Below are 94,574 nucleotides of genomic sequence, written 5' to 3' on the forward strand. Positions count from 1 at the left end.
GTGCTCTTCCGATCTGCCACCGCCAGCAGGGCGTCGGCCAGGGCCTGGGTGAGGCGTGACCGGGTGATGGCCTCGGCGGCCTCGGCCCGCTGCACCTCCTCGCGCAGCGCTGCATGGCGCAGGGCGAGGCTCTCGACCTTGGCCGCGAGTTCGGGGCCGTCTTCCGTGGAAATGGCGGAGCCGGTCACGTCAGAGCGGAGGAATGACGGGCATCTTCAGGTTCGAGAACCCGTTGTCCAGATGCTCGATCTCCAGGAACCCGGCCGAGCGGCCGAAGGCCTTGTAGATCGAGAAGGTCTTGGCCATCCCCAGGGTCGCGGCGCTCTCCAGCGGCGAGACGAAGCTGACGTCGCGGTCCAGCCAGTGGGGCTGCCGCATCCAGTGGTCGAGCTGGTCCCGGGTCACCGCGAAGTAGCCGGCGTGCGGATTGCGCGCCCGGCGGAACACCGTCTGCCGGCCGAGCGGCGCGGCATAGAGCGTGTTCTCGTCCTGCACATAGGCGTTCATGCGGTCGGCCGCCTGAACGCTCAGGTCGCCGTCGATATAGGTCTTCAGGGTGGGCGCGTTACGGTTCCACTCGATGCGGTTGGGGAACAGCACCCGCTGCGGGCCATAGGTCTGGTTGAACCAGACGATCTTGGAGAAGAAGGTCGGATCGTTGATCCGCAGGTCGTCCTCGCTGAAGACGAACAAGTCGTACTTGCTGGCGTGCTGGCCCATGATCTGCTGGGCGCTGAACCCCAGCATCCGCGGGTTCTCCAGATCAAGCTTGGCCACCTTCACGCCGTAGCGGCGGCAGAAATCCGGCGTCAGCAGGTGCTTCTCGCCGGTGGTCACCGCGACAATGTCGATCTCGTCATCCGAGCCCACCCCGGGCTGAAAGCTCTTGGTCCCCACCTGCAAGGTGGCGGAGGTCCCGAACTGGCCACGATAAGCGCAGATCACCTCCTCGATGGCGCGCAGCCGGTCGTCCCGCTTCCGTTCGCTGGTGGAGCTGTGCTGGGAGTTGGCCTCGGCCGAAAAATAGTGGGCGATGGTGACGAGGATGCGCATCGGAAGGCCTGGCGGGAAGGGAGCGGCACGGTAGGCAAGCGGTGTGGACGGCGCAAGCTGGCGCCTTATCGGGCGAGGCCCTCATTGGCGAGCCAGGCTAGGTAGCCCGCAGCCTCGAAGGGGTTGGGGAAGGCCGTCTGCAGATCAGGTCGGGCCCTGTAGAGCACACGGTGAGGCTTGGCGATCGCGGTTCCATCGCTATAGGCCTCATAGGCCCAGTATCGGTCCGGGATGATGGGATCGGTCGTCTTGGCCACCTCCTCCTTGTACCAGCGCCAGATCTCGTAGACGGCGTGGTTTTCGCCCGCATAGCGTTTGGTCATGGCGTCGCCGGTGGGGCCCAGCTTGGTGAAGTGCCAGAAGCGCAAGGGGTGGCCGTTGACGGTGATCGCCCCGTCCGACCCCACCGCGACCTGGCGCTTGGAGAGGTTCCAGCTGGCCACGTTGTAGCCGGGATCGCGCACCACTTTGACCCTGTCGAACAGGGCCGGGACGTGGTCGCACCAGCGCTGGTCGACGAACAGGCCGTTGGGGATGTCGTCGTAGCAGAAGCTCAGCAGCCGGTCGTTCCACCACTGGCCGAACCTGGCCCCCTCCCCGCCAGCCTTCACCATCACGAATCCGAGGTTGAAGATGCCGGTCTTCGAGGCCGAGAGGTCGTTGTCGAGGATCGCTTCCAGCTCATCGTTGGCGTCGATCAGGTGGGGGGTCAGCAGGATGTCGTTGGTCCCCAGCATCTCTTCCAGCGGCGCCAGGCTGGTGAAGAGGGCCGTATCGGGATCGAGATAGACCACGGCATCCGCGCCGGCGGCGAGCGCCTGGTGCAGGAAGGGGCCTTTCACCGCTGTGCAGACCTCCACCACGTCGTGCTTGAAGAGCCAGGACTGGAAGTTCGGGATGCCGAGATCCTGCGCGTAGACCACCCGGTCGAAGGGCTCGGTGGCCAGGTCCAGCACGAACCCCGGCGGCGGTGCGTCGGTGATCAGCGCCACCCGCTCCCAGTCCGGCTGGTGAACCTTGAGCGTCTGGAACAGCACCCGGGCGCGGTTCAGGTAGGAGAAGGTGAAGCTGGAGAAGCAGACGACCTTCACGAGGCGGGCTCCAGGTCGGCGGTCAAGTTGCTGAACTCCATGTCATAGAGAGGCGGGCGGCGGCGCGCCCGCGCCAGGCTCAGGATCTCGCCGCTCTCGAACATCGCGGTGAGCGCCGCCTCGTTGTCCAGAACCAGGCCGTGGCCGCCCTCGCGGGTGAAGGCGGCGATGTTGCCCGAATCAGGTCCCGTGATGATGGCCGCGCCGGCGGCGGCGGCCTCATAGGCGGTGAGGGAGAAGGTCTCCAGGCAGAGTGACCAGATCATCGCCGCGTCCACCTCCAGGCGCGCCAGTGCGTCGCGCATGGCCATGGGCTCGGTCGCTGTGGCCGAGACCGGATGATGTTCCACGGGCAGGCCACCGACTTTCGACTTCCCCAGATGGAGGAAGACGTAGCGCGGGTCCTTCTCGAAGGCGATGGCCAGGTCGACGAAGAGCGGCCAACCCTTGTGCAGGGACGGCGTGCCCGGGAAGGCCAGCCGAAACGGACCGTCACGGGGCGGGGCGGTCTTGGCGCGCACGGGCGTCAGGCGGGCCAGCGGCGCGACCTGAGCACCCACCGGGTCCATCCAGTCGGCGCCACGCCAGGTGTCCATCACCACCTGGGAGGGAGAGACCACCGTCAGGTCCAGGTGGCGGAACAGCCGGGTGTGCTCGTCGATGTGGCGCTGCCGATAAGGGCCGTAGACGCAGATGCCGCAGGCGGCGCTGCCGGGCGGAGGCGCGCCGCAGTTGACGATATCGTTGCGAAGCAGGTGAACCCCCGCGCAGAGGCTGGTGAAGTCGTGGGTCCAATAGTGGCCGGCGTTGGCCCCGGCGATCCGCACCACGTCGATCACCTCGCGGCTGGAATGGCCCAGCATCGAGTGGATGGCGAAGCTGCGCGCGCCATCGCCCCACCCTGCCAGGGCGGTTCGCAGTCCTGCGATCAGCACCTCGGGACGGAAGGCGCCCACCTCCACCCCGTTCCAGAGGACTCCAAGGGGCGGCCCGTCGAGGCCGGTGGAGACGATGGGCCAGGGCGAGGCCGGATAGACGTGGAGATGGTCGCGACCCAGCTCGACAAATCGTGCGGCCTCGCGCTGCACGCTGGCCTGCACCCCGCCCACCACCGCGGCGTAGTTGTCATGGCTGAAGGTGATGTGCAGATCTCGGCGGCCCGACCGCGATGGCGCCAGGCCAGTGACCAGATCGGCGGCTTCGCTCAGGTCTACCGCGCGGGCCCAGACCTCGCAGTCGGCCAGGCGTTCCTGCAGCGGCCGCAAGCGCGCGACGGCGTCGTGGCGAAACCCCAGCCGGCGGCGCCCGATTCGGCCCTCGCTGCGGCCTTGCGCCAGATAGTGGACGAAGGGCTGCACGCCGGCGGCCGCGACATCGGGATTGAGCTCCAGATAGTCGGCCAGGTGAAAGTCACGCGAGGGATCTCGCCCCTCTTTCCACCCCCGCTGCAGGAAGTGGTCGAGGGGGTCCTGGCCCGAGGCGGCAACGTCGGGCTGATAGAACAGGTAGTAGGCTTCGTCGAACTCGGTGGCGGCCAAGGCCCGGTCGGCGGCGGTCACCGGAAGGTCGGCCTTGCCGTCACGGACCAGCTTGCGGGCCACGAGATAGTCCAGAGCGTGGGCCGAGGCGACCGGCTCGCGGCCCTCGCGGCGACCCGCCGTGAGGTAGTGATAGAACGGGTTGGCCCCGCCTTGGGCGACGTCAGGATAGCGTTCCAGATAGCCGGCGGTGGAAAACCAGGGCGCGGGGTCGCGGCCCTCGCGCCAGCCGGCGGCGGCGTAGTGGGCCACCAGATCGCGGCCCTCGTCGGCGATGTCGGGATAGATCGCGCGGTAGAAGTCGGTGTCCAGGGCCGGACCCAACACCAGCAGGCTACGATCGAGGCCGGCGGCCATGGGACGAAACTCTCCGCGAGGCTGGACCTGTGCCGCAGAACACCGCCTCGATCAACCGCGCCCTTGCCCGCGCGCTCTCGCGGTCATAGAGGCAAGGGTCACGCGCGCCCCCGAAGGCGCCAGATGGGGCCCAATGGCGAGAACGACAACCCGACCGGCCAAGTCCGCGGCCTACCTCGTGTTGGGCATGCACCGGTCCGGCACCTCGGCCGTGACTCAACTCCTGGCTCTGGCCGGAGCCGAGCTGCCGCAAAACGTCATGCCGGGCGACGAGCACAATGCGAAGGGCTACTTCGAGCCCTGGAAGATCGCCCTGTTCAACGACGCGCGCCTGCGCGCCGCTGGCAGCGCCTGGGACGATGTCTTCGCCCTGCCCTACGCGCCCCTGCCCGAGGCCGATGAAGCCGAGTGGACCGCCCGCGCCCTGGCTCTCTATCGCGACGAGTTCGGCGAGGCCCGGTTCCCGCTGCTGAAGGACCCCCGAGTCTCGGTGCTCGGGCCCATGTGGCGTCACGTCCTGGAGACTGTGGGCCTCTCGGCGCGCGTCGTGATTCCGGTCCGTTCGCCGCTGGCGGTGGCAGGGTCCCTGGCCCGGCGCGACGGTTTCCCAGTGGAGAAATCGGTCCTGCTCTGGTGCGTCTACATGCTCGCCGCCGAACTCTATTCCCGCGACCTGCCCCGCGCCTTTGTCTCCTATGACGGCCTGTTGGCCGACTGGCGCGGCGAGGTGGCCCGGATCGAAGCCGCCCATGGCGCGGCCCTGCCCCGGATGAGCCCGCACGCGCAGGCGCAGATCGACCAGTTCCTCACCGGCGACCTGCGCCATAACGCCGGCGGCGGGGACCTCTCGGCGGTGCCCATCGTCGGGCCCCTGGCCAAGACCGTGCATGACTGGTTCGAGGCCGCCTCCGTCGGACCGGCCCCGCCGCTGGCGCCGCTCGAGGCCGCCGCCGTCCAGATCGCGGAACTGAAGGCGCGGATGGGGGTGTTCGTCTCGCCGGTGACCTCGGCCCTGTCGGCCGCCAGCGCCGAGCTGGACGAGGAACGTCAGCAGCGCCAGCGCGAGCGCCTGCACACCCACCAGATCGAGACCGAACTGGCCCTGCTGCGCCGCGAGCGCGCCGCCATCGAGGCCCAGGTCGACGCCATGCTGGCCGCCCGCTGATCCCTTGACCAAGCGCCCCACCCTTAGGAAGCAGGCGGCCGCCGCCGACCTCGCCGCCGAACTTCTGGCGCGCCGCCGGCTGCTGCGCGCCGCCCATGTCGCCCTGGCCCAGGACCGCTGGACCCGCTTCCGGGCCGCCGCCGCCAAGCGCCATTGGGACCGCGAGCGCGGCCGCATGGAGCAGCGGTTCGACCTCACCCTGGCGCGGGGCAAGTGGCCGGGCCGCGTGGCCCTGGTGCTGCGCTCCGGACTCTGGACCTTCGGCCTCGACAAGGGGGTCGGGCGCGAGGGCGGGGAGACCTGTGGCCTGGTGTCCTATGTCCGCGCCGGGCCCGACTCCAACGCCCACCCCAAGGCCCTGTTCGACCAGACCTGGTACATAGAGAAGAACGCCGACCTGGTGGGCACCGCCTGGGCGCCCCTGGCCCACTACCTGGTGGCCGGCGACAAGGAGGGCCGCGATCCGCACCCGCTGTTTGACCTGGCCGACTATCGCTCACGCCACGCGGTCAAGGTCGCCGCCAGCGGCCTGACGGCGCTGCAGCACTTCGTCTTCACCGGCGCCCGCGAGGGCTTCGACCCACATCCGCTGTTTGATCTGCGCCACTATGTCGGCCAGTCCGAAGAGGTGGCGAAGTCCGGCGAGAACCCCTTGCTGCACTATTTGCGCGAGGGCTGGCGGCTGGGCTACGAGCCGCACCCCCTGTTTTCCGGCGCCTGGTATCTGCAACAGAACCCGGACGTCGCCGAGCGCGGCGTTCCGCCCCTGCTCCACTACGTCACCAGCGGCGCGGGCGAGGGTCGGCCACCACACCCGCTGTTCGACACCGGCTGGTACGCCCAGCGCTATCGCGACGCCACGGCGCTCGGCGCCAGCCCGCTGGCCGACTTCCTGGCCCATGGCCTCGAGGGCCGCCGGAACCCCAGCCTGCACTTCGACTCCGCCTTCTATCTGGAGCAGAATCCGCAGGCGCCCGAGAACATCCACGCCATCCTGCACTATCTGAGCGAGGGGGCCTTCGAGGGGGCGTCGCCGGCGCCAGACTTCGACGAACTCACCTATCTGACCGCCAACCCCCAGGCCGCCGACACGCCGATCTCGGCCCTGGAGCACTGGGCGCTCAGCCGTACGCCCAAGCCGGAGCCGGGCGCCGGCCAGATCCGCGCCGGCGGCTCCGACACCGGTCTCTTCGAACAGCTTCGCGCGGCGCGAACCAAGGACGCCAGCCTCTACGATGTCCAGGCCTATCGCGACCTGGCCGCCGAGCGCCGCCGCATGGACCAGGCCCGCAAGGCTGATGTGAAGGTCAAGCCGCTCAAGCTGATCAAGCTCGCCGAAAAGGATCTGGAGAAGGCCGCCGCCGCGCTGGCTTTCCCAGCCACCGCCACGCCGCGCGCCTCCATCGTGATCCCGGCCTACAACAATCTGAAGTTCACCCTGGAGTGCCTGGCCTCGCTGCAGGCCGCCGGGGGACTTGAGAGCGCTGAGATCATCGTCATCGACGACGCGTCGGTCGACGCGACCTCGGCCTTGCTGGCCACGGTCCCGGGCCTGAAGGTTCTGACCAATGCGGAAAACCTCGGCTTCATCCGCACCTGCAACCGGGCGGCCGAAGCCGCCACCGGCGAGTTCGTCATCTTCCTGAACAACGACGTCCAGGTCCGGCCCGGCTGGCTGGCGGCCCTGCTCTCACCCTTCGATGAGGAAACCGGTGTCGGGGCCACCGCCCCCAAGATGCTGTTCCCCGACGGCCGCCTGCAGGAGGCCGGCGCCCGCATCGGCGTCGACGGCGCTTCGGAGATGATCGGCCTGTTCGACGATCCGTCCCTGCCGCGCTGGAACGTGCGGCGCGAGGTGGACTACGCCTCGGGCGCCTGCCTGGCGGTGCGCCGCCAGGTGTTCGCCGACTTGGGCGGTTTCGACATCGCCTTCGCGCCCGCCTATTGCGAGGACGCCGACCTCTGCTTCCGCCTGCGCGAGCGCGGCCTGCGGATCATCTATGAGCCGACCTCGGAGATCGTCCACCACCTGTCGGTGACCGCCAACTCCATCGACGTCGGCTACAAGCACCGGCTGGCGACCCGGAACCAGCAGGCCTTCGTGCAGCGCTGGGGCGAGCGGCTGGAGGCGCTGAACACCGTGCGGACCATCGCCTTCCACCTGCCGCAGTTCCACGCCATCCCCGAGAACGACCGCTGGTGGGGCGCGGGGTTCACCGAGTGGACCAACGTCACCCGGGCCCTGCCCAACTACCGTGGCCACTACCAGCCGCACCTGCCCGCCGATCTGGGCTTCTACGACCTGTCCGACCCCCGCGCCCTGCAGCGCCAGGGAGAACTGGCCGCCCAGTACGGGATCGGCGGCTTCTGCCACTATTTCTACTGGTTCTCCGGCGGACGCCGGGTGCTGGAAAAGCCCCTGGAGTACCTGCTGACCGGGGCGGCCGGCGACTTCCCCTTCTGCCTGTGCTGGGCCAACGAGAACTGGACCCGCACCTGGGATGGCCAGTCCAACGACGTCCTGCTGGCCCAGACCTATGAGGAAGGCGACGCCGAGGCCCTGATCGCCGAGATGGGTCCCTATCTGAAGCGGCCCAACTACATCCGGGTGAACGGCAAGCCGCTGGTGCTGGTGTATCGTCCGGGCCTGCTTCCAGACGCCAAGCTGTGGGCCGCCCACTGGCGCGACTGGTGCGCGAAGAACGGAATCGGCGACATCTACCTGGCCTATGTCGAGAGCTTCGAGATGGCGGGCGGCGGTACCGACCCCACCAGCATCGGCTTCGACGCCAGCGTCGAGTTCCCGCCCGCCGGCTCCCAGGCCCTGATCCATCCTCCGGGCCCGCTCTACAACGCCCGCTTCGAGGGCCGGGTGAACGACTATCGCCAGATCGTGCGCCGCTACATGGCCGAGCCGACCCCGCCCCACACCCGCTTCCGCGGCGCGATTCCCGGCTGGGACAACACCGCGCGCCGCCAGGACAACAGCTGGTCGCACCACCACGCCACGCCCGGCGCCTTCCAGGCCTGGCTGGAGACGATGTTCGCCGAGACTCGGCGGCAGAACTTCGGCGACGAGCGCCTGGTGTTCATCAACGCCTGGAACGAGTGGGCCGAGGGCGCCCACCTGGAGCCCGACCAGCGCTTCGGCCACGGCTGGCTGGAGGCGGTGAAGAACGCGGCCGACGCCGACCTGCTGGACAAGTCATGAGCAGCGACCTGGTCCTGGTCGGCCACCCCTTCTCGGCCATCGGCATGGCCGAGCATGTCCGCTCGGCCTGGCGGGCCTTCAAGGCCGCGGGGGTGACCCCCGGCCTGATCGACATCTACGGCATGGACCGCAACAAGGACCCCGACTTCGAACGCGATTTCGCGCCTCACGTGGTTCCCACGCTCAGCCCCAAGACCAACCTATTCTGCATCAACGCCAACGAGGTGGAGCAGGCGATGGGGGTGCTGGAGGCGACCGGGTCCAAGGCCGCCTTCGAGAGCGCCTACAACATCATCTATCCGGCCTGGGAGCTGGCCAAGTACCCCGAGCCCTGGGCCCGCATCCTGGAGCGGTTCGACGAGATCTGGGCGCCGTCCGACTTCATCGCCCAGGCCATCGCGCCCGCGGTCAGCAAGCCGGTGATCCACATGCCCCTGGCCGTAGAGCTGACCCTGTCAAGCTTCCTGGGCCGCCGGGCCTTCGGCATTCCCGAGCACGCCTTTGTGGTGCTGTTTTCCTTCGACTTCTCGTCCTTCGCCGAGCGCAAGAACCCGCTGGCCATGCTGGAGGCCTTCGAGCGCCTCTGCGCCCTGCGGCCCGCCGCGCCCCTGCACGCCATCGTCAAGTACAAGGGCGGCGACGAGAAGAACCCGGCCCGCAAGGCCCTGGAGGCCCGCCTGGCCGCGCTCGGCGGCCGCGCCCAGGGGATCACCCGCGAGCTCAGCGACAACGAGAACAAGAACCTGATCCGCTGCGCCGACGCCTTCGTGTCTCTGCATCGCTCGGAGGGTTTCGGGCGCGGCCCGGCCGAGGCCATGACCCTGGGCCGCGTCGCCATCGCCACCAACTACTCCGGCAACCTGGACTTCATGACGCCTGAAACCAGCCTGCTGGTGGACTACGACCTGATCCCGGTTCCCGCCGACGCCTACCTGTTCCCCGAGGGTCAGGTCTGGGCCGACGCCCATGTCGACCACGCCGTGCAGCTGATGGCGCGCATGCTGGACGATCCGGCGGAAGCCCGCGCGCTCGGCCGCCGCGCCAGCCGCCACATCCGCACCCACTTCAGCGCCCGGGCCGTGGGCCTTCGCTACACAGCCCGGCTGGACGAGCTGGCTAAGGTGTAGCCGCGGTCTTCGCGGCGGGCTTGGGGTTCGCAGGCGTCAGACCCAGGGCCTCCCGCCCGGGATTTTCCGTCACCGCGATCTGCCGGATCACGAAGGCCCCGCCCGGCGAATCGTCGGTGTCGAGGCGGATCTGGCTGATCAGGGAGGTGGTCCAGTCGTCGCCGCCCCCGGTCGGATGGGCCATGTCAAAGGCCAGGATCAGGGTCTCGTTGACCGCCGGGCTCCCGCCGATCACCGGCCTGGCGAAGAAGGCTTGGCTCTCGGCGTGGTCGACGGTCGAATAGTAGAGCGTCCCGTCCCAGGCTGGGCTGGCCTGTTTGCGGGTCAGGCGCACCAGGACCAGGGATCCGCGCGCGCCGTTGATCTCCAGGCCGCTGGGGGATCGCAGGGCCGGGTCGGGCGCCTGGTTGGTGACCCGCAGGCCGGCGTTCTGCGCGAGGCCGGTGATGCCGCCTGTAAGGACAAAGCCGTCGCTGGCGCCCTCGAAGGTCCACATCCGCACCGACTTCAGGGGGGCGGTCCCCAGGCGGAAGGTCTGCTGGTCGGCGTCCCAGCTGATCGGCTGGACCCGCGTCGTCGGCGCGACCGGCTTTTCCACCGGCAGGCTGGGCCGCGGAACCGGTTCCAGCCGGAGGGTGCGCGGCGCGGGCTTGTCGCAGGCCGCCAGGGTCAGGACGAGGGCCAGGGAGAGAAGGCGTGGGAGGGTCATGTCAGCGCCTCAGCAGGCGGCGAACCTGGGCCACCGGCGGGTCGAGCGCCAGGTAGAGCAGGCCGGTCATGGCCGCCAGGTCGAGAAAGTAGAGGTAGCGGTAGTCACAGGCGATGGAGATCGCCAGGAAGCTCGCCGTGAAGGCCAGGGCCGCCGCCATCAGGGCGATGATCGCCGCGTCGGCGCGATCGCGCCGCAGCAGCAGGGCGCCGGCGGTCAGGACCGCGACCAAGGCGTAGCTCAGATGCGAGAACAGCGGCCCGTCGAGGAACCAGGTGCCGTAGTTGTAGAGGGCGCGGTCCGAGGCGTCCTTGCCCGACGGGATCTCCAGCATCTGCAGCGTGTCGGGCGGCCCTTCGACGCCGACGAACAGCGGCAGGCAGCTATCGATCTTCGGCGTCAGGAACACCCAGCGGAACACGTCGAACCGGTGGGCCAGATAGGCGCCGGGATGGCGCAGCACGATGTCCAGCCACTGGGCGCGAACCACCTTGTCGCTCTGCCGCCACAGCACGCCCCCGACCGCCGGGTCGAGGTCCAGATAGTCGATGCGGACCGGGGTGTAGATCGGCACGCCCCGGGTGCGGATCACCGTCTCGGCCTCCGGGTCGGACGCGTTGAAGACGGTCAGCTTCAGGTTCGGGTCGTGGGCGGCTGCGCCGATGATGTCGTAGTGCTGCAGGATGCGCACGCCGACGCCGCTGGCCTTGTCCGGCCCCGCCTTGGCCGGCTGGGAGGCCACGCCGATCAGGTGGGAGGCCACGATGACCGCCACGAGGGAGCCTAATCCCCAGATCAGGCTGCGCCGCCAGCCCTCGCCACGCACCGTCCAGGCCAGGGTCAGGGCCGCGAAGGGGACGACGATGATCCCGTTCTGGCGGACCTGGGCGGCGAGGGCCAGGGCCAGCAGGGCGCCGGCCAACACGATCCAGGGCGGTTGCCGCACGGGCCAGCTCACACTCGCTCGCGCCAGCAGGAAGAAGCCGGCGATGGCCAGGTTGGCGAACAGCACGTCCTTCCAGACAACACCCTGGAACACCAGGATGATCGGCGAGGCCAGGAACAGCAGGGCCACCGGGACCGCCGCCCAGGACGCCTTCGGACGCAGGCCGCGCAAACCCAGCAGGCTGGCGAACAGCACAAACCCGCTGCCCACCAGATAGAGCGCGGTTCCCGGGACGACGCGGTCGAAGGCGGCCAGCACCGCGGCGTAGGCGGCCGGTCCCCAGGTCTCCCGGGTTCCCATGCGGCCTTCATGGAGCTGGGAAATCGAATCGGGGGAGAGGTGCCCGGGCATGGCCCCGGCCAGCATCACCAGGAAGCCCGCGATCAGCAGGCCGCGCACCACGTCGTCGGCGGTTAGATCCAGACTCCGTCGCGCCATGCGCCCGCTCCCCATCCCCTGAGAGAGGTAGGGCCGGCCGGCCCGTCTGAGAAGGTGCAAAAACCGTGCGTTGCCGCGGCGCAGCGACGCTTCCATGATCAACCTACGATGACGACCGCGCCAAACCTCCAGATTCGGGCTTCCGGCGTCACCGCCGAGCAGCTCGACGCCTATTCGGCCCTGCTGGGAAAGGTGTTCGGCGACGCGCCCAAGTTCACACGCGAGGCCCTGGCCTGGCGCTACCGCGACAACCCCGACGGTCAGGTGGTGGGGTTCGACGCCTGGGACGGCGAGCGTCTTGTCGCCCACTATGTCACCTGCCCCACCACGGCGCGCATCGGCGGCGCCTCGGTCCGCGGGCTGCTGTCGCTGAACACCGCCACCGATCCCGACTATGCCGGCCAGGGCCTGTTCACACGCCTGGCCCAGGCGACCTACGCGGCGGGCGCGGACGCCGGACATGGCTTTGTCATGGGGGTGGCCAACGCCAACTCGACCCCGGGCTTCCTGAAGAAGCTGGACTTCCAGCTGGTCGCGCCCTTGGAGGCCGGGCTGCTCCTGCGCCGGCCGCAGCGATTCGAGGCCGCCGCCGCCGACTTCCGCATCGACTGGACGCCTCGCCGCCTGGCCTGGCGGCTGGCCAATCCCGCCAGCGCCTACGGGGTGCGCGACCGGGACGGCCTGACGGTGATCTCGGCGCCGACCCACCTGCCCCTGGTGACCTGCGTCGGCTTCGTCAGCGAGGGCCTGGTGGAGCCCGGCGGCGCGGCGGGCCTGGCCTCGCTGTTCATCGGGCTGGAGCCGCGGGTGAACCTCGCCGCCCTGGGCTTCCTGCGCCTGCCGCAGCGCCTGCGGCCCTCGCCCCTGAACCTGATCTACCGGCGGCTGGGCGACCCGGCGCTGGAGAGCCTGGATCCGACGGACACAGCCATCGGCTTCCTCGATTTCGACCCCTACTGACCATGGCCATCGTCCACATCCTGGCCCACTTCGACGACGAGTACTTCGCCACGCCGCTGATCCGGCGAGCCGGTGGGGACCAGTGGTTCCTCTATGTCGCCGACTACGCCAGCCCGACCCTCTCGGCGCGCAGGCTGGCCGAATCTCGGACCTATCTGGCGAGCCTGGGTGTTGCGCCTGAGCGGGTGATCCACATCGGTGCGGGTTCCGCCGCCCTCGACGGCCAGGTGCATCGTCACCTGCCGGAGCTGCTCGCGCGCTTGACCGCCCAACTGGAGCAAATCGGCCCCGTCGAGCGCTTTGTGGTCACCGCCTGGGAAGGCGGACACATGGACCACGACGCCTGCGCGGCGTTGGCCGTCTGGGTGGCGGGGAAAACGTCCGTCGACCAGATCACACTCTACAATGGCCCGGGCCTGCCCGGCCGCCTGTTCCGCGCAGGCCTTCCGTTGGCGGACAATGGCCCGATGGTCCGCACGCGGCTGTCGCTCGCCGAATGGATGGCCTTCGCCGCCGGGGTGCGAACCTTTCCTTCCCAGGCCAAGACCTGGCTGGGGCTGTGGCCGGTGATGTTCGCCAGCTATCAGCGCCGAGGCTTCGCCCACCAGCGCCTCGATCCCTCCCGCGTGAGCCAGCGCCCGCACGCGGGCCCCCTGCTCTACGAGCGCATGTACGGGGTGACCTACGCCGAGGTGGCCGCCGCGATCAGGACGGCTTGGCCTGCAGGATGACCAGGAAGCCCGCCAGCATCAGGCCGTAGCCAACGGCGAACTTCCAGCTGGCCGGCTCCTTGAAGATCACCCAGGCCATCAGCGGCACCAGGGCCGAGCCCAGGATCGAAAAAGCGTAGGCGGTCGAGAGCGGCGTGCGGGTCAGGATGTAGAACCAGACCAGCGCCGTCAGTCCGTACCAGCCGAAGGCGCCCATCAGCGGGAAGTTCTTCAGCAGCTTCCAGGGCATGGGCCCGGCGATCTGGGCCTGATAGAGGGCCGCCCACTTGAACAGCAGCTGGCCGATGGGCAGGGCCACGGCGAATCCCGCGCAGAGCAGGTAGTCCAGCGCCTTCACTTGATGTGCTCGCCGGCTTCCATCTGGCGGATGGTGCGCAGATAGGGGTGGATCGGCCGCGACGGAGTGTTGAGCACGTCGAAGTTCATGGCCTGCAGCAGCATCTGGGTGCCGACGATCACCGGCAGGGCGGCGGCCATCACCACGCCGGCCGAGGCCGTCTGGCTCGGGTCCCGCGTCGCCAGCCAATGGAGGCCGTAGGTCGCGCCGAAGATCAGGAATATGGCGCCGAAGATCAGCTCCAGCGTGGCGGCGTGGAAGTCGCGCACGAAGTACTGGCCCATCACCCGCTGGCAGAAGTTGGTGAGGTGCTTCAGCGCGAAGGGGCCCACGATGGCCCCGATCCGCAGGTTGCTGACCTCCTCGCCGTAGCGGGCCGGAATCGGCACGTCTCGCACCACCGCCCTCAGGGTGCCCAGGTGATAGAGCAGGTCGGTCTCGAAGAAGAAGCGCTGGGAGATGCGCTTCTCCATCACCCGGTCGGCGACGCAGCCCTCGATGGCGGTGAAGCCGTTGGTGGGGTCAAAGACGTTCCAGTAGCCGGTGGAGACCTTGGCCGCGAAGCTCAGCGCGGCGTTTCCAAAGACCCGCACGCCCGGCATCGACTTCAGGTGGCTGATGGAGGTGAAGCGGTTGCCCTTGGTGTAGTCGGCCTCGCCCAGCAGGATAGGCGCCACCAGGTGGGGGATGTAGCCCAGGTCCATCTGGTCATCGCCATCCACCTTGACCAGGACGCGGGCGCCGCGGCGGATGGCCTCGGCATAGCCCGCCAGCACCGCCCCGCCGACGCCGCGGTTCTTCGACAGCCGCACCACGACAACGCGGGGGTCGGCCTTGGCCGCCTCGATGAAGTCGCCGGACCTATCGGGACAGCCATCGTCGACGCAGACGATGCCCTCGGCCCACACCGGGACCTTGGCGATCACCTTCAGGATATGGTCGCGGACCCGGTAGCAGGGGATGACGATCCAGGTCCCGGAGTCTTCCAGGCTGGGCAGGCCCGACGCGGGCGCGAGGAAGGGCCGGGCCGAACGGGCCTGGACCATCACGGCGTCGGATTCGGTCGGCGGCATCGAGAGCTTCCTTCCCCGGTCGGATACACGGCTCCTGGCAGGTTGCAAAGCGCCCGGCCTGCGACTACCCCGAGGGGGCAACGTCCACCAACCGGCGAGACTCATGCCCCACGACCTGGTGCGCGCCCGCGCACCGCTCCGGCTCGGCTTTGGCGGTGGCAGCACCGACGTCTCCCCCTATTGCGACGAGCATGGCGGCGTGGTGCTGAACGCGGCCATCGACCTGTTCGCCCATGTCAGCCTGGAGCGCCGCACCGATGGCCAGGTCCGTCTGGTGGCCGCCGACCGCGAGCATTTCTGGAACGGAGCGGCGGAGAGCCCCCTGCCCACCGACGAGCCCCTGCGGCTGTTGAAGGGGGTCTATAACCGCTTCATGGCCGAACATGCCGGCGGCCAGGCCATCCCGATGACCCTGACCACCTATGCCGACTGCCCGCCGGGCTCGGGCCTGGGCAGTTCGTCGGCCCTGGTGGTGGCCATGGTGGAGGCCTTCCGGCGGTTCCTCGGGATCGAGATGACGCCGCACGCCGTGGCGGCCCTGGCCTATGACATCGAGCGCCGCGACCTCGGCCTGGCCGGCGGCCATCAGGACCAGTACGCCGCGGCCTTCGGTGGCCTGAACGTCATGCACTTCCATGCCGAAGACCGCGTGGACGTCGAGCCGGTGAGCGTCGATCCCACGGTGATGAAGGAGCTGGAGGCGTCCCTTGTCCTCTACTTCACCGGCGTGTCGCGGGAGTCGGCCTCGATCATCGAGGAGCAGACCGCCAACATGCGCGCCCAGGCTCCGGCCTCCCTGCAGGCGCTGCACGACATCAAGGCCAGCGCCTATGCGATGCGGCAGGCCCTGACGGCCGGCGACCTGCAGCGGTTCGGCCAGCTGCTGGATTCAGGCTGGGCGGCCAAGAAGCTGACAGCCACCAAGATGTCCTCGGCCCGGATCGACGAGGTCTATGCCGAGGCCAAGGCCTTCGGCGCCTTTGGCGGCAAGGTCTCCGGCGCCGGCGGCGGGGGCTTCATGATGTTCCTGATCGACCCCACCAAGCGCGATGGCTTGAAGCGCCTGCTCACCAACTTCGGCGGCGCGGCCCAGTCGGCGCGCTTCACCGGGACCGGCGTCGAATCCTGGGTGGTGCGGTGAGCCCGGAAAACCGACCAGCGCGAGACAGCCGGAAGTGGATGCCGGTTCCGGCGCCCGTCGCGCGCCAAAGCAAGAACCCAGAGCCTTTTGGAGAGGCTCGAATGTTTCCATTCGAGCCCAAAAGGCTCTAGAGCCGAGGCGTGAAAGAGCTTTCGAAATCCATCGTCCGGCGCATGGCCGACCCCAACTTCGCCCGACGCTGGTTCGTGGGCGAGGGCCTCGACATCGGCGGCAAGCCCGATCCCCTGTCTCTCTATGCGTCCTTCTTCCCCGCGCTCACCGGCGTGCGGATCTGGGACTGGGAGGACGGCGACGCCCAGCAGCTGGCCGGCCTGGCCCCCGAGAGCCTGGATTTCGTCCATTCCAGCCACTGCCTGGAGCATCTGGTGGACCCGCGCGAGGGTCTCGCCTCCTGGTTCCGGGTGCTCAAGCCCGGCGGCTTCCTGGTGGTGACCGTCCCCGACGAGGACCTCTATGAGCAGGGCGTCTTCCCCTCGACCCACAACCGCGACCACAAGTGGACCTTCACGGTGCTGAAGGCCCGCTCCTGGAGCGACAGGTCCATCAATCTGGTGGAGCTGCTGTCGGGCCTGGGCGAGGCCGCCGACATCGAGCGGCTGGTCCTGCTGAATTCCACCTTCCGCTATGACCTGCCGCGTTTCGACCAGACGCTCACCCCCATCGGCGAGTGCGGGATCGAGTTCGTGGTCCGCAAGCGCACCGCCCGCGAGCTGGCCTATGGCGGCCTGGTCCGCGACACTGTCCAGCCCTCGCCCGCCGAGCGCCGCCACTTCAACCAGTACCGCGCCGACCACGCGCACATGAAGACCAGCCCCCCGCCCTTCGAGGACGAGAGCGACCTCTAACCCATCGGGCGATTTCCATCCGATTTCGGCGGGAATCCCGGTCCCGCGCCACGCTTGCGCCGCAAAATGCGACCTGTTACCAGCGGCCTCGGTCGGGAGAGTTGATGCAAATCGCGGAACACATGCTGCGCACGGGTCGCCACGGGACCCTGCACGAGTTCGGCATGGCGTTCGCCGACCTCAAGGCGTCGACGAAGCGCATCGGCCTGGCCTGGTCCCTGGCCTGGCACGACATCGTCTCGCGCTACCGCGGCTCGATCCTCGGCCCCTTCTGGATCACCCTGTCCATGGGCCTGATGGTCCTGGGCATGGGCTTTCTCTACGCCGAGATCTTCAAGGTTCCGATCCAGCGGTACATGCCGTTCGTGGCGCTTGGCATCGTCTTCTGGGGCGTCATCGTCGGCGTCATCACCGAGGGCTGCGACACCTTCGTCCAGGCCTCCGGCATGCTCAGCCAGACCTCGCTGCCCATGTTCACCTTCGTCTGGCGCACGGTGCTGCGCAATCTGATCACCCTGGCCCACCACATGGTGATCGTGGTGGCGGTGCTGGTCTGGTTCGGCTTCTGGAAGGTGGCCAATGTGCCCATGGCGCTGCTGGGCCTGTTCCTGGTGCTGCTCAACGTCTCCTGGGCCAGCATGGCGGTGGGCATCGCCTCGGCTCGTTTCCGCGACGTGCCGCAGATTGTCGGTTCGATCATGCAGTTCGCCATGTTCATGACCCCGATCTTCTGGGAGCCGGGCCGCATGAGCGGCGGACGCGGCCACGCCCTGCTGGTGCTGAATCCCTTTTTCCACATGATCGACGGCATCCGCGCGCCCCTCATGGGCGGCGAGACCGGCTCGGGCACCTACCCGATCCTGGCCCTGCTGGCGGTGGTGGGATGGCTCGGCGTCTTCACCGTCTTTACCCTGACGCGGCGCCGGATCGTCCACTACCTATGAAGGGTCCGCAGGTCTCCATCACGGTCAGCGACCTGACCATGCGCTTCCCCGTCTACGGGGTGGACGCCAAGTCGCTGAAGAAGAGCCTGGCGACGGTCACCGTGGGCGGCCGGCTGGGCTCCTCGCTCACCGGCGCCACCGAGGTCACGGCGCTCTCCAAGGTCAATATCAAACTCAAGGCCGGCGACAGGCTGGGGCTGATCGGCCACAACGGCTCGGGCAAGACCACCCTGCTCCGGGCCCTGTCGGGCGCCTATGAGCCGGACGAGGGCCAGATCGAAATCCACGGCCAGATCGCCTCCCTGCTGGACCTCAACCTCGGCATCGATCCGTCGGCCACCGGCCTGGACAATATCCGCCTGCGGGGCCGCATCGCCGGCCTGAGCGCCCGCGAGATCGAGGACAAGCTGGAGGAGATCGGCGAGTTCACCGGTCTTGGCCCCTTCCTGGCTATGCCGCTGAAGACCTATTCCGCCGGCATGCAAGCCCGCCTGGCCTTCGCCGTGGCCACCGCCGTGGACGCCGACGTCCTGCTGATGGACGAATGGATCGCCGTCGGCGACGCGCAGTTCCAGAAGATCGCCCACAAGCGGCTGCTGTCGCTGATGGAGCGGGCCGGCATCCTGGTGCTGGCGTCGCACGACATCGACCTGATCCGCCTCTATTGCAACAAGGTCATGGTGATGAAGGGCGGCGTCGCCTCCCCCGTCACCCATGTGAAGAACCTGGACGACCTGCTCGCCGACGCCTGACGCGAGGGCGGGCGACTGCTAGACAAGCTCTCTCAAGGGCCGGGCGCTAAGTATCTTGGACGTCGTCTTCACCATCGTTTCGCGCAACTACGCGGCCCAGGCGGCCACGCTGATGGAAAGCCTCGCCGTGGCCGAACCGGGGGTCGGCCGGGTGGTCATCGCCACCGATGGCCCCATGGCCTTCGCCGATCCGGGCGTGCGGGTGATCGAGGCCGGCACCCTCGTCCCCAAGTTCGCGGCCATGTGCGCCTATTACGACGCCCTGGAGCTGAACACCGCGGTCAAGCCGCATGTCTTCCGCGCCCTGCTGGCGCAGGCCGGGGTGAGCTCGGTGGTCTATCTGGACCCCGACATCTACGTCTACCGGTCGCTCGCCGAGGTCCGCGAGGGCCTGGCCCGCGCGCCCCTGGTTCTCACCCCGCACATGACCCGCCCGCTGCGCGGGAACGCCAACCCCAATGACCTCGTCATCCTGACCTCGGGCGCCTACAACCTCGGCTTCATGGCGGTGCGCGACGAGCCGCAGATCGAGGCCCTGCTGGACTGGTGGGCGGAGAAGCTGGAGTTCGACTGCCGGGTCGATTTCGCGGCGGGGCTCTTCACCGACCAGAAGTGGATGGACCTGGCGCCCGGCCTGGTGAGTGACCTGGCCCTGCTTCGTACGCCCGCCCTCAACCTCGCCTATTGGAACCTCGAGGGCCGAGAGGTCTCCCGCGAAGCTGACGGCTGGCGGGTGGATGGCGAGAGCCTGGGATTCTTCCACTTCTCGGGCTTCGATCCGGCCCGGCCCGAACTGCTCTCCAAGCACCAGGACCGCATCAAGGTCGCGCCCGGTTCCGCCCTGGCCGACCTCCTGAAGGACTATGCGGGCGCCATGCTGCGCAACGGCCACGCAGCCGCCAAGACCACTCCTTACGGCCACCGCGCCTTCCCGTCCGGGCGGTTGGTGACGCCGCAGGAACGTCGCCGGATGCTGCAGGCCGCGCGGACCGGAGAGGCCTTCGGCGGCGGCCTGACCCCGGCGGCGCAAGCCTGGCTGGACGTCCCCGCCGACGGCGCGGCCCGCCTGCCGCTCACGCCGCCGGAAGGTCCCTGGCTGGGATCCTCCGCCGACCTCACCGCCTGGCTGAGGGCCCACCCCGCCGACGCCCTCGCCGCGATGCTGGCGGCCCGCAAGGACCTGCGCGACCGCTTCGCCTCAGACGACAAGGGCCTGCGCGCCTGGCTGCTGGGCCCCGAGGCCCTGGCCGGCCGCTTTGACGCGCGCCTGCTGCCCACCGACGTCCTGGACCCGGGGCTGGTGGCCCGCGCGGCCCGCTATGGCGTGGGCGAGGCGCCGGACGCCCGCCTGCAAGTGGCGGCCTATGGGCTGGCCGACCGCGCCGGTTGGCCGCACGGACTGACCGATCCCGGCCTCGAGGCGCCCGTGTCTCAGCTCGCCAGGGGCCTGCCCTTTCCCCGACTGTTCCTGGCCATCTGGGAGGACCGCGGCGACCTGCAGCGTCTGTTTCCCCTGGCCAGCTTCCGACAGCGCTTCGCCTTCCTGCGCTGGCTGATCGGCGGGGGCCTCGCCGAGGTGGGCATAGACCTCTCCGCCCTGCCCGCCGGCGTCCGCGGCCACCCCGTCTTCCAGCTCGCCCGCCTCACCGTGCGCCACCCGCCCACCGTTGCGCGCCGCATTGCCGCCACCGGCGCCTGCGAGACCCTGGTGGTGATGGAACGATGGACCGACACCGCGGCCGCGCCGGTCTTCGAGGCCGCCAACACCAGCTTCAAGACAGCCTCCGGCGAGCCTTCCCCGCCCCCCACTCAGGTCGGCCAGGTGGTGTTCCAGACCGCGCCTGGCCTCGTCCCCGCCGACGCCATCGCCCTGCTGGCCCATGGCGTCTCCTGGCGGTCGGCGCGCCGATGAGCCCCGTCGCCACCGCGCGCCGCGTCTGGCGCGGCCTGGTTCCGGAAGGCCTGCGCCGGACCGCCCAGCCCCTGTTGGCCAAGGCGCTCTCGGCCTATGTCCGATCCTCCGCCCGGGCTCCGCACGCCGCCGACACGGTTGGCGGACCGATCCGGGTGGTGGGCTTCCTCGAGGGGTCCCACGGCATCGCCGCCTCGGCCCGCCTCGCCGTCCGCGCCTTCGAGGCCCTGGGCGTGCCGGTGGAGACCATCGATGTCTCCGAGGCCCAGCTGGACTGGATCGGCAAGGCCGGCCCCGCCCCCGCGCCCGGTCCCTGGATCTTCCATCTCAACGCCCCCGAGTTGCTGGCGGCCCTGGCCTATCTCGGCCCCAAGCGCGTGCTGGGCCCGCGCTACGGCTACTGGGCCTGGGAGCTGCCCAGGGCGCCCGACGTCTGGCTCCGGGACGCAGGCCTGGTGGATGGCGTCTGGGCGCCCAGCAGCTACACGGCGCGCGCCCTCGAGGGCGCAGCCGCGCCGGTGAGGGTCGTGCCCCATCCTCTGTTCCTCGAAGACTACCGCGACATCGTCCCGGCCCCGCGCACGGCGGAATTCCTCGCCGTCAGCCTGTTTGACTTCAACTCCGCCGCCGCCCGGAAGAACCCTGACGGGGTCATCTCCGCCTTCGCCCAGGCCTTCGGCGAAGACCCCACCGTCCGCCTGCTGATGAAGACCCAGAACGGCCACCTCTTCCCCGACCACCTCGCGCGCCTGCGCCGCCTGGCCCCGCCCAATGTGACCATCGAGGACGCCGTCTGGCCCTACGCCCAGGTGAAGAGCCTGATCGCCGGCGCCGACGTGCTGATCTCTCTCCACCGCGCCGAGGGGTTCGGCCTGACCCCGGCCGAGGCCATGGCGATGGGGACGCCAGTCATCGCCACCGGATGGTCCGGCAATCTCGACTTCATGGACGCAAATAGCGCCATGCTGATCCCCTTCCACCAGATCCCGGTGCAGGACAGCCAGGGCATCTATGCCGGTCAGACCTGGGCCGACCCCGACACCGCCGCCGCCGCCGAGGCCCTGCAACGCCTGCGCACCACGCCCGAGCTGGGCCGCCGGCTGGCGGAGAACGGACGGCGCATGGTGGGGGAGCGGCTCTCGCCCCAGGCCTGGTTCACCACCCTGCCCGATCCGGTGAAGCGGGCCGCCATGGCGGCGATCCGGAGCTAGTCTTTCACCGGCTTGCCGACGCTCAACAGGGTCAGGACCGCCACCCCGCCCACCAGCACCACCGGGACCATGGACTGGAACACCTGGTCGGCGCTGTACCCCGCCCCGCGCAGTTCGCCGGCGATCAGGGGGCCGGCGATGGACCCCAGGCGCCCCACCGCGATGGCCGCCCCGGCGCCGGCGGCCCGGACATGGACGGGGTAGTAGATGGGCGCGAGCGCGTAGAGAACATAGAGTCCCCCCACCACCGTGAAGCCCGCCGCGGCGGCGAAGCCGAAGATCGCCGGCAGGGCCGTGGCCTGGGCCAGGCCGTACATGGCCCCGGCCAGCACCAGGAACACCGCCAGCAGCGGCCAGCGGAATCCGACCCGGTCCGCCAGCCAGCCCAGCAGCAGGGCGCCGATCACGCTGAAGGCGTTGAACCATAGGGACGCCGCGGCGCCATCGGCGGCGGTGAAGCCCTTGGCCACCACCAGGGTCGGCAGCCAGTTGAGCAGCAGGTAGGTGACCAGCAGGTTCAGGCCGAACACGATCCAGATCAGAAAGGTGGTGACCGCGCGGCGCTCAGAGAACAGTCCCCGGGCTAGGCCGCGGTCGGCGGCGGGATCATGCTCGGGCCGGGTCTCCGGCAGCAGCCGCAGGATGACCGGGACCAGCAGCAGCGGCAGGGCGCCGCCGATCAGGAAGATCATCCGCCAGTCGACGGCCTCGCCGCCGTGACTGGCCAGCAGGGAGACCAGGGCCCCGCCCGCCGGCAGGCCGCAGAACATGCTGGTGGTGGTGGCCGCCCGTTTCGAGGGCGTGCTGATCTCGGTGGCGATGGCGATCAGGTTGGGCAGGGCCCCGCCGAAGCCGATGCCGGTGAGCAGGCGGGCCACCGTCAGGGTCTCGAAGCTGTTGGCGAAGGCCGTCGCCACCGAGAACAATCCGAAAGCCGCCACCGAGACCGCCAGCACCGGCTTGCGTCCCACCCGGTCGGCGAACCAGCCGCCGGTGATGGCGCCCATGACCAGCCCGATCATCGCCGCGCTGCCGGCCCACCCCATCTGTCCGGGGTTGAGCCCCAGTTCGGGCGCCATGTGCGGCGCCGAGACCCCGAAGGCCTGGATGTCGTAGCCCTCCAGGGCCGCGATGCAGAAGCAGATGGCGACGATGAAGCCCGGGCTCAGACGCTTGCCGGCGGTCATGGCCGATTCCCCCGTATTGTTCACCAGTGGCAGAAAGCCCGAAGGCCGCGTCACGCGCCAGTGGAGAAGTTCGACCAGACGTCGCCAGCGCCGGGCAGCGAATTTCGGGCGCAAGACTGGAGGGGTGCTCGGCCTCGTCAAGGCTTGGTTTGACGAACGAGTGATCAGGTATCGCGGTCTAGGAACCTTGTGGCCGCGAGGCCGCGGAGGCGGCCGGAGCAGCGGGGGGGCCGCTCCGGCCTGAAGCGCGACGGGATGGTGGAGCCCACTGTCACGCTCCAACCCTCAGGGATTGGGACCTGGCCGCTATTGCGGCATCTCGTTGCCGACCTTGTCGAAGGTGCCACCGACCTTTTCCCCCAGCACGGACATGGAGGCGATAAGGACGACCGCGATCAGGGCTGCGATCAGGCCATACTCGATGGCCGTGGCGCCAGAGTCGTCGGCGATGAAGCGTTTCAGGAATTGGGTCATGCACACCTTCCCCTTCTGGGAGCGTCAGCGGACCCATGCCCGTGACACGATGGCGCAACTTGCCCGGACAAGTTGAAGCAACCCTTTCCAATCACCCTTAAGAGGCGAGTAAGGTTGTGCCTCGACCCCGGCTCTTAACGGGTTTGAAGGTCTGTTCGGCCTAGGAACAGGGCCGAACAAGGAGAGGGAGCCGACATGGCCACCCGCGCATCCAGCTTCCACCGGCACGCGACCGATCATTTCGAGCCGCAGGATACCGACGACGACCCCCATGCTCAGCGTCGCATGCGCGGCCAGCTTGAGCAGATCGACTATACGGCCTTCGCCTCCAACAAGGAGGTGATCGGCGCGGTGCTCGGACATGCCGACGCCCAGAAGTTCCAACGAATGGCGGTGGCCGCCGCCATGGCCCGCGCCCAGTGGGTCAAGGAGGCCCTGGCCTTGAGCGAGGCCATAAGCCCCAGCCACGAACAGATCTCGCGCCTGGGCCGTCTGCGCCAGGCCTATGAGGAGCTGGCGGAGGCGTATGAAGCCATGCGCCGTATGGTCGAGCGCGGCTATCTCCCCTATCAGGCCCCGGCCAAGCCCCCGGCCCGATGACCGACGGGCGGCGGGCCAGCCGCCCGGCCTGACCGGCGGCGCCGCGCGTCCGGCGGAGCGCCGCACAGACTGATTTCCTTAAGGCCCGCTTCACCCGGCGCCCGTAGAATCAGCAGGTGTCCAGTCAGGCCGCGCCATGAAGGTCGCACCCCTAGGAACGATCCCCACCGCCGCACAGGTGCCGGCGCTTACCCCCGTGCGCCCGGTCACCCGCGTTCAGGGCGGCCAGCTGCTGCGCGAGATGCAGCGCGCCGTGGAGGCCGACGCGGTCGATCCGGCCCAGCCGGTCGAGGGGCCGACGCGGGTCGGGGCGCCCAAGTCCTCCACCCAGCCAGGCCTCGCGCCGCTCCTGCCCCAGACCCCGGCCCAGGCCACGGCCCAGGCCCTTCGCACCGCCCTGACCCGTCAGAGCGGCTTGGCGCCCCTGATGGCCGATCTCAACCAGGCCCTGCGCGCCCAGGTCCTCTCCCCTCCGGCCCGGGCCGCCGCCATGCAGATGCTAACCCAGCTGGTCCCACTGGACCCCGAGGTGCGGGGCGCCGATATCAAGCGGGCGCTGAAGACATCGGGACTGTTCCTGGAAGCCAACCTCGCGTCCGATCCTGAGACCTCGCCGCTGGGCGGCGACCTCAAGGCCGCCCTGCTGGTCCTGCGCCAGGCGTTGGGCCCCGCCACTCGACGCCCGCCCGGCGCCACCCCTCGGCCGCCCTATGGGGGCGCGCCGACCTCCGCCCAGAAGGCGGCCATGCCCAGCCTGCCGCTGAACGCCAGCGCCGCCGCCATCGGCGAGGCCTTGGCCGCCGAGACGCAAGGCGCCCTGGCCCACCTGGATCTGCTGCAGCTGGCCTCCTTGCCCGAACCGGATAAGCCGGGCGAGCCCACCCGCTGGATGTTCGAGACGCCGCTGCAGACCCCCCAGGGACCTGGCGTGGCGCAGTTCGAGATCAGCCGCGACAGCCAGGGCCGCGCCCGCGACGAGGAGCGGGAGCCTCTGTGGCGGGCCCGATTCTCGGTCGACTTCGAGCCGGTGGGCCCTATCGACGCCCAGGTGGCCTTCGACGGCGACCTGGCCCGCGTCAGCCTCTGGGTCCTGCGCCCCGACGCGGCCGAGCGCCTGCGCGCCGCCCAGCCCGTGCTGGCCCAGGCCCTGGCGGCCGCCAATCTGCAGCTGGAGCTGGCCGTCCATTCGGGACCGCCGCCCGCGCCCACCACCAGCTCCGGGCGCCTGTTGGACCAGTCGGCATGAATAACGACCGCCGCCTCGCCGTCGCCCTGAAGTATGACGCCCCAGGCACGCCCCGGGTGGTGGCCGCTGGCCGCGGCCTGGTGGGAGAGCGGATCATCGCGGCCGCGGAGGCGCATGGCGTCCCCCTGGAGCACAACCCCCTGCTGGCCGAAGCCCTCTCCAAGGTCGAGGTCGACAGCGAAATCCCGGAGCGCCTGTTCGTGGCGGTGGCCGAGATCCTCGCCTTCCTGATGCGCGAGGGTCCCTCGCCAGAGGCCTGAGGGGCTTGCAGCCGACCGGCTCATTCCATCTAAGCCTGGGAGCTCCAGCAACATCGGCTGCTCCCACGCGTTGGGCGCGCGGAGGACCTCATGCGACTGTCGATCCAGGCCGACCTGACCTATAGCTTCGATCGGCCCTGCGAGGTTCTTTTGCTGCTGGAGGCCGCCCGGGCTCCGGACCAGGCGATCCATTCCGAGCGCCTCACCATAACACCCGCCACCGAGATCGCCCGTCTGGACGACTCGGTCACCGGTGAGCGCCGTGCGGTCTTCACCGCGCACGGGGAGGTGACCATCGCCTACACCGCCAATGTTGAGCTGCTGGCCCGCGCGTCGGACCTGAAGGGATGCGCCGCCACCGCCATCCGTGACCTGCCCGGCGAGGCCCTGCGCTACCTGCGCGCCAGCCGCTACTGTCCTTCCGACCGCTTCGAGGCCTTCGTCGCGGAGGAATTCGGCAAGCTCGATGGCGGCGACAAGGTCGCCGCCATCGTCGACTGGATCGGCGGACACCTCACCTATGAAGTCGGCGCCAGCGACGCCATGACCACCGCGATGGACACCTTCGTCGACCGCGCCGGTGTCTGCCGTGACTTCGCCCACCTGGCCATCAGCCTGTGCCGCGCCGCCGACATCCCGGCCCGCGCCGTCAGCGCCTATGCCTGGAAGCTGGAGCCGCCGGACCTGCACGCGGTGGCCGAGGTCTATCTGGGGGGCCGTTGGCGGCTCATCGACGCGACAGGCCTGGCGCCCATCGACGGCCTGGTGCGGGTCGCCACGGGCCTGGACGCCGCCGACATCGCCTTCATGACCATCTTCGGCAGGGCCAACCTGATCTCTCAGAGTTTCACCGTCGGGAAGATCTAGGAATGACCCTGGACGCCATCGTCATCGGCGCCGGACCGGCCGGACTGGCCGCCGCAATCTACCTGGCCCGGTTCCGCCGCCAGGTCCTGGTGCTGCACGACGGCGACAGCCGGGCCGCCTGGATCCCCCGCAGTCACAACCATCCGGGCTTTCCGGGCGGGATCGTCGGGGTGGACCTGCTCGACCGGACGCGCCGCCAGGCCGAGGCGTTCGGGGCGCGGATCGAGGAGGCCCAGGTCACCGGGCTCTGCGTGGACGGCGCCGGCTTCACCGTCAACACGGCCGACCGGTCCCTGTCGGCCAGGTCGGTCATCCTGGCCACCGGGGTCGTCGACCGCCTGCCGGAACTGCCCGGCGTGGAGGCGGCGGTGCGTCGATCCCTGGTCCGCATCTGCCCGATCTGCGACGGTTTCGAGGTGACTGGCCAGGCCGTGGCGGTGATCGGTGACGGCCCCCTGGGCGCGGGCGAAGCCCTCTTCCTGCAGACCTATTCCGACGACATCACCCTGATCCATACCGGCGCCGCCGGAGACCTGCCGGACGGCGAGCGCCAAGGTCTGGCCAAGGCGGGCGTCCGCCTGATCGAGGCGCCGATCCAGGAGGTCACCCTCGACCACGACCGGTTGAGCGCCCTGGCCTTCACCGAACAGGGCAAGCTGGAATTCGATGCGGTCTACACCGCGCTGGGGGTTGATCCGCGTACGGACCTCGCCATCCAGGCCGGCGCCCAACGTTGCGACGATGGACGCCTGATCGTCGACGACCACCAAGAGACCACTGTGCCCGGCCTCTATGCGGCCGGAGACCTGGTCCGCGGCCTCAACCAGATCAGCACCGCCCAGGGAGAGGCCGCGATCGCCGCCACCGCGCTGCACAATCGACTGCGGGAAATGTCGGCGAAATAGCCGCCAACTCACCGAACAAGACTCTTTGCTGCATTGCAGCAACGATCCATGCTGCGCCTGCGTTGGATTCCTGTCAGCCTCCTGTGGCTGGCCTGAAAGGTTCGACATGCGTCCTCTCTCCGACACCCTGATGCGGATGACCGCCTTCCGAGAAGCCGGGGCGGCCATCGGTTCTCGCGCCGGTTCCGACCGGCTGAGCGAGCTCACCGGTTTTGGCGGCAATCCGGGCGGCCTCCGCGCCCTGGCCTATGTCCCGCCCGGCCTGCCAAAGGGTGCGCCCCTGGTCGTGGTGCTGCATGGCTGCACCCAGAGCGCGGCTGAATACGACCTGGGCTCGGGTTGGTCGGCCATGGCCGACGCCGCGGGTTTCGCCGTCCTGTTCCCCGAGCAGGCGCGCGCCAACAATTTCAACCTCTGCTTCAACTGGTTCGAGCCCGGCGATGTCCGGCGCGGCAAGGGTGAGGCGGCGTCCATTCGCCAGATGATCGAGGCGATGATCGGCCAGCACGGCCTCGACCGCCGCCGGGTCTACATCACCGGCCTCTCGGCGGGCGGCGCCATGGCCAGCGTGATGCTGGCCACCTACCCGGAGGTGTTCGCCGGCGGCGCGGTGATCGCGGGCCTGCCCTACGGGGTCGCCGCCTCCGTGCCCGAGGCCTTCGACGCCATGCGGGGCCACGGCGGTCCCGGCGAGGCCGCCTTGCCGGCCAAGGTGCGCAAGGCCAGCCAGCACAAGGGCCCCTGGCCGAGCATCTCGATCTGGCATGGCTCCGCCGACCACACGGTCAGCCCGTCCAACGGGGAGGCGGTGCTCAGCCAATGGCGCGGCGTCCACGACCTGGATCCCGACCCCAGTCACACCGAAGTGGCGGCCGGACACACCCGCCGCGTCTGGCGGGACGCCAAGGGCCGCGCCCTGCTGGAGCACAACCTCGTGGCCGGCATGGGCCATGGCGTGCCGTTGAAGCCGGACGGGTCCGCCGGCGGCGGCGTGAGCGGCGCCTACATGCTGGACGTCGGCGTCGCCTCCACCCGCGACATCGCCGCTAGCTGGGGCTTGATCCATGAGGCGGAGGCCGCCGTCGCGCCGCGTCCGGTCGAGGCGCCGCGCGCCGTCCGCAAGCCGGCCCCGCGCAAGCCGGCCCAGGCCGCGCCCGTCCTCCCCAACGTGTCGGCCATCGGCAAGGTGATCGAGGACGCTCTGCGCACCGCAGGCCTGATGAAGTAGCCGCCCGCGCCGCCGCCACCGGGCATATAGTCCACAATATAGACCATTCGGACGCAGCGCCCCGCTCAGACTAGGCTTACCTCTTCATCCGGCGCCTGAACCTGAGTCGCCGACGGAGGGGCTGATGCTGATCCTGTTGGGGGTGGCGGTTGTGGTGGCGGGCTTCGCCGCCGGGTTCAATCCGCTGCTGGTGGTGATGGTCTCGGCCGTCCTCACCGGCATGGCCGCGGGGCTGTCGCCGCTCGAGGTCCTGGCCGCCTTCGGCAAGGCCTTCAACGAAAACCGCTATGTCAGCGCCGCCCTGCTGGTCCTCCCCGTCATCGGGGTGCTGGAGCGGGCGGGCCTGCAGGAGCGCGCGCGCGCCCTGATCGCCGGCTTCAGGAGCGTGACCCTTGGCCGCCTGCTGATCGGCTACCTGCTGTTTCGCCAGGTCACCTCGGCGCTCGGCCTGACCTCCATCGCCGGCCACGCCCAGACCATCCGGCCCATCGTCGCCCCCATGGCCGAGGCCGCCGCCGAGAGCGAGGCGGGCGAACTCCCGGACGAGGCCCGCCAGGAGGTGCGGGCCATGGCCGCGGCCACCGACAACATCGGCCTGTTCTTCGGCGAGGACATCTTCCTGGCCATCGGCTCCATCCTGCTGATGGTGGGCTTCCTGGCCCAGAGCGGCATCGTCGTCGAGCCCCTGCAGCTGTCGATCTGGGCCATCCCGACAGCCATCGTCGCCTTCGCCATCCACACGCTCCGGCTGGTGCTCTTCGAGCGCAGGCTGAAGGGGCGCGGAGCATGATCAAGCTCGGCTTCGTCTACCTCCTGGCGGGTCTGGTGTTCGCCGCCTTCGCGGTGCTCAGCGCGCGGGACGCCACCAATCCCAAGCGCTGGATGAACACCGGCTTCTGGGGTCTGTTCGCGGTCAGCTTCCTTGTGGGCGACTGGCTGGGAGACCTCGGCAACGGGGTGCTGGTGCTCTGCATGGCCCTGATCTCGGGCCTCGGCGGCCTGGGGCGCGGGGAGCCCGACGGCTCGCCCGAGGCCCGCAAGCTGTCGGCGGAGAGATGGGGGAACAGGCTCTTCATCCCCGCCCTGGTGATTCCCGCCACCGTCCTGATCGGAACCCTGGGTCTGCAGCACGTTTCCATCGGTGACCTGCCCCTGTTCCAGGCCAAGCAGGCGACCCTGATCTCCCTGGCGCTCGGAGCCGTGCTCGCGGTGATCACCGCGCTCATCCTGCTGCGCCAGCCGGTCATCAGCCCCCTCCAGGAAGGCCGCAGGCTGATGGACACCGTGGGCTGGGCCGCGCTCCTGCCGCAGATGCTGGCTGCGCTCGGCGCGGTCTTCGCCCTGGCCGGCGTCGGCAAGGTGGTGGGCGACCTGGTGACGGCCTGGATCCCCATGGACGGACACCTCGCGGCTGTGGCCGTCTACTGCCTGGGCATGGCCCTGTTCACGATCGTCATGGGCAACGCCTTCGCCGCCTTCCCGGTGATGACCGCGGGGGTCGGCCTGCCGTTCCTGATCGTCAAGTTCGGCGGCGACCCGGCCGTCGTCTGCGCCATCGGCATGCTGTCGGGGTTCTGTGGGACCCTGATGACGCCCCTGGCCGCCAACTTCAACATCGTGCCCGCCGCCCTGCTGGAACTGAAGGATCGCCACGCGGTGATCCGCGCCCAGATCCCCACGGCCGCCCCCCTGCTGCTCGCCAACATGGTGCTGATGTATGTCCTCGCCTTCCGCTGAGATGACCGCCGAGATCGCGTCGCGCTTCGCCCGCATCGCGCTGGGCCATGTCGCCCGCGAATATCCCAACAAGATGGACCACGTCCTCGATGGGCCCGGCGACGCCGTGGGACCCCGCGCCCTGCATCCCATATTTTTCGGCAGCTTCGACTGGCACTCCTGCGTGCACGGCTACTGGACGCTCGCCACCCTGCGCCGCCTGCACCCGGAAATCCCCGAGGCCGCCGCCATCGACGACCTGTTCGCCGGCGCCTTCACCCCCGACAAGGTCGAGGCCGAGCGGGCCTATCTGGACCGACCCTCCAGCCGCGGCTTCGAACGCCCCTATGGCTGGGCCTGGCTGCTGATGCTGCAGGCCGAGTTGATCCGCCACGACGATCAGGTCTGGGCCCGTCGCCTGGCCCCGCTGGCTGAAGCCTTCGCCGAACGGTTCCGCAGCTACCTGCCCAAGGCCACCTATCCGGTGCGAACTGGCGTCCACAATTCCACGGCCTTCGCCCTGGCGCTCGCGGCCGACTACGCCAGCGGCACGGAAGATGTGGCCCTCGAAGGTCTGCTACGGGACACGGCCAGGGGCTGGTACGGCGGCGATCGCAACGCCGCGGCCTGGGAACCCTCCGGCGACGACTTCCTGTCCCCGACCCTGATGGAGGCCGAGGCCATGCGGCGGCTGCTGCCTGTCGTGGAATTCCGCACCTGGTTCGCGGGCTTCCTGCCGGACGCCGCCAAGGGGCTGCCCGCCACCCTGTTCACCCCCGCCACGGTCAGCGACCGCAGCGATGGGAAGATCGCCCATCTGGATGGCCTGAACCTCAGCCGCGCCTGGTGCTGGCGAGCGATCTCGGAGAGCCTCGATCCGGACAATCACCTGCGCGCGGCGGCCCACGCGGCGGCCGACCGCCACTTGGCGGCCAGCCTGCCCCACGTGGCGGGCGACTATATGGGCGAGCACTGGCTGGCCAGCTTCGCCCTGCTGGCCCTGACCGCCTAGACCTGCCTGAGGATACGTCTGAGCGCCGCCACCATCTGGCGGCGGTGGACCGGGCGAACTCGGCCCCTAAGCACCACAGCCGACACACAAAACCAGATCACGACAGTGGCCCGAATTGGGCGTAAAGCTTGGCGGTTGGCCGCTTTCGCGGTCGAACGCAAAGAATCCTGGCGTCCGGGATCGGACCTGCTTTCGCTCATGCCGACCTCCCTGCAGGGAATCGAAGACGCGCAGACGCTCGCCCAGGCGATCGTGGACACGATTCACGAGCCGCTGCTGGTCTTGGACGCCGAGTTCCGGGTCCTGGCCGCCAGCCGGTCCTTCTACGCCATCTTCCAGGTCGATCCCGAGCACACCATAGGCCGGCCGCTCTACTGGCTCGGCGATGGGCAGTGGAACATCGCGGCCCTGCGGGTGCTGCTGGAGACCATCATTCCCGAGCGAGTGGCCATGGACGGGTTCGAGGTCGAGCATGACTTCCCAGGCCTGGGCGCGCGCACCATGCTGCTCAACGCTCGCAAGGTGATCTATGAGCGTAGCGCCAACACCACCATCCTGCTGGCCTTCACGGACATCACCGCGCGCCGCGCGATCGAGCGCGAGAAGGAGGAGCTTCTCGAGCGCACCGAGGACCTGCTGGCCCAGCAGCAGACCCTGTTGCAGGAGATGCAGCATCGGGTCGCCAACAGCCTACAGATCATCGCCAGCATCCTGATGATCAAAGCCCGCGCCGTGACGTCCGAAGAGACCCGCCAGCACCTGAGCGACGCCCACCAGAGGGTGATGTCGGTGGCCGAGGTTCAGGCTCATCTTCACGCCTCGGGCGGCGTCGAACGCATCGAGGTGGGGGGCTATCTCACCAAGCTGTGCGCCAGCCTGGCCAAGTCGATGATCGGCGAGGACCGGCCGATCATCCTGGAGGTTGTCGCCGACGAGGGTGAGATCGGCTCCGACAAGGCCGTCAGTATCGGCCTGATCGTCACCGAACTGCTGATCAATGCGGTGAAGTACGCCTTCCCGGCCGGCACGCCCGACGCCCAGGTGATGGTGACCTACACGAGCGCCGGCGACGGTTGGACCCTCACCGTGGCCGACAATGGCGTGGGCAAGACTCCGGACGCCGCGCCGGGCAAGCACGGCGGTCTCGGCACGGTGATCGTGGACGCCCTGGTCAAGCAGCTGGGCGCGACCATGAAGGTTCAGTCGGTTGGAGGGGTAAGCGTCTCCATCACCCACGCCGCCTCAGTCTTGCTCCCCCAGGCCGCCTGACGCCTACTTCTGGCGGGCGTCATAGGCCTCGAAGCCGCCGCCCTCGCGGGCCAGCTTCACCAGCAGGGCGGCCGGCTTGCGCTCAAGGCGGCCGCGCCGTCTAGCACGCAGCAAGACGCCGCCCGCATGACACGGGCGGCGCCGCATCCTTCTCAGGCCTACTTCTTCTTGGCGGCCTGGACCTCGATCTCCGACAGCATGCCCGGCGCTACGAGGGCCGCCACCTGCATGGTGACCCGGGCCGGCTTGTTGGGCTGCTCGGCGGTCCCGAAGAACTGCTTGTAGGCCTCCATCATGCCGGCGAAGTCCATGCCGCCGCCCTTGGCGGGATCACCGACCAGATAAACGCGCATCATCACCACGTCGCCCATGGTGTAGCCCTGACCCTTCAGGACATCCTCGATGCGCTTCAGGACGCCAATGGTCTGGGTCTTGGTGTCGCCGAACTGCACCGGGGTCCCGGCGGGCGCGCCGGGGTTCAGCGGCGGCGGAGTCATGCCGCTGACATAGATGGTGTCGTAGCCAGCGGGCACGACGGCGGCCTGCAGGATGGCGCTGGTGGGGGCGCCCACCCGCACGATGCCGTCAGCGGCGGCGGCGGGCGCGGCGGCGGCGGCCAGCACAGGCAGGAGGGCGGCCAGGATCAGTCTGCGCATTTGGAGGTCTTCCTTCATGTGGGCGCCGGCGGGCGGCGAGGCGTGGCCACCTTGGGTCAGGCGGGCGGTGATGTTCAAGCCATGCCCTTGGCCGGGCGGCGCGATCTGATCCTTTGGCAGGGCCCAAATCGCTCGGAAAATGTCCTGCCTGATTAAACCGCAAGCACGAACCGCTGAGTTACTTAGCAGTTATCGCGACCCACCTCACGGCCAGATTAGGTCTTCACCCAGTCTCTGACTGGCAATTTGGCGCTCGCCATCGATTCCGTGCCCGAATATCGCGCACCATATGCGCCGAACACCCAAAATATGACGACATGTAGACTCCTCGGCCTCGTCGCGTTGACAGCAAAAAGGATTCGTGTGGACCTCTTACTGTCAGATGAATTTCCCGGAAGACGTCGCTGGGACGAGTTTTTGACGTGATATAAAATAAGAACACGATGAGGAAACGTTTCACGCGGGCGATCTCAATTTACGCGTGATTTTATCGGCATGAGTGTCTTCTTTTTAGATTATGACTCTGATGCGGCCATCTAGTACGGGCGTCTCGCGGCCTTCTGCGCGGATATTGAGTAAAACACACCAACAATTCTGGGCGAATACCGGAGACCAAGGGCCACAGCCCATCTCCGGAGCGTCCGTCAACATCCCGGCGCCTGAGCACACAGGCGTGCGGGGAACCTTGCGGCCGACTTCAGCCGCAACTGAACGAGGGGGCCTACCAATATGAAATCCACAACCCGCAACGCATGGCTGGCGAGCGTCTCGCTGGCTTCCGTCCTGATCGCTGGGGCCGCGTCCGCCCAGACCCTGGCCGCCGGGGCGGCGGAGGTCGACGAGGTCATCGTCACCGGCACGCGCCAGACCGGCCTGAAGGTGGAAGACAGCGCCGCGCCGGTCCAGGTGGTCGACACCGCCGCCCTGACCCGGACCGGTCAGACCGACCTGCGCGTCGGCCTGGCCAACCTGGTGCCCTCCTTCAACGCCCAGGCCTTCGGCGGCGACACCGCCAACCTGACCCTGTCGGCGCGCCTGCGGGGGCTGTCGCCCAACCACGCCCTGGTGCTAATCAACGGCAAGCGCCGACACACCACCGCCAACTTCGCCGTGCTGTCGGGCGCCTATCAGGGCGCGGCGGCCACCGACCTCAGCTTCATCCCCATGGCCTCCATCGGCCGCATCGAAGTGCTGACCGACGGCGCCGCGGCCCAGTACGGCACCGACGCCATCGCCGGCGTCATCAACGTCATCCTCAAGAAGAACAACGAAGGCGGCTCCATCTCCGCCACCGGCGGCGAGTACATCGACGAGGGCGGCAAGACGGCCGCGATCTCGTTCAACATCGGGACCGCGCCCACCGAGAACAGCTGGCTGAACCTCACCGCCGAGACCAAGTACCACGGCTTCTCCAACCGCGGCCTGCCCGACCAGCGCGTTTTCAACCCGGCCAGCCCTAGCTACTCGGCGGCGCACTTCGCCGTCGAAAGCAAAATCCCCGGCTTCCCCAACCTCAATCTGATCTCGGGCGACGCCGAGTACCGGCTGAGCAACCTGGCCTACAACGCAGGCGTCGACATCACCGATGACCTGGAAGTCTATTCCTTCGCCTCCTACGGCCACAAGGACGCCTCGGCCTACGAGAACTATCGCCGCTACAACCGCGTCACCGGCCGGATGGGCGCCACTGACCGCCCCTATCCCCAGGGCTTCAGCCCGCGCGAACGCATCATCGAGGACGACTATGCCGGCACCATCGGCATCTCCGGCGTCGTCGGCGGCTGGAATTTTGATCTGAGCTCCACCTACGGGGTCGATGACATCGAGGTCCGCGTCGAGGACTCCATCAACGCCAGCCTCTATGTCGATACCTCCACCACCACGACCAAGGGCTCCTCCCCCACGTCGTTCCACGCCGGCTCCTGGACCACCACCCAGCTGACCAACAACCTGGACATCTCCAAGGAGTTCGATGTCGGAATGGCGGCTCCCCTCGCCGCGGCCTTCGGTTTCGAAAACCGCCGCGAGACCTACGAGATCGGGGCTGGCGACCTCGCGTCCCGCTACAAGGAAGGGTCGCAGTCCTATCCGGGCTTCGCCCTGACCGACGCCGGCAAGCATGACCGCGACAGCTGGGCAGTCTATGCCGACCTGGCCGGTTCGCCGGTCGAGGGCCTGCAGCTCGACGCCGCCCTGCGCTACGAGCACTTCAGCGACTTTGGCGAAACCACCGTCGCAAAGCTCACCGGCCGCTACGACTTCAACGACGCCATCGCGGTCCGCGGCACCGTCAGCACCGGTTTCCGCGCCCCGACCCTGGCGGAGTCCTTCTATTCGGCCACCAACGTCTCGCCGACCTCGGCCTTCGTGCAACTGGCGCCCAACTCGCCGGCGGCGCGTCTGCTGGGCATCGACGCCCTGAAGCCGGAAGAATCCACCAACTACAGCATCGGCATCGTGGCCCATCCGCTCCCGGCCATGACCCTGACCATCGACGCCTATCAGATCGAGCTGACCGACCGCATCTTCGGCTCCAGTTCGCTCTACGGCACGCGCGGCGGCGTGCTGGCCTCGCCGCAGGTGCTGGCCGCGATCCTCGCCAACGGCAATGTGCTCGACCCCACGGTCACCACCACGGGGATCAACATTTTCTCCAACGGCCTGGACACCCGTTCGCGCGGCGTCGACATGGTGATCTCCTATCCCACCGACCTCGGCGACTACGGCCGGATCGACTGGACCCTGAGCGGCAACTACAACACCACCAAGGTCACCAAGGTGAAGGCGCCGCCGGCGCCGCTCACCACCCCCAGCGTGCCCTATCCGGCCGGCCAGACCCTGTTCGCGGGGAACGCCAAGTCGCTGCTGGAGACCGCCTCACCCAAGTACAAGGTCGGCCTGAACGCGCTCTACACCTTCGGCGCCTTCACGGTGAACCTGACCGAGACCGTCTACGGCAAGTCCTCGGCCCTGTCGGATCCCGGCACCGGCCCCCTGCTGCAGACCTCCATCGGCACGACGGCGATCACCGACCTTGAGGTCTCCTACAAGTTCGCCGATGCGGTCACCGTCTCGATCGGCGCCAACAATCTGTTCAACAAGTACCCCGACGAGCTGTCGGCCCAGTACCAGGCCGCCTGCGTCGCCTCCGGCGGCGGGTGCGTGGCCCAGTACCCCACCTACTCGCCCTTCGGCATCAACGGCGGCTACTACTACGGCCGGGTGACCTACGCCTTCTGACCAAGGTTCTGGAGAGCGTGGAAGGGCGGCCCTCAGGGACCGCCCTTTTTCGTTGCGTCAGGCGCCCGCCAGCGCCTTGCCCATGCGGATCAGCGGCACCTTGAACCCTGTCGAGGTGTCGGCCTCGAAAGGCTCGATGGTCTTGTAGCCGGCGGCCCGGTAAAGCGGCTCGCCGGAGAGGGTGGCGGCCATCTCGCAGCGGCCGAAGCCCTCCGCGGCGGCGGCGGCCTCGCAGGTCTCCAGGATCAGCTTGCCCACCCCGCGGCGGGCGAAGTCGGGATGGGTGTACATGGCGCGGATGCGGGCCGGCTCGGTGGCTGGATCCACCAGGCCTGAGTCGCGCCCGGCGCTGTGATCTCCGCCGAACAGGGTGGCCCGTCGGCTCCAACCGCCGCAGCCGGCGATCTGGCCTTCGGCCTCCACGACGAAATAGGTCCCGTCCTCGATCAGCTGGGTGTCCAGCCCCATGATCTCGAACGACGCCGCCACCCCCTCCGGCGGCAGGTAGGCCGCCAGATGGATACCGATCGCCTGTTCCATCAGGGCGCGCAGGATCTCGATGTCCCCAGGGCCCGCCTTGCGAATGGCCAGGGCTCCCCGTGGCGCGGCCACCACCGCACGGGCCGCATCGCCCCGGTCGATGTCGCTCGTCGGCATACTCACCCCAACCTGTGTTCCAGGAGAATTCCTCGCCACACTGACGAGCAAGGCCAGACCCGTTGAATACCACGGGTAGCTGTCCTGGACTCCCCGGGACGACACCGCGGCCCTAAAGCTGCGGATGCCGTTCTAGCTCTTGATGAAGCCGGCGGCTTGGCGCCAGTCTCTCCCCATGAGCCTGCCGCCCCTGCCCACCCAGCCCGCCGGAACCCCGTGGCCGACGGAGGAGTGGCCGCTTGGCCTCTTCCCGCCCGGCTTCGACCGCCTGCGCCTCGATGACCTGATGGCCGAGCAGTTCGACCAGCTGGCCTTCGGCGAAGCCCACGCCGTGGTGATCATCCGGGAAGGCCGACTGATCTTCGAGCGCTATGGTCCCGACCACGGCCCCGACAAGACCTGCCTCTCCTGGTCCAAGGCCAAGGGCATCACCCACGCCCTCACCGGCCTGCTGGTGGGGGACGGCAAGCTGGACATCCACGCGCCCGCCGATGTGCCCGAGTGGCGCGACGCCGGCGACCCGCGCGGCGCCATCACCCTGGACCACCTGCTGCGCATGTCCTCCGGCCTCGAGTTCTCGGAGGTCTATGAGCCCGACAAGCCGTCGGACACCATCGCCATGCTGTGGGGCGTGGGGAAGGAAGACGTGGCCCACTACGCCGCCGACAAGCCCCTGCTCTACGCGCCCGACCGCCACTTCTCCTATTCCAGCGGCACGACCAACATCGTCGCCCGCGTGCTGGCCAGGACGCTGGACGCCTACGGCCCCGACTTCGAGGCCTTCATGCGCGCGCGGCTGTTTGCGCCGCTCGGCATGACCAGCCCGGTCCCCAAGTTCGATCCGGCCGGGACCTTCATCGGCTCGTCCTTCTGCTTCGCTACGGCCCAGGACTTCGCCCGCTTTGGCCTGCTCTACCTGCGCGGCGGGGTCTGGGAGAACCAGCGCCTGCTGCCCGAGGGCTGGGTCGACTATGCCCGCACGCTCACCTTCCAGCAGCAGGGCGTCACCGACGGCCCCTATGGCGCCCACTGGTGGTTGGGCCTGGGCGGCCCTGGCTCCTTCTCCGCCAACGGCCATGAGGGGCAGTTCACCGTGGTGGTCCCCGAGCTCGACCTGGTGGTGGTGCGCCACGGCAAGACGCCGACCGAGCGGAAGGACGACCTCAAGGCCTGGCTGGCCGAACTGGTGGACTGCTTCCGGCCGTGAGTTTCGCCGCCGTCCTGCTGGTCCTGCTGGGCGTCGCCTTCCTGCTGGTCCGCAATCGGTTGAACGATGGCGCGGTCCCCAGGGCGCACAGCCTGCTGGTCGCGGGCGCGCCCAGGACGGTCTTGGCCATCTGGGCCCACCCCGACGACGAGATCACCAGCGCCGGAACCCTTGCGGCGATGGCGCGCGACGGGGCTCAGGTGATCCTGATCTACCTCACCCGAGGCGAAGCCGCCCGAGACACTGGCTATGGCCGCGAGGACCTCGCGCGGATCCGCAGCCTTGAGGCCCAGGCCGCCGGGACGACGCTTAGCGCTCATGCGGTGGAGGTCTTCGAATGGCCCGACGGCGGCCTGTCCGCCACCGACGGCGAGGCGGTCAAGGACGTGCTCCGTAAACGGATTGCTCATTGGAAGCCGAGCGTGCTCATCAGCTTCGACGAGCGTATCGGCTATTACGGCCACCCCGATCACGTGGCCACCGGCCGCTGGGCGCGTGAACTCGCGCAGGAGGAAAACGCGATCCGCCGCCTCTACCAGGCGACCTTGCCCCGCGCGTTGATCAGGATCGCCCTCAAGCTGGTGGCCGCCTTCCGCGACAACTATCCCAGCGATCCGCAGGCCGGCCTCCCCGCCCCAACCGTGGCCATGCCCATCGCCCGCTTCGCCACCACCAAGCGCCGCCTGCTGGACGTCCACGCCAGCCAGGCCAAGGTCATCGCCGACGTCCAGCCCGGCTACGACAAGCTGCCCGCCTGGCTCTACTACCGCCTGTTCGACCGGGAGTATTTCGCATTGGCTGTGGATCGGTGAGCCACCTCCTCTGCCCTTTCAGGGGGACGGGAGGTGGTCAATCCGGATCGCCGTTGAGCACCATCTCGCGATGCGCCAGGGCCACCGCCGCCGGCAGGCTCGACCAGCCCTGCAGCAGAGACCCCCGCCCCCAGGGCGGCGAGAAGTATTCCACCGCGCCCATCCAACCCTGGCTCAGGCAGAACTCCCACCACCGCACCATGGGATAGCGCCAGCCGGGCAGGCCGCGCCGCAGCCGCTCTCCAGCATAGAGGCCGTCCAGCCACGGCCAGTCGGAGCCGTTGTGGTAGCGGAACGGGAACACCGTCTTCGACCTCAGGTCGCCGCGCCGGCTGAAGGGCGGATAGGCGCAGAGCATGCCCCAGTCGCCGAACCCCTGGCGGTCGTTGTGGCGGCTCTCCAGGCTCTGGCGCACGCGTTCCAGCACCTCCAGGGCGTCGGCCTCCGGCACGGCGTCGTGGCGCAGCAGGGTGAGGCTGTCGAGGGTCAGGTGGTCCTCGGCGACGCCAGCCGGGACGTCGAGATAGTCGGGATAGCCGCCGTGCGGCCGCTTCATCTGGGCCGCCACCGCAGCCCGGGTCTCCACCGCCGTCGCCTTGGCCTCCGCAGCCAGCTCCGGGTCCTGCGCCGCCCCAAGCTCGGCGATGGCGTCCAGGGCCCCGACCCACAGGCCGATGTCGTAGCTCACCAGGCCCGAGCGATAGACGTTGTCGGCCCAGTCGCGGTCGTGGCGCGGCTTCACCGGCAGGCCGTCCGGCGACAGGGCGACATAGCGCTCGTAGATCGCCCTCACGAAGGGCCAGTTGCGGTCCACCGGCTCGGTATCCCCGGTGGCGCGGACGTAGTCGCCCAGGGTCAGGATGAAGAACAGCGGGCTGTCGAAGTGATCGCTCCACCAGTCGGCCCGGCGCCTGTGGATCCAGTCGAAGCCCAACACCGTGCTGCGCAGCGCCTCCCAGGCGTGGGCCATCTCCGGGCCTGAGACGATGACGCCGCTCGGGGCCTCGCCGTCGGGCTGGACACCGGCCGCCAGCAGGTCGATCTGGGCATGGACCACGGCCGGCGCGGCCTTCAGCAGCAGTTGCAGGGTCCAGTAGCCGTCGCGGTAATAGGTCCGGGCTGGCGCGCTATAGGCCAGACCCGCCGCCAGGCCGTCGAACCGGCCGCGTTCGTCACGGCGCACCGACGACAGGGCCGCGTGGGTTCCCTGCATGACCATGGAGCGCAGCACGGGGTCAGCTTCGGGAAGTTGGTCGCAGTGGAGGGCGTAGTGCTCGGCCTCGGTGACAATGGTCTCCACCGACAGGCCCAGACCGCGCTCAGCCTCGTCCAGATCCGCGCCTGCCGAGACAATCAGGTCTGGTCCCCGCGACTCCAGCAGCACGACCGCCCAGGGTAGGTCGATCCGCCGCCGCGCGCCCTTGCGCGAAACCCTGGATTTGGGGTGCGCCGTGCGGTCCCAGGGCGCGCACTTCCGCGCTGGGGTGAAGCCGCGATAGGTCACGCCCCGCAGCAGCAGCACCGGGTCCGACTGCGCGGCATAGGCGCCGCCGCTCGGCGTCGTCACCAGGTTCGGCGCGTGGACGAAAGGCCCGGCGAGGGCTGAGAACCGCAGCCGCCCCAGATCGCCCGCCCCCCACAACGCCAGCTCCAGCCGTCCATCGGGATGCAGTTGGCCCTGCAGGCGCGGCCCCATGATCGGCAGCAGCACCGGGACCTGGCTCTCCACCCGCCCGTCGGGGCGCGGGGTCAGCATGGCGCGCCGTGGGTGGCGACAGCGATCGCCAGCTCGTCGCGCATCATCTGCTTCAGCCGCTCGGGCCCCAGGATCTCCACCTTGTCGCCCCAGGTGAACAGGTGCCAGGCCAGCTCCCGCATGCCGCCGGCGTGGAAGGTGGCCAGCACGCCGCCGTCCGGCAGGGGTTCCAGCCTCTGGGTCGGGTGGAAGCGCCAGCCCATGGCCTCGTCGGCGCCATGGGGCAGGATGCGCAGCCGCACCTCCTCCACCGCGTCCTGGTAGATGCCGAAGGAACGCTCCACGAAGGCCTGCAGGGTGAAGTCCTCGGGCTTGGCGCCGAAGGTCTCGGTGACCTCCAGGTCGGCCACCCGGTCCAGCCGCCAGGTGCGCGGCTCCTTCGAATCGCCCTCCGCCCCCACCAGATAGTTGGACCGCCCAAACAGCACCCCGAACGGCGTGATCTCCCGCACCCGCCCCGGCGTCGAGCCGCCCTGGTAGCGGAAGCGCAGGCGGCGCAGGGACTTGATGGCGTCGCGGATGGCGCCCAGCACGCTCTCGTCCTCGAAGGGCCGGGGGCCGGCGTGGATGGAGATGGCCTCGGCTTCCAACAGGGCCTCCAGGTCCGGGGCGAGCTTGCGGCGCACGCCCGCCCGCATGGCCGACAGCACCTTCTGTTCCAGGTTCAACAAGGCGGCCGCCCGCCCGGTTGCGCCCATGGCCCGGAACTGTTCGGCCGCCGCGTGCAGGGCGGCGAACTCATCGGCCGTCGGCGCCTGGAAGATGCCGTCCAATCCGGAGGGAATCTTGAACCGCTTGGTGGGGGGATCCTCGATCTCCTCCATCTGCGGGAAGGCGTCCCGCACGGCGTCGCGCATCCGCTCGGCGGTGCGCCGTCCCACCCCCATGGAACTTGCGATCTCATCAAGCGTCATTCCCTCGGCGGAAGACGCCAGGAGACGCGCCAGTTCGAGTAACCGAGTCGCCTTTTCGTGCCGCAAAGTCGGCCCCCAGATTTGTACGTCCGTTTCTGACGCACCGGCATCCTACCTTGATGATGCCGAAACGAAAGGAGCCACACATGCCCAACGTCGCTCAACTCCGCCGCCCCCGCGCTGTCCGCTCCGAACCGCTGTTCCTGTTCGACGTCCGCCGCCCGGTGGAGGCCGCCAACGCCGACATGATCGCCAAGGTCATCACCCACGCCGACATCGCCGTGCGCCAGGCCGGCGGCCGCATGAAGCTGCGGGTCTCCGAGGAGATGGTGGAACGCCTCCAGATCCAGGGCCGTCTGGCCTCAGGCGACCACCGTCTGGCCGACCTCACCGTGGTCTGGGACGAAGCCGAGGGCGAAGTGGTCAGCGTCCGCGACGACGCCCGCCTGCGCGACGCCCACGCCCGCTTCGCCGAATGGGACTCCCTCTGGGACGAAGCCAGCTACGAGTTTACAGATGAGCGCCAGTCGGTGGCGGCTTAGTGGACTGTCTTCAGTATAAATATCTCTCTTAGCAACCACAGAGGTCTTGCCCGTTCGGCCGCGACATCGGCGTCATGCAGGGCCCAAAGCCTGGGAGTCATTGGCAGACGCAGTAAATGGGATGCTCCAGAAGGAGTCGCGCCGTGCCCTGCGAAACCACCCACCTCCGCGATCTGAGCCAGGGCGAGCACATGCTGGTCTGGGGGTTCCGGGCCATAGCCTTCGGGGTCGGCGTCTGCCCCCTGGTGCGGCGGCAGTACGAGCAGGCCTGCGGGGTGACGGGGAGCGAGGCCCTGAACGCGCTTGAGGTCTTCATCCGAGAACTGGCCCGGCGAGGCCGGCGCAAGGTCACACTCTGCGTCCCCGGGTCCTGTCGGCTGAGCCACGACGAGCAGCTGATCGTGGCCATCTTCGCAGCGGCCCAGATCGAGGACTATCCGCGGCTGGAGGCCCACCTGGCCTGGCTGCTGGCCGACGCCTGCCAGCCGCCCTTCCCCGCAGCCGCCTGCCTGGTGGCCCAGGCCTTCAACCTGAACGGCCTGATCCTGCGCGTGCCTGACATGACCCCGCCGGCCGTGACGATGGAGGCCTATGAGGCGACCGACGTGGTGGTGCCGTTCCGCCGCGCGATCTAGGTCCCGGGCTGGATGTAGGGGACCTTGGCGAACAGGCGGCGTTCGGCGCCGCGCGGGTCGTCCACCAGTCGGGTCTCCGCATCGAACACCATGGTGGCGCGCCGGCTCAGGTCGTAGGGCGTCCAGGCCGGCAGGGCCTCGCAGTTGGGGTTCCCGGTTTTGGCCAGGGCGATGAAGGCCTCACTCATCGCGTCGGCCACCGATTGCGCGGCCGCCGACGGCGCGACGGGCGAGCCCCTGGCCGCCAGGTTGTCGAACACCAGGGGGATGTCGGCGGTGTGCATGGCCCGCAGGCGGCCGCCCTCGACGGTGCTTGGCAGATCCAGTTGGTAGACCCAGGCCGGCGCCCCGGCCTGCGCCCGTTCCTCCGCCTCGATCACCGCCCCCCGCCAGGAGCGGCCCGCCGTGATGGCGGCGAAGAACACCTCGCTGGGCGAATAGTCCGGGTACAGTTTCCGATACTCGGCGACCACGTGGTCAGGGTCGATATCCACCCGCATCTCCGGCGCGATCCGCCCGGCCACCTCGTCCCACCCCATGGCGAAGGGATCGGGCCTGGTCCTGGCCACGAATGCGCGGACCTCGTCACGGGTGTTGCCAATGATCATCGGGATCTTCAGCCCCTGCGGCGCGGCGTCCGGCCAGAAGGGGTGGCGGGTCAAAGACCGCTCGTCCAGCACCGGGCCGAAATAGAGCCCACCCGGCGTGAAGGGATCGCGGACGCTGAGGCCCTCCAGCAGCTTGCCCACCGGCAGGGTCGCGGCCTCCCCCGCCCGCTCCGGCGTCAGGCCCACGGCGGCCAGGAACAGGCCCATCCGCTCGGTTGCGTGCAGGGGGCCGGACGCCGTCACCTGCTGGCCGCTCATGGTGGCGGCGCTGTGGAAGAGGCCCGCGGCGGCCGGCATGGCCATCATGGTGGCGATCTTGGCCCCGCCGCCCGACTGGCCAAACACCATGACCCGGCCCGGATCGCCCCCGAATTCGGCGGCGTTGTCGCGAACCCAGGCCAGGGCCAACAGGATGTCCAGCATCCCGGCGTTGCCGCTGTCGGCGAAATCCGGCCCAGCCAGCTTCGCCAGGAAGCCGTAGCCCAGGACGTTCAGGCGGTGATTGATCGTCACCACCACCACCTCGCCCCGCCGGCAGAGCCGCACCCCGTCATAGAGCGGCGACGACCCCGAGCCGCTCGAATAGCCGCCCCCGTGCAGATAGACCATGACTGGCCGCCGTCGGCCGTCCCGCAGGCCAGGCGTCCAGACGTTCAGGAACAGGCAGTCCTCGCTCTGGCGCTCTTCGTCGCGGCCCCCCTGCGGCGCGCTTGGACCATAGGCCGTGGCGTCCAGCGTCTTCCTCCAGGGCGGCGGCGCCAACGGCGGACGGAACCGGCGCGGGCCGGTGTCTGCGCCATAGCGCACCCCCTTGAAGACCTTGATCCCCTGGTCGATGTGGCCGCGCACCGGGCCGTTGGTCGTCTCGGCGACAGGCGAGGCGCTGGCCGCATGGACGCCAGACGGCAGGACCAGGCCGCCCGCGATCAGCGCCCGTCGAGACAGGTCGTGCACGGTCATCCTCCCGGTTTGCCCGAGAAGATAGACTCGTCATGACACCGGTGTCACGCCTCAGAGACGGGCGGCATGCCAGGCCACATGGTCGGCGATGAAGCTGGCCATGAAGAAGTAGGAGTGATCGTAGCCCAGCTGCATCCGCAGGGTCAGCTTCTGGTCCGCCGCCTGGCAGGCCGCCGCCAGCAGCTCCGGCTTGAGCTGGTTCTCCAGGAAGTCGTCCCCGGTCCCCTGGTCCACCAGGATGTCGTCGAACCGCGCCGCGCCCGCCTCGATCAGCACGCAAGCGTCGTGGGGCGCCCAGGCCGCCTCGTGCTCCCCCAGATAGGCTGTGAAGGCCTTGCGTCCCCAGTCGCACCGGGTCGGCGAACAGATCGGCGCGAAGGCCGAGACCGACTTGAACAGGTTGGCGTGCCGCAGGGCCAGGGTCAGCGCCCCATGCCCGCCCATGGAGTGGCCGGAGATGCCGACGCGGGCGAGGTCCACCGGGAAGCTGTCCCCCAGCACCGCCAGCAGGTCGCCGGTGATGTAGCTCTCCATCTGGAAGTGCTTGGCCCAGGGCTCCTGGGTCGCGTCCAGATAGAACCCCGCCCCTTGGCCAAGGTCATAGGCCGGATCGTCTGCCACGCCTTCGCCGCGCGGGCTGGTGTCGGGCGCCACGATGGCTAGGCCGGCGGCGGCTGCCGCGCCATAGGCGCCGGCCTTGGTGGTGAAGTTGTCCTCGGTACAGGTCAGGCCCGACAGCCAGACCAGCAGGGGAAACGGCCCCTCCCCAGGCGGAATGAAGATCGAGAAGGTCATCGGCGTGCCGGTGGCCTCGCTGGCGTGCCGACAATAGCTCAGGGTCCCGCCGTGGACGCGATGCGACTTGAGGATCTCCACCCGCTAGACCCTTTCCGGTTCAGGTGGCTTCACCTGAACCGGATAAAATGGGTCTATCTTCTTAAAGTTAGAGCGTGACGAGCGCTTCAACCGGCGTCCACTTGAAGCTGTCACGCTCTAGAACACCACCACCGAACGGATGCTTTCGCCCGAATGCATCAGGTCGAAGGCCTTGTTGATGTCCTCCAGCGGCATGACGTGGGTGATCATCGGATCGATCTCGATCTTGCCGTCCATGTACCAGTCGACGATCTTCGGCACGTCGGTGCGGCCCCGCGCGCCGCCGAAGGCCGTGCCCTTCCAGACCCGCCCAGTGACCAGCTGGAACGGCCGGGTGGCGATCTCCTTGCCGGCCTCGGCCACCCCGATGATGATGCTCTCGCCCCAGCCGCGATGGCAGGCCTCCAGGGCCTGGCGCATCACAGTGGTGTTGCCGGTGCAGTCGAAGGTGTAGTCAGCCCCGCCGTCGGTCAGGGCCACCAGGTGGGCGACGATGTCACCGTCGATGGCCTTCGGATTGACGAAGTGGGTCATGCCGAACTTGCGGCCCCAGGCCTCCCGATCAGGATTTATGTCGACGCCGATGATCATGCCGGCCCCCACCATCCGCGCGCCCTGCAGGACGTTCAGGCCGATGCCCCCGAGGCCGAAGACGATGACATTAGCTCCGGGCTCTACGCCCGCCGTATTGACCACCGCGCCGACCCCGGTCGTCACGCCGCAACCGATGTAGCAGGCCTTGTCGAAGGGAGCGTCGTCGCGGATCTTGGCCACCGCGATCTCGGGCAGGACGATGTGGTTGGCGAAGGTCGAACAGCCCATGTAGTGGGCGATCGCCTGGCCCTTGTAGGAGAACCGGCTGGTGCCGTCCGGCATCAGGCCCTTGCCCTGGGTCCCGCGGATCGCGGTGCACAGGTTGGTCTTGCGCGACAGGCAGCTTTTGCACTGGCGGCATTCCGGCGTGTAGAGCGGGATCACGTGGTCGCCGGGCTTCACGCTGGTGACGCCGGGGCCCACCTCCAGCACCACGCCCGCCCCCTCATGGCCCAGGATCGAGGGGAAGATGCCCTCCGAATCCAGCCCGTCCAGGGTGTAGGCGTCGGTGTGGCAGATCCCCGTCGCCTTGATCTCCACCAGCACCTCGAAGGCCTTTGGCCCCTCCAGGTCCACCTCGACGATCTCCAGGGGCTGCTTGGCTTGGAAGGCGACAGCGGCGCGGGTCTTCATGGGGGATTCCTCCAGAACTTCGGGGGACCATGTCGGCCCGTCGCCGGAGAGGCAAGACGCCTGGGCGGTCAAAATTTCCCAACCGCCGCGACGCCTTGGGGGAACCTTTCCTCCCCGCTGCGAGAGGGAGAAGGGGCTACCCCGCCGACAGCGGCAACCGCACCCGCGCCACCAGCCCCGCCGCCGAAGACACCAGCACCACGTCGCCGCCGTGCGCGCGCGCGATCGAGCGCGCCACGGCCAGGCCCAGCCCCACCCCGCCGCCATCGAGGGTCCGGGCGGCCTCGGCCCGGTAGAAGGGCTGGAAGACCCGCTCCAGCTCGCCGGCTTCCAGGCCGGGCCCGTCGTCGGCGATCTCCACCAGCGCGTGGCCGTCCTCTTGGAAGACGCGGACCCGGCCCCGCACGCCGTGCTTCACCGCATTGTCCAGCAGGTTGCCGAACAGCCGCTGCAGGCCGAGCGCGTCGGCGTCGACCGTCATCGGCCTGCTGTCCTCCAGAACCGTCAGGTCCTGGTCGCCGGCGTCGTCCACCAGGCATTCCAGCAGCGACAGCAGGTCGAGCCGCTCGCGCGGCCGGGCGGCGCTGGCGTCGCGGATGAAGGCCAGGACCGAGGTGATCATGGCCTCCATCTGGGTGATGTCGGCCAGGACCGCTTCCTTCACCGGCCCCGGCGCGCCTTCCAGCTTGAAGCGCATGCGGGCCAGCGGCGTGCGCAGGTCGTGGGAGATGGCGCCGACCATGGCGGTGCGGTCGTCGATGAACCGCTTCAGCCGCACCTGCATGTCGTTGAAAGCCCGCGCCGCCGCGCCGATCTCGGCTGGCCCCGACAGCGCCATCAGCGGTCCGCTGGGATCACGCCCCAGGGTCTCGGCGGCCTGGGCGAACTGGCCCAGAGGCGCGGTGATGCGGCGGGCGAACAGATAGCCGAGCGGCGCGACCACCATCAGGCACCCGGCCAGCCAAGACAGCACCCGCCTCTGCCAGTCATTGGGGAAGGGCTCGGGCTGGGGCTGCACCACCACCCACTGGCCGTCGCTGTGGCGCACCGCGGCGCTGAACTCGCCGAACATCGGCGGGCCTATCTCCCGGAAGGCCATCATCGGGCGCCTGCCGGCTCCGAACTCATCGGCCATGATCCGCTCGTGGCGCACCTCCATGGCCGCGCCGCCGATGCCCAGGGTGCGGTGCAGCCGGCCGGGGAAGGTCATGTGCTGGGTCAGGCGGACGTCAGCTTCCCGAACCCCCAGCAGGGCCGCCAACTGGCGGCGGGCGTGCTCGCCGGGGAAAGGCGGATTGGCGGACTCGGGGGGCGGCGCGGCCTGCACCTCCCGCAGCAGGGGCCGGCCGAAGCGCGGCGTCAGCGAGCCGCCCTTCAGCGCCTGGGCCACCTCCTCCAGCCGGTAGACGGCCCGCGGGGGCGGCGGCATCAGCACCACCACGGCGAAGGTGACCACCTGGGCGGCGATCAGGCTCACCACCAGCAGAGCCACCAGTTGCAGGGCGATGGGTGCGCGATTGCGCCCCCAAGGCCTCACGGGCGGGTCACCTTGGCGTCGAACAGGTAGCCGGCGCCGCGATAGGTCTTGATGATCTCGCCGCTGGAGCAGTCATGCAGCTTGCGCCGCAGGCGGCTGATCTGCACGTCGATGGCCCTGTCGAAGACATCGGCCTCGTTCCCCCGCGCCCTCTCGATCAGCTCGTCCCGCGACAGGATCCGCTGCGGGTGGTCGAGGAAGACGCTGAGCAGGGAGAATTCGCCGGCGGTCAGCAGGATGCTCACCCCGTTGGGCGCCCGCAGCTGGCGGCGCACCCCGTCCAGGGTGAAGCCCAGGAAGTAGTAGGCCTTGCCCCGCAGCGGCCCCGGACCGCGGGCGTCCTCCCCGCGGCGCAGCACGGCGCGCACCCGGGCCAGCAGCTCGCGCGGGCTGCAAGGCTTGGCCAGATAGTCGTCGGCGCCCAGCTCCAGGCCCAGGATGCGGTCGATCTCCTCGCCCATGGCCGACAGCATGATGATGGCCGGCCCGCCCGCCTCCGAGATGCGGCGACAGATGGAGAGGCCGTCCTCCCCCGGCAGCATCAGGTCGAGGACGATCAGGTCGATGGGCGCCCCGGCCAGCACCTGCTCCATGGTCAGGGCGTCGCCGGCCTGGAGGACCCCATAGCCATGCTGGGAGAGATAGTCGGCGATCCCGCCCCGCAGCTCCGCATCGTCATCGACGACGAGGATCTGCGGGGCGGGGAAGGCGTTGGCGGCGGGGGTCATGCAAGCTTCAGTGCTGGCCAATAGTGGCGTCACTATCGCACCCCCGCCACAATTCGTCGCTGTGACCGGCCGGAGCCTCAGTCGTGGGACGGACCGCCCGAGCCTCCGTGCATCATCATCATCTTGCGTCCCATCATCGGTCCGGCCCCGTGCATCATGGCGCCGGCGCCGTGCATCCGGTGCAGGGCGTCGAACACGGCCTGCTGATCGGGAGCCAGGGCGGCGTAGAAGGCCCGCGTCGCGGCCTCCATCTTGGCATGGAGCGCCTGGCGCTCGGCGGCCTTCTTGTCCATCTCGTCCAGCCGCTGCGGCGTGGTCATGGCGGGCTTGGGCGCGGCCATCGCCATGGGCGGCATGGCATGGTGATGCATGGCGTCCCGGAAGGCGCGCCAGGCGGTTTCCTGGTCAGGACGCAGGCGCAGGATAGTGTGCATGTCCTTGTCCATCTGGGCCATGTGCTCGGCCATCTTCGCCTTCATGGCGGCGGGGGCGCCGGCGCCGTGCATGGCGTGCATGTCGCCCATGCCAGGCGGCGGGCCGGGGGGCTGGGCGGCTGCGGGGCCGGCGAGCAGGCTGATGGCCGCGAGGGCTGCGAATCTGATCATGGAATTCCTCCTGAGACTTCCACCCAAACTCGCATGGACAGACCCCGCCTTGATTTCAGTCACAGGCTCCAAATTGAAACAGGGCTGAAACGGAGGGCGGAAGCTCCCAGGCCTAGGACGGTGTCTTGTAGATGGGCGGCGGACCGTCGAGGTCGATATGCTCCATGGGAGCGCCGGTTTTCAGGTACAGATCCAACTCACGGACCCGCGTCAGCGCGATGTCGATCTCGGCCTGAAGATTGCCCCCGGACGTGAACCAGTCGGGCTCGCCTTGCCAGAAGCGCCAACGCGGGGGTTTGCTCCGATAGATGCGCCCCGGAGATGAATGGGCCCAGTCATAGCCTGGACCCATGCGTTCGGTCTGGCTCGTCCGAAACTCGATGACATAAAATGGCCGGTCGTATTTTCGCCAGTGGACGGCGATCTTGTCGAGGTGGCCCTCCCGGACCCGGCCATAGCCCAGGCCGAAGGTGTCGGGCTCCACCCCCGGCGGCGGTTTTCGCCCCCGCCGAAAGCCAAGCTCCTTGAACAGTGGGTAGACCTGCTCCCGCACCGCTGAGACCAGAGGTTTACGCGAGCCAATGTTCTCCTTCACCCAAGTTTCATAGGGCGTCATCGGCGGTCCATTTGGGAGACATTCGAGCCCGACACGGCTCCGCCAAAGAGCTTCCCTGCATCCCGAGGCAGCCAATGCTCGACAACATAGTTCGGCAATTCGTCAACCGCCCGCAATTGCGCCGAACTCAAGGTCGGCTCAAATCCGAATTTGGCTTCAATCTTCTTGCCCTTCGCGGTGACAAGATCGACCCGGGTCTTATGTTTGCGGGGATAAAAAGGGCGTTCCGGCAGCTCGAAATACCTCTGCTCAACGACTATGTCGTCCCCCTCGATCTTGCTTCTCCGCCGAGAGAGAAACTCTCCGAAGTGCCCCTTCGCCACCGACGGCAGTCTGTGAGAGAGAAGGGTTCCTACGGCTCCCGCGCCTCTCCCGAGCAGGTTGCCCTGAAGAGCACTTAAGGCGACGTCCCGTACAGACACGTCGCGGTCGTTGAGTGATGCATTCGTTGCGGCATAAACTCCGCCGCCAATTGCCCCGCCAGCGCCTGGCCCCAGCCGCATGGTGGCCACTCCATCGGCCGCGCCTGCTAAAGCTGCGGAGGCGTACGATCCCGGCAAACTGGCTTTCCGCTCCGCAAAATCTAACGCCGCTCGACCACTGACACCCAATGCTGCGCCACCCGCGCCCGCAACGCCCGACCAATAGAGGCTATTCTTCAGCCCCCGGCCCAAAGGTGCGAGGCGCTGGGTCGTCTTGGCCTGCCGAACGAAGGCTGCGCTTGGAGCCAGGTAACGCGCCGCGACGCCTTCAACAATCGGACCACCTGCCGCCATGCCCAACAGCCCGCCGCCGATATAGCCAATGGTCTGCGCCCTTGGTCGATACTTTGCGTCGTCGGCATTCCGCGCCGACTGCGCCTCGAAAGCTCGTTTATACCGGTCGCCCCAATCGCCCGCCTCTCCCACGCTCAATGAGGCTTCCAATGCGGCCTCCCCCTTGTCGGCCAAGCCGAGAGTGAGAAGGTTCGCCGCGCTGCGCACGGCTGTGTCAGCTTGGAGCGCAGCATTGCGCCAGGGCTGATGCTGTGACGACGAGGTGGGGGTTCGTGCCGCGCGGAATGTGGAGCCCTCGACTCTCGACACATCACTCCGGGCGTGGGTGGAATTTGGACTCGTCCGATACGCAGTGGGCCCTCGCGGGACTGGACGACCAATGTACGCCCGTCCAAGGGCTTCCAACTGCGACCCGGTAGCCGCCACAAGTGATTGGCCGACTTTGGTTCCTATATGCCAAGCATCTAGCCCCGCTCGCCGATAGGCTTCCTTAGCCTCTTCGATGTCTTCGGTTTTTCGCCGATACCAGTGGTCAAGGTTCTCGTTGGCGGCGCGCAACCGCGCCTCCAGGCTTTGCGCCATATCTCTATTCTCCTGATGGGACGCGCCGAACTGGGAGCCGAACTCAGGAGGTCAACAAGCCTCACTATCGTCGGGCAAAACTAGCGGCGCTCGATTGCGCCAACGTTCCGACATCATCCCATACTCTCGCTCAAGTGACAAGAACAAAACACGAACACATGAGGTCCGCGCATTCGACGTCTCGCTCCGATGCTCCTGGGCGCATGGGGCTTTGACCCCAAGCGAGCGCCCTGCTTGATTGCTGACGCAAGTTCCAGGAGACCCAGATGGCGGCGGACGACGACCTGACCGTGACCATGAACACCGACACGTCTCGCTTCGAGGTCCAGCTCGGCGGGGAGACCGCCTTCGCCGAGTACCGGCTGAAGGGCGACACCATCACCTTCCCGCACACGGTCGTTCCCGACGCCTTCGCCGGCAAGGGCGTGGGGGCCAGGCTGGTCCAGGCGGGCCTGGCCTATGCGAAGGAGAACAAGCTTTGGGTGAAGCCCACCTGCAGCTTCTTCCACGCCTGCATCGCCAAGCGGCCGGAACTGCATGAACTCGTCCCCCCCGACATGCGGGAAGGACTGGCCACCCCCTAGGCCGTCAGCCCCTGCATCTGCGCCGCCAGGGCCCGGACCCGTTCCGGACCGCCCAGCAGCTGGCGGTTCAGGCCCACCCGCTTGAACCAGAAATGCAGGCCCAGCAGGTCGGTGATGCCCATGCCGCCATGCACCTCGGTGGAGGTGCGTGCGATGAAGCGCGACACCTCCGACAGGTGCGCCTTGGCGTGGGCGGCCACCAGCGAGCTCTCCTGCGGCGCGGCGTCAAAGGCGTAGCCGGCGTACCAGACGAGGGATCGGCAGGGCTCCAGCTCGGCCGCCATCTCGGCGCAGAGGTGCTTGACCGCCTGGAAGGAGCCGATGACCCGGCCAAACTGCCGGCGTTCCTTTGCGTAGGCCACCGCCTTCTCGATCATCACGTCGCAGGCGCCCAGGGTGTCGGCGGCCAGGAGAATCCAGCCGGCGTCCCGCAGGCGGGCCAGCACGCCCTGGCCGCCGGTCAGGGGTTCGGCGGCCACCTGGTCGAAGGTCAACTCGGCCATGCGGCGCGTCTGGTCGATGCCGGTCATGATCTCCCGCCCGAGCCCACTCGCCGTCCCCTCGACAAGATGCAGGCCGCCACCGGTGTCAGCGACGATCAGCAGGTCGGCGGTCAGGCCGTCGGGCGCGAACAAAGCCTTGCCGGTGAGCTTGCCGCCCGCCGTCGCGACCCCCGCGCCATCCCGCGCGCCGGCCACCGCCTCGGAGATGGCGACCGCCGCCGTCACCTCGCCCGACGCCAGCCTCGGCAGCCACCTGTCCTGCTGCTCAGCAGACCCCGCCAGCCGAAGGGCCAGGGGGGCGAGCACCGCGCCCAGGAAGGAAACCGGTGTCACGGCCCGCCCCAGGGCCTCTGACATCAGGGCCGCGTCCAGCAGGGTGAGGTTCAGTCCCCCATAGGCCTCGGGGATCACGAGGCCCGGCAGGCCGAAATCGGTGAGCGCCGCCCAGACATCGGCGGCCTGGTCGGCGGGATCGCCGGCGAATTTCCGAACCCGCTCCAGCGGGGCCGCCTCGGCCAGGGTGCGGCTGAGGCTCTCCTGCATCATCCTCTGGTCGTCGGTGAGGGAGAAATCCATCAGACCGCCGCCAGCTTGGGTTCGCGCGGCAGGCCCAGGCCCCGCTCGGAGATGATGTTCTTCTGGATCTGGGCGGTGCCGCCGCCGATGATCAGCCCCAGGTCGAACATGTAGTTGCGCTGCCAGCTCCCCTTGGCCCGCAGGTGCGGCCCGTCCTCGTAGAGCACCCCCAGCTCCCCCAGGGCGTCGATGGCCAGGGCGGCGATCTGGTGGTTCAGCTCGCACCCCTGCAGCTTGACCACCATCGCCGCCATGCCCGCGTTCTCCCCGGTCATGGAGGCGGTCAGGGTCCGCAAGCCATTGAACTTCATGGTCATCACCCGCGCCTGAAGCGCCATCAGCCGGTCGGCCATCACCGGATTGTCGATCAGCCTCTGGCCGTCCACCGTCTCGGTCTTCATCAGGTCGATGAGGGCCGCGAACCTCGCCTCCGTCGCATTGGGGTCCCCGAGCATGCCGCGCTCATGCTTGAGCGTCGCATTGGCCACGAACCAACCCCGCCCCCGCCCGCCCACCACGGCGCTCTGCGGGACCCGAACGTCGGTGAAGAACACCTCGTTGAACTCCGCCGACCCGGTCATGGTCTTCAGGGGCCTGACCTCGATGCCGGGCGTGGTCATGGGAAACAGGATGTAGGAAATCCCGTCATGCTTGGGCGCCTGCGGCTCGGTCCGCACCAGGCAGAAGATCATGTCGGCCTGGGCCGCCGTGCTCGTCCAAATTTTTTGGCCCGAGATCAGGAAGTCCTCGCCGTCCTCAACCGCCTTGGTCTGGAGGTTGGCAAGGTCCGAACCTGCGCCCGGTTCGGAATAGCCTTGGCACCAGACGATCTCGCCGCGCAGGGTGGGCGCGATCCAGCGGGTCTTCTGTTCCTCCGACCCCACCTCCAGCAGGGTGGGAACCAGCATGGAGATGCCCTGGTTGGCGAAACCCCGCGGCGCGCCGGCGGCGGTGAACGCCTCGGCGATGATCCGGGACTTCAGGATGTCGGGTTCCGCGCCATAGCCGCCATAGGCCTTGGGGATGGTCCGAGCCGCATAGCCATTGTCGATCAAAAGGGCCTGCCATTCCATGGCCGCCTCGCGGGGACGATCCGCCCCGGCCCCCGGCGCATACCGGTCCTTGTGGGCCGTCAGGAAGGCGCGCACCTCGTCACGGAACGCCTCCATATCGGGCGTCAGCCTCAGGTCCATGGCGTTTTCCTCCAGCGGCGTCATGTTGGCGGACAGGCCAGCACCGTCCGGCCCTGTCCGCAAGTCTGACCTCGCGGAACCCGCCTTCACCCAAGTCTTGAACTCGGATGCGCGTGCCAGATTGTCGCGGCGCATACCAAGTCGCCGCTTTTATTGGGGAACCACACCAGCGGCCAGGGCGGGCCAAGATTCCGGTAACCATTTCTTCAAGCCAAACACCGTACCCAATTGAGACGTCCGATCGACTTGGCCTTGGCACGCCTTGCGCTTCCGAAGCATTCGATCCGGGTAAACAGATCAGCAGGGGGCTCATCGATGATCGTTCATAGTATGTCGAAGTATTCCCCGCCCTGCATGAGCATCACCACGACACCCCTGAGTCTCGTCAAGCTCGAAGAGTCGCGTTCTCCGACTCACCGACTCAAATCCGACCTCAGCCCGGCCGCGGCTGCTCAGAACGCCCGGCCTCCGCATGGCTGACAACAAGACCATCGCCCTCGACCGCCGCCTCGACTTCATCGGCCTGGACGCCAAGGCCCGCGCGGCCCTGGTGGACGCGCGGCCCGTGGTGGAGCGCGCGCTGCCGGTGGCGATCGCCGCCTTCTACGAACAGCTTGGCCGTCACGACCAGACCCGCAGCGTGTTCGGCGGCCCGGACCACATGGCGAAGGCCCAGCAGCGCCAGATCGGCCGCTGGGGCGGCGTGCTCAGCGCGCACTACGATGAGGCCTATCTGAAGGACGTCCGTGCCATCGCCGAGGCCCACGTCAATATCGGCTTCAAGTCCGAGTGGGCCATCGGCGGTTATGCCCGCATCCTCGACGAGATGGGGCGCTCCATCCTGGCGACCCATTGGCCGAAGGGGTTCGGCGGCAAGACCGCCCAGCGCGACAAGGCCTGCGACGCCATCGGCGCGGTGATCAAGGCCGCCCTGCTGGACATGGACCTGTTGTTGTCCTTCCAGAACGAGATCGTTGAACACCAGCACGTCGAGGCCGCCAGCCTGCGCAGCGAACTCGACCTGGAGCAGAAGAAGGCCGTCCACGGCCTGGCCGGCGCCCTGCAGGCCCTGAGCGAAGGCGACCTGCGCCACCGCATGGGTCAGAACTTCTCCGGCGAGTACGCCAAGCTCGGCGCCGACTTCAACAAGGCCATCAGCCACCTGGAAGAGGTGATGGGGGCCATCGCCGGCAATGTCTCGGGCATCCACGCCGGAGCCGGAGAGATCAGCACCGCCGCCGACGACCTCTCGCGCCGCACCGAACAGCAGGCCGCGACCCTGGAAGAGACCGCTGCGGCGCTCGACCAGATCACCGTCACCGTCCGCAAGACCGCCACCGGCGCAAAGGCCTGCGCCGAGGTGGTGCTGGCCGCCCGCGGCGACGCCCAGACCAGCGGCGATGTGGTGCAGCAGGCCGTGTCGGCGATGAGCCAGATCGAGAACTCGGCCCAGCAGATCAGCCAGATCATCGGGGTGATCGACGAGATCGCCTTCCAGACCAACCTGCTGGCCCTCAACGCCGGCGTGGAAGCCGCCCGGGCCGGAGACGCCGGCAAGGGCTTCGCGGTCGTGGCCTCAGAAGTGCGCGCCCTGGCGCAGCGCTCCGCCGAAGCCGCCAAGGAGATCAAGGCGCTGATCAGCGCGTCCACCGCCCAGGTCAGCTCCGGCGTGCAGTTGGTCGGCCAGACCGGCGAGGCCTTGCAGCGCATCGTCAGCCGTGTCGCCGAAATCGATGGCCTGGTGAGTGAGATCGCCGCCAGCGCCCAGGAGCAGGCCGTCGGCCTCGCCCAGGTCAATACCGCCGTCAATCAGATGGACCAGGTGACCCAGCAGAACGCGGCCATGGTGGAGCAATCCACCGCCGCCAGCCACAACCTGGCCCAGGAAGCCCAGGGGCTCGCGGGATCGGTGGCCATGTTCCAGGTCGGCGCCCAGCATGCGCCGCCGCCCGCCCTCCCGCGCAACGTCACCACGGCGACTTCCGCCCGCCGCCCCCCGGTCGCGGCCTTCGCCGCCCGCCACGGCGCGCCCCAGGTCCGCACCTCGGCCCGTGACGGCGCCGCGCTCCGCAAACCCGCGCCGCAATCGGGCGCCGATGAATGGGAAGAATTCTGATGTCCACCGAAGCCGCAACCCTCGCGGAACGGGCGACCGTCAGCCTGGCCCCGGTCCTGGACCTGCAAGCGGCCGAGCCGCTGCGGGCCGAGCTGATGGCCCTGCGCGGGCGTCCGCTGGACCTCGATGCGTCTCAAGTCACCCGCATGGGTGGTCTCTGCCTGCAGGTTTTGATGTCTGCGCGCAAAATCTGGTCCGAGGACGGCGTCTGCTTAACGGTGGATCAACCGTCTTTGGCGTTTTCAGAGCAATTGGCTGCGTTCGGTGAACCCGAGCTTCAATTCGAGCCGGAAGGGGAACTTTCGTGAGCAAGACCGTACTGACCATCGACGATAGCCGCACCATGCGGGAGATGCTGAACCATGCACTGGTTGAGGCGGGCTACCGCGTCATCCAGGCCGTGGATGGCGTCGACGGCCTGGAAGTCCTCCAAGCCAACGCCGGCACGGTGGACGTGGTGATCACCGACATCAACATGCCTCGCCTCGACGGCTTTGGCGTGATCGAGGGCGTCCGCGCCAATCCCGATCACCGCGCCACGCCGATCCTGGTCCTGACCACGGAAAGCGATGCGGCCAAGAAGGAACGGGCCCGTTCGGCCGGCGCCACCGGCTGGATCGTCAAGCCGTTCAACCCGGTGAAGCTGGTCGACGCCGTTCGCCGCGTCGCCGCCTGACCCTCTAGAAGCCGTTTCGGAGCGTTCCGTTGGATCCGTTCGAGAGCATCAAACAGACGTTCTTCCAGGAGTGCGATGAACTCCTGACCGACGCCGAGCAGGGCCTGTTGGCCATGGAGTCGGGCGAGGCTGACGACGAGACGATCAATGCCGTCTTCCGCGCCGTCCACTCGGTGAAGGGCGGCGCCGGGGCCTTCGGGCTGGAAGACCTGATCCGGTTCGCCCACGTCTTCGAAACGGTGATGGACGAGATCCGCTCCGGCAAGATGGAGCTGACCGACGACGTCGCCAAGACCCTGCTGCGGGCCTTCGACGTCCTGGCCGACCATGTGGCCGCCGCCCGCGACGGCGGCAAGGTGGAAGAAGGCCGCTCTCAAGGCGCCTACAGCGAACTGCGCGGCCTGATCGGCGGCGAAGAGGAAGATGACGACCTGGGCGGCGGCGGCGACGAGGACTTCGGCTTCGTACCCCTCACCCTCAGCATCGAGGGCGACGAGGCCCCTGGCGGCTTCATCGACCTGGACGCCCAGAACGCCGAGGCGCAGGCCGAGCTTCCGGTCGGCGAGGCGGCGCAAGGCGATAGCCTGTCGTGCTGGATGATCGAATTCTCTCCGAAGTCGGAGATGTACGCCAAGGCCAACGAAGCTGGCCTGGTGCTGCGCGAACTGGCCCGCCTGGGCGAGACCCGCGTCACCCTGATCGACGAGGCCCTGCCACCCCTGGACCAGCTCGCCGCCGAGCAGGCCTATGTGAGCTGGCGCATTCAGCTGTTCACGGACTCTGACGAAGCCTCGATCCGCGAGGTCTTCGAATTCGTCGAGGACGACTGCAACCTGATCATCACCCGCGACGGCGCTGATCCCGCAGCCGCCGAGCCGCAAGCCGCCGACGACGGCCTGAGCGACGACGATCGCGCCGCCGCCGCCTCGGCCACAGCCGATCTGGATATCGCCGCCCTGCTGGCCCGCGTAGGCGGCGGCGAAGCCCCCGCCGAACCGGAAGCCGCCCCCGAAATCGTCGCCGAGGCGCCCGCCGAGGCGCCGGCCGAAGATGTCGCCGCCCTGATCGCCCGCGCCCAGAGCGTCGCGCCGGCCCCGGCTCCCAAGCCCGCGGCCCCGGCGCCTGTCGCGGCCCCGCCGGCCGCTGCGGCCAACGCCGCGCCCACGGCCGCGGCGAGCGTCACCATCCGCGTCGACCTGGACCGGGTCGACCGCCTCATCAACGCCGTCGGCGAGCTGGTCATCCAGCAGGCCATGCTGTCGCAGAGAGTCCTGGAGAGCGGACTGGCGCGGTCCTCCAACGTCGCCCTGGGTCTTGAGGACCTGGAACTGCTGACCCGGGAAATCCAGGACAGCGTCATGGCGATCCGCGCCCAACCCGTGAAGTCGGTGTTCCAACGGATGCCGCGACTGGCCCGCGAAGTGGCCGACATGACCGGCAAGCGCGTCAAGCTGGTGATGGAGGGCGAAGGCACCGAGGTCGACAAGACCGTGATCGAGCGCCTGGCCGACCCGATCACCCACATGCTGCGCAACGCCATCGACCACGGCCTGGAAGATCCCGAGGGCCGCGCCGCCGCCGGCAAGCCCGCTGAAGGTCTGGTGCGCCTGCGCGCCCTCCACCGCGGCGGCCGCATCGTCATCGAGCTGCAGGACGACGGCCGCGGCATCAACCGCCCCCGCGTCCGCGGCATCGCCGTCGACCGTGGGCTGATCACCGAGGACCAGGTGCTGTCGGACGAGGAGATCGACAACCTGATCTTCCTGCCCGGCTTCTCCACCGCCGAGGTGATTTCCGACATCTCCGGCCGCGGCGTAGGCATGGACGTGGTCCGCCGCTCCATCCAGGGCCTGGGCGGACGCATCTCCATTTCCTCTGAGCCCGGCAAGGGTTCGAAGTTCACCATGTCCCTGCCGCTCACCCTGGCCGTCCTGGACGGCATGGTGGTGACCGCGGCGGAACAGACCCTGGTGGCCCCGCTCTCGGCCATCGTCGAAAGCCTGACCCCGCGCACCGAGGACGTGCACTACATCGGCGGCAAGGACGCGGTGATCCGCATCCGCGACATCTTCGTGCCCCTGATCGACGTCGGCGTGGCCCTCGGCTTCCGCGAGACCGCCATCGACCCCGCCTCCGGCGTCGCGGTCCTGGTGGAGAGCGAAGGCGGCGGCAAGGCCGCCCTGTTGGTGGAAGCCATCCAGGGTCAGCGCCAGGTCGTCATCAAGAGCCTGGAAGCCAACTACCAGCAGATCGACGGCGTGGCCGCCGCGACCATCCTGGGTGACGGCCGCGTCGCCCTCATCCTCGACGTCGACGCCCTTGTGACCACGCAGCGCCGCAAGCCGGCGGCGCGTCCCAGTGAAAAGCGAATGGCCAGCTAAGTATGACCGCGCCCCTCACCACCTCCACGAGCCCCTCCCGGGAGCTCATCGCCTTCCGGATCGGCGACCAGGAATTCTGCGTCGATATCATGCAGGTGCGGGAAATCCGCGGCTGGACGACCGCCACGCCCCTGCCCCGCACCCCGGCCTACATGAAGGGCGTGATAAACCTGCGCGGCGCCGTCTTGCCGATCGTCGACCTGGGCGCTCGCCTGGGCCTGACCACGGCTGAGCCCAGCGCCCGCCACGTGATCATGGTGGTCAACCAGGGCCACCGGACCTTGGGTCTGCTGGTGGAAGCCGTCAGCGACATCATCAACGTCACCGAGGACATGGTGCAGCCGACCCCTGACGTCGCCTGCGACCAGGTGAAGACCTTCGTGAAGGGCCTGTTCGCCATCGAGGGCCGCATGGTCAGCCTGATCTCGCTGGACCGCGTCCTGCCGGAAATCGAAGCGGAGGCCGCATGAGCAGCTTCCCCAGCAAGACTGGCAACCTCGTCGAGGGTGAGTTCCTCTTCACCAACGAGGACTTCCAGCAGATCGCCCAGATCCTGCACTCCCACGCCGGCATCGCCCTGGCCGAAGGCAAGGCGGCGCTCGTCTATTCGCGCCTGGCCAAGCGCCTGCGGTCCCTCGGCCTGCGCTCATTCCGCGAGTACTGCGCCCTGGTGGAAGACGTCCGCGAGGTGGACGAACGCCAGGCCATGATGGCGGCGCTCACCACCAACGTGACCCGCTATTTCCGCGAGCCGCACCATTTCGACCACCTGCGCGACGTGGTCCTGCCGCCCCTGGTGGACCGCGCCCGCAAGGGCGGCAAGATCCGCCTCTGGTCGGCCGCCTGCTCCAATGGCCAGGAGCCCTATTCCATGGCCATCACGGTGCTCTCGGCCCTGCCGGAAGCCGCCAACCTGGACGTCAAGATCCTGGCCACCGACATCGACCCCAACATGGTCGCCGAGGGCAAGGCCGGCATCTATCGCGAGGACGCCGTCGCCCCGGTTCCGGTCGAACTGCGTCGCCGCTGGTTCAAGAAGCCCACCTCGGGCGGACAGGACAGCCGCTGGGAAGTGGCCGACGAACTGCGCGCCCTGGTGGCCTTCCGCGAGCTCAACCTGATCGGCGACTGGCCGATGAAGGGGAAGTTCGACGCCATCTTCTGCCGCAACGTCGTGATCTATTTCGACGAACCGACCCAGGAACGCATCTGGAGCCGCTTCGCCCCCATGCTGAACCCGGGTGGCACCCTCTATATCGGCCACTCCGAGCGGGTGACCGGCGCCGCCACCAACATCTTCGAGACCACCGGTCTCACCACCTATTCCCTGAGGAGCGGCCGATGAGCGTTGGTGTTCTCGTCGTCGACGACTCGGCGACCATGCGCGGCCTCATCGCCGCGGCCCTGAAGCGTGACCCGGACATCGAGGTCCTGGGCTTCGCCAACGATCCGCTGGAAGCCCGCGAGCAGATCAAGAAGCTCAATCCCGACGTGGTCACCCTGGACGTCGAGATGCCGCACATGAACGGCATCGAGTTCCTGGAAAAGATCATGCGCCTGCGCCCGACGCCGGTGGTCATGGTCTCGACCCTGACCCAGAAGGGCGCTGAGATCACCATCGAGGCCCTGGAGCTCGGCGCGGTCGACTGCGTCGGCAAGCCCGTACCCGGTGACGGCGTGTCCCCGCATGAGGCCTTCGCCGATCTTCCGGAAAAGGTGAAGGCCGCCGCCCGCGCCCGGGTTCGGCCCTATTCCGGTCCCGTCGCCCCGGTGGAGCGCGAGAAGAACTACGCCGCGGCGGGCGAGCTGATCCTGGCGATCGGCTCCTCGACCGGTGGGGTCGAGGCCCTGATGACCATCCTGGCGAACTTCCCTGACACTTGCCCGCCGACGGTGATAACCCAGCACATGCCGGCGACCTTCACCAAGAGCTTCGCCGAGCGCCTGAACCGCATCTCCGGCGCCACCGTGGCCGAGGCTCATGACGGGGCGCGGCTGATGCCAGGCCACGTCTATGTCGCCCCCGGCGGCGTGGCTCACCTGGAGGTGGTCTCCTCAGCCCACCCGGTCTGCCGTCTGCGGGAGTCCGACCCCGTCAACGGTCACCGGCCATCGGTGGATGTTCTGTTTGAGTCGGTCGCCAAGCTGAACCGTCCCTCCGTCGGTGTGATCCTGACCGGCATGGGGCGGGATGGCGCCGCGGGCCTGGCGGCCATGCGCAAGGCCGGCGCCCGGACCCTCGGTCAGGACGAGTCCAGCTGCGTGGTCTACGGCATGCCCAAGGCGGCCTTCGAGATCGGCGCGGTGGAAAAGCAGGTCGGCCTGTCGCGCATGGGCCCGGCCATTCTCAATGTCTGCTCGGCCGCGGCCGAGTCTCAAAGGAGCGTGTGATGCCTGCCGCGTCCGCCCTGAAAACCCTCATCGTCGACGACCAGCAGACCATGCGGTCGCTGATCCGCACCAGCCTGCACGCGCTTGGGATCACCCAGACGCGGGAAGCGCCCGACGGCGAGGAGGCCCTGCGCGCCATGCTGAGCCTGCCGGTGAACCTGGTGATCACCGACTTCAACATGCCCAAGCTGGATGGTCTGGGACTGCTGCGCGCCATCCGCGCCCATGGCCCCACCTCGAAAGTGGCCGTGATCATGCTGACCGGCCGGGCCGATCGCGAGCTGGTTCAGCGCGCGGTTCAATTCGGCGTCAATAATTATCTGGTCAAACCATTCACGACGCAGACCCTAAAAGAAAAAATCGAAGCGGTGTTTGGGCCCCTTTCATGATCGTTGAGAACGTCTCGAATCGTCCCGGCAAGCGGGTCCATGTCGTCCAGGGGGAGCATCACGTCTCCTCCGACCCGGACGTCATGCTGACGACGATTCTCGGGTCGTGCGTGGCCGTCTGCCTGCGCGACACCGAGGTCGGTTTCGGCGGCATGAACCATTTCCTGCTGCCCGAAGGTAAGGCCGAGGGCCTGGACGAAGGCCGACGCTACGGCGCCTTCGCCATGGAACTGCTGATCAACGAACTTCTGCGCAACGGCGGCCGCCGTGAACGCATGGAGGCCAAGCTGTTTGGCGGGGCCCGGATGTTCGGCGGCCTGTCAGACGTGGGCGCCTCCAACGCCGCCTTCGCCGAGAAATTCCTGCGCGACGAAGGCATTCCGGTGGTGGGCGGCAGCCTCGGGGGCTTCGGCGCCCGGCGGGTCCAGTACTGGCCGACCACCGGCCGCGCGCAACAACGCACCGTCACCGACACCAACGAGGTAGCGCGCCTGAAGACGCCGCCGAAACCCGTTCCGGTGGTCGAGGACGATGGGGATCTGGAGCTGTTCTGATGAGCCATTCCGCCGCCCAGACCCCGCGGGTCCTCGCCTCCCTGGCCGACGAGCTGGAACACGCCGGTGCGCTTTGCGACCGGCTGGAGATGCTGGTCACCCAGCTTGTCCGCGCCAGCCGCGGCGAGACCCTGGAGATCGCCCTGCACGAGGCCCAGACCGTTGATGTGCTGACCCAGCACCTGGCGGCGCTCGCCACCTTCACGCGGCGGCTGTCGACCCAGGCCCAGAGCGGCGGCGCCTACGACCTTTCCGACGCCATCGCCGGGGTGACCCTCGGCGACCTCGCCCTGCGCCTGGCCCAGGTGACGCGTGAGGCCGAGGGCCTCACCGCCGCCGAGTCCGGCGACCTCGACCTGTTCTAAGACCCCAACGCGAAACCCCCGATCGCCATGGCCCTAGACCCCAACATCCGGATCAACCTCGATCGCTCGGTCGTGCTGCTGGTGGATGACAATCCGCAAGCGCTCGAGGCCCTGAGCGCGATGGTCCGGGGGTTCGGGGTTCGCAAGCAGTTCAAGTGCGGCTCGGGCGCCGAGGCCATGCACTATGTGAAGAATCAGGAACTCGACCTGATCATCACCGACGCTCAGATGCCCGACATGGACGGCTACGACTTCGTCCGCTGGCTGCGCCGCGACGCGCCGCCGGAGCTGATCTTCACGCCGGCCATCATGCTCACCGGCCACGCCCCGCGCAGCATGGTGGAGAAGAGCCGCGATTCCGGAGCCAACTTCATCCTGACCCGCCCGTTCACGCCTGAGATCCTGCTGCAGCGGATTTTCTGGGTCGCCCGGGACGAACGCCAGATGGTCAAGGCCGAGAACTATGTCGGCCCCGACCGCCGCTTCAAGAATCTCGGCCCGCCCCTCGGGGTTAAGGGCCGCCGCAAGGACGATCTGTCCACCCACGTCGGCGCCGCCACCGATCCCAACATGGATCAGAACGAGGTCGACATGCTTATGAAGCCTGCACGGGTGCAAATTTGAGCAAGACCGAGTTCATCAAGGTCCAGAACCGCCTGTCGCAGCAGCTGGCCAAGCCCGGCGGCATGACCGCCGACATCGCCACCCAGCGCGCGCGCCGCGAACTGGCTGCCCAGGCCGGCGACGCCAAGAAGTCGCTGGGGGTCACTATCGGCCGCATGGAGGCCATGGTCGCCGAGAAGACCGCCTCGGCCGACGACATCTATGTCGAGAGCGCCATCGTCCTCGACATCGCCGGCATGTTCGACATGCGCACCCTGTGCGACGCCTCCTACAGCCTGTGCGAACTGACCGACCGCCTGCGGACCAAGGACCGCCAGGACTGGAGCTCGATCGGCGTCCACGTCAACGCCCTGCGCCTGATCTGGAGCAAGGACGACAAGGACGCCGCCCAGCTCAAATCCGTGGTCGACGGGCTTTGGGCCATCACCGACCGCCTCGACGCCAACTAGGCGGCGCAACGCAGACGCGACCGCCTAGGCTTCGGTCCGGCGGCCTGGCAGGATGGCGCGCATCGGTTCCAGGCCCTCCCCGTAGCGCCGCCAGCGGCCGACGGACGAGGCGTGGAGCGGTTGGCGCACCTGGACCGAACCGGCGGTCGCCACGGGGGCGGCGTTCTCGTGGAAGGACAGGCAGCGCGGGTTCAAGGTCAGTCCGCAGAACGCCAGCAGCCGCCGGGTCTGCGCCGCCGGGTCGGTGACGTCCTCGTAGGCGATCTCGGTGAAGCGGTCGGCGGGCAACACCCGCCTCAGCTCGGTGAAGCGGTCGGCGGGCAACGCCCGCCTCAGGGCGTCTATCGTCGCGGCGATCGCTTCAGGGTGTCTCCAGGCTTTCGATATAGGCCGCGATGTCATCGGCCTCGTTGGCGGTGAGTCCGATCCTGGGCATGTCGTAGTGACGCCCCTCGGCGATGTCCTCCATCCGGCGCCTGAAGCTGAGGGCCGTCATCCCGCGCCGCATGTCGCGAAACGCGGTCGATGGGGACCGGGGGCTTTCGCCGTAGAGGCCCAGCCCATGACAGCCGCCACAGCGGAGCTCAGCCAGGTCCCGCCCCCGCTCGGCCGCCACATCCGCAGCCGATGTAAGCGGGACATTGGCGCCGCCGCAGGCTGTGAGCAGCAGGAGGGGAATGCAAAGTGACCAGGCCTTACGCAACCCAAGCTTCGCCATCGAAGGTCCTCCATGGGCGCCGGGAGACAGAGCGCTCCGAAACCAAGGCTCCAGAGCGCTCCTCCAGACCACGGGCTCGGGGGGGAGCGTCCAGTAGACTGGATGTCCAGACCAATCAGTTCCCTGGACCTCTCGACCTCTATCGCCAGTCCGCCGCGACGCCTTGACCCAGATCAAAGGCCGCGGCGGACCATCACGCTGGACAGGCCCGAAATGTAATGGCACTATTAATGCCAATATATAAGGCGGAGGGACCGCCAAGGGGGCGAAGATCATGAAGAAGCGGATCTGGCTGGGCGCCACCGCCCTCGTGATCGCCGCAGGCGTCGGCGTCGCGGCGATGAACAGGCCCGCGATCCTGAGCATGGTCGCCCGAGCCCGCATGCCTCAGGTGGAGCCGAACCGTCCGGTGACCTGGGCGCAGGGTCCCATCGCGCCCGCCCCCGGCGAGCGGCCGCCGAACGTGGTCTTCATCCTGGCCGACGATCTGGGGTTCAACGACATCACCCTGAACGGCGGCGGCGTGGCCGGCGGGGTGGTCCCGACGCCGAACATCGATTCCATCGCCCGGGACGGCGTCGACTTCGTGAACGGCTATGCCGGCAACGCCACCTGCGCCCCGTCACGGGCGGCGCTCATGACAGGCCGCTACCCCACCCGCTTCGGCTTTGAGTTCACCCCCGCGCCCGTGGCCTTCGCCAAGCTGGTGGGCACCGAGGCCGAACCCGACTCCATCGTCGAACCGAAGTTCTTCGGCGACCGCGTCAAGGACATGCCCCCCGGCAGCACCGCGCGGTCCCCCACCGCCGTGAACACCCTGAGCGTTCCCACCAGCGAACTCACCATCGCCGAAGTGCTCAAGACCCGTGGCTACCACACCATCCACCTCGGCAAGTGGCACCTGGGCGGGGCGGAAGGCTCACGGCCGGAGGCCCAGGGTTTCGACGAGAGTCTGGGCTTCATCGCCGGCGGCTCGATGTTCCTGCCGGAGAAGGCGCCCGACGTCGTCAACGCCAAGCAGCCCTGGGATCCCATCGACCGCTTCCTATGGCCGAACCTTCCCTATCAGGTGCAGTACAACAACTCGGCGATGTTCGCGCCGAAGGGCTACATGACCGACTACCTCACCGATGAGGCGGTCAGCGCCATCAAGGCCAACAGGAACCGGCCGTTCTTCCTCTACTACGCCCCCAACGCCATCCACACGCCGCTGCAGGCCACCAAGGCCGACTACGACGCCTTGCCTCAGATTGCGGACCACCGCCTGCGGGTCTATGGCGCCATGGTGCGCAACCTGGACCGCAATGTCGGCCGCGTGCTCCAGGCCCTGAAGGACGAGGGCCTGGACGAGAACACCCTGGTGATCTTCACCAGCGACAACGGCGGCGCGGGCTATGTCGGCTTGGCCGACGTCAACCGGCCCTATCGCGGCTTCAAGTCGACCTTCTTCGAAGGCGGGATCCATGCGCCTTTCTTCATGCGCTGGCCGGGCGCGATCCAGCCGGGGTCGCGTTACGCCAACCCCGTCAGCCACATTGATATCTTCGCCACCGCCGCCGGCGCGGCCGGGGCGGCGCTTCCCAAGGACCGGGTGATCGACGGGGTGGACCTCGTCCCCTACCTGCAGGGCAAGGCCTCGGGCCGCCCGCACCAGACCCTTTTCTGGAGATCAGGCCAATATCGCGCCGTTCGGGACGGCGACTGGAAACTGCAGAGCAACGGGGCCCGCGGAAAGGTGTGGCTCCATGACCTCGCCGCCGACCCGACCGAGCAGCGCGACCTGTCCAAGGCGAGACCGGACAAGGTCGCCGCCCTGCAGGCCCTGCTCCGCGAGCAGGACGCCCAGGCCGCCAAGCCGATCTGGCCCTCCCTGCTGCAGGGTCCGGTCTTCATCGACCACCCCAGCGGCCAGCCCCAGAAGGCCGGCGAGGAATACATTCTCTGGGATAACTGAGGCCCATGACCCAGTTCCTCACCACAGACTCGGGGGTTCCCTTCCTGCGGTCGCCGGAAGCCGACTTCGAGGGTCTGGCCGACTACCCCTTCGCGCCCCGCCACATTGAATTTGAGGGCTTGCGTCTGGCCTATGTGGACGAGGGGCCCAGCGACGGGCCGGTCGCCCTGCTGATGCACGGCATGCCGACTTGGAGCTACTTGAACCGGAAGATCATCCGTCGACTGGTGGCCGCTGGATGGCGCTGCATAGCGGCCGATCACATCGGCTTTGGCCGCTCTGACAAGGTGACCGATGATGGCTGGTACTCCATCGCCCGGCACGTGGCCGCCCACCGGTTGCTGATCGAGACCCTGGACCTGAGGGCAGTCACCCTGTTCTGCCAGGACTGGGGCGGCCCCATCGGCCTGGCTCAAGCCGCTGAGCAACCGGAACGGTTCTCGCGCCTGGTGGTGATGAACACCTGGCTGCACCACGCCGCCTACGCCTACACCGACGCCTTGAAGCAGTGGAACGCCCAGTGGCAGCCCGACGGACTGTTCGGCATGAACATCCCGGAGAAGCTCTCGCTGGGCTGGTTCATGATGCTCCCGCTGGGCCACATGAAGCCGGCTGACCTGTTCGGCGTCATCAGCACGGGAACCTACCCCGTCCTGACACCGGAGCAGGACGCCGTGCGCCGCGGCTACGACGCCCCCTTCGAGGGCCTGGGCCGGGCGGGTCACGCCGGGCCTCGCCGCTTCCCCCTGAGCCTGCCCTTCGACAATCCGCAGGGCGGCGCCGCCGAGGCCCAGGCGCGTTGGTTCGAGGCTCTGCTCAGCTGGAAGAAGCCGGTCCACTTCGTCTGGGGCGGCGCCGACGCGGTCTTCACAGAAGCCTGGGGCCGGGCCTGGGCGGCCCACTATCCACAGGCCAGCTTCGACCTGCTGCCCGAGGCCGGCCATTTTCTCCAGGAGACCCACGGCGAGCAGATCGCCGAGATCGTCCTGGAGCGGATGAAGGCCAAGCCATGAGCTTGTTTCCGCCCTCGACCAATGCTCAGTACCTCGGGGCTCGGAGTTCGGTCTGGTTCCTGGGACTGTCAGCGGTCCTGACCCTGGTCCCCGGCCTGATCCACAGCTTTCTGCCCGACGGCGGAGCCGGTGTGATCGGGGGCCTGGATATGGGTGACAGGCGCGACATGGTGATCAGTCTGTTCCGATGGGAGGGCGCGACCCAGCTGGCGCTGGGAATGGGACTGCTGATGGTGGCCTTGCGCTATCAGACCCTCACGGCGCTGTTCCTGGCCCTGGTGATCGTTGAGCGCGGCCTGATGAGCCTGCACGGCTGGGTGCTGTCGCCACCGGTCAGCGGCCACCACCCTCCGGCCCACTATGGCAGCCCGGCGTTTGCGGCCCTTGCCCTGGTGTTCCTGATTCTGGCCCTGCGTCCGCGTCGAGGCTGAGGAGCGCCAATCACTCCCCTATCCCAGCGGCTTGGTCTTGATGTTGAGCTGACCGGCCAAACCCGCCTTGCGGTGGTGCTCGATGGCCGCCATCTCCGGCGACATCGCCATCTCGCGGAAGGCCGCCAGGGACGGATATTCGGCGAGCGCCACCATGTCCCACAACGCCTCCACCTCGCCGATCATCAGGCCGGTGACCTCGCCGCTGTAGTGGATGCGCCCTCCCAGGGCCTCCACCAGCTTGGCGACCTCAGCCCCGTATCGCGCATAGGCCTCGCGGCCGCTGAGGTGGGCGTCGCTGCCATCGGCGTACTCGGCCTTCGGCTTGAACTTCAACAGGTTGACCATGACGAAGGGGCCCTCCTCGGGCGCCCCGAAGAATTCCATGGCCTGCTGCATCGGGGGCAGGACGGCGTTTTCAACCTTCATGGTTCAGCTCCGGGCCTTGATCATTGTGTCGAGGATGGCGGTGATGTCGTCTGGGCAGTCTTCCTGCAGGAAGTGGCCGCCCTTCGTGGTGACGTGGGGCTGGCCCTTGGCGCCGGGGATGCGGGTCTGGAAGACGGCGTCGCCACCCCGGCTGACGGCGTCGCCGTCGCTGAAGGCGGTGACCACGGGCCTGTCGAACCGCTCCAGCACCTCCCAGGCGGCCTTGTTCTCCGCCACCTGGCCGTGCTCGGGCGTCACCGGCACCAGGGTCGGGAACTGCCGGGCGCCTTCCTTGTAGGTCTCGTCCGGGAAGGGGGCGTCATAGGCGGCGATCTCGGCCGGGGTCAGGTCGCGGCCAGTTCCCATGTTGACGATCATGCCGATGGGCATTTCCGGGACGGTCTGGCTGAACTCAAGCCAGGCCTTGAAGCCCTCGGTCATGCCCGATCCCGTCGGCAGGCCGGTATTGGCGATGACCAGGCCTGCGAAACGGTCGGGGAAGGCGGCCACCAGCCGCAGGCCGATCAGCCCGCCCCAGTCCTGGCAGAACAGCGTGACGTCCGTCAGGTCCATCGCCTCGAACCACTGGCTCATCCAGTCCACGTGGCCGGCATAGGTGTAGTCGGTGCGCAGGGTCGGCTTGTCCGATCGCCCGAAGCCGATCAGGTCGGGCGCGATCACCCGATGGCCCTTGGCTGCCAGGGCGGCGATGATCTTGCGATACAGATAGGCCCAGGACGGCTCGCCGTGCATCAGCAGCACGACCGCCCCGTCACGCGGTCCTTCGTCCACATAGGCCAGGCGCAGGGCGGTCCCGTCGCCATCCATCACCTGCGCGTAGTGGGGCGCGTAGGGCCAGTCGGCCAGGCCGGCGAAGCGGTCGTCCGGAGTCCTCAGAACCTGCATGCAATCCCTCTCGCCACTTCTCTCTGGCTCTTGACCAAAACTAGTGACAATATGAGTGCCAATACATTCCCGGGTCAAGCCGGGCGGGAGGGACGAAGATGTCGAAGCGTCGGATAGCAGCCCTGGTTCTGATCGGGCTGGTCGCGGTGGGCCTGGCCGGCGCCTGGCTGATGCGGGGCAGGATCGCCACGGCGACCATGGAGAGAATCTACCTGGAGGTCATGGCCCGCGACCCCTACGCCGATCTGCCGGACGGCCTGCATGTGGGTCTCTGCGGCTCGGGTTCGCCCATGCCCGACCCCACCCGCGCCGGGCCCTGCACCGTGGTGCTGGCGGGCCAGAAACTGTTCGTGGTCGACGCCGGCGCCGGAAGCACCAAGAACCTCTCCCTGATGAACCTGCCCCCGGCCCGCGTGAACGCGGTCTTCCTGACCCACTTCCACTCCGACCACATCGACGGCCTGGGCGAGCTGATGCTGCAGCGCTGGGCCAGCGGGCCCAACACCAGCCCGCTGCCGGTCTACGGCCCCACCGGGGTCGATCAGGTGGTGGCGGGGTTCCAGTCGGCCTACGTGCTCGACCGCGGCTACCGGGTCGCGCACCACGGCCCCGCCGTGACGCCCCCCAGCGGCTTTGGCGGCGCGGCGCGGTCCTTCGAGGCGCAACCCAACCTGCCGGACGTCACCGTGATCGACGAGCCGGACCTGAAGGTCATCGCCTTCCCCGTACACCACAATCCGGTGGAGCCGGCGGTTGGCTACCTCTTTATCTACAAGGGCCGGCGCGTGGTGATCAGCGGCGACACCGCAGCCTCGCCGCGCCTGGAGGCCGCCGCCAAGGGCGCCGACCTGCTGGTGCACGAAGGACTGTCGCCGGAGCTGGTGGGCCTGCAGCGCAAGGCGGCCCTGACCGACGGGCGCGCCAACCTGGCAGCGATCTTCCACGACATCCTCAGCTACCACACCACCCCCGAGCAGGCCGCCGGCATCGCTCAGCGGGCGGGCGTGAAGTCCCTGCTCTTCACCCACGTCATCCCGCCCCTGCCGAGCCGAGCCCTGGAAGGCCCGTTCCTGGGCAAGTCGCGGGAAATCTTCAAAGGCCCCATCCGGGTCGGCCATGACGGCGACCTGATGAGCTTGCCGGCGGGCTCCACCGAGATAACCTATTCCAAACGGCTCCAGACCTTCCGCTGAGGAGATCGGCATGTCCGACCCCATCGCCCTCTCCGGCGCCCCCGGCTCGCCCTACACCCGCAAGATGCTGGCGGTCCTGCGCTACCGGCGCATCGCCTATCGCTTCCTGCCCCCCAGTGGTCAGGCCCTGGCGGGCCTACCCCAGCCGAAGGTCGCCCTGCTGCCCACCTTCTACCTCCCCGACGAGGCCGGAGAGTTGCAGGCGGTGACCGACTCCACCCCGATCATCCGGCGGTTGGAGCGTGAGCACGAGGGCCGCAGCCTGATCCCGGCCGACCCGGCCCTGGCCTTCCTGAACGAGCTGATCGAGGACTATGCCGACGAGTGGCTGACCAAGGCCATGTTCCACTACCGCTGGGCCTACGAGGCTGACATCGCCAAGGCCGCCGCCATCCTGCCCTGCTGGCGGGGGTTCTGCGTGCCGGACCAGGAGTTGGCGGCCCGCGGGGCGATGTTCGCCGAACGTCAGATCGGCCGCCTGCGCTACGTCGGCTCCAACGCCGTAACCGGCCCCGTGATCGAGGCGGCCTATGTCCGCTTCCTGAAGGCCTTCGACGCGCACCTGACCCGGCAGCCCTATCTCCTGGGTCATCGGCCTGCCGCCTGCGACTTCGCGGTGTTCGGCCAGCTGACCCAGCTCGCCGAGTTCGACCCGACGCCGATGGCCCTGACCCTGAAGACCGCGCCGCGCGTCACCGCCTGGGTCGGGATGATGGAGGACCAGTCCGGGGTCGAGCCCGCGCAGGACGGCTGGAACGACATCAACGCCCTGCCGGAAACCCTGATCGCTCTGCTGACCGAGATCGGCAGGGTCTATCCACCGGTCATGCTGGCCAATGCGCGGGCGGTGATGACGGGCGCTTCGGAGGTCGAGGCGGTGGTGGACGGCCAGGCCTGGAGCCAGCAGCCGTTCCCCTACCAGGCCAAGTGCCTGCAGTGGCTGCGTGCGTCGCGGGCGGATCTGGAGAGCGGCGCGCGGGCGAAGGTGGATTCCATCCTCGCCCCCACCGGATGCATGGCCCTGTTCGCCTGAAGACTGGCGCCAGACTGCGAGCGGGCCTAATCACCGGTTGTGGACTGGGTGAGTAGATCGCGTGACGGAACGGGCTGAGGTGAATGTGGCGGAGCCGACAGGCTCTTCCGACGGCCGGCGGCGGCGAGGCGAGGACAATCGCGCCCGCATCGTGGCCGCGATGCTCGAGATCGTGCAGTCCGGGGAAGTCGCCCCCAGCGCCGAGCAGGTGGCGATCCGGGCCGACGTCGGCCTGCGCACCGTCTTCCGGCACTTCAGCGACATGGACAGCCTCTACAGCGAGATGTCCGAGGCCATCGAGGCCGAAGTCCAGGCCGTCGCCGACCAGCCCTTCCAGGCCACCGACTGGCCGGGCCGGGTTGTAGAGCTGGTGGGTCGGCGCGGCGTGGCGTTCGAGAAGATCGGTCCGTTCCGCAAGGCGTCCGACGCCTTCCGCCACCGGTCGCGATTCCTCGGAGATGACGCAAACCGGCTCTCCCGGCGGCTGCGGGAAATCCTGGAACGGGTCGTGGGCGACGCGGTCGACACCCAGACCCTCGAGGCCCTCGACCTGCTGCTGAGCTTCGAGGCCTGGTCGCGGCTGCGCGAGGAGCAGGGCCTCTCGGTGGCGCAGACCCGGGCGGTGCTGGAATCCGCCGCCCGGCGCCTGATCGCCTAGCGCTTGACGGAGTGACACCGGTTTCCGGCGACCCCGGCGTTGCCGTGGCCTTGGCCAGACCCTAGCGTCGCGGCATGCACATGCTCTCGCGCGTCCTCGCCTTCGTCGTCCTGATCGCCCTCGCCACGCCGGCTGCGGCCGATGACCGAGCGCGATGGGAGCAGCAGGCCGCCGCCGTCAGCATCGTCCGCGACGACTGGGGCATCGCCCATGTCCACGGCAAGACCGACGCCGACGCGGTGTTCGGCATGGTCTACGCCCAGGCCGAGGACGACTTCAACCGGGTGGAGACCAACTACATCAACGCCATGGGCCGCCTGGCCGAGGCCGAGGGCGAGAAGGCCATCTGGCAGGACCTGCGGATGAAGCTGTTCATCGATCCCACCGAGCTCAAGGCCCAGTACGCCCAAAGCCCGGCCTGGCTGCGGACCCTGATGACCGCCTGGGCCGACGGCCTGAACTACTACCTGGCCACCCACCCAGAAGTAATACCCAGGGTTATCAAGCACTTCGAACCCTGGATGGCGCTCTCCTTCACCGAGGGCAGCATCGGCGGCGATATCGAGAGCGTCTCGCTCTCCCAGCTCGAAGCCTTCTACGGCGGCCGCCAGACCTCGATGGCCCAGGAGCAGGTCGCCCTGGCCCAGTTCAGGGAGCCCTCGGGCTCCAACGGCTTCGCCATCGCGCCGGCCAACACCACGGCGGGTCACGCCCTCTTGTTGATCAACCCACACACCAGCTTCTTCTTCCGCTCCGAGCAGCAGGTGAGCAGCGACGAAGGGCTGAACGTCTATGGCGCGGCGACCTGGGGGCAGTTCTTCATCTACCAGGGCTTCAACGCCAAGGCCGGCTGGATGCACACCTCCAGCGGCGTCGACGTGATCGACGAATTCGCCGAGACCCTCAGCGCCGACAAGCTGACCTATCGGTACGGCGCCGAGAACCGACCGGTCACCACCAAGCTCATCACCGTGCCCTACCGCGCCGCCGACGGGTCGATGAAGGCCAGGACCTTCACGGTCTACCGCACCCACCACGGCCCTATCGTCCGCGAGGCCGACGGCAAGTGGATCAGCGTGGCCCTGATGCACCGGCCCATCGCCGCGCTGAGCCAGTCGTTCCTGCGGACCAAGGCCACCGACTACGCCAGCTACATGAAGGTCATGGCGCTGCAGGCCAACTCCTCCAACAACACCCTGTTCGCCGACGCCAAGGGCGCGGTGGCCTACCTGCATCCGCAATTCATTCCCCGGCGCGACGACCGCTTTGACTACACCCGGCCCGTGGACGGCGCGGACCCAGCCACTGACTGGAAGGGACTGCACGCGCTCACCGAAGCGCCGCGCGTCCTGAGCCCGCCCAACGGCTGGATCACCAACACCAACAACTGGCCCTATTCAGCGGCCGGTCCCTACAGCCCCAAGCAGGCCGACTTCCCGCGCTACATGGACTCAGCCGGGGAGAACCCGCGCGGGATCCACGCCATCGCGGTGCTGAAGGACCGCAAGGACTTCACCCTGCAGGCCCTCCTCGCGGCGGCCTACGACCCGCACCTGACCGCCTTCGACCAACTGATCCCGCCGCTGCTGGCCGCCTATGACACGGCCCCGGCCACCAGCCCGCTGAAGGCCAAGCTCGCCGACCAGATCGCCCTGCTGCGGAGCTGGGACCGCCGGTCGTCAGCCAAGTCGGAGGCCACCTCCCTGGCGGTGTTCTGGGCCGAGCAGCTGTGGGGCGAGGTGGCGGTGGCCGCCCGGGCCGCGCGCCGACCGGTCTATGACGACATGGTCAGCCAGACCACGTCGGAGCAGAAGCTGACGGCCCTGGCGACCGCTTCGGACCGGCTGGCCGCCGACTTCGGCAGCTGGAACACGCCCTGGGGCGAGATCAACCGGTTCCAGCGGCTGACCGGCGACCTGGTCCAGCCCTTCAGCGACGCGGCGCCCAGCCTCCCCGTGCCCTTCGCCTCGGCCCAGTGGGGGTCGCTGGCCTCCTTCGGGGCAGGCCGCAAGCCGGGGACCAAGCGGTACTACGGGACCAGCGGCAACAGCTTCGTCGCCGTCGTCGAGTTCGGTGACAGGGTGCGCGCCCGGGCGATTTCGGCCGGGGGGGAGAGCGGCGATCCGGCCTCCAAGCACTTCAACGACCAGGCGGCCCGCTACGCCGCGGGCGACCTGCGGGAAGTCTACTTCTACCCCGAGCAACTGAGCGGCCACACGGAGCGGACCTATCGGCCGGGGCGTTGAGGTTTGGGCGCCGCATGAAGTGGTACTGCGGGTTGCAGGATTATTGACACCGGTGTCATAAGCGTTTGTCGAGAGGTCGTCATGCCCCATTCCCTGCCTGTCCAGCTCCGCGCCACGGTGCGTTTCCTGGGGCGCATCCTGGGGGACGTCATCCGCTCGGAGGATGGGCAGGCGGTCTATGACGAGATCGAGCAGATCCGCCAGGCCTCCGTGGCCTTGCACCGGAATGGCCCGGGCGTGGGCGACAAGGCCGTTGAAAGCCGGCTGAGCGCCCTGTCGCTGCCCGATGCGGTGCGTTTCGCCCACTCTTTCGCCTGCTTCCTGCAGATCACCAACATCGCCGAGGATCAGATCCAGCGCCGCCGCGGCCGCGAGGCCGAGGGCCGCGCCGACACCCTGGCCGGGGCGATGCGCAGCCTGGCGGAGGCCGGGGTGGACGCCGATCAGGTGGCCGCGCTGCTGGCCGACGCCGTGATCGCCCCGGTGATCACCGCCCACCCCAGCGAGGTGCGCCGCAAGAGCCTGCTGGACCGCGCCGGCGCCATCATGCAGGCGCTGGAGGCCCACGACACGCCAGACCTGCCTGCCCGCGCGGCCCATGAGCGCGAGCTGGTGCGGCAGATCGCCATCATCTGGCGCACCCGGCTGTTGCGCGGCGTGAAGCTGGGGGTCACCGACGAGATCGAGAACGCGGTCTCCTATTTCGAGCGCAGCTTCCTGACCGAACTGCCCAAGCTCTACGCCCACTGGCGGGAGCTGACCCCTGGCGTTGATCTGCCCAGCTTCCTGCGGGTGGGGTCCTGGGTCGGCGGCGACCGCGACGGCAATCCCTTCGTCACCGCCGAGATCATGCGGCACGCCTTCGCGCGTCAGGCCCGCGCGGCCCTGGACAGCCACCTGGCGCGGATCAACGCCCTTGGCGCAGAGCTCTCCATCTCCGCGACCCTGGCCCGGATCACGCCGGAACTTCAGGCCCTGGCCGACCGCTCGCCCGACACCTCCCTGAGCCGGGCGCAGGAGCCGTATCGCCGGGCGCTCACCGGCATCTATGCCCGGCTGGCGGCGGCCTATCCCGCCCTGACCGGCGGCACGCCCCGCCCGACCCCCTTCCGCACCCCGCCCTACACGAGCCCCGAAGACTTGAAGGCCGATCTACAGGTGCTGCAGGACTGCCTGATCGCCCAGCATGGCGAGGTGTTCGCCGAGGGCGCCCTCCCCGACCTGATCCGCGCCGTCGATTGTTTCGGTTTCCACCTGTCGACCCTGGACATGCGCCAGAACTCCGCCGTCCACGCCCGGGTGACCGCTGAACTGCTGAAGGTGGCCGGGGTCTGCCCCGACTATGAGGCGCTCTGCGAGGACGAGCGCTGCGACCTGCTGGTCAAGGAGCTTTCCCACGGGCGGCTGCTGCACTCGCCCTACGCCACCTACAGCGAGGAGACGGCCAAGGAGCACGCGGTCCTGCGGGCCGCCGCCGAGGCCGTGCGGCTGTACGGCCCCGAGGCCATCAAGGCCTATATCGTCTCCAACACCACCTCGGTCTCCGACCTGCTGGAGGTCTACCTGCTGCTCAAGGAGGTGGGGCTCTTCAAGCCTGACGATCCGAGCAGCACGCGGATCTTCGCCGAACCGCTGTTCGAGACCATCGCCGACCTGCGCGACGCGCCTGAGACCATGACCCGCTATCTCGCCCTGCCCCTGGTCCGGCGGCTGCTGGCCGCCACCGGCCGGCAGGAGGTGATGATCGGCTATTCCGACAGCAACAAGGACGGCAGCTACCTCACCTCCACCTGGACCCTGCACCAGACCTCGACCGCCCTGGTGGAGGCGACGAAGGCCGCGGGCCTGTCCCTGCAGCTGTTCCACGGGCGGGGCGGCACGGTGGGCCGGGGCGGCGGCTCGAGCTTCGACGCCCTGCTGGCCCAGCCCGCCGGCACCGTGAACGGCCATATCCGCATCACCGAGCAGGGGGAGGTGGTGGCTAACAAGTACGCCGATCCGCAGCTGGCCCGGCAAAGCCTGGAGACCCTGACCGCCGGGGTGGTGCTGGCCTCCCTGCGCAAGCGCGACGTGAGCGCGCGCGCGGCCCACGCCCAGATCATGGACCGGCTCTCCGACGCCAGCTTCCGCGCCTATCGGGCCCTGGTCTACGAGACCAGGGGGTTCGCGGACTATTTCTTCGCGGCCACCCCGATCGCGGAGATCGCCGACCTGAACATCGGCAGCCGGCCGACCTCGCGCCAGGCCACCCGGACCGTCGAGGGCCTGCGCGCCATTCCCTGGGTGTTCTCCTGGTCGCAGGCGCGCGTCATGCTGCCCGGCTGGTACGGCTTCGGCTCGGCGGTGGAGGCCGCGGGCCTGGCGCCTGGGCAGCTACAGGATCTGCACCAGACCTGGCCGTTCTTCTCCACGACCCTGGCCAATATGGAGATGGTGCTGGCCAAGGCCGACATCGCCATCGCTAAGCGCTATGCCGGACTGGTGGAAGACCGCGCCCTGGCCGACGCCATCTTCGGCCAGATCCGGGCGGAGATGGAGCGCACCACCGCGGCCCTGTTGACCATCACCGGCCAGTCATCCTTGCTCGAGAAGAACCCGGACCTGGCGGCGATCATCCGTTCACGCCTGCCCTATATCGATCCGCTCAATCACCTGCAGATCGAACTGATCCGCCGGCGGCGCTCAGGCGACGACACACCAGAGGTGCGGGAGGGCATCCACCTGGCGATCAATGGGGTAGCGGCGGGCTTGCGGAACTCGGGATAGACCGGGTCAGAGACAGACGGCGTCGATCTCGTCGGATCGTCCGAGGACGCGGCGCAGGCCCTCGATCTGCCGGGGGTTGGCCGACCAGGCGAGGTCGCCGGATGTCCGGTCCCGCTCCGACACGGCGTCGTCCAGGATCCAGGATCGAATGCCCCAGTCACGCTCCAGCGCCTGGGCGAGCTCGACCGCGCCGCGCCGGCCCGTGGGCGGATTGGCGATGACCGCCAGGGTGGGCTGGGCATTGGTGGCGACAGCAATGGCCATTCGAGCACTGTCGACCGGGCCGACAGCATTCACGCCATTTTGAAACAGGCTATCGAGAAGATGATCCGCGAGCTTTGCGTCACTGCAAACAACAAGAACGGTTTCCGAGGTCATGTCATGCATCATTGTCCCAACTATCTCTCCCGACTGTCCTGAGGATATAGCCTCTGGCAGGGAAATTTGGCGCCCTCTACAGCTTGACAATCACGTGATGCTCGCGAAGTCCGGCGCTCCCGGCGGTTAGAACGGGAAGAACACCGGGATGGCCGCGGCCCCGACCGCCCAGGTCAGGAGGTTGAGCGGCACGCCGATCTTCACGAAGTCCATGTAGGAATAGCGGCCCAGTTGATAGACCAGGACATTGGTCTGGTAGCCGAAGGGCGTGGCGAAGGCCGCGCTGGCCGCCATCATGATGCCGATCAGGAAGGGCCTGGGGCTGACGCCGAGGCTTTCAGCCAGGGCCACGGCCACCGGGGTCAACAGCACGGCGACGGCGGCGTTGGAGAGAATCTCGGTGAGCAACAGGGTCGCACCGTAGAGAAGGACCAGCGCCAGGCCCGGACCCAGGACCTCGACCCATCCGACCAGGGCGTCGGTGGCCAGGGAGGCGAGGCCTGTCACCTCCAGGGACAGACCCACCACCACCATGCCGGCGATGAGCAACAGGATTTCCGGCCGGAGCCCCTTGTAGGCGTCGTCGATGCTGATCACCCGCATGAGGACGAGGAGCACGGCGCCGGAGAAGGCCGATGCCGCGATGGGCGCGATCCCGAAGGCCGCCACCACCACCACGGCCACGAAGACGACGAGGGAGGCGATGGCCTCGAAGGGCCGGAAGACCGGTGAGGCGGGCGGCAGGTCCGGGTCGTCCCCCGTGGCCTGCGCCGCCTTGGCGGGAAGCGCCTCGGCCGGCTCGGGACTGCTGGCGCCGCTGAGCAGGCGGCCGCCGAACAGGAACAGGTAGACACCGCCCACCAGGGCCACGATCAGGGCGACAGGGGTCACCTCGAACATGCCGAATCCCGGCTGGCCGGCGTTGCGGGCCATGTCGTTGACCAACAGGTTGGTCGAGGTGCCGATCAGGGTGCAGGCCCCGCCGAGGATGGTGACGTAGGACAACGGAATGAGGAATCGCTTGGGCGACAGGTCGAGCGATTGCGCCACATCGCGCACCACCGGCGCCGACAGCACGACGATGGGGGTGTTGTTCAGGAAGGCCGACGCCGCGCCGCAGGCGGCGATGACCAACCAGATTCCCAAGGCGCCGAGCCGGGCGCAGAGGCGGGTCGCATAGCGGATGACCAGGCCGAGCAGACCTGACAGCTCCATGGCGTAGGCGATGACGAAGAGGCTGGCCAAGGCGATGATCGCCGGGCTGGCGAAGGCGCCCTGCACCTCGACCGGACGGATCGTCCGTGTGCCCAGCAGCACGGCGGCGCCGGCCAGGGCCACCACGTCAGAGCGGAGCTTCCCCCAGATCAGGGCCGCAACCACCGAGATCAGGACCGCAAGCGCGATCAGTTGGTGGGCGGTCATCGCGGCGCAGACGCAGGCTGTAACAGTGAAGCTTGCTCCTCGTTCCTGAGCCCCGCGCCCAGAAATCTCTGAGGAACTGTCAAAATGCCGCCGCCATCTGCTAAGGTTCGTCGATGTCTGATGATAGACCGGCGACGCCTCGTCGCAAACTCTCGCTGATCGCGCCGCTCAGCATCGCCGCCGTCGGCGGCGCGGTTGTTCTGTTCGCGGTCTTGAGCCGGCCAGACGCCCCCGAGCCCGCCGCGCCCGCGCCGGCGCCGCCACCGCCGGCGGCCCCCATCGCCGCCGCGCCGCCGCCCGCCCTGACCCGGGCCGACCTGGTGGACGCCGCCGACCTCGCCACGACCGCCTTCGCCACGGGCGCCGAACCCGCCGCCAACCGCTCGCCGCTGATCGGACGGACCTTCCGCCTGGACATCGCCTTCGGCTGTGACGGCCCCAGGACCGGCGCGGACGGCAGCCAGGCTTTCGCCGAATACGACATCGACAAGGGCGTGCTGCGCCTGGTGGCGCGGCCCGTGAACCTGACGCCCCTGCCGCTGGTGAAGGACCTGGACGAGACGGCCGACATCGAGGCCGTCGAGGGATTCTGGATCCCGCGTCCGTGGGCCGCGACCGAGACCTGCCCGCCGAAACGGACCTTCGAGGTTCAGGCCACGCCAACGCCACCGGCCGCCCAGACCCTGGCCCTGGCCCAGGTGTTCGAGACGTCGGGATCGCGGGTCTCGCGGCGGGGCGACCGACCCTACGAGTTCGTCCGCAAGGTGGACAAGGCCGACACCTCGGTGCTCTCCCACACCTATCGCCTCCGCCTCGAAGGCCGGCTGGTGGGCTTCAAGGACGGCCAGGCCCACCATTGCTGGAGCGAGTCGCCCAACCATCGGCCCATCTGCCTCTACGCCGTGGCCTATGACCGGGTCGCCTTCCTCGACGGCGACACCGGCGAGACCCTGAGCGAGTGGCGCGACTAGAGCATGATCGCTTGAGACGGAACCGCGCAGCGGTCCCGGCTGAGGCGTGAATCATGCTCTCGCTTACATCTGGAGCCTGATCCACCGCATCGGCGGAATCGCGAAGCGATTCCACCTCAACGGATCAGGCTCTAGGGGCTCTCTCCCGGGACCGGCTCGAAGTCTATGGCTCCAGGGTGAGAACCATCTCGTAGAGGCGCGGGCGACGAAGCCAGCACCTCCTCTCCCGCCTGCGGGAGAGGGTAGGGTGAGGGCTCTTTCTGACGTTCCGTTGTTGCTCCGAGGCCGAGACGCGCAGCCCTGCTGCGCGCCCCCTCACCCTACCCTCTCCCCCTGAACGGGGAGAGGAGTCCTCACTTGTAGACGAAGGCCTTGTCGTCGAGGTCGATGGCCGGGAACTGGTCCTTCTCGGTGAGGTAGTCCTGGCTGTGGCGCCATTCGGGCTTGTCGCCGCTCTTGGGCAACAGGTGCATGCCCCGCATCAGGTAGCCGGGATTGAAGTTCTCCGGGTCGATCCAGGGCAGCAGCGGCATGTCCTTGTCTTCCGGGCGCAGGGCGACCTCGACCTTCTTGGCGCCCTTCTTGTCCATGTGATTCAGCAGGCGCAGGACGAACTCGGCCACCATGTCGGCCCGCAGGGTCCAGGAGGCGCGGAAGTAGCCGAACACCCAGACCATGTTGGGCACGCCGGTGAACATCATGCCGCGATAGGTGACGGTGTCGCCAAAGTTCAGCTTCTTACCGTCGATGGTGAAGTCGATGTCGCCCAGCACGCAGAGCTCGAAGCCGGTGGCGGTGACGATGATGTCGGCCTCCAGCTCCTGTCCCGACTTCAGCAGGATGCCCTTCTCGGTGAAGCGGTCGATCTCGTCGGTGACGATGGAGGCCTTGCCCGAGGCGATGCCGCGGAACAGGTCGCCGTCCGGGATGAAGGCGATGCGCTGACGCCAGGGGCGGTAGCGGGGGGTGAAGTGCTTGGCCACGTCGAAGTCCTCGCCCAGGAAGGCGCGCACGCCCCCCAGCAGCTCGGCGGTGACCGCCTCGGTGTCCTCCACCGCCCGGCGGGCGAAGGCGTCGCCGTCATGGACGATCTTGCGACGGACGATCTCGTGGATCCATTTCTCGTCGATCTTCAGCTCGCGCAGGGTGTCGGCCAGCTCGTTGGCGTTGCGGCCCGGAATGAAATAGGTGGGCGAGCGCTGCAGCAGGGTGACGTGCTCGCAATCCCCGGCGATGGCCGGGACGAGGGTCGCGGCCGTGGCGCCCGAGCCGATCACCAGGACCTTCTTGCCCTTGTAGTCGAGGTCGGCCGGCCAGGTCTGGGGATGGACGATCTTGCCCTTGTAGTCGGTCATCCCCTCCCACTCGGGCGTATAGCCCTTGGCGTGGCGGAAATAGCCCTGGCACATCCACAGGAAGTTGGTGGTGAAGCGCAGGCGCTCGCCGGTGTCGGTGCGCTCGGCCTCCAGGGTCCAGAGGTTGTCCTGGCTGGACCAGACGGCGCTGAGGATGCGGTGCTTGTAGCGGATGTGGCGGTCCAGATCGTTCTCTTCGATCACCTCGCCCATGTAGCGCAGGATCTCGTCGGCCGTGGCGATGGGGGCGCCGACCCAGGGCTTGAAGTGATAGCCGAAGGTGTAGAGATCGCTGTCGGAGCGGATGCCGGGATAGGTGTGGGTGGTCCAGGTGCCGCCGAACTTGTCCTGGTTGTCCAGCACCACGAAGCTGGTCCCTGGTCGCTCCTTGGCCAGGTGATAGGCGCCGCCGACCCCGGAGATGCCGGCGCCGACGATCAGGACGTCGAAATGCTCGGTCTTCTGGGCGGGGCGCGACAGGGTGGCGGCTTCGGACATGTCTCTGATCCCATGGCGCCGGAGCGCGGTTTCCTCTTCGCCAAGGTTCAGGCCCCCGAAGGGACCGGCCTTGATCAAGATCAAGATAACTTATCAACGATCACAAATGAAAGCCCGATCGGGAGGGCGGGCCATCGAGCAGGTCTATGCTGTGGATAGATTAATTCGATTAGGTCTATGTCGGAAAGTGCTCATAGTGGCGATTGAGTAAGGCTGGGCCTCGACGCCCGGACACCCTTCGACTCATAGGGAGATGACCAGATGACGCTTGCCACCAGCAAGACCCTGCAGAACCTGAAGGACGCCTTCGCCGGCGAAAGCCAGGCCAACCGCCGCTACCTCTACTTCGCCCAGAAGGCCGACATCGAAGGCTATAACGACGTGGCCGCGGTGTTCCGCTCCACCGCCGAGGGGGAGACCGGCCACGCCCACGGCCACCTTGAATTCATGGAAGGCGTGGGCGACCCCGCCACCGGCCTGCCGATCGGCGGCACCGAGCTGAACCTCAAGGCCTCCATCGCCGGCGAGACCCACGAATACACCGACATGTATCCGGGCATGGCGCGGACCGCCCGCGACGAAGGCTTCGACGAGATCGCCGACTGGTTCGAGACCCTGGCCAAGGCCGAGAAGTCCCACGCCGGCCGTTTCCAGCGGGCGCTCGAGACCCTGGGTTAGAGACGTCGGGACTGGGTCGCGGTTTCGCCCATCTTTCCGTCATCCCGGACGGCCGATAGGCCGATCCGGGACCCAGGGGCCCAGCCCGCCGCCCCTGGGTCCCGGCTCTCCGCTACGCTGCGGCCGGGATGACGTGAACGGTTGAGAACGGAGCGTGACCCCCAAGGGGAGAATGACTCCCAAGTCTGGAGGTCCCAGGTGGACGAGAGCCCGAAAACCACCGCGCGGGAGGGGAGCCTCGATGCGCCGTTCCGCCATCCCATCGCCTGGCGCGACGAGGCCTATTACGACCTGGCCGCCGTCGAGGCGGAGATGGAGCGGCAGTTCGACGTCTGTCACACCTGCCGACGCTGCTTCAATCTGTGCGACAGCTTCCCACGCCTGTTCGACATGATCGACGAGGCGCCCACCGGCGAACTCGATAGCGTGGCCAAGGCCGACTACGCCAAGGTCGATGAGGCCTGCACGCTTTGCGACATGTGCTTCCTGACCAAGTGCCCCTATGTGCCGCCGCACGAATTCGACATCGATATCCCGCACCTGATCCTGCGCTACCGGGCGGCCAAACGCCGCGCGGGGCAGAAGGACTTCGTCCGCGACCAGCTGGGCAAGACCGACCGCAACGGCAGGCTCGCCAAGCCCCTGGCGGGGCTCGCCAACTGGGCGACGGCGCGAAAGAACACGCCGCTGCGCGGGCTGCTGGACGCCATCGCGCAGATCGACGCCGAGGCCGAGCTGCCCAAGTATCACGCCAAGACGGCCACCGACCGGCTGAAGGCGCCCGTGCCGGCCAACCCCCAGGGCCCGGCCTTTGGCCTGCGCAAGGCGGTGATCTACGCCACCTGTTTCGTGGACTACAACCAGCCGGATACGGCGGTGGCCGCGGCCCGCGTGCTGGCGCTGCAGGGGGTGGAAACGAGGCTGATCTATCCCGAATGCTGCGGCATGCCGCAGCTGGAGGCCGGCGACCTGACCGACGTGGCCGGGCGCGCCCAGCGGATCGCCCAGGCCTTCGCCCCCTGGATCGCCGACGGCTACGACGTGGTGGCCCTGACCGCCTCCTGCGGCCTGATGATGAAGTTCGAATGGCCGCTGATGCATCCCGGCGGCCACGCGGTGGGGCGGCTGGCGGCGGCCACGCGGGACATCAGCGAATACCTCCTCGACATCGCCCGCATCGAGGGGCTCGCGCCGGGGCTCTCGACCGTCGAGGGCGGGATCACCGTGCACCACGCCTGCCACGCGCGGGCGCAGAACATGGGCCAGAAGTCGGCCGACCTGCTGCGCCTGATCCCGGGCGCCAAGGTCGACGTGGTGGAGCGCTGCTCGGGCCACGGCGGCACCTTCGGGATCATGAAAGAGACCCGGCCCCTGGCGCTCAAGGTGGGCAAGCCCACCACCAAGCAGGTGGCGCAGAAGGCCAATGCCGAGCTCTGTTCCGACTGCCCGCTGGCCTGCAAGCACATCGGCCAGATGCTGATCGCCGAGACCGGCGACGCCGCCCAGCCGCGACAGTCGCACCCCATCGAAATCTTCGCCCGCGCCTACGGACTATAGGACAGCCCCATGCCCCTCAGCGAGCGCCGGATCATCAAGGCCGACCTGCTTCCCGACGCCGAGTTCGCCAAGGTGCGGGGGGAGCGCCGCAAGGCCCTGCTGCCCACCAAGCGCCTGCGCCGCATCGACCTGGGGCCGATCTGCTCGTTCTATTTCGAGAGCTTCGAGACCATGCTGTTCCAGGTCCAGGAGATGCTGCTGATCGAGAAGGGCGGCGACGCCCAGCTGGCCGACGAGCTGGCGGCCTATAACCCGCTGATCCCGCAGGGCTCGGAACTGGTGGCCACGGTGATGTTCGAGATCGAGGACGAGGTCCGCCGCGCCGCGACCTTGGCGAGGCTGGGCGGGGTGGAGGACCACTTCTTTGTCCAGGTCGGCGAGGACCGGATGGCCGGCGTTCCCGAGGGCGATATCGAGCGGACCCGGGAGGACGGCAAGACCTCGTCGGTCCACTTCCTGCGGTTCGCCTTGAAGCCGGAACACCTGGCCCAGTTCCGCGATCCGGCGGTGAGCGTGGCCATCGGCTGCGCCCACGAGAGCTACGGACACCTGGCCCTGCTGAGCCCCGCGACGCGCGCGGAGCTGGCCCGGGACTTTGCTAGCTAGAGTCTTTGCTTGTCGCGTGACGGGCGCCCAAACCGGCGTCCACTTTCGGCTGTCACGCTCCGAGCAGCAGCATCGCCAGGACCCAGCCCAGCACCACGGCGGTCTCGGCGACGATCAGCAGGACCGGCTTCCAGCCGACATAGGCCAGCTCCTTGAGGGAGGTCTTGGCGCCCAGGGCGGCGATGGCGGTGACCAGGCACCAGCGTGACGCCTCGCCGGCCTGGTCCATGAGGCTGGCGGGCGCGACGCCCGAGGAATTGACCGCCACCAGGGCCACGAAGCCCAGCAGGAACATCGGGACCAGCGGCGGGCGCTTGCCCGAGGGGCCGGCGGCCATCTTGGACCGGAACACCAGGGCCACCACCACGATGACCGGCAGCAACAGGGCGACGCGGAACAGCTTGACGATGGTGGCGGTGTCGCCAGTCTCCTTGGAGACGCCGTAGCCGGCCCCCACCACCTGGGCCACGTCGTGGATGGTGGCCCCCAGGAAGACTCCGGCCTGCGTGTGGGTCAGGCCCACGGCCGCGGCGATCAGCGGATAGAGCACCATGGCCACGGTGGAGAGCGTCGTGACCCCCACCACGGTGAGGGTGGTGTCTCGCTCCCGGGTCGGCGAGGGCGGCAGGACCGAGGAGAGGGCGAGCGCCGCCGAGGCGCCGCAGATGGCGACGGCGCCGCCGGTGAGGATACCGAAGTCGGGCTTGAGTTTGAAGGCGCGCGAGAGGCCCCAGCCGGCCAGGATGGTGAGGACCACGCCGCCCGTGGCGATCACCAGCACCTCGCCGCCCAGGGAGTTGATCTGGTCGATGGTGATCCGCGCGCCCAGCAGGGCGACGCCGAGGCGCAGGACCGTGCGGCCCATGAAGTCGATGCCCGGACGGCACCGCGGGTCCTGGCCGACGAAGTTCACCGCCATGCCCAGCAGCAGCGCAAACAGCATGACCGGCGCGCCGTAGTGGTCGGAGAGCCACGAGGCGGCGAGCGCCACCAAGACGGCGATCAGCCCGCCGGGCAGGATCCGCTGGCCCGCGTGGTAGAGCCGCAGATAGGCCGGCGTGCCGGCCGGGGCCGGCGCCAGAACCGGGACCCCCTCGAGGGAATCGAAGGAGGCGAAGGCGAACTCGTGTTGCTCGGGCTCCCCCACCCGTGGGTCGCCCGGCCGTTGGCTCACGACAGCAGGGGCCCGTGGTTCAGCCGTGGCAGGACGTGGCGGGCGAAGAGGTCCGCCTCGGCGGCGTGCGGATAGCCCGACAGGATGAAGGCGTCGATGCCCATGGCCTGGTAGGCCTGCAGCTTGGCCAGCACCTGGTCGGGATCGCCGACGATGGCCGCGCCGCAGCCCGAGCGGGCCCGGCCGATGCCGGTCCACAGGTTGGCCTCGGCGTAGCCGTCGTCCGAGGCGTTCTCGCGCAGCTCGGCCTGGCGGCGCACGCCCACCGACTGGCTGTCCAGGGACTTGGCGCGGATGGCGTCGCCGACCGGCGCGTCCAGGTGCGACAGCAGGCGGTCGGCGGCGGCGCGGGCCTCGGCTTCGGTCTCGCGGACCACCACGTGGACGCGGTAGCCGAACTTCAGCTTACGGCCGTGTTTGGTGGCGCGCGCGGTCATGTCGGCGAGGATCTCCTTCACCGCCTCCTGCTTGTCGGGCCACATCAGATAGACGTCGCAGCCCTTGGCGGCCGCCTCCCGAGCGTCCTCCGACAGGCCGCCGAAATAGAACTGCGGCGACTTGCCCGAGACCGTGCGGATGCGCGGCGGCTCCACCTTCAGCTTGTAGAACTCGCCGTCGAAGTCGAGCTCCTCGCCGTTCAGCAGGGTGCGCAGGATGTGCATGGTCTCGACGGTGCGCTGGTAGCGCGGGGCGCTCGGCAAGGTCTCGCCGGGCATGTCGCTGGAGATGATGTTGACCGTCAGGCGGCCGTTCAGCATCTGGTCGATGGTGGCCAGCTGCCGGGCCAGCTGCGGCGGCCACATCTCACCGCAGCGGATGGCGGCCAGCAGGCGCATGCGCTGCAGCAAGGGCGCGATCCCGGCCGCGAAGGCCAGGGTGTCGATCCCCAGGCCGTAGCCGGAGGGCAGCAGGATGTTGTCGAAGCCGCCCTTCTCCGCCGTCAGGACGATGTTGCGGCAATGCTCCCAGCTGGACGCCAGGGCCGGGTCCTGCACGCCCAGGAATTCGTAGTCGTCGTCACACAGCGCCGAGAACCAGGAGACTTCGCAAGGGGCCTGGGTCACGGCAGGGGAACTCCTCTGGCGGCGGTGAGAACAGCATACCATTCGGGACGGGTCAGCTGGACCGCGAGGGCCTGGGCAGCCTCGGCGATCCGCTCGGGCTGTTGCGAACCGATGATGGGGATGGGCCCCGCGGGGTGAGCCAGCAGCCAGGCATAGGCCGCGACCGTGCGCGAGACGCCGTGGGCCGCCGCCAGCTTGTCCAGCTCGGCGCGGACCGCCAGGACGCGCTCGTCCGTCGACGGACCATCCGCCAGGCGGCCCTGGGCCAGGGGCGACCAGGCCATGACGCCCATGCCGGTTTCCAGCGCCTGATCCAGGGTCCCGTCATAGAGCGGGCCCACCACCAGGGGAGAGAACTCGATCTGCACGCAGGCGATGGGGAAGGCCAGGTGCGCCTGCAGGGCGGAAACCTGCGCGGCGGTGTGGTTGGAGAGGCCGACCTCGCCGATCTTGCCGGCGCTGCGCAGGCGGGTCAGCACCTGGGCGACCTGCGCCGGGTGGGCCAGGTGGTCGGGGCGGTGGATCTGATAGAGGTCGATCTTGTCGATCCCCATCCGCGAGAGCGAGGCCTCGACCGCGCTCTCCAGGTAGGCGGCGCTGGAGTCGTAGGGCGTGCCCATGACGATGCCGCCCTTGCTGGCCAGCACGACCTGGTCGCGGATCTGCGGCGCGTCCTTCAGCACCTGTCCGAACAGGGCCTCGGCGGCGCCGAAGGGCTCGTCATTGTCCGGGCCGTAGATGTCGGCGGTGTCGAGAAAGGTGAGCCCCGCGGCGAGTGCGGCCTCGACCCGGGCGCGGGCGGCCTTCACGTCGGAGCCCTTGAAGCGCCACATCCCCCAGGCCATGGGCGACACCGCGAGCGAGCTCTTGCCGAGGGACAATTTGGTCATCGATCTGGACGCCGCCTGCGGATAAAAGAATATGCTCAATAGCTGCGAAGTTCAGCAGTGATCGGCGACGGGCGGAACTGCAAGTTCTCCCGCGCCGAAAATCAAACAGCTCGACGCCGCCAGGCCTTCTCCACCAAGATCTTCGCGACCGTCGCGGCCGCCTGTCACCTTAACCGATCAGGCTCTAGGCGCTGAGCTTGAACACCGTCGTCGATTTCCAGGTCACGCCCGGACGCAGCAGGGTCGGGACGAAGTTCGGGTGGTTCGGGGCGTCCGGGAAACGCTGGGTCTCGAGCGCGACACCGCCAAAGCCGGTGAAGACCTGCAGGCCAGGTTCGGTCGTGTCGATCTGCAAGGTGCGCCCCACGCCTGGGTGATGCAGTCTCGCGGCCGGCGCCAGGGCTCCGCGCCCCTTCGGACGCAGGACGAAGTTGTGGTCCAGGTCCACGGTCAGCAGCCGCGGCTCGCGGAAGTCGAACTCCGTGCCGGCCACCGGCGCGATTTCCCCGGTGGGGAGCAGGGCCTCGTCGACCGGCGTGTAGGCCTCGGCGAAGACCTGGAATTCGTGGTCCCGCGTATGACGCCCGTCGAGGCCGCTCAGGTTCCAGTAGCTGTGGTTGGTGAGGTTGATCACCGTCGGGGCGGTGGTGGTGGCCTGGAAGTCCAGGCGCAGCTCATTGCCGCGGGTCAGTTCGTAGGCGACCTGCACCGCCAGCTCGCCGGGGAAGCCCTGGTCGCCATCGGGGCTGACCAGGTTGAGGGTCAGCCGCGCGCCGACCCGGGTCTCCTGGGCCTTGGCGGTCCACAGCCGCTTGTCGAAGCCTTCGACACCCCCATGCAGGCTGTTCTCCCCCTCGTTGCGGGTGACCTGGTAGTCGCGCCCGTCGATGGAGAACCAGCCCTTGGCGATGCGATTGGCGTAGCGGCCGATCAGGGCGCCGAAGTAGCGGGGGCTGTCGAAGTAGCGCTCCAGCTCGTCATAGCCGAGCACGACGTCGTCCAGCTCTCCGTCGCGGTCCAGGGCGCGAAGCGACTGAACCGTGCCGCCATAGGTCAGGATGCACACCGACATGCCATGCACATTGGTGAGGGTGTAGGCCTCCACCGGCCGTCCGTCCGGCGCCCGCCCGAAGGGCCTCATGGTGATGGGGGCGTTCATGTCAGGTCCCGCAGACGCGCCGCGGCCTCCTCGGGCGTCAGGTCGCGTTGGGGCATGGCCAGCATCTCGTAGCCCACCATGAACTTGCGCACCGAGGCCGACCGTAGCAGCGGCGGATAGAAGTGGGCGTGCAGGGTGACGTGTGGGTGCGCGCCGCCGTCCGTGGGCCGCTGGTGGAACCCCATAGTGTAGGGGAAGGAGACCTCGAACAGCCGGTCATAGGCCCGGGTCAAGCGCGAGAGAATGTCGGCAAGACCGGCGCGCTCAGTGGACGTCAGTTCATCCAGGCCGGTGACCGACCGGCGCGGCAGCACCAGGGCCTCGAAGGGCCAGGCCGCCCAGAAAGGGACCAGGGCGACAAAGGTCTCGTTGGCGCAGATGATCCGCTCGGCGGCCGCCAGCTCGCGCCTAAGATAGGACGCCAGCAGAGTTTCACCGTGGGCCGCGAACCACTCTCGTTGGCGGTCGCCCTCGCGGACCTGTTCATTGGGGACGTGCTGCTGGGCCCAGATCTGGCCATGGGGGTGCGGGTTGCTGGCCCCCATCATCTCGCCCCGGTTCTCGAAAATGGTCACCGCCCCGATGTCGGCCCGCGCGGCCAGTTCGGTGAACTGGGCGGTCCAGGTCTCGACCACGGGTTCGATCTCACCCGGGCTCATGCCGGCCATGGTGAGGCTGTGGTCAGGGGTGTAGCAGATGACCCGGCAGAGGCCGGCCTCCGGCTCGCGCACCAGGAGGGGGTCGTCGGACCCGCCTTCCACCTGACCCGGCAGCAGGGCCGGATAGTCGTTGTCGAAGACGTAGACCCCCTCGTAGTCCGGATTGCGAACGCCGCCGGCCCGCATAACCCCGGCGCAGAGGTAACAGGCCGGGTCGTGGACCACGCGCTCGGGGACTGCGGCCTCGCTGGCCGCGCCTTGCCAGGGCCGGCTGACCCGCTGGGGCGAGACCAGGACCCAGTCGCCGGTCAGCAGGTTGAGGCGGCGTTCGGGACGGCTCATGCGAAGACCTCCGACGCACCAGCGACCGCGCGGCAGGCGAAGGCGTCCGGCGTCGCGCTGATCAACGCGCCATAGGCCGCGACGATGCTGGCCTGAACGGCCTCGGCCGCGGCGCTGTCCACCAGGGCGATGACGCAGCCGCCGAAACCGCCACCCATCAGCCGCGCGCCATGCACGCCGGGGGTGGCCTGGGCGATGGCGGCCAGCTGGTCGACCACAGGCAGGCTGACCTCCATGTCGTCGCGCAATGACGCGTGGGACTGGTTCATCAGCGCGCCCAGGGCGGCCAGGTCGCCGGCGGTCATGGCGCTCACCGCCCGACCGACGCGGGCGTTTTCGGTCACCACGTGGCGGCAGCGCTTGGCGGCGGCGCCGCTGAGCCTCTGCAGGGCGGCGGGCAGGTCGGTCTCGGCCACATCCCGCAGGGTCGGAACGCCCAGGGTGCGGGCGCCCGCCTCGCAATCCTCGCGTCGCTGCTTGTACTCGCCGGCCACCAGCTGGTGATCGACCATGGAGTTCACCAGCAGGAAGCTCGCCCCGTCCGGCAGGGGAACGGGGGTGGCCTGCAGGGAGCGGCAGTCCAACATCAGGGCCCCACCCTCGACGCCGTTGGCGCTGGCGAAGCTGTCCATGATCCCGCAAGGCATGCCCACGAACCGGTTCTCCGAGGCCCGGGCCCAAGAGGCCACCTGGGCGCCGTCGGCCTGGATTGCGGAGAGCGCCAACAGGGCGCGGGTGACCGCCACCTGCAGGGCCGCCGACGAACTGACACCGGCGCCGACCGGGACGTCCGAGGCGATCATCAGGTCCGCGCCCGCGATCGGCAGGCCCGCCTCCAGAAGAATCTTGGCGGGGCCGGCCACATAGTCGGTCCAGTCGCCGCGTGGGGCCAGACAGTCGAGCCTGGCCTCCATCTCCCGACCCAGGGTCTGGGAGACCACGCGCAACCGCCCAAGATCGTTGGGTGCGGCCGCCACCACGCACCAGCGGTCGATGGCGGCGGGCAGGACGAAGCCTTCGGAATAGTCGGTGTGCTCGCCGATGATGTTGATACGGCCGGGCGCGCGAAACAGGCGCGGCTCGGACCCGAAGCGGACCCGGAAATCGGCGGCGAGGGCGGCGAGGGTCACGGCGCGATCCGCGTCAGGCGGAAGACCGCGATCTCTCCAGCGCGCAGCACTGGCAGGGGTATGCCCGTCCGCGCCAGCATGTCGCCGCTGGCGACGAGGGTGTCACCCTTCACGAGAGGAATGCGCCGCTTCATCACGGCGAAGGGCCGCTCGGGCGGGTTGATCATGACGATCTCGAATTCCGCCTGGGGCTCCAGGCCGATCACGCGGAGGGGCGCCAGAGCCGCGGCCCTGGAGGTCTCCACCTGGGCGGCGGAGACCAGGACACTCCCCGCTCCCAGATTGGCGAAAGCAAGGCAGTCGGGATGCTCCAGGCGCAGGGTGCGCCCGGCGTGCAGGTCGTCGCGCAGGGTCTTGTGCAGGGCGATGGCCGCAGCCAGCTGGTCGCGCTCAACCTGGCTGAAGGCCCGCAGGTCGGCTTCGATCCCCATGTGGCCGCCCAGGGCGGTCATGGCGCGAAGGTCCAGGCTGGCGGTGCGCGCGGTGGTGTGGCTGGCGGCGGCGCCCACGTGAGATCCCATGACCTCGGGCGGGAAGAAGATCGAGAAGCCGCGCTGGATGGCCTGGCGCTCGATCGGGTCGTTGCAGTCCGAGGTCCAGATGCGGTCGGTGCGCCGCAGGATCTCATAGTCGGCCCGGCCGCCGCCCGATGAGCAGCTCTCGATCTCGACGGCCGGGTGGGCCGCGCGCAGACGGTCCATCAGGGCGTAGACCGCCAGGGTCTGGTTGTGGACCGCCGCCCGCCCGCCGCTGAGCGCGTGGGTCAGGTCGCGGTTCATGTCCCACTTCAGATAACCGATGGCGTTGCGGCTCAGCAGGGCGTCGAGCTGTCGGTAGATGTTGTCGGCCACCTCGGGCCGGGTGAGGTCCAGTACGTACTGCCCCCGCCCCAGGGGCTGGTCGCGGCCGGGGTCGCCGAGGATCCAGTCGGGATGGGCGCGCAGCAGGTCGGAGTCGGCGTTGGCCATTTCCGGCTCGACCCACAGACCAAACTCCATCCCCAGGCCGCGCACGTGGTCGATGAGCGGCGTCAGGCCGTCGGGATACTTGGCGGGATCGACGGTCCAGTCGCCCAGGCCCGAGCGGTCGTCGGGGCGGCCCTTGAACCAGCCGTCGTCCAGGACATAGCGTTCGGCCCCGGCCTCCGCGGCCAGGTCGGCCAGGCCCTTCAGGGTGGTCAGGTCGTGGTCGAAATAGATCGCCTCCCAGCCATTGTAGTGCACCGGTCTTGTCTTGCCCCTCAGGCGGCCGGCGAGGATCACGGCGCGGACGAAGGGATGCAGCCGGTCGGAGATTCCGTTCAGCCCGCTCTGCGAGCGCGCCATGTAGAGGGCCGGGCTCTGGTAGCTCTCGCCCCGCCCCAGGATCACCTCGCCGGGGTGCAGCAGTTCGCCGGCCTGGACCTGGATACGGCCGTCCCGCAGGCGCTCGGCGAAGATGCGGTGGTCACCGCTCCAGGCCAGGTGCAGGGCGAAGGCCTCGCCGCGGGTCTCGCTGAAATGGGTCTCGCCCACCACCGCGAAGGGCGGGGCGTAGTGGGAGGTGCGGCCCGTGCGGTTCTCCTTGGCGATCAGGCCGGTGGAGAGGATCTGGCGAACCGGCGCGAACTCGCGGGTCCAGCGGCCGTCGAACAGCAGCAGGTCGTTGTGGGGACTGTCGAAGGCGCCCGCCGCCAGCCAGTCGAGGGTCAGGGGCTCGGGGCCGGTGTTGCGCAGGGTGGTCCGGCTGGTGAGCACGCCGGTGGCGGCCTCCAGGCTGAGGCTCAGGGTCAGCTCGATCCCGGCGGCCATGTCCTCCAGGACCAGGGTCGCGGCGCCGGAGGTGAGATCGGCGTCGCGCAGGGTCATCTGGCTGACCACCTGCGCGCCATTGCGGTGCGCCAGCAGGCCGGGGTGACCGGTGAACCCCTGCCCCGCCTCCGGCAGCCAGCTCAGCCGCTCGCCCCCGTCCAGCATGCCGTGCGGAATGGCGCGGATGGCGAGCCGGGCCAGCGCCGGGATGGGATCGGCCGGGCCCAGGTCAGGGCCCCAATAGACCAGGCGCGGCGCCCCGGCCTCGGTGGTGAGGAAGACCAGGCTCTCAGCCCCGCCGTCCAGCCGGAACCCCTGGGCCATCACGCGGCCGCCTTGGGGGTCATGACCAGCCAGGGGGTCGGGCGGATGCGCCACTCCCACACCGCGATCAGGTGGTCGAGGTGCCCCTGGGCGGCCAGCCAGGCCGGCAGGGGCACGCTCTTGCCCTGCTGGTCCAGGCGCTGGATGTCGTGGGTGGCGGAAAAGCGCGCCTGGAGCCGCTGCAGGACGCCCTGCCTGTAGACGTCATGGGTCTCCACGATGAGGCTCATCCTCGCCAGGGCAGGCGACAGGTCGGGGCGCAGCAGGTCGTCCTCGGCGCCTTCCACGTCCATCATCACCAGGGTTCTGCGGTCGGCGAACTCCTCGAAGCCCTCCGGGGTGAAGGTCTCGCGGACCACCACCCGCTCGGCGACGCCGTTCTTGGCCGCCAGGTCGGCGCAGGCGCGCCGGGCCTTCTCCACGATGTCATAGGCGTAGACGGTCACCCCGGGCATCAGGCGGGCCAGGCCCACGGCGTAGTAGCCCTCCGCGCAGCCCACATCGACGATGCAGTCGAACCCCTCGCCGGCGAACCGGGCGATGGCCGGGTGCAGTTCCGACTCGTAGGAGCCCAGCAGGCGTGGGGCGAGCGCGCCTTCGGTTGCTTCGCCCACATAGTCCATGCCGGCGAAGGGGCCGCTGAGGATCTTGGCCCCTTCCCGCCGAAGCAGGGCGTCGGCGATCAGCCGCGAGCGCCAGATCGCCAGGACCCGCAGGACCGTGCCGAGTTCGGGCTCGGTCGCCAGGGGCGGATCGCGCGTCACCCGCGCCTTGATCCAGGCGGCCACGGTTTCGAGGTTGTTCATCGGCCGACCATAGCCGCCCGCCCTGGGGACAGGCCAGACGCTCAATTCATGCTGAGGGGCGAAGGCCCGCGATGGCGGCCAGGGCCTCGATGTCGAAGGCCTGCTCCAGGGCCTGGGCCAGCTCGTCCAAGGCCGAGTCGACCGCCGCGCCGTGGTCGCCGCCCTGGGACGCCGCGCCCAGTTGCGCCAGCAGGGCGGCGCGCGCCTCGCCCGTATTGAACAGGCCGTGGACATAGGCGCCGGCGATGGCCCCGTCCGCGGAGACCGCCCCACCGGGCGCGCCGTCATCCCCCACCAGGAACGGCCGGGCGAGGCCGGGGCCGGAGGTGCGGCCCAGGTGGATCTCGTAGCCCTAGATCGGAA

90 protein-coding genes and 2 pseudogenes are annotated in these 94,574 nt (G+C 68.7%); 51 read left to right on the forward strand and 41 right to left on the reverse strand.

The window, feature by feature from the left end; translation table 11 throughout:
* From OCL97_RS08880 to OCL97_RS08895, 4 genes are all read right to left on the reverse strand, one after another.
* Positions 1-188 (reverse strand): hypothetical protein (locus tag OCL97_RS08880; protein ID WP_377369459.1); only part of this gene is annotated, 188 nt, incomplete at its 3' end.
* 1 nt (position 189) lies between these two features.
* Positions 190-1,053, reverse strand: coding sequence for a hypothetical protein (locus tag OCL97_RS08885; RefSeq protein WP_377369461.1), 864 nt, complete (start codon positions 1,051-1,053; stop codon positions 190-192).
* Positions 1,054-1,118: 65 nt separating this feature from the next.
* A complete protein-coding gene (locus OCL97_RS08890; RefSeq protein ID WP_377369463.1) occupies positions 1,119-2,144 on the reverse strand; it encodes a hypothetical protein in 1,026 nt (341 codons plus the stop codon).
* Complete coding sequence (locus OCL97_RS08895) at positions 2,141-4,039, reverse strand: glycosyltransferase family protein (RefSeq protein ID WP_377369465.1); 1,899 nt, start codon at positions 4,037-4,039, stop codon at positions 2,141-2,143. The genes OCL97_RS08890 and OCL97_RS08895 overlap by 4 nt, the downstream gene beginning before the upstream one ends.
* Positions 4,040-4,172: 133 nt before the next feature.
* Here OCL97_RS08895 and OCL97_RS08900 point away from each other — a divergent pair, with 133 nt between their 5' ends.
* Genes OCL97_RS08900 through OCL97_RS08910 form a run of 3 tightly spaced genes read left to right on the forward strand, consistent with a single transcriptional unit; the run spans position 4,173 to position 9,542 of the window.
* The gene (locus OCL97_RS08900; protein WP_377369467.1) at positions 4,173-5,204 is read left to right on the forward strand and encodes a sulfotransferase family protein; all 1,032 of its coding nucleotides are present in this window, start codon (positions 4,173-4,175) and stop codon (positions 5,202-5,204) included.
* A gap of 4 nt (positions 5,205-5,208) precedes the next feature.
* On the forward strand, positions 5,209-8,415 hold the full coding sequence (locus OCL97_RS08905) for a glycoside hydrolase family 99-like domain-containing protein (protein WP_377369469.1): 3,207 nt from the start codon (positions 5,209-5,211) through the stop codon (positions 8,413-8,415).
* Positions 8,412-9,542 (forward strand): glycosyltransferase family 4 protein, encoded by a 1,131-nt coding sequence (locus OCL97_RS08910; RefSeq protein ID WP_377369471.1) that lies wholly within the window; start codon positions 8,412-8,414, stop codon positions 9,540-9,542. The genes OCL97_RS08905 and OCL97_RS08910 overlap by 4 nt, the downstream gene beginning before the upstream one ends.
* On the opposite strand, the gene OCL97_RS08915 is transcribed toward OCL97_RS08910, so the two are convergent.
* Together OCL97_RS08915 and OCL97_RS08920 are read right to left on the reverse strand one after the other, a co-directional pair.
* Positions 9,532-10,251: a hypothetical protein gene (locus tag OCL97_RS08915; protein ID WP_377369473.1), complete on the reverse strand. Its 720-nt coding sequence runs from the start codon at positions 10,249-10,251 to the stop codon at positions 9,532-9,534. The genes OCL97_RS08910 and OCL97_RS08915 overlap by 11 nt on opposite strands.
* A 1-nt stretch (position 10,252) precedes the next feature.
* Entirely contained in the window at positions 10,253-11,635 is a 1,383-nt protein-coding gene (locus OCL97_RS08920; RefSeq protein WP_377369475.1) for a hypothetical protein, read from the reverse strand.
* 108 nt (positions 11,636-11,743) lie between these two features.
* Between OCL97_RS08920 and OCL97_RS08925 the strand changes: the two genes are divergently transcribed.
* Both OCL97_RS08925 and OCL97_RS08930 read left to right on the forward strand, forming a co-directional pair.
* Positions 11,744-12,595 (forward strand): GNAT family N-acetyltransferase, encoded by an 852-nt coding sequence (locus OCL97_RS08925; RefSeq protein ID WP_377369477.1) that lies wholly within the window; start codon positions 11,744-11,746, stop codon positions 12,593-12,595.
* 2 nt (positions 12,596-12,597) lie between these two features.
* Positions 12,598-13,326 carry a hypothetical protein gene (locus tag OCL97_RS08930; protein WP_377369479.1) on the forward strand — a complete coding sequence of 243 codons (729 nt, stop codon included), beginning with the start codon at positions 12,598-12,600 and terminating at the stop codon, positions 13,324-13,326.
* On the opposite strand, the gene OCL97_RS08935 is transcribed toward OCL97_RS08930, so the two are convergent.
* A complete protein-coding gene (locus tag OCL97_RS08935) occupies positions 13,301-13,663 on the reverse strand; it encodes a DMT family transporter (RefSeq protein WP_305337616.1) in 363 nt (120 codons plus the stop codon). The genes OCL97_RS08930 and OCL97_RS08935 overlap by 26 nt on opposite strands.
* Positions 13,660-14,736 carry a glycosyltransferase family 2 protein gene (locus OCL97_RS08940; RefSeq protein WP_377369481.1) on the reverse strand — a complete coding sequence of 359 codons (1,077 nt, stop codon included), beginning with the start codon at positions 14,734-14,736 and terminating at the stop codon, positions 13,660-13,662. The genes OCL97_RS08935 and OCL97_RS08940 overlap by 4 nt, the downstream gene beginning before the upstream one ends.
* Positions 14,737-14,839: 103 nt before the next feature.
* Here OCL97_RS08940 and OCL97_RS08945 point away from each other — a divergent pair, with 103 nt between their 5' ends.
* From OCL97_RS08945 to OCL97_RS08970, 6 genes are all read left to right on the forward strand, one after another.
* Positions 14,840-15,877 (forward strand): GHMP family kinase ATP-binding protein, encoded by a 1,038-nt coding sequence (locus OCL97_RS08945; RefSeq protein ID WP_377369483.1) that lies wholly within the window; start codon positions 14,840-14,842, stop codon positions 15,875-15,877.
* 140 nt (positions 15,878-16,017) lie between these two features.
* Entirely contained in the window at positions 16,018-16,743 is a 726-nt protein-coding gene (locus tag OCL97_RS08950) for a methyltransferase domain-containing protein (protein ID WP_305337619.1), read from the forward strand.
* A 104-nt stretch (positions 16,744-16,847) separates the two neighbouring features.
* The gene (locus OCL97_RS08955) at positions 16,848-17,687 is read left to right on the forward strand and encodes an ABC transporter permease (protein WP_305337620.1); all 840 of its coding nucleotides are present in this window, start codon (positions 16,848-16,850) and stop codon (positions 17,685-17,687) included.
* Positions 17,684-18,439 (forward strand): ABC transporter ATP-binding protein, encoded by a 756-nt coding sequence (locus OCL97_RS08960; protein ID WP_305337621.1) that lies wholly within the window; start codon positions 17,684-17,686, stop codon positions 18,437-18,439. Before OCL97_RS08955 ends, OCL97_RS08960 begins: the two co-directional genes overlap by 4 nt.
* A gap of 55 nt (positions 18,440-18,494) precedes the next feature.
* Complete coding sequence (locus tag OCL97_RS08965) at positions 18,495-20,351, forward strand: hypothetical protein (RefSeq protein WP_377369485.1); 1,857 nt, start codon at positions 18,495-18,497, stop codon at positions 20,349-20,351.
* Positions 20,348-21,562 (forward strand): glycosyltransferase family 4 protein, encoded by a 1,215-nt coding sequence (locus tag OCL97_RS08970; RefSeq protein WP_377369487.1) that lies wholly within the window; start codon positions 20,348-20,350, stop codon positions 21,560-21,562. The genes OCL97_RS08965 and OCL97_RS08970 overlap by 4 nt, the downstream gene beginning before the upstream one ends.
* On the opposite strand, the gene OCL97_RS08975 is transcribed toward OCL97_RS08970, so the two are convergent.
* Together OCL97_RS08975 and OCL97_RS08980 are read right to left on the reverse strand one after the other, a co-directional pair.
* On the reverse strand, positions 21,559-22,749 hold the full coding sequence (locus OCL97_RS08975) for an MFS transporter (protein ID WP_377369489.1): 1,191 nt from the start codon (positions 22,747-22,749) through the stop codon (positions 21,559-21,561). The two genes, OCL97_RS08970 and OCL97_RS08975, sit on opposite strands and share 4 nt — an antisense overlap.
* Before the next feature lie 306 nt (positions 22,750-23,055).
* On the reverse strand, positions 23,056-23,223 hold the full coding sequence (locus tag OCL97_RS08980; protein ID WP_304777012.1) for a Flp family type IVb pilin: 168 nt from the start codon (positions 23,221-23,223) through the stop codon (positions 23,056-23,058).
* Positions 23,224-23,418: 195 nt separating this feature from the next.
* Here OCL97_RS08980 and OCL97_RS08985 point away from each other — a divergent pair, with 195 nt between their 5' ends.
* The 10 genes from OCL97_RS08985 to OCL97_RS09030 all read left to right on the forward strand — a co-directional run bounded on the left by OCL97_RS08985 (position 23,419) and on the right by OCL97_RS09030 (position 32,326).
* Positions 23,419-23,823, forward strand: coding sequence for a hypothetical protein (locus OCL97_RS08985; RefSeq protein ID WP_305337625.1), 405 nt, complete (start codon positions 23,419-23,421; stop codon positions 23,821-23,823).
* A 136-nt stretch (positions 23,824-23,959) separates the two neighbouring features.
* Complete coding sequence (locus OCL97_RS08990) at positions 23,960-25,069, forward strand: flagellar hook-length control protein FliK (RefSeq protein WP_377369492.1); 1,110 nt, start codon at positions 23,960-23,962, stop codon at positions 25,067-25,069.
* Positions 25,066-25,329, forward strand: a complete 264-nt coding sequence (locus OCL97_RS08995) for an EscU/YscU/HrcU family type III secretion system export apparatus switch protein (protein WP_377369494.1) — start codon at positions 25,066-25,068, stop codon at positions 25,327-25,329. The genes OCL97_RS08990 and OCL97_RS08995 overlap by 4 nt, the downstream gene beginning before the upstream one ends.
* Positions 25,330-25,419: 90 nt before the next feature.
* Positions 25,420-26,196 carry a transglutaminase-like domain-containing protein gene (locus OCL97_RS09000; RefSeq protein WP_304777008.1) on the forward strand — a complete coding sequence of 259 codons (777 nt, stop codon included), beginning with the start codon at positions 25,420-25,422 and terminating at the stop codon, positions 26,194-26,196.
* 2 nt (positions 26,197-26,198) lie between these two features.
* The gene (locus OCL97_RS09005) at positions 26,199-27,101 is read left to right on the forward strand and encodes an NAD(P)/FAD-dependent oxidoreductase (protein ID WP_377369496.1); all 903 of its coding nucleotides are present in this window, start codon (positions 26,199-26,201) and stop codon (positions 27,099-27,101) included.
* Positions 27,102-27,207: 106 nt separating this feature from the next.
* Entirely contained in the window at positions 27,208-28,329 is a 1,122-nt protein-coding gene (locus OCL97_RS09010) for an extracellular catalytic domain type 1 short-chain-length polyhydroxyalkanoate depolymerase (RefSeq protein WP_377369498.1), read from the forward strand.
* 124 nt (positions 28,330-28,453) lie between these two features.
* On the forward strand, positions 28,454-29,119 hold the full coding sequence (locus OCL97_RS09015) for a DUF969 domain-containing protein (RefSeq protein ID WP_377369500.1): 666 nt from the start codon (positions 28,454-28,456) through the stop codon (positions 29,117-29,119).
* Positions 29,116-30,066 (forward strand): DUF979 domain-containing protein, encoded by a 951-nt coding sequence (locus OCL97_RS09020; protein WP_377369502.1) that lies wholly within the window; start codon positions 29,116-29,118, stop codon positions 30,064-30,066. The genes OCL97_RS09015 and OCL97_RS09020 overlap by 4 nt, the downstream gene beginning before the upstream one ends.
* Positions 30,047-31,057 carry a DUF2891 domain-containing protein gene (locus OCL97_RS09025; protein WP_377369504.1) on the forward strand — a complete coding sequence of 337 codons (1,011 nt, stop codon included), beginning with the start codon at positions 30,047-30,049 and terminating at the stop codon, positions 31,055-31,057. The genes OCL97_RS09020 and OCL97_RS09025 overlap by 20 nt, the downstream gene beginning before the upstream one ends.
* Before the next feature lie 198 nt (positions 31,058-31,255).
* Positions 31,256-32,326: a sensor histidine kinase gene (locus OCL97_RS09030; RefSeq protein WP_377369506.1), complete on the forward strand. Its 1,071-nt coding sequence runs from the start codon at positions 31,256-31,258 to the stop codon at positions 32,324-32,326.
* A gap of 158 nt (positions 32,327-32,484) precedes the next feature.
* Here OCL97_RS09030 and OCL97_RS09035 read toward each other — a convergent pair whose 3' ends face one another.
* On the reverse strand, positions 32,485-32,982 hold the full coding sequence (locus tag OCL97_RS09035; protein WP_304777069.1) for a RidA family protein: 498 nt from the start codon (positions 32,980-32,982) through the stop codon (positions 32,485-32,487).
* 729 nt (positions 32,983-33,711) lie between these two features.
* Here OCL97_RS09035 and OCL97_RS09040 point away from each other — a divergent pair.
* On the forward strand, positions 33,712-36,222 hold the full coding sequence (locus tag OCL97_RS09040) for a TonB-dependent receptor plug domain-containing protein (protein WP_377369508.1): 2,511 nt from the start codon (positions 33,712-33,714) through the stop codon (positions 36,220-36,222).
* Positions 36,223-36,279: 57 nt separating this feature from the next.
* Here the strand turns inward: OCL97_RS09040 and OCL97_RS09045 are convergent, their stop codons facing one another.
* A complete protein-coding gene (locus OCL97_RS09045; protein ID WP_377369510.1) occupies positions 36,280-36,879 on the reverse strand; it encodes a GNAT family N-acetyltransferase in 600 nt (199 codons plus the stop codon).
* A gap of 175 nt (positions 36,880-37,054) precedes the next feature.
* Between OCL97_RS09045 and OCL97_RS09050 the strand changes: the two genes are divergently transcribed.
* Both OCL97_RS09050 and OCL97_RS09055 read left to right on the forward strand, forming a co-directional pair.
* A complete protein-coding gene (locus OCL97_RS09050; RefSeq protein WP_377369512.1) occupies positions 37,055-38,086 on the forward strand; it encodes a serine hydrolase domain-containing protein in 1,032 nt (343 codons plus the stop codon).
* Entirely contained in the window at positions 38,083-38,898 is an 816-nt protein-coding gene (locus OCL97_RS09055) for a PIG-L deacetylase family protein (RefSeq protein ID WP_377369514.1), read from the forward strand. The genes OCL97_RS09050 and OCL97_RS09055 overlap by 4 nt, the downstream gene beginning before the upstream one ends.
* Positions 38,899-38,935: 37 nt before the next feature.
* Here OCL97_RS09055 and OCL97_RS09060 read toward each other — a convergent pair whose 3' ends face one another.
* Positions 38,936-40,654, reverse strand: coding sequence for a glucosidase family protein (locus OCL97_RS09060; RefSeq protein ID WP_377369516.1), 1,719 nt, complete (start codon positions 40,652-40,654; stop codon positions 38,936-38,938).
* Entirely contained in the window at positions 40,648-41,634 is a 987-nt protein-coding gene (locus tag OCL97_RS09065) for a helix-turn-helix transcriptional regulator (RefSeq protein ID WP_377369518.1), read from the reverse strand. Before OCL97_RS09065 ends, OCL97_RS09060 begins: the two co-directional genes overlap by 7 nt.
* An 80-nt stretch (positions 41,635-41,714) precedes the next feature.
* Here OCL97_RS09065 and OCL97_RS09070 point away from each other — a divergent pair, with 80 nt between their 5' ends.
* Together OCL97_RS09070 and OCL97_RS09075 are read left to right on the forward strand one after the other, a co-directional pair.
* The gene (locus OCL97_RS09070) at positions 41,715-42,110 is read left to right on the forward strand and encodes a hypothetical protein (protein ID WP_377369520.1); all 396 of its coding nucleotides are present in this window, start codon (positions 41,715-41,717) and stop codon (positions 42,108-42,110) included.
* A gap of 143 nt (positions 42,111-42,253) precedes the next feature.
* Complete coding sequence (locus OCL97_RS09075; RefSeq protein ID WP_377369522.1) at positions 42,254-42,745, forward strand: hypothetical protein; 492 nt, start codon at positions 42,254-42,256, stop codon at positions 42,743-42,745.
* Here OCL97_RS09075 and OCL97_RS09080 read toward each other — a convergent pair.
* The 8 genes from OCL97_RS09080 to OCL97_RS09115 all read right to left on the reverse strand — a co-directional run bounded on the left by OCL97_RS09080 (position 42,742) and on the right by OCL97_RS09115 (position 50,885).
* Positions 42,742-44,313, reverse strand: a complete 1,572-nt coding sequence (locus tag OCL97_RS09080; protein WP_377369523.1) for a carboxylesterase/lipase family protein — start codon at positions 44,311-44,313, stop codon at positions 42,742-42,744. The two genes, OCL97_RS09075 and OCL97_RS09080, sit on opposite strands and share 4 nt — an antisense overlap.
* Before the next feature lie 51 nt (positions 44,314-44,364).
* Positions 44,365-45,189 carry an S-formylglutathione hydrolase gene (gene fghA, locus OCL97_RS09085; protein WP_377369525.1) on the reverse strand — a complete coding sequence of 275 codons (825 nt, stop codon included), beginning with the start codon at positions 45,187-45,189 and terminating at the stop codon, positions 44,365-44,367.
* A 117-nt stretch (positions 45,190-45,306) separates the two neighbouring features.
* On the reverse strand, positions 45,307-46,416 hold the full coding sequence (locus OCL97_RS09090) for an S-(hydroxymethyl)glutathione dehydrogenase/class III alcohol dehydrogenase (protein WP_377369527.1): 1,110 nt from the start codon (positions 46,414-46,416) through the stop codon (positions 45,307-45,309).
* Between the two features lie 136 nt (positions 46,417-46,552).
* A complete protein-coding gene (locus OCL97_RS09095) occupies positions 46,553-47,953 on the reverse strand; it encodes an ATP-binding protein (protein ID WP_377369529.1) in 1,401 nt (466 codons plus the stop codon).
* A complete protein-coding gene (locus OCL97_RS09100; RefSeq protein WP_377369531.1) occupies positions 47,950-48,681 on the reverse strand; it encodes a response regulator in 732 nt (243 codons plus the stop codon). Before OCL97_RS09100 ends, OCL97_RS09095 begins: the two co-directional genes overlap by 4 nt.
* 77 nt (positions 48,682-48,758) lie before the next feature.
* Positions 48,759-49,286: a Spy/CpxP family protein refolding chaperone gene (locus OCL97_RS09105; protein WP_377369533.1), complete on the reverse strand. Its 528-nt coding sequence runs from the start codon at positions 49,284-49,286 to the stop codon at positions 48,759-48,761.
* Between the two features lie 112 nt (positions 49,287-49,398).
* On the reverse strand, positions 49,399-49,881 hold the full coding sequence (locus OCL97_RS09110; protein ID WP_377369535.1) for a hypothetical protein: 483 nt from the start codon (positions 49,879-49,881) through the stop codon (positions 49,399-49,401).
* Between the two features lie 17 nt (positions 49,882-49,898).
* Positions 49,899-50,885: a hypothetical protein gene (locus tag OCL97_RS09115; protein ID WP_377369537.1), complete on the reverse strand. Its 987-nt coding sequence runs from the start codon at positions 50,883-50,885 to the stop codon at positions 49,899-49,901.
* A gap of 641 nt (positions 50,886-51,526) precedes the next feature.
* Here OCL97_RS09115 and OCL97_RS09120 point away from each other — a divergent pair.
* The gene (locus tag OCL97_RS09120; RefSeq protein ID WP_377369539.1) at positions 51,527-51,844 is read left to right on the forward strand and encodes a GNAT family N-acetyltransferase; all 318 of its coding nucleotides are present in this window, start codon (positions 51,527-51,529) and stop codon (positions 51,842-51,844) included.
* Here the strand turns inward: OCL97_RS09120 and OCL97_RS09125 are convergent.
* Together OCL97_RS09125 and OCL97_RS09130 are read right to left on the reverse strand one after the other, a co-directional pair.
* Positions 51,841-52,923: an acyl-CoA dehydrogenase family protein gene (locus OCL97_RS09125; RefSeq protein WP_377369541.1), complete on the reverse strand. Its 1,083-nt coding sequence runs from the start codon at positions 52,921-52,923 to the stop codon at positions 51,841-51,843. The two genes, OCL97_RS09120 and OCL97_RS09125, sit on opposite strands and share 4 nt — an antisense overlap.
* Complete coding sequence (locus tag OCL97_RS09130; protein ID WP_377369543.1) at positions 52,923-54,116, reverse strand: acyl-CoA dehydrogenase family protein; 1,194 nt, start codon at positions 54,114-54,116, stop codon at positions 52,923-52,925. Before OCL97_RS09130 ends, OCL97_RS09125 begins: the two co-directional genes overlap by 1 nt.
* Positions 54,117-54,588: 472 nt before the next feature.
* On the opposite strand from OCL97_RS09130, the gene OCL97_RS09135 reads away from it, so the two are divergent.
* From OCL97_RS09135 to OCL97_RS09190, 12 genes are read left to right on the forward strand one after another with little or no spacing between them, the layout of a single operon-like run.
* A complete protein-coding gene (locus tag OCL97_RS09135; RefSeq protein ID WP_377369545.1) occupies positions 54,589-56,232 on the forward strand; it encodes a methyl-accepting chemotaxis protein in 1,644 nt (547 codons plus the stop codon).
* On the forward strand, positions 56,232-56,540 hold the full coding sequence (locus OCL97_RS09140) for an STAS domain-containing protein (protein WP_305338868.1): 309 nt from the start codon (positions 56,232-56,234) through the stop codon (positions 56,538-56,540). The genes OCL97_RS09135 and OCL97_RS09140 overlap by 1 nt, the downstream gene beginning before the upstream one ends.
* Positions 56,537-56,908, forward strand: a complete 372-nt coding sequence (locus OCL97_RS09145; RefSeq protein ID WP_377369547.1) for a response regulator — start codon at positions 56,537-56,539, stop codon at positions 56,906-56,908. Before OCL97_RS09140 ends, OCL97_RS09145 begins: the two co-directional genes overlap by 4 nt.
* Positions 56,909-56,937: 29 nt before the next feature.
* The gene (locus OCL97_RS09150; RefSeq protein ID WP_377369549.1) at positions 56,938-59,289 is read left to right on the forward strand and encodes a chemotaxis protein CheA; all 2,352 of its coding nucleotides are present in this window, start codon (positions 56,938-56,940) and stop codon (positions 59,287-59,289) included.
* Between the two features lie 2 nt (positions 59,290-59,291).
* Entirely contained in the window at positions 59,292-59,759 is a 468-nt protein-coding gene (locus tag OCL97_RS09155) for a chemotaxis protein CheW (protein WP_293496933.1), read from the forward strand.
* Positions 59,756-60,634, forward strand: coding sequence for a CheR family methyltransferase (locus tag OCL97_RS09160; protein ID WP_377369551.1), 879 nt, complete (start codon positions 59,756-59,758; stop codon positions 60,632-60,634). Before OCL97_RS09155 ends, OCL97_RS09160 begins: the two co-directional genes overlap by 4 nt.
* Positions 60,631-61,680, forward strand: a complete 1,050-nt coding sequence (locus OCL97_RS09165; RefSeq protein ID WP_377369553.1) for a protein-glutamate methylesterase/protein-glutamine glutaminase — start codon at positions 60,631-60,633, stop codon at positions 61,678-61,680. The genes OCL97_RS09160 and OCL97_RS09165 overlap by 4 nt, the downstream gene beginning before the upstream one ends.
* Entirely contained in the window at positions 61,680-62,069 is a 390-nt protein-coding gene (locus OCL97_RS09170; RefSeq protein WP_215338423.1) for a response regulator, read from the forward strand. Before OCL97_RS09165 ends, OCL97_RS09170 begins: the two co-directional genes overlap by 1 nt.
* Entirely contained in the window at positions 62,066-62,623 is a 558-nt protein-coding gene (locus tag OCL97_RS09175) for a chemotaxis protein CheD (protein ID WP_305338871.1), read from the forward strand. Before OCL97_RS09170 ends, OCL97_RS09175 begins: the two co-directional genes overlap by 4 nt.
* Positions 62,623-62,988 (forward strand): hypothetical protein, encoded by a 366-nt coding sequence (locus tag OCL97_RS09180; RefSeq protein WP_305338872.1) that lies wholly within the window; start codon positions 62,623-62,625, stop codon positions 62,986-62,988. The genes OCL97_RS09175 and OCL97_RS09180 overlap by 1 nt, the downstream gene beginning before the upstream one ends.
* A 27-nt stretch (positions 62,989-63,015) precedes the next feature.
* Positions 63,016-63,612 carry a response regulator gene (locus OCL97_RS09185; RefSeq protein ID WP_377369556.1) on the forward strand — a complete coding sequence of 199 codons (597 nt, stop codon included), beginning with the start codon at positions 63,016-63,018 and terminating at the stop codon, positions 63,610-63,612.
* Complete coding sequence (locus OCL97_RS09190; protein ID WP_305338874.1) at positions 63,609-64,061, forward strand: hypothetical protein; 453 nt, start codon at positions 63,609-63,611, stop codon at positions 64,059-64,061. Before OCL97_RS09185 ends, OCL97_RS09190 begins: the two co-directional genes overlap by 4 nt.
* A gap of 24 nt (positions 64,062-64,085) precedes the next feature.
* Here the strand turns inward: OCL97_RS09190 and OCL97_RS09195 are convergent, their stop codons facing one another.
* A complete protein-coding gene (locus OCL97_RS09195) occupies positions 64,086-64,463 on the reverse strand; it encodes a sulfotransferase (RefSeq protein ID WP_377369558.1) in 378 nt (125 codons plus the stop codon).
* Positions 64,423-64,779, reverse strand: coding sequence for a c-type cytochrome (locus tag OCL97_RS09200; protein WP_377369560.1), 357 nt, complete (start codon positions 64,777-64,779; stop codon positions 64,423-64,425). The genes OCL97_RS09195 and OCL97_RS09200 overlap by 41 nt, the downstream gene beginning before the upstream one ends.
* 274 nt (positions 64,780-65,053) lie before the next feature.
* On the opposite strand from OCL97_RS09200, the gene OCL97_RS09205 reads away from it, so the two are divergent.
* Genes OCL97_RS09205 through OCL97_RS09215 form a run of 3 tightly spaced genes read left to right on the forward strand, consistent with a single transcriptional unit; the run spans position 65,054 to position 68,177 of the window.
* Positions 65,054-66,733 (forward strand): sulfatase-like hydrolase/transferase, encoded by a 1,680-nt coding sequence (locus OCL97_RS09205; protein ID WP_377369562.1) that lies wholly within the window; start codon positions 65,054-65,056, stop codon positions 66,731-66,733.
* Positions 66,734-66,738: 5 nt separating this feature from the next.
* The gene (locus tag OCL97_RS09210) at positions 66,739-67,746 is read left to right on the forward strand and encodes an alpha/beta fold hydrolase (protein ID WP_377369564.1); all 1,008 of its coding nucleotides are present in this window, start codon (positions 66,739-66,741) and stop codon (positions 67,744-67,746) included.
* Positions 67,743-68,177, forward strand: coding sequence for a hypothetical protein (locus OCL97_RS09215; protein ID WP_377369566.1), 435 nt, complete (start codon positions 67,743-67,745; stop codon positions 68,175-68,177). Before OCL97_RS09210 ends, OCL97_RS09215 begins: the two co-directional genes overlap by 4 nt.
* 18 nt (positions 68,178-68,195) lie before the next feature.
* Here OCL97_RS09215 and OCL97_RS09220 read toward each other — a convergent pair whose 3' ends face one another.
* A complete protein-coding gene (locus OCL97_RS09220; RefSeq protein WP_377369568.1) occupies positions 68,196-68,606 on the reverse strand; it encodes a DUF1330 domain-containing protein in 411 nt (136 codons plus the stop codon).
* 3 nt (positions 68,607-68,609) lie between these two features.
* Complete coding sequence (locus OCL97_RS09225; protein WP_377369570.1) at positions 68,610-69,512, reverse strand: haloalkane dehalogenase; 903 nt, start codon at positions 69,510-69,512, stop codon at positions 68,610-68,612.
* A gap of 98 nt (positions 69,513-69,610) precedes the next feature.
* On the opposite strand from OCL97_RS09225, the gene OCL97_RS09230 reads away from it, so the two are divergent.
* From OCL97_RS09230 to ppc, 5 genes are all read left to right on the forward strand, one after another.
* Positions 69,611-70,705 (forward strand): ribonuclease Z, encoded by a 1,095-nt coding sequence (locus OCL97_RS09230; RefSeq protein WP_377369572.1) that lies wholly within the window; start codon positions 69,611-69,613, stop codon positions 70,703-70,705.
* A 10-nt stretch (positions 70,706-70,715) separates the two neighbouring features.
* The gene (locus OCL97_RS09235; protein ID WP_377369574.1) at positions 70,716-71,738 is read left to right on the forward strand and encodes a glutathione S-transferase family protein; all 1,023 of its coding nucleotides are present in this window, start codon (positions 70,716-70,718) and stop codon (positions 71,736-71,738) included.
* Between the two features lie 85 nt (positions 71,739-71,823).
* Entirely contained in the window at positions 71,824-72,396 is a 573-nt protein-coding gene (locus OCL97_RS09240; RefSeq protein ID WP_377369576.1) for a TetR/AcrR family transcriptional regulator, read from the forward strand.
* A 74-nt stretch (positions 72,397-72,470) separates the two neighbouring features.
* Positions 72,471-74,642: a penicillin acylase family protein gene (locus OCL97_RS09245; RefSeq protein ID WP_377369578.1), complete on the forward strand. Its 2,172-nt coding sequence runs from the start codon at positions 72,471-72,473 to the stop codon at positions 74,640-74,642.
* A gap of 81 nt (positions 74,643-74,723) precedes the next feature.
* Positions 74,724-77,408 carry a phosphoenolpyruvate carboxylase gene (gene ppc / locus OCL97_RS09250; RefSeq protein WP_377369580.1) on the forward strand — a complete coding sequence of 895 codons (2,685 nt, stop codon included), beginning with the start codon at positions 74,724-74,726 and terminating at the stop codon, positions 77,406-77,408.
* A gap of 6 nt (positions 77,409-77,414) precedes the next feature.
* On the opposite strand, the gene OCL97_RS09255 is transcribed toward ppc, so the two are convergent.
* Both OCL97_RS09255 and OCL97_RS09260 read right to left on the reverse strand, forming a co-directional pair.
* The gene (locus tag OCL97_RS09255; protein ID WP_304777252.1) at positions 77,415-77,786 is read right to left on the reverse strand and encodes a hypothetical protein; all 372 of its coding nucleotides are present in this window, start codon (positions 77,784-77,786) and stop codon (positions 77,415-77,417) included.
* 126 nt (positions 77,787-77,912) lie between these two features.
* Positions 77,913-79,208, reverse strand: coding sequence for an SLC13 family permease (locus OCL97_RS09260; RefSeq protein ID WP_377369582.1), 1,296 nt, complete (start codon positions 79,206-79,208; stop codon positions 77,913-77,915).
* 113 nt (positions 79,209-79,321) lie between these two features.
* Here OCL97_RS09260 and OCL97_RS09265 point away from each other — a divergent pair, with 113 nt between their 5' ends.
* Positions 79,322-80,179 carry a hypothetical protein gene (locus OCL97_RS09265; RefSeq protein ID WP_377369584.1) on the forward strand — a complete coding sequence of 286 codons (858 nt, stop codon included), beginning with the start codon at positions 79,322-79,324 and terminating at the stop codon, positions 80,177-80,179.
* A gap of 353 nt (positions 80,180-80,532) precedes the next feature.
* On the opposite strand, the gene OCL97_RS09270 is transcribed toward OCL97_RS09265, so the two are convergent.
* Positions 80,533-82,032, reverse strand: a complete 1,500-nt coding sequence (locus OCL97_RS09270; protein WP_304777249.1) for a flavin-containing monooxygenase — start codon at positions 82,030-82,032, stop codon at positions 80,533-80,535.
* Between the two features lie 261 nt (positions 82,033-82,293).
* On the opposite strand from OCL97_RS09270, the gene OCL97_RS09275 reads away from it, so the two are divergent.
* Entirely contained in the window at positions 82,294-82,710 is a 417-nt protein-coding gene (locus OCL97_RS09275; RefSeq protein WP_304698448.1) for a rubrerythrin family protein, read from the forward strand.
* Here the strand turns inward: OCL97_RS09275 and OCL97_RS09280 are convergent.
* Positions 82,707-82,841, reverse strand: a pseudogene (locus OCL97_RS09280) (hypothetical protein); the annotation flags it as partial. The gene OCL97_RS09275 and the pseudogene OCL97_RS09280 sit on opposite strands and share 4 nt — an antisense overlap.
* Before the next feature lie 67 nt (positions 82,842-82,908).
* Between OCL97_RS09280 and OCL97_RS09285 the strand changes: the two are divergent.
* Together OCL97_RS09285 and OCL97_RS09290 are read left to right on the forward strand one after the other, a co-directional pair.
* A complete protein-coding gene (locus OCL97_RS09285) occupies positions 82,909-84,267 on the forward strand; it encodes a heterodisulfide reductase-related iron-sulfur binding cluster (protein WP_377369586.1) in 1,359 nt (452 codons plus the stop codon).
* Between the two features lie 9 nt (positions 84,268-84,276).
* Entirely contained in the window at positions 84,277-84,873 is a 597-nt protein-coding gene (locus tag OCL97_RS09290) for a DUF3501 family protein (RefSeq protein ID WP_305762276.1), read from the forward strand.
* 52 nt (positions 84,874-84,925) lie between these two features.
* Here OCL97_RS09290 and OCL97_RS09295 read toward each other — a convergent pair whose 3' ends face one another.
* The 9 genes and pseudogenes from OCL97_RS09295 to OCL97_RS09335 all read right to left on the reverse strand — a co-directional run.
* Complete coding sequence (locus tag OCL97_RS09295; protein ID WP_377369588.1) at positions 84,926-86,047, reverse strand: YeiH family protein; 1,122 nt, start codon at positions 86,045-86,047, stop codon at positions 84,926-84,928.
* Positions 86,044-87,111 (reverse strand): LLM class flavin-dependent oxidoreductase, encoded by a 1,068-nt coding sequence (locus tag OCL97_RS09300; RefSeq protein ID WP_377369590.1) that lies wholly within the window; start codon positions 87,109-87,111, stop codon positions 86,044-86,046. The genes OCL97_RS09295 and OCL97_RS09300 overlap by 4 nt, the downstream gene beginning before the upstream one ends.
* Positions 87,108-88,001 carry an aldo/keto reductase gene (locus OCL97_RS09305; RefSeq protein ID WP_377369592.1) on the reverse strand — a complete coding sequence of 298 codons (894 nt, stop codon included), beginning with the start codon at positions 87,999-88,001 and terminating at the stop codon, positions 87,108-87,110. The genes OCL97_RS09300 and OCL97_RS09305 overlap by 4 nt, the downstream gene beginning before the upstream one ends.
* Positions 88,002-88,185: 184 nt before the next feature.
* Positions 88,186-89,160 (reverse strand): aldose epimerase family protein, encoded by a 975-nt coding sequence (locus tag OCL97_RS09310; RefSeq protein ID WP_377369594.1) that lies wholly within the window; start codon positions 89,158-89,160, stop codon positions 88,186-88,188.
* Entirely contained in the window at positions 89,157-90,161 is a 1,005-nt protein-coding gene (locus OCL97_RS09315; protein ID WP_305762280.1) for a UDP-glucose--hexose-1-phosphate uridylyltransferase, read from the reverse strand. The genes OCL97_RS09310 and OCL97_RS09315 overlap by 4 nt, the downstream gene beginning before the upstream one ends.
* Positions 90,158-91,291: a galactokinase gene (gene galK, locus OCL97_RS09320; protein WP_377369596.1), complete on the reverse strand. Its 1,134-nt coding sequence runs from the start codon at positions 91,289-91,291 to the stop codon at positions 90,158-90,160. Before galK ends, OCL97_RS09315 begins: the two co-directional genes overlap by 4 nt.
* On the reverse strand, positions 91,288-93,405 hold the full coding sequence (locus tag OCL97_RS09325; RefSeq protein WP_377369598.1) for an alpha-galactosidase: 2,118 nt from the start codon (positions 93,403-93,405) through the stop codon (positions 91,288-91,290). Before OCL97_RS09325 ends, galK begins: the two co-directional genes overlap by 4 nt.
* Positions 93,405-94,211, reverse strand: coding sequence for a class I SAM-dependent methyltransferase (locus tag OCL97_RS09330; RefSeq protein ID WP_377369600.1), 807 nt, complete (start codon positions 94,209-94,211; stop codon positions 93,405-93,407). Before OCL97_RS09330 ends, OCL97_RS09325 begins: the two co-directional genes overlap by 1 nt.
* 46 nt (positions 94,212-94,257) lie before the next feature.
* A pseudogene (locus OCL97_RS09335) lies at positions 94,258-94,563 on the reverse strand (cobyric acid synthase); the annotation flags it as partial.
* Positions 94,564-94,574 lie beyond the last annotated feature (11 nt).

The sequence above is a fragment of the Phenylobacterium ferrooxidans genome, from assembly GCF_042714595.1.
Taxonomy (GTDB): domain Bacteria; phylum Pseudomonadota; class Alphaproteobacteria; order Caulobacterales; family Caulobacteraceae; genus Phenylobacterium; species Phenylobacterium ferrooxidans.

Excerpts from the sequence above, each read along its gene's own strand:
- OCL97_RS08885 (WP_377369461.1), bottom strand. The coding sequence starts at position 1,053 with ATGCGCATCCTCGTCACCATCGCCCACTATTTTTCGGCCGAGGCCAAC.
- OCL97_RS08895 (WP_377369465.1), bottom strand. The coding sequence starts at position 4,039 with ATGGCCGCCGGCCTCGATCGTAGCCTGCTGGTGTTGGGTCCGGCCCTG.
- OCL97_RS08900 (WP_377369467.1), top strand. The coding sequence starts at position 4,173 with ATGGCGAGAACGACAACCCGACCGGCCAAGTCCGCGGCCTACCTCGTG.
- OCL97_RS08910 (WP_377369471.1), top strand. The coding sequence starts at position 8,412 with ATGAGCAGCGACCTGGTCCTGGTCGGCCACCCCTTCTCGGCCATCGGC.
- OCL97_RS08915 (WP_377369473.1), bottom strand. The coding sequence starts at position 10,251 with ATGACCCTCCCACGCCTTCTCTCCCTGGCCCTCGTCCTGACCCTGGCG.
- OCL97_RS08920 (WP_377369475.1), bottom strand. The coding sequence starts at position 11,635 with ATGGCGCGACGGAGTCTGGATCTAACCGCCGACGACGTGGTGCGCGGC.
- OCL97_RS08925 (WP_377369477.1), top strand. The coding sequence starts at position 11,744 with ATGACGACCGCGCCAAACCTCCAGATTCGGGCTTCCGGCGTCACCGCC.
- OCL97_RS08930 (WP_377369479.1), top strand. The coding sequence starts at position 12,598 with ATGGCCATCGTCCACATCCTGGCCCACTTCGACGACGAGTACTTCGCC.
- OCL97_RS08940 (WP_377369481.1), bottom strand. The coding sequence starts at position 14,736 with ATGCCGCCGACCGAATCCGACGCCGTGATGGTCCAGGCCCGTTCGGCC.
- OCL97_RS08945 (WP_377369483.1), top strand. The coding sequence starts at position 14,840 with ATGCCCCACGACCTGGTGCGCGCCCGCGCACCGCTCCGGCTCGGCTTT.
- OCL97_RS08955 (WP_305337620.1), top strand. The coding sequence starts at position 16,848 with ATGCAAATCGCGGAACACATGCTGCGCACGGGTCGCCACGGGACCCTG.
- OCL97_RS08960 (WP_305337621.1), top strand. The coding sequence starts at position 17,684 with ATGAAGGGTCCGCAGGTCTCCATCACGGTCAGCGACCTGACCATGCGC.
- OCL97_RS08970 (WP_377369487.1), top strand. The coding sequence starts at position 20,348 with ATGAGCCCCGTCGCCACCGCGCGCCGCGTCTGGCGCGGCCTGGTTCCG.
- OCL97_RS08975 (WP_377369489.1), bottom strand. The coding sequence starts at position 22,749 with ATGACCGCCGGCAAGCGTCTGAGCCCGGGCTTCATCGTCGCCATCTGC.
- OCL97_RS08980 (WP_304777012.1), bottom strand. The coding sequence starts at position 23,223 with ATGACCCAATTCCTGAAACGCTTCATCGCCGACGACTCTGGCGCCACG.
- OCL97_RS08985 (WP_305337625.1), top strand. The coding sequence starts at position 23,419 with ATGGCCACCCGCGCATCCAGCTTCCACCGGCACGCGACCGATCATTTC.
- OCL97_RS08990 (WP_377369492.1), top strand. The coding sequence starts at position 23,960 with ATGAAGGTCGCACCCCTAGGAACGATCCCCACCGCCGCACAGGTGCCG.
- OCL97_RS08995 (WP_377369494.1), top strand. The coding sequence starts at position 25,066 with ATGAATAACGACCGCCGCCTCGCCGTCGCCCTGAAGTATGACGCCCCA.
- OCL97_RS09000 (WP_304777008.1), top strand. The coding sequence starts at position 25,420 with ATGCGACTGTCGATCCAGGCCGACCTGACCTATAGCTTCGATCGGCCC.
- OCL97_RS09005 (WP_377369496.1), top strand. The coding sequence starts at position 26,199 with ATGACCCTGGACGCCATCGTCATCGGCGCCGGACCGGCCGGACTGGCC.
- OCL97_RS09010 (WP_377369498.1), top strand. The coding sequence starts at position 27,208 with ATGCGTCCTCTCTCCGACACCCTGATGCGGATGACCGCCTTCCGAGAA.
- OCL97_RS09015 (WP_377369500.1), top strand. The coding sequence starts at position 28,454 with ATGCTGATCCTGTTGGGGGTGGCGGTTGTGGTGGCGGGCTTCGCCGCC.
- OCL97_RS09020 (WP_377369502.1), top strand. The coding sequence starts at position 29,116 with ATGATCAAGCTCGGCTTCGTCTACCTCCTGGCGGGTCTGGTGTTCGCC.
- OCL97_RS09025 (WP_377369504.1), top strand. The coding sequence starts at position 30,047 with ATGTCCTCGCCTTCCGCTGAGATGACCGCCGAGATCGCGTCGCGCTTC.
- OCL97_RS09030 (WP_377369506.1), top strand. The coding sequence starts at position 31,256 with ATGCCGACCTCCCTGCAGGGAATCGAAGACGCGCAGACGCTCGCCCAG.
- OCL97_RS09035 (WP_304777069.1), bottom strand. The coding sequence starts at position 32,982 with ATGCGCAGACTGATCCTGGCCGCCCTCCTGCCTGTGCTGGCCGCCGCC.
- OCL97_RS09040 (WP_377369508.1), top strand. The coding sequence starts at position 33,712 with ATGAAATCCACAACCCGCAACGCATGGCTGGCGAGCGTCTCGCTGGCT.
- OCL97_RS09045 (WP_377369510.1), bottom strand. The coding sequence starts at position 36,879 with ATGCCGACGAGCGACATCGACCGGGGCGATGCGGCCCGTGCGGTGGTG.
- OCL97_RS09050 (WP_377369512.1), top strand. The coding sequence starts at position 37,055 with ATGAGCCTGCCGCCCCTGCCCACCCAGCCCGCCGGAACCCCGTGGCCG.
- OCL97_RS09060 (WP_377369516.1), bottom strand. The coding sequence starts at position 40,654 with ATGCTGACCCCGCGCCCCGACGGGCGGGTGGAGAGCCAGGTCCCGGTG.
- OCL97_RS09070 (WP_377369520.1), top strand. The coding sequence starts at position 41,715 with ATGCCCAACGTCGCTCAACTCCGCCGCCCCCGCGCTGTCCGCTCCGAA.
- OCL97_RS09080 (WP_377369523.1), bottom strand. The coding sequence starts at position 44,313 with ATGACCGTGCACGACCTGTCTCGACGGGCGCTGATCGCGGGCGGCCTG.
- OCL97_RS09090 (WP_377369527.1), bottom strand. The coding sequence starts at position 46,416 with ATGAAGACCCGCGCCGCTGTCGCCTTCCAAGCCAAGCAGCCCCTGGAG.
- OCL97_RS09100 (WP_377369531.1), bottom strand. The coding sequence starts at position 48,681 with ATGACCCCCGCCGCCAACGCCTTCCCCGCCCCGCAGATCCTCGTCGTC.
- OCL97_RS09105 (WP_377369533.1), bottom strand. The coding sequence starts at position 49,286 with ATGATCAGATTCGCAGCCCTCGCGGCCATCAGCCTGCTCGCCGGCCCC.
- OCL97_RS09120 (WP_377369539.1), top strand. The coding sequence starts at position 51,527 with ATGGCGGCGGACGACGACCTGACCGTGACCATGAACACCGACACGTCT.
- OCL97_RS09125 (WP_377369541.1), bottom strand. The coding sequence starts at position 52,923 with ATGGATTTCTCCCTCACCGACGACCAGAGGATGATGCAGGAGAGCCTC.
- OCL97_RS09130 (WP_377369543.1), bottom strand. The coding sequence starts at position 54,116 with ATGGACCTGAGGCTGACGCCCGATATGGAGGCGTTCCGTGACGAGGTG.
- OCL97_RS09135 (WP_377369545.1), top strand. The coding sequence starts at position 54,589 with ATGGCTGACAACAAGACCATCGCCCTCGACCGCCGCCTCGACTTCATC.
- OCL97_RS09140 (WP_305338868.1), top strand. The coding sequence starts at position 56,232 with ATGTCCACCGAAGCCGCAACCCTCGCGGAACGGGCGACCGTCAGCCTG.
- OCL97_RS09155 (WP_293496933.1), top strand. The coding sequence starts at position 59,292 with ATGACCGCGCCCCTCACCACCTCCACGAGCCCCTCCCGGGAGCTCATC.
- OCL97_RS09160 (WP_377369551.1), top strand. The coding sequence starts at position 59,756 with ATGAGCAGCTTCCCCAGCAAGACTGGCAACCTCGTCGAGGGTGAGTTC.
- OCL97_RS09165 (WP_377369553.1), top strand. The coding sequence starts at position 60,631 with ATGAGCGTTGGTGTTCTCGTCGTCGACGACTCGGCGACCATGCGCGGC.
- OCL97_RS09170 (WP_215338423.1), top strand. The coding sequence starts at position 61,680 with ATGCCTGCCGCGTCCGCCCTGAAAACCCTCATCGTCGACGACCAGCAG.
- OCL97_RS09175 (WP_305338871.1), top strand. The coding sequence starts at position 62,066 with ATGATCGTTGAGAACGTCTCGAATCGTCCCGGCAAGCGGGTCCATGTC.
- OCL97_RS09180 (WP_305338872.1), top strand. The coding sequence starts at position 62,623 with ATGAGCCATTCCGCCGCCCAGACCCCGCGGGTCCTCGCCTCCCTGGCC.
- OCL97_RS09185 (WP_377369556.1), top strand. The coding sequence starts at position 63,016 with ATGGCCCTAGACCCCAACATCCGGATCAACCTCGATCGCTCGGTCGTG.
- OCL97_RS09195 (WP_377369558.1), bottom strand. The coding sequence starts at position 64,463 with ATGACATCGCGGCCTATATCGAAAGCCTGGAGACACCCTGAAGCGATC.
- OCL97_RS09200 (WP_377369560.1), bottom strand. The coding sequence starts at position 64,779 with ATGGCGAAGCTTGGGTTGCGTAAGGCCTGGTCACTTTGCATTCCCCTC.
- OCL97_RS09205 (WP_377369562.1), top strand. The coding sequence starts at position 65,054 with ATGAAGAAGCGGATCTGGCTGGGCGCCACCGCCCTCGTGATCGCCGCA.
- OCL97_RS09210 (WP_377369564.1), top strand. The coding sequence starts at position 66,739 with ATGACCCAGTTCCTCACCACAGACTCGGGGGTTCCCTTCCTGCGGTCG.
- OCL97_RS09215 (WP_377369566.1), top strand. The coding sequence starts at position 67,743 with ATGAGCTTGTTTCCGCCCTCGACCAATGCTCAGTACCTCGGGGCTCGG.
- OCL97_RS09220 (WP_377369568.1), bottom strand. The coding sequence starts at position 68,606 with ATGAAGGTTGAAAACGCCGTCCTGCCCCCGATGCAGCAGGCCATGGAA.
- OCL97_RS09225 (WP_377369570.1), bottom strand. The coding sequence starts at position 69,512 with ATGCAGGTTCTGAGGACTCCGGACGACCGCTTCGCCGGCCTGGCCGAC.
- OCL97_RS09230 (WP_377369572.1), top strand. The coding sequence starts at position 69,611 with ATGTCGAAGCGTCGGATAGCAGCCCTGGTTCTGATCGGGCTGGTCGCG.
- OCL97_RS09235 (WP_377369574.1), top strand. The coding sequence starts at position 70,716 with ATGTCCGACCCCATCGCCCTCTCCGGCGCCCCCGGCTCGCCCTACACC.
- OCL97_RS09245 (WP_377369578.1), top strand. The coding sequence starts at position 72,471 with ATGCACATGCTCTCGCGCGTCCTCGCCTTCGTCGTCCTGATCGCCCTC.
- ppc (WP_377369580.1), top strand. The coding sequence starts at position 74,724 with ATGCCCCATTCCCTGCCTGTCCAGCTCCGCGCCACGGTGCGTTTCCTG.
- OCL97_RS09255 (WP_304777252.1), bottom strand. The coding sequence starts at position 77,786 with ATGACCTCGGAAACCGTTCTTGTTGTTTGCAGTGACGCAAAGCTCGCG.
- OCL97_RS09260 (WP_377369582.1), bottom strand. The coding sequence starts at position 79,208 with ATGACCGCCCACCAACTGATCGCGCTTGCGGTCCTGATCTCGGTGGTT.
- OCL97_RS09265 (WP_377369584.1), top strand. The coding sequence starts at position 79,322 with ATGTCTGATGATAGACCGGCGACGCCTCGTCGCAAACTCTCGCTGATC.
- OCL97_RS09270 (WP_304777249.1), bottom strand. The coding sequence starts at position 82,032 with ATGTCCGAAGCCGCCACCCTGTCGCGCCCCGCCCAGAAGACCGAGCAT.
- OCL97_RS09275 (WP_304698448.1), top strand. The coding sequence starts at position 82,294 with ATGACGCTTGCCACCAGCAAGACCCTGCAGAACCTGAAGGACGCCTTC.
- OCL97_RS09290 (WP_305762276.1), top strand. The coding sequence starts at position 84,277 with ATGCCCCTCAGCGAGCGCCGGATCATCAAGGCCGACCTGCTTCCCGAC.
- OCL97_RS09305 (WP_377369592.1), bottom strand. The coding sequence starts at position 88,001 with ATGACCAAATTGTCCCTCGGCAAGAGCTCGCTCGCGGTGTCGCCCATG.
- OCL97_RS09310 (WP_377369594.1), bottom strand. The coding sequence starts at position 89,160 with ATGAACGCCCCCATCACCATGAGGCCCTTCGGGCGGGCGCCGGACGGA.
- OCL97_RS09315 (WP_305762280.1), bottom strand. The coding sequence starts at position 90,161 with ATGAGCCGTCCCGAACGCCGCCTCAACCTGCTGACCGGCGACTGGGTC.
- OCL97_RS09325 (WP_377369598.1), bottom strand. The coding sequence starts at position 93,405 with ATGGCCCAGGGGTTCCGGCTGGACGGCGGGGCTGAGAGCCTGGTCTTC.
- OCL97_RS09330 (WP_377369600.1), bottom strand. The coding sequence starts at position 94,211 with ATGAACAACCTCGAAACCGTGGCCGCCTGGATCAAGGCGCGGGTGACG.